This window comes from Streptomyces sp. NPDC087300 (assembly GCF_044744425.1).
Taxonomy (GTDB): domain Bacteria; phylum Actinomycetota; class Actinomycetes; order Streptomycetales; family Streptomycetaceae; genus Streptomyces.
The window spans coordinates 1-110824 of the sequence record NZ_JBIUYI010000007.1 but is presented as its reverse complement, the minus strand read 5'-3'; the positions used below and the strand labels follow the sequence as shown (position 1 = coordinate 110824).

General features: G+C 72.1%; 105 protein-coding genes and 1 riboswitch (1 of these 106 cut by a window edge). Of the genes, 58 read left to right on the top strand and 47 right to left on the bottom strand.

The genetic code is table 11. The features are described from left to right. Both ACIO9J_RS28860 and ACIO9J_RS28855 read right to left on the bottom strand, forming a co-directional pair. On the bottom strand, positions 1 to 606 hold the 5' portion of the coding sequence (locus ACIO9J_RS28860) for a TIGR03084 family metal-binding protein (protein WP_402005730.1). Its footprint begins 192 nt before the window's first position; 606 of the gene's 798 nt are visible here — the first part of the coding sequence; its start codon is at positions 604 to 606; the stop codon falls past the left edge of the window. Positions 607 to 1633: 1027 nt separating this feature from the next. Continuing rightward, the gene (locus tag ACIO9J_RS28855; RefSeq protein WP_402005727.1) at positions 1634 to 2575 is read right to left on the bottom strand and encodes an EamA family transporter; all 942 of its coding nucleotides are present in this window, start codon (positions 2573 to 2575) and stop codon (positions 1634 to 1636) included. Between the two features lie 246 nt (positions 2576 to 2821). Here ACIO9J_RS28855 and ACIO9J_RS28850 point away from each other — a divergent pair, with 246 nt between their 5' ends. After that, entirely contained in the window at positions 2822 to 3733 is a 912-nt protein-coding gene (locus tag ACIO9J_RS28850; protein WP_402005724.1) for a LysR family transcriptional regulator, read from the top strand. Here the strand turns inward: ACIO9J_RS28850 and ACIO9J_RS28845 are convergent. The 3 genes from ACIO9J_RS28845 to ACIO9J_RS28835 form a co-directional block, all read right to left on the bottom strand. Then, positions 3730 to 4632, bottom strand: coding sequence for a C40 family peptidase (locus ACIO9J_RS28845; protein WP_402005721.1), 903 nt, complete (start codon positions 4630 to 4632; stop codon positions 3730 to 3732). The two genes, ACIO9J_RS28850 and ACIO9J_RS28845, sit on opposite strands and share 4 nt — an antisense overlap. Before the next feature lie 44 nt (positions 4633 to 4676). Then, positions 4677 to 5948 (bottom strand): SPFH domain-containing protein, encoded by a 1272-nt coding sequence (locus tag ACIO9J_RS28840; RefSeq protein ID WP_402005718.1) that lies wholly within the window; start codon positions 5946 to 5948, stop codon positions 4677 to 4679. A 186-nt stretch (positions 5949 to 6134) separates the two neighbouring features. Continuing rightward, positions 6135 to 9029 (bottom strand): FAD-binding and (Fe-S)-binding domain-containing protein, encoded by a 2895-nt coding sequence (locus ACIO9J_RS28835; protein WP_402005715.1) that lies wholly within the window; start codon positions 9027 to 9029, stop codon positions 6135 to 6137. Between the two features lie 189 nt (positions 9030 to 9218). On the opposite strand from ACIO9J_RS28835, the gene ACIO9J_RS28830 reads away from it, so the two are divergent. From ACIO9J_RS28830 to serC, 7 genes are all read left to right on the top strand, one after another. Continuing rightward, positions 9219 to 10760, top strand: a complete 1542-nt coding sequence (locus ACIO9J_RS28830; RefSeq protein WP_402005712.1) for an ATP-binding protein — start codon at positions 9219 to 9221, stop codon at positions 10758 to 10760. Next, positions 10757 to 11194 carry a roadblock/LC7 domain-containing protein gene (locus ACIO9J_RS28825; RefSeq protein WP_402005710.1) on the top strand — a complete coding sequence of 146 codons (438 nt, stop codon included), beginning with the start codon at positions 10757 to 10759 and terminating at the stop codon, positions 11192 to 11194. Before ACIO9J_RS28830 ends, ACIO9J_RS28825 begins: the two co-directional genes overlap by 4 nt. Then, positions 11191 to 11547, top strand: coding sequence for a DUF742 domain-containing protein (locus ACIO9J_RS28820; RefSeq protein ID WP_402005708.1), 357 nt, complete (start codon positions 11191 to 11193; stop codon positions 11545 to 11547). The genes ACIO9J_RS28825 and ACIO9J_RS28820 overlap by 4 nt, the downstream gene beginning before the upstream one ends. Beyond that, positions 11528 to 12148, top strand: coding sequence for a GTP-binding protein (locus tag ACIO9J_RS28815; protein ID WP_402005705.1), 621 nt, complete (start codon positions 11528 to 11530; stop codon positions 12146 to 12148). Before ACIO9J_RS28820 ends, ACIO9J_RS28815 begins: the two co-directional genes overlap by 20 nt. Beyond that, positions 12145 to 13410 carry a cytochrome P450 gene (locus tag ACIO9J_RS28810; protein WP_402005702.1) on the top strand — a complete coding sequence of 422 codons (1266 nt, stop codon included), beginning with the start codon at positions 12145 to 12147 and terminating at the stop codon, positions 13408 to 13410. Before ACIO9J_RS28815 ends, ACIO9J_RS28810 begins: the two co-directional genes overlap by 4 nt. Continuing rightward, positions 13407 to 14615 carry a cytochrome P450 gene (locus ACIO9J_RS28805; protein ID WP_402005699.1) on the top strand — a complete coding sequence of 403 codons (1209 nt, stop codon included), beginning with the start codon at positions 13407 to 13409 and terminating at the stop codon, positions 14613 to 14615. Before ACIO9J_RS28810 ends, ACIO9J_RS28805 begins: the two co-directional genes overlap by 4 nt. Positions 14616 to 14759: 144 nt before the next feature. Further along, positions 14760 to 15878 carry a phosphoserine transaminase gene (serC, locus tag ACIO9J_RS28800; RefSeq protein WP_402005696.1) on the top strand — a complete coding sequence of 373 codons (1119 nt, stop codon included), beginning with the start codon at positions 14760 to 14762 and terminating at the stop codon, positions 15876 to 15878. Positions 15879 to 15960: 82 nt separating this feature from the next. Here serC and ACIO9J_RS28795 read toward each other — a convergent pair whose 3' ends face one another. Continuing rightward, on the bottom strand, positions 15961 to 16791 hold the full coding sequence (locus tag ACIO9J_RS28795) for an ABC transporter permease (RefSeq protein WP_402005693.1): 831 nt from the start codon (positions 16789 to 16791) through the stop codon (positions 15961 to 15963). Beyond that, positions 16788 to 17765, bottom strand: a complete 978-nt coding sequence (locus ACIO9J_RS28790; RefSeq protein WP_402005690.1) for an ATP-binding cassette domain-containing protein — start codon at positions 17763 to 17765, stop codon at positions 16788 to 16790. The genes ACIO9J_RS28795 and ACIO9J_RS28790 overlap by 4 nt, the downstream gene beginning before the upstream one ends. A 123-nt stretch (positions 17766 to 17888) precedes the next feature. Here ACIO9J_RS28790 and ACIO9J_RS28785 point away from each other — a divergent pair, with 123 nt between their 5' ends. Beyond that, the gene (locus ACIO9J_RS28785) at positions 17889 to 18659 is read left to right on the top strand and encodes a TetR/AcrR family transcriptional regulator (protein WP_402005688.1); all 771 of its coding nucleotides are present in this window, start codon (positions 17889 to 17891) and stop codon (positions 18657 to 18659) included. 50 nt (positions 18660 to 18709) lie between these two features. Here the strand turns inward: ACIO9J_RS28785 and ACIO9J_RS28780 are convergent, their stop codons facing one another. Beyond that, a complete protein-coding gene (locus tag ACIO9J_RS28780; protein WP_402005685.1) occupies positions 18710 to 19699 on the bottom strand; it encodes a WD40 repeat domain-containing protein in 990 nt (329 codons plus the stop codon). An 85-nt stretch (positions 19700 to 19784) separates the two neighbouring features. Between ACIO9J_RS28780 and ACIO9J_RS28775 the strand changes: the two genes are divergently transcribed. Further along, positions 19785 to 20504 carry a GDSL-type esterase/lipase family protein gene (locus ACIO9J_RS28775; RefSeq protein ID WP_402005682.1) on the top strand — a complete coding sequence of 240 codons (720 nt, stop codon included), beginning with the start codon at positions 19785 to 19787 and terminating at the stop codon, positions 20502 to 20504. Here the strand turns inward: ACIO9J_RS28775 and ACIO9J_RS28770 are convergent. Further along, complete coding sequence (locus ACIO9J_RS28770; protein ID WP_402005679.1) at positions 20485 to 21381, bottom strand: MBL fold metallo-hydrolase; 897 nt, start codon at positions 21379 to 21381, stop codon at positions 20485 to 20487. The two genes, ACIO9J_RS28775 and ACIO9J_RS28770, sit on opposite strands and share 20 nt — an antisense overlap. A gap of 90 nt (positions 21382 to 21471) precedes the next feature. Between ACIO9J_RS28770 and ACIO9J_RS28765 the strand changes: the two genes are divergently transcribed. Genes ACIO9J_RS28765 through ACIO9J_RS28755 form a run of 3 tightly spaced genes read left to right on the top strand, consistent with a single transcriptional unit; the run spans position 21472 to position 24018 of the window. Then, on the top strand, positions 21472 to 22488 hold the full coding sequence (locus ACIO9J_RS28765) for a cupin domain-containing protein (protein WP_402005676.1): 1017 nt from the start codon (positions 21472 to 21474) through the stop codon (positions 22486 to 22488). Between the two features lie 47 nt (positions 22489 to 22535). After that, entirely contained in the window at positions 22536 to 23795 is a 1260-nt protein-coding gene (locus ACIO9J_RS28760) for a DUF418 domain-containing protein (protein ID WP_402005673.1), read from the top strand. 28 nt (positions 23796 to 23823) lie between these two features. Next, positions 23824 to 24018, top strand: coding sequence for a hypothetical protein (locus tag ACIO9J_RS28755; RefSeq protein WP_402005671.1), 195 nt, complete (start codon positions 23824 to 23826; stop codon positions 24016 to 24018). On the opposite strand, the gene ACIO9J_RS28750 is transcribed toward ACIO9J_RS28755, so the two are convergent. Continuing rightward, positions 24015 to 24524 (bottom strand): carboxymuconolactone decarboxylase family protein, encoded by a 510-nt coding sequence (locus ACIO9J_RS28750; RefSeq protein WP_402005668.1) that lies wholly within the window; start codon positions 24522 to 24524, stop codon positions 24015 to 24017. The genes ACIO9J_RS28755 and ACIO9J_RS28750 overlap by 4 nt on opposite strands. Before the next feature lie 24 nt (positions 24525 to 24548). Here ACIO9J_RS28750 and ACIO9J_RS28745 point away from each other — a divergent pair, with 24 nt between their 5' ends. From ACIO9J_RS28745 to ACIO9J_RS28735, 3 genes are all read left to right on the top strand, one after another. Next, positions 24549 to 25073 (top strand): MarR family winged helix-turn-helix transcriptional regulator, encoded by a 525-nt coding sequence (locus tag ACIO9J_RS28745; RefSeq protein ID WP_402005665.1) that lies wholly within the window; start codon positions 24549 to 24551, stop codon positions 25071 to 25073. Positions 25074 to 25154: 81 nt separating this feature from the next. Continuing rightward, positions 25155 to 25745, top strand: a complete 591-nt coding sequence (locus ACIO9J_RS28740) for a Uma2 family endonuclease (RefSeq protein ID WP_402005662.1) — start codon at positions 25155 to 25157, stop codon at positions 25743 to 25745. A 57-nt stretch (positions 25746 to 25802) separates the two neighbouring features. Then, positions 25803 to 26795 carry an aldo/keto reductase gene (locus ACIO9J_RS28735; protein WP_402005659.1) on the top strand — a complete coding sequence of 331 codons (993 nt, stop codon included), beginning with the start codon at positions 25803 to 25805 and terminating at the stop codon, positions 26793 to 26795. Between the two features lie 129 nt (positions 26796 to 26924). On the opposite strand, the gene thpR is transcribed toward ACIO9J_RS28735, so the two are convergent. Further along, on the bottom strand, positions 26925 to 27515 hold the full coding sequence (gene thpR, locus ACIO9J_RS28730; protein ID WP_402005656.1) for an RNA 2',3'-cyclic phosphodiesterase: 591 nt from the start codon (positions 27513 to 27515) through the stop codon (positions 26925 to 26927). A gap of 22 nt (positions 27516 to 27537) precedes the next feature. On the opposite strand from thpR, the gene ACIO9J_RS28725 reads away from it, so the two are divergent. Further along, positions 27538 to 28068, top strand: a complete 531-nt coding sequence (locus ACIO9J_RS28725; RefSeq protein WP_402005653.1) for a GNAT family N-acetyltransferase — start codon at positions 27538 to 27540, stop codon at positions 28066 to 28068. A 37-nt stretch (positions 28069 to 28105) separates the two neighbouring features. Here ACIO9J_RS28725 and ACIO9J_RS28720 read toward each other — a convergent pair whose 3' ends face one another. Together ACIO9J_RS28720 and ACIO9J_RS28715 are read right to left on the bottom strand one after the other, a co-directional pair. Beyond that, positions 28106 to 29452, bottom strand: a complete 1347-nt coding sequence (locus ACIO9J_RS28720; RefSeq protein WP_402005649.1) for an MFS transporter — start codon at positions 29450 to 29452, stop codon at positions 28106 to 28108. A gap of 71 nt (positions 29453 to 29523) precedes the next feature. Beyond that, a complete protein-coding gene (locus ACIO9J_RS28715; RefSeq protein ID WP_055555858.1) occupies positions 29524 to 29961 on the bottom strand; it encodes a MarR family winged helix-turn-helix transcriptional regulator in 438 nt (145 codons plus the stop codon). A 143-nt stretch (positions 29962 to 30104) separates the two neighbouring features. On the opposite strand from ACIO9J_RS28715, the gene ACIO9J_RS28710 reads away from it, so the two are divergent. Continuing rightward, positions 30105 to 30287 (top strand): hypothetical protein, encoded by a 183-nt coding sequence (locus ACIO9J_RS28710; RefSeq protein ID WP_055555856.1) that lies wholly within the window; start codon positions 30105 to 30107, stop codon positions 30285 to 30287. Positions 30288 to 30307: 20 nt separating this feature from the next. Here the strand turns inward: ACIO9J_RS28710 and ACIO9J_RS28705 are convergent, their stop codons facing one another. After that, positions 30308 to 31756: an NCS2 family permease gene (locus ACIO9J_RS28705; protein WP_402005645.1), complete on the bottom strand. Its 1449-nt coding sequence runs from the start codon at positions 31754 to 31756 to the stop codon at positions 30308 to 30310. Between the two features lie 200 nt (positions 31757 to 31956). Here ACIO9J_RS28705 and ACIO9J_RS28700 point away from each other — a divergent pair, with 200 nt between their 5' ends. Continuing rightward, entirely contained in the window at positions 31957 to 32286 is a 330-nt protein-coding gene (locus tag ACIO9J_RS28700; protein WP_402005642.1) for a DUF2530 domain-containing protein, read from the top strand. A 117-nt stretch (positions 32287 to 32403) separates the two neighbouring features. Next, a complete protein-coding gene (locus ACIO9J_RS28695; protein ID WP_402005639.1) occupies positions 32404 to 34806 on the top strand; it encodes an HAD-IC family P-type ATPase in 2403 nt (800 codons plus the stop codon). Between the two features lie 25 nt (positions 34807 to 34831). Here the strand turns inward: ACIO9J_RS28695 and ACIO9J_RS28690 are convergent, their stop codons facing one another. The 3 genes from ACIO9J_RS28690 to ACIO9J_RS28680 form a co-directional block, all read right to left on the bottom strand. Then, complete coding sequence (locus tag ACIO9J_RS28690; RefSeq protein ID WP_402005636.1) at positions 34832 to 35662, bottom strand: calcium-binding protein; 831 nt, start codon at positions 35660 to 35662, stop codon at positions 34832 to 34834. A gap of 258 nt (positions 35663 to 35920) precedes the next feature. Next, positions 35921 to 39121, bottom strand: coding sequence for a molecular chaperone Hsp90 (locus ACIO9J_RS28685; protein WP_402005633.1), 3201 nt, complete (start codon positions 39119 to 39121; stop codon positions 35921 to 35923). Positions 39122 to 40728: 1607 nt separating this feature from the next. Then, positions 40729 to 41667, bottom strand: coding sequence for a DUF3027 domain-containing protein (locus ACIO9J_RS28680; protein WP_402005630.1), 939 nt, complete (start codon positions 41665 to 41667; stop codon positions 40729 to 40731). A gap of 539 nt (positions 41668 to 42206) precedes the next feature. Here ACIO9J_RS28680 and ACIO9J_RS28675 point away from each other — a divergent pair. The 4 genes from ACIO9J_RS28675 (at position 42207) to ACIO9J_RS28660 (ending at position 45882) form a co-directional block, all read left to right on the top strand. After that, positions 42207 to 43619, top strand: coding sequence for an MFS transporter (locus ACIO9J_RS28675; protein ID WP_402005627.1), 1413 nt, complete (start codon positions 42207 to 42209; stop codon positions 43617 to 43619). 190 nt (positions 43620 to 43809) lie between these two features. After that, positions 43810 to 44325 carry a DUF2771 domain-containing protein gene (locus ACIO9J_RS28670; RefSeq protein WP_402005624.1) on the top strand — a complete coding sequence of 172 codons (516 nt, stop codon included), beginning with the start codon at positions 43810 to 43812 and terminating at the stop codon, positions 44323 to 44325. Positions 44326 to 44339: 14 nt separating this feature from the next. Further along, complete coding sequence (locus tag ACIO9J_RS28665; protein ID WP_402006798.1) at positions 44340 to 45029, top strand: futalosine hydrolase; 690 nt, start codon at positions 44340 to 44342, stop codon at positions 45027 to 45029. Beyond that, the gene (locus ACIO9J_RS28660; RefSeq protein WP_402005621.1) at positions 45022 to 45882 is read left to right on the top strand and encodes a 1,4-dihydroxy-6-naphthoate synthase; all 861 of its coding nucleotides are present in this window, start codon (positions 45022 to 45024) and stop codon (positions 45880 to 45882) included. Before ACIO9J_RS28665 ends, ACIO9J_RS28660 begins: the two co-directional genes overlap by 8 nt. Before the next feature lie 70 nt (positions 45883 to 45952). Here the strand turns inward: ACIO9J_RS28660 and ACIO9J_RS28655 are convergent, their stop codons facing one another. Beyond that, complete coding sequence (locus ACIO9J_RS28655; RefSeq protein WP_055701393.1) at positions 45953 to 46336, bottom strand: cold-shock protein; 384 nt, start codon at positions 46334 to 46336, stop codon at positions 45953 to 45955. A gap of 192 nt (positions 46337 to 46528) precedes the next feature. Between ACIO9J_RS28655 and ACIO9J_RS28650 the strand changes: the two genes are divergently transcribed. Beyond that, positions 46529 to 46783, top strand: coding sequence for a hypothetical protein (locus ACIO9J_RS28650; protein ID WP_402005617.1), 255 nt, complete (start codon positions 46529 to 46531; stop codon positions 46781 to 46783). Positions 46784 to 46801: 18 nt separating this feature from the next. Here ACIO9J_RS28650 and ACIO9J_RS28645 read toward each other — a convergent pair whose 3' ends face one another. Continuing rightward, on the bottom strand, positions 46802 to 47431 hold the full coding sequence (locus ACIO9J_RS28645) for an HAD family hydrolase (RefSeq protein WP_402005615.1): 630 nt from the start codon (positions 47429 to 47431) through the stop codon (positions 46802 to 46804). Positions 47432 to 47550: 119 nt separating this feature from the next. Here ACIO9J_RS28645 and ACIO9J_RS28640 point away from each other — a divergent pair, with 119 nt between their 5' ends. The 4 genes from ACIO9J_RS28640 (at position 47551) to ACIO9J_RS28625 (ending at position 51503) form a co-directional block, all read left to right on the top strand. After that, positions 47551 to 48549: a FecCD family ABC transporter permease gene (locus ACIO9J_RS28640; RefSeq protein WP_402005612.1), complete on the top strand. Its 999-nt coding sequence runs from the start codon at positions 47551 to 47553 to the stop codon at positions 48547 to 48549. Next, positions 48546 to 49619, top strand: coding sequence for a FecCD family ABC transporter permease (locus ACIO9J_RS28635; RefSeq protein WP_402005609.1), 1074 nt, complete (start codon positions 48546 to 48548; stop codon positions 49617 to 49619). The genes ACIO9J_RS28640 and ACIO9J_RS28635 overlap by 4 nt, the downstream gene beginning before the upstream one ends. Further along, positions 49616 to 50455 carry an ABC transporter ATP-binding protein gene (locus tag ACIO9J_RS28630; protein WP_402005607.1) on the top strand — a complete coding sequence of 280 codons (840 nt, stop codon included), beginning with the start codon at positions 49616 to 49618 and terminating at the stop codon, positions 50453 to 50455. Before ACIO9J_RS28635 ends, ACIO9J_RS28630 begins: the two co-directional genes overlap by 4 nt. 67 nt (positions 50456 to 50522) lie before the next feature. Beyond that, a complete protein-coding gene (locus ACIO9J_RS28625; protein ID WP_402005605.1) occupies positions 50523 to 51503 on the top strand; it encodes an ABC transporter substrate-binding protein in 981 nt (326 codons plus the stop codon). Between the two features lie 75 nt (positions 51504 to 51578). Here the strand turns inward: ACIO9J_RS28625 and ACIO9J_RS28620 are convergent, their stop codons facing one another. Further along, positions 51579 to 52787: a hypothetical protein gene (locus ACIO9J_RS28620; RefSeq protein WP_402005602.1), complete on the bottom strand. Its 1209-nt coding sequence runs from the start codon at positions 52785 to 52787 to the stop codon at positions 51579 to 51581. Positions 52788 to 53041: 254 nt separating this feature from the next. Between ACIO9J_RS28620 and ACIO9J_RS28615 the strand changes: the two genes are divergently transcribed. Together ACIO9J_RS28615 and ACIO9J_RS28610 are read left to right on the top strand one after the other, a co-directional pair. Next, positions 53042 to 53227: a hypothetical protein gene (locus ACIO9J_RS28615; protein ID WP_402005599.1), complete on the top strand. Its 186-nt coding sequence runs from the start codon at positions 53042 to 53044 to the stop codon at positions 53225 to 53227. A gap of 102 nt (positions 53228 to 53329) precedes the next feature. Then, a complete protein-coding gene (locus ACIO9J_RS28610) occupies positions 53330 to 54541 on the top strand; it encodes a glycosyltransferase 87 family protein (protein WP_402005596.1) in 1212 nt (403 codons plus the stop codon). On the opposite strand, the gene ACIO9J_RS28605 is transcribed toward ACIO9J_RS28610, so the two are convergent. From ACIO9J_RS28605 to ACIO9J_RS28595, 3 genes are all read right to left on the bottom strand, one after another. Next, positions 54443 to 54724, bottom strand: a complete 282-nt coding sequence (locus ACIO9J_RS28605) for a hypothetical protein (protein ID WP_402005593.1) — start codon at positions 54722 to 54724, stop codon at positions 54443 to 54445. The genes ACIO9J_RS28610 and ACIO9J_RS28605 overlap by 99 nt on opposite strands. 109 nt (positions 54725 to 54833) lie before the next feature. After that, positions 54834 to 56477, bottom strand: coding sequence for a DNA repair helicase XPB (locus ACIO9J_RS28600; protein ID WP_402005590.1), 1644 nt, complete (start codon positions 56475 to 56477; stop codon positions 54834 to 54836). Positions 56478 to 56586: 109 nt separating this feature from the next. Further along, on the bottom strand, positions 56587 to 57522 hold the full coding sequence (locus tag ACIO9J_RS28595; protein ID WP_402005587.1) for a hypothetical protein: 936 nt from the start codon (positions 57520 to 57522) through the stop codon (positions 56587 to 56589). A gap of 287 nt (positions 57523 to 57809) precedes the next feature. Between ACIO9J_RS28595 and ACIO9J_RS28590 the strand changes: the two genes are divergently transcribed. The 3 genes from ACIO9J_RS28590 to ACIO9J_RS28580 all read left to right on the top strand — a co-directional run bounded on the left by ACIO9J_RS28590 (position 57810) and on the right by ACIO9J_RS28580 (position 62766). Further along, positions 57810 to 57935, top strand: coding sequence for a hypothetical protein (locus ACIO9J_RS28590; protein WP_402005585.1), 126 nt, complete (start codon positions 57810 to 57812; stop codon positions 57933 to 57935). 80 nt (positions 57936 to 58015) lie between these two features. Beyond that, the gene (locus ACIO9J_RS28585) at positions 58016 to 60517 is read left to right on the top strand and encodes a helicase-associated domain-containing protein (protein ID WP_402005582.1); all 2502 of its coding nucleotides are present in this window, start codon (positions 58016 to 58018) and stop codon (positions 60515 to 60517) included. A gap of 203 nt (positions 60518 to 60720) precedes the next feature. Beyond that, a complete protein-coding gene (locus ACIO9J_RS28580; protein WP_402006795.1) occupies positions 60721 to 62766 on the top strand; it encodes a HelD family protein in 2046 nt (681 codons plus the stop codon). On the opposite strand, the gene ACIO9J_RS28575 is transcribed toward ACIO9J_RS28580, so the two are convergent. The 3 genes from ACIO9J_RS28575 to ACIO9J_RS28565 all read right to left on the bottom strand — a co-directional run bounded on the left by ACIO9J_RS28575 (position 62763) and on the right by ACIO9J_RS28565 (position 66538). Further along, positions 62763 to 63323 carry a DUF2165 domain-containing protein gene (locus ACIO9J_RS28575; RefSeq protein WP_402005579.1) on the bottom strand — a complete coding sequence of 187 codons (561 nt, stop codon included), beginning with the start codon at positions 63321 to 63323 and terminating at the stop codon, positions 62763 to 62765. The genes ACIO9J_RS28580 and ACIO9J_RS28575 overlap by 4 nt on opposite strands. A gap of 109 nt (positions 63324 to 63432) precedes the next feature. Further along, positions 63433 to 64122 carry a copper homeostasis protein CutC gene (locus ACIO9J_RS28570; protein ID WP_402005576.1) on the bottom strand — a complete coding sequence of 230 codons (690 nt, stop codon included), beginning with the start codon at positions 64120 to 64122 and terminating at the stop codon, positions 63433 to 63435. Between the two features lie 139 nt (positions 64123 to 64261). After that, positions 64262 to 66538: a heavy metal translocating P-type ATPase gene (locus ACIO9J_RS28565; protein WP_402005574.1), complete on the bottom strand. Its 2277-nt coding sequence runs from the start codon at positions 66536 to 66538 to the stop codon at positions 64262 to 64264. Between the two features lie 178 nt (positions 66539 to 66716). On the opposite strand from ACIO9J_RS28565, the gene ACIO9J_RS28560 reads away from it, so the two are divergent. Beyond that, complete coding sequence (locus ACIO9J_RS28560) at positions 66717 to 67646, top strand: hypothetical protein (RefSeq protein ID WP_402005571.1); 930 nt, start codon at positions 66717 to 66719, stop codon at positions 67644 to 67646. A gap of 18 nt (positions 67647 to 67664) precedes the next feature. Here the strand turns inward: ACIO9J_RS28560 and ACIO9J_RS28555 are convergent, their stop codons facing one another. Then, positions 67665 to 68324 (bottom strand): CatB-related O-acetyltransferase, encoded by a 660-nt coding sequence (locus ACIO9J_RS28555; protein ID WP_402005568.1) that lies wholly within the window; start codon positions 68322 to 68324, stop codon positions 67665 to 67667. A gap of 57 nt (positions 68325 to 68381) precedes the next feature. Then, positions 68382 to 69059, bottom strand: a complete 678-nt coding sequence (locus tag ACIO9J_RS28550; RefSeq protein WP_402005565.1) for a maleylpyruvate isomerase family mycothiol-dependent enzyme — start codon at positions 69057 to 69059, stop codon at positions 68382 to 68384. A gap of 51 nt (positions 69060 to 69110) precedes the next feature. Between ACIO9J_RS28550 and ACIO9J_RS28545 the strand changes: the two genes are divergently transcribed. The 3 genes from ACIO9J_RS28545 (at position 69111) to ACIO9J_RS28535 (ending at position 72463) form a co-directional block, all read left to right on the top strand. Next, the gene (locus ACIO9J_RS28545; RefSeq protein ID WP_402005563.1) at positions 69111 to 69761 is read left to right on the top strand and encodes a hypothetical protein; all 651 of its coding nucleotides are present in this window, start codon (positions 69111 to 69113) and stop codon (positions 69759 to 69761) included. A 52-nt stretch (positions 69762 to 69813) separates the two neighbouring features. Further along, positions 69814 to 70890 (top strand): GNAT family N-acetyltransferase, encoded by a 1077-nt coding sequence (locus tag ACIO9J_RS28540; RefSeq protein WP_402005560.1) that lies wholly within the window; start codon positions 69814 to 69816, stop codon positions 70888 to 70890. Between the two features lie 325 nt (positions 70891 to 71215). After that, complete coding sequence (locus ACIO9J_RS28535) at positions 71216 to 72463, top strand: Cmx/CmrA family chloramphenicol efflux MFS transporter (protein ID WP_402006792.1); 1248 nt, start codon at positions 71216 to 71218, stop codon at positions 72461 to 72463. A 15-nt stretch (positions 72464 to 72478) separates the two neighbouring features. Here ACIO9J_RS28535 and ACIO9J_RS28530 read toward each other — a convergent pair whose 3' ends face one another. The 3 genes from ACIO9J_RS28530 to ACIO9J_RS28520 are packed head-to-tail and all read right to left on the bottom strand — an operon-like array spanning position 72479 to position 73444. After that, complete coding sequence (locus ACIO9J_RS28530; protein ID WP_402005557.1) at positions 72479 to 72781, bottom strand: NIPSNAP family protein; 303 nt, start codon at positions 72779 to 72781, stop codon at positions 72479 to 72481. Positions 72782 to 72824: 43 nt separating this feature from the next. Further along, positions 72825 to 73091, bottom strand: a complete 267-nt coding sequence (locus tag ACIO9J_RS28525) for a DUF4031 domain-containing protein (RefSeq protein ID WP_402005554.1) — start codon at positions 73089 to 73091, stop codon at positions 72825 to 72827. Then, a complete protein-coding gene (locus ACIO9J_RS28520) occupies positions 73088 to 73444 on the bottom strand; it encodes a hypothetical protein (protein ID WP_402005551.1) in 357 nt (118 codons plus the stop codon). The genes ACIO9J_RS28525 and ACIO9J_RS28520 overlap by 4 nt, the downstream gene beginning before the upstream one ends. A 156-nt stretch (positions 73445 to 73600) precedes the next feature. Between ACIO9J_RS28520 and ACIO9J_RS28515 the strand changes: the two genes are divergently transcribed. The 3 genes from ACIO9J_RS28515 (at position 73601) to ACIO9J_RS28505 (ending at position 77143) form a co-directional block, all read left to right on the top strand. Beyond that, on the top strand, positions 73601 to 74524 hold the full coding sequence (locus ACIO9J_RS28515) for a MurR/RpiR family transcriptional regulator (RefSeq protein WP_402005548.1): 924 nt from the start codon (positions 73601 to 73603) through the stop codon (positions 74522 to 74524). 85 nt (positions 74525 to 74609) lie between these two features. Beyond that, the gene (gene murQ, locus ACIO9J_RS28510; protein WP_402005545.1) at positions 74610 to 75584 is read left to right on the top strand and encodes an N-acetylmuramic acid 6-phosphate etherase; all 975 of its coding nucleotides are present in this window, start codon (positions 74610 to 74612) and stop codon (positions 75582 to 75584) included. A 44-nt stretch (positions 75585 to 75628) separates the two neighbouring features. Continuing rightward, a complete protein-coding gene (locus ACIO9J_RS28505; protein ID WP_402005542.1) occupies positions 75629 to 77143 on the top strand; it encodes a PTS transporter subunit EIIC in 1515 nt (504 codons plus the stop codon). Between the two features lie 12 nt (positions 77144 to 77155). On the opposite strand, the gene ACIO9J_RS28500 is transcribed toward ACIO9J_RS28505, so the two are convergent. From ACIO9J_RS28500 to ACIO9J_RS28485, 4 genes are all read right to left on the bottom strand, one after another. Beyond that, a complete protein-coding gene (locus tag ACIO9J_RS28500; RefSeq protein WP_402005539.1) occupies positions 77156 to 77758 on the bottom strand; it encodes a Uma2 family endonuclease in 603 nt (200 codons plus the stop codon). Positions 77759 to 77943: 185 nt separating this feature from the next. Then, positions 77944 to 78423 (bottom strand): hypothetical protein, encoded by a 480-nt coding sequence (locus ACIO9J_RS28495; RefSeq protein WP_402005536.1) that lies wholly within the window; start codon positions 78421 to 78423, stop codon positions 77944 to 77946. A gap of 47 nt (positions 78424 to 78470) precedes the next feature. Beyond that, a complete protein-coding gene (locus tag ACIO9J_RS28490; RefSeq protein WP_402005533.1) occupies positions 78471 to 78695 on the bottom strand; it encodes a hypothetical protein in 225 nt (74 codons plus the stop codon). Continuing rightward, entirely contained in the window at positions 78692 to 78904 is a 213-nt protein-coding gene (locus ACIO9J_RS28485) for a hypothetical protein (RefSeq protein ID WP_402005530.1), read from the bottom strand. Before ACIO9J_RS28485 ends, ACIO9J_RS28490 begins: the two co-directional genes overlap by 4 nt. A 115-nt stretch (positions 78905 to 79019) precedes the next feature. Here ACIO9J_RS28485 and ACIO9J_RS28480 point away from each other — a divergent pair, with 115 nt between their 5' ends. The 6 genes from ACIO9J_RS28480 to ACIO9J_RS28455 all read left to right on the top strand — a co-directional run bounded on the left by ACIO9J_RS28480 (position 79020) and on the right by ACIO9J_RS28455 (position 85385). Continuing rightward, on the top strand, positions 79020 to 79862 hold the full coding sequence (locus tag ACIO9J_RS28480) for a helix-turn-helix domain-containing protein (protein ID WP_402005527.1): 843 nt from the start codon (positions 79020 to 79022) through the stop codon (positions 79860 to 79862). Beyond that, positions 79843 to 80115 (top strand): DUF397 domain-containing protein, encoded by a 273-nt coding sequence (locus ACIO9J_RS28475; RefSeq protein WP_402005523.1) that lies wholly within the window; start codon positions 79843 to 79845, stop codon positions 80113 to 80115. Before ACIO9J_RS28480 ends, ACIO9J_RS28475 begins: the two co-directional genes overlap by 20 nt. A 286-nt stretch (positions 80116 to 80401) precedes the next feature. After that, positions 80402 to 81211, top strand: coding sequence for a hypothetical protein (locus tag ACIO9J_RS28470; protein WP_402005520.1), 810 nt, complete (start codon positions 80402 to 80404; stop codon positions 81209 to 81211). 59 nt (positions 81212 to 81270) lie between these two features. Then, positions 81271 to 81954 (top strand): Uma2 family endonuclease, encoded by a 684-nt coding sequence (locus ACIO9J_RS28465; protein ID WP_402005517.1) that lies wholly within the window; start codon positions 81271 to 81273, stop codon positions 81952 to 81954. A 26-nt stretch (positions 81955 to 81980) separates the two neighbouring features. Beyond that, positions 81981 to 83834: a serine/threonine-protein kinase gene (locus ACIO9J_RS28460; protein ID WP_402005514.1), complete on the top strand. Its 1854-nt coding sequence runs from the start codon at positions 81981 to 81983 to the stop codon at positions 83832 to 83834. A 312-nt stretch (positions 83835 to 84146) separates the two neighbouring features. Continuing rightward, the gene (locus tag ACIO9J_RS28455) at positions 84147 to 85385 is read left to right on the top strand and encodes an esterase/lipase family protein (RefSeq protein WP_402005511.1); all 1239 of its coding nucleotides are present in this window, start codon (positions 84147 to 84149) and stop codon (positions 85383 to 85385) included. A gap of 20 nt (positions 85386 to 85405) precedes the next feature. Here ACIO9J_RS28455 and ACIO9J_RS28450 read toward each other — a convergent pair whose 3' ends face one another. The 6 genes from ACIO9J_RS28450 to thrC form a co-directional block, all read right to left on the bottom strand. Beyond that, positions 85406 to 85663, bottom strand: coding sequence for a hypothetical protein (locus ACIO9J_RS28450; RefSeq protein ID WP_402005508.1), 258 nt, complete (start codon positions 85661 to 85663; stop codon positions 85406 to 85408). A gap of 129 nt (positions 85664 to 85792) precedes the next feature. Continuing rightward, positions 85793 to 87256: an alanine/glycine:cation symporter family protein gene (locus ACIO9J_RS28445; RefSeq protein ID WP_402005505.1), complete on the bottom strand. Its 1464-nt coding sequence runs from the start codon at positions 87254 to 87256 to the stop codon at positions 85793 to 85795. Between the two features lie 192 nt (positions 87257 to 87448). Next, positions 87449 to 89074, bottom strand: coding sequence for a chaperonin GroEL (gene groL, locus ACIO9J_RS28440; protein ID WP_363211950.1), 1626 nt, complete (start codon positions 89072 to 89074; stop codon positions 87449 to 87451). A 318-nt stretch (positions 89075 to 89392) separates the two neighbouring features. Then, positions 89393 to 89596, bottom strand: coding sequence for a cold-shock protein (locus tag ACIO9J_RS28435; protein ID WP_005315736.1), 204 nt, complete (start codon positions 89594 to 89596; stop codon positions 89393 to 89395). A gap of 427 nt (positions 89597 to 90023) precedes the next feature. Then, the gene (locus tag ACIO9J_RS28430) at positions 90024 to 90299 is read right to left on the bottom strand and encodes a MoaD/ThiS family protein (protein WP_402005501.1); all 276 of its coding nucleotides are present in this window, start codon (positions 90297 to 90299) and stop codon (positions 90024 to 90026) included. Between the two features lie 92 nt (positions 90300 to 90391). After that, complete coding sequence (gene thrC, locus ACIO9J_RS28425; protein WP_402005498.1) at positions 90392 to 91717, bottom strand: threonine synthase; 1326 nt, start codon at positions 91715 to 91717, stop codon at positions 90392 to 90394. Beyond that, positions 91711 to 91845, bottom strand: a riboswitch (SAM riboswitch). (Overlaps the previous gene by 7 nt.) A 155-nt stretch (positions 91846 to 92000) precedes the next feature. On the opposite strand from thrC, the gene ACIO9J_RS28420 reads away from it, so the two are divergent. The 4 genes from ACIO9J_RS28420 (at position 92001) to ACIO9J_RS28405 (ending at position 98230) form a co-directional block, all read left to right on the top strand. Beyond that, a complete protein-coding gene (locus tag ACIO9J_RS28420; RefSeq protein WP_402005495.1) occupies positions 92001 to 92945 on the top strand; it encodes a glucosyl-3-phosphoglycerate synthase in 945 nt (314 codons plus the stop codon). 38 nt (positions 92946 to 92983) lie between these two features. Further along, a complete protein-coding gene (locus ACIO9J_RS28415) occupies positions 92984 to 95086 on the top strand; it encodes a hypothetical protein (protein WP_402005492.1) in 2103 nt (700 codons plus the stop codon). A gap of 96 nt (positions 95087 to 95182) precedes the next feature. Beyond that, the gene (locus ACIO9J_RS28410; protein ID WP_402005489.1) at positions 95183 to 96574 is read left to right on the top strand and encodes a trehalose-6-phosphate synthase; all 1392 of its coding nucleotides are present in this window, start codon (positions 95183 to 95185) and stop codon (positions 96572 to 96574) included. Between the two features lie 174 nt (positions 96575 to 96748). Continuing rightward, a complete protein-coding gene (locus tag ACIO9J_RS28405) occupies positions 96749 to 98230 on the top strand; it encodes a right-handed parallel beta-helix repeat-containing protein (RefSeq protein ID WP_402005486.1) in 1482 nt (493 codons plus the stop codon). Here the strand turns inward: ACIO9J_RS28405 and otsB are convergent. Genes otsB through ACIO9J_RS28390 form a run of 3 tightly spaced genes read right to left on the bottom strand, consistent with a single transcriptional unit; the run spans position 98218 to position 100562 of the window. Further along, positions 98218 to 99081: a trehalose-phosphatase gene (gene otsB / locus ACIO9J_RS28400; RefSeq protein WP_402005483.1), complete on the bottom strand. Its 864-nt coding sequence runs from the start codon at positions 99079 to 99081 to the stop codon at positions 98218 to 98220. The genes ACIO9J_RS28405 and otsB overlap by 13 nt on opposite strands. A gap of 19 nt (positions 99082 to 99100) precedes the next feature. Then, positions 99101 to 99334: a DUF3263 domain-containing protein gene (locus tag ACIO9J_RS28395; RefSeq protein WP_402005480.1), complete on the bottom strand. Its 234-nt coding sequence runs from the start codon at positions 99332 to 99334 to the stop codon at positions 99101 to 99103. 10 nt (positions 99335 to 99344) lie between these two features. After that, positions 99345 to 100562 carry an extracellular solute-binding protein gene (locus ACIO9J_RS28390; protein WP_402006789.1) on the bottom strand — a complete coding sequence of 406 codons (1218 nt, stop codon included), beginning with the start codon at positions 100560 to 100562 and terminating at the stop codon, positions 99345 to 99347. 282 nt (positions 100563 to 100844) lie between these two features. On the opposite strand from ACIO9J_RS28390, the gene ACIO9J_RS28385 reads away from it, so the two are divergent. From ACIO9J_RS28385 to ACIO9J_RS28375, 3 genes are all read left to right on the top strand, one after another. Further along, on the top strand, positions 100845 to 101804 hold the full coding sequence (locus tag ACIO9J_RS28385; protein ID WP_402005477.1) for an ROK family protein: 960 nt from the start codon (positions 100845 to 100847) through the stop codon (positions 101802 to 101804). After that, entirely contained in the window at positions 101804 to 102958 is a 1155-nt protein-coding gene (nagA, locus tag ACIO9J_RS28380; protein WP_402005474.1) for an N-acetylglucosamine-6-phosphate deacetylase, read from the top strand. The genes ACIO9J_RS28385 and nagA overlap by 1 nt, the downstream gene beginning before the upstream one ends. A 154-nt stretch (positions 102959 to 103112) precedes the next feature. Beyond that, positions 103113 to 104042: a 1-phosphofructokinase family hexose kinase gene (locus ACIO9J_RS28375; RefSeq protein WP_402006786.1), complete on the top strand. Its 930-nt coding sequence runs from the start codon at positions 103113 to 103115 to the stop codon at positions 104040 to 104042. 66 nt (positions 104043 to 104108) lie between these two features. Here the strand turns inward: ACIO9J_RS28375 and ACIO9J_RS28370 are convergent, their stop codons facing one another. After that, positions 104109 to 105095 carry a CBM35 domain-containing protein gene (locus ACIO9J_RS28370; RefSeq protein WP_402005471.1) on the bottom strand — a complete coding sequence of 329 codons (987 nt, stop codon included), beginning with the start codon at positions 105093 to 105095 and terminating at the stop codon, positions 104109 to 104111. Positions 105096 to 105182: 87 nt separating this feature from the next. After that, the gene (cdgB, locus tag ACIO9J_RS28365) at positions 105183 to 106820 is read right to left on the bottom strand and encodes a diguanylate cyclase CdgB (RefSeq protein WP_402005468.1); all 1638 of its coding nucleotides are present in this window, start codon (positions 106818 to 106820) and stop codon (positions 105183 to 105185) included. 476 nt (positions 106821 to 107296) lie between these two features. Here cdgB and ACIO9J_RS28360 point away from each other — a divergent pair, with 476 nt between their 5' ends. Further along, complete coding sequence (locus ACIO9J_RS28360) at positions 107297 to 107791, top strand: flavin reductase family protein (protein WP_402006783.1); 495 nt, start codon at positions 107297 to 107299, stop codon at positions 107789 to 107791. 97 nt (positions 107792 to 107888) lie between these two features. On the opposite strand, the gene arfB is transcribed toward ACIO9J_RS28360, so the two are convergent. After that, the gene (arfB, locus tag ACIO9J_RS28355; RefSeq protein ID WP_402005465.1) at positions 107889 to 108317 is read right to left on the bottom strand and encodes an alternative ribosome rescue aminoacyl-tRNA hydrolase ArfB; all 429 of its coding nucleotides are present in this window, start codon (positions 108315 to 108317) and stop codon (positions 107889 to 107891) included. A gap of 210 nt (positions 108318 to 108527) precedes the next feature. On the opposite strand from arfB, the gene ACIO9J_RS28350 reads away from it, so the two are divergent. The 3 genes from ACIO9J_RS28350 to ACIO9J_RS28340 all read left to right on the top strand — a co-directional run bounded on the left by ACIO9J_RS28350 (position 108528) and on the right by ACIO9J_RS28340 (position 110690). Further along, positions 108528 to 109103 carry a TerD family protein gene (locus ACIO9J_RS28350; RefSeq protein WP_402005462.1) on the top strand — a complete coding sequence of 192 codons (576 nt, stop codon included), beginning with the start codon at positions 108528 to 108530 and terminating at the stop codon, positions 109101 to 109103. Between the two features lie 172 nt (positions 109104 to 109275). After that, the gene (locus ACIO9J_RS28345) at positions 109276 to 109626 is read left to right on the top strand and encodes a PadR family transcriptional regulator (protein WP_402005459.1); all 351 of its coding nucleotides are present in this window, start codon (positions 109276 to 109278) and stop codon (positions 109624 to 109626) included. After that, positions 109623 to 110690 (top strand): hypothetical protein, encoded by a 1068-nt coding sequence (locus tag ACIO9J_RS28340; RefSeq protein ID WP_402005456.1) that lies wholly within the window; start codon positions 109623 to 109625, stop codon positions 110688 to 110690. The genes ACIO9J_RS28345 and ACIO9J_RS28340 overlap by 4 nt, the downstream gene beginning before the upstream one ends. Positions 110691 to 110824: the final 134 nt, after the last annotated feature.

Below are 110824 nucleotides of genomic sequence, written 5' to 3'. Positions count from 1 at the left end.
GTACGCCCAGGTCTCCCCGCCCCCCGGCGAGGTCACCTCCACGCGGAACTCCGCTTTCGGTGCTGGTAGTTGCCGTACCGCATACGCGAAGTCACGCGCCCGTACGCCGATGTGGACCACGTGCCGGAGCCGGTCGGTGGGCTCGCGCGTCACGCCCAGCGCGTCGGCGATGTCCTGGCCGTGGGCCCAGGTCTCCATGAGGCGGGCGGTGGCCATGGAGGGGGCGGCCATGGGTGGCCCGTACCAGGGGATGCGGGTGCCGGCGGGGGCCGCACTGAGGACGCGCCAGAGGTCGTCGCGGGCGGTGCGCCAGTGGGCGAGGAGGGTGGCCGGGGGCAGGGCGGCGCCTTCCTCGGCGCCGTCGTCCACGAAGGTGTCGGGGGCGGCGGCGGCCTTGGCGACTTCGTCGCCGAAGGCGGTGGGGTCGGTGGCGGCGAGGAGGGCGGCGTGGTCGGTCCAGGCGAGATGAGCGACCTGGTGCGCGACGGTCCAGCCGGGGGCGGGGGTTTCCAGGGCCCACTGTTCGTGGGCCAACTCCCTGACGAGCCGGTCGAGTTCCTCACTCTCGTGACGCAAGTCGCGGAACACGGAAAGAACTTCGGACACGGGGCGCTCCCCTCGGGGCACGGTGACGTGCCAGGGAGCATGCCAGCGCGCCGGGAAACAAGCAAGCGTGCTTGCATGAGTTTTGGCGGGGGTGGGGGTGGGGGTGGGGCGGGGTTGGTCTGCTCCTGGGGGTCGCGTGGGTGTGTGGCTGGGGGTGGTTGCCGGTGCGGGCGCGTCGCTGGCCCGGTTGGGGTTGGTTTGCTGGTTTGGGCGGTGTGGGGCTGGGGCGGGTGCGCGGGCTTCGTCTGTGGGGCGGGGCCGCGGGGGTATGTGCGTACTCGCCATCCCGGGGCGGGGGCTAATGGGTTTGCTTCCTTGCCTCGGTGTCCACTGTGCTCCGTTCGCACATACCCCCACGTCCCCTCAGGACGGCTGCGCGACCGCGCCCCGGTGGGGGCCGACCTCCATACACCCGGACCGTGCCGCTGCCCCCGGTCCCGCCCGGTGTCCCACCGGCCCGCAGCCGCGAATCGGCCCGAGGGGACGCGGCGGTGTGCCGGGCCGGTCCCGCGGCCACGCCCCGGCGGGGGGGCAGCCCACACACCCGGACCGCGCCGCTGCCCCGGCCCGACTCGGCGCCGCCCCGGTCCGCAGTCGCGAGCGTGACCGGAGGGGACGTAGCGGTAGATCGGGCCGGTCCCGCGACCGCGCCCCGGTGGGGGGCGCCACACACACGTCCGGACAGCGTGACCGGAGAGGACGTGGCGGTAGGTCGAGCCGGTCCCGCGACCGCGCCCCGGTGCGGATTGCTTCCATACACCCCGGACTGCGCCGATGTCTTTAGTCCACCCGGTGTCCCACCGCCCCGCACCCGCGAGCGAGACCCGAGGGGACGCGGCGGTATGTCTGCCCGGAGCACAAGTGGCGGCGTACCGAGGTGCATGACGGTGGCCGCTCACCGGGATAGCGAGGACGGACATACCGCCGCGGCCCCGCCCCACGACGCACACCTGGCGCGACAGGAGCCACCGGCCCCTACTGGCCACCCATCGGCGCGGAGAAACGGGTGGGTGGGTGGGAAACGCCCCTACAGGGAGCGATCCGCGCCGAGCGGCTCCGGGAGCGGCGCCGGTGCCGGAGGCGCGACCCTCCCCCGCCGCCCCACCTGCGACCGCACCGCCCCCATGCTCGCCGCGATGACCAACGAGATCGCCAACGCCTCGGAGAGCGCCAGCGCCTGCCCGAGGATGAGGAAGCCCGCGATCGCCGCGATCGCCGGCTCCAGGCTCATCATGATCGCGAACGTGGACGCCGGCAGCCGCCGCAGCGCGAGGAGTTCGAGCGTGTAGGGCAGGACGGACGACATGACCGCCACCGCCGCACCGAGCGCGAGCACCTCGGGACGGACCAGCTTCGAGCCCGATTCCGCGAGGCCGAGCGGCAGGAAGAGGACCGCCGCCACGACCATGGCGAGCGCGAGCCCGTCGGCCTGCGGAAAGCGCCGTCCCGTACGCGCGCTGAAGACGATGTACGTCGCCCACATCGCACCCGCCCCGAGCGCGTACGCCACACCGGCCGGGTCGAGGCCGCTGAACCCGCCACCGCCGCCGAGCAGGAAGACGCCGCAGAGGGCGAGGCCCGCCCAGACGAAGTTGACCGCACGGCGGGAGGCGAAGACGGAGAGCGCGAGGGGGCCGAGGACTTCGAGGGTGACCGCGGGGCCCATCGGGATGCGGGCGACGGACTGGTAGAAGAGCCCGTTCATGCCCGCCATCGCGACGCCGAAGGCGACGACCGTGCCCCAGTCCGCCCGCGAGTGCCCGCGCAGCCGGGGCCGGCAGACGATGAGCAGGACGAGCGCGGCGAAGGCGAGGCGCAGGGCCACGATGCCGAGCGCCCCGGCCTTCGGCATGACGCTGACGGCGATCGCCCCGCCGAACTGCACGGAGACGCCGCCCGCGAGCACGAGCCCGACGGGCCCGAGCGCGGCCCGCCCACCGGCCGCCGTCTCCTGATCGGTACGCGACACGTTCGCTCCTGAGTGTTCCGTGTGGCCATGCGGCCGTATGGCCATGTGGCCGTGTGTTCCGTTCGGCGGATTTCTCCAGCAGGGCCGCCAGTTCACTGTCCTGGACCATACCGTCCAAGCCAATGCACTACGACAGGATTGTGAGGCCCTTTTGGTGCTGTACGCAAGACCTGTCCATATGGCGAAGGTACGGCGCGCCGCCCGGCGCGTGAAATGCCGATTGCGCTCCCGTTATGCTCCCCAGGCATGACAGTGGAGAGAGGAGCCGCCGGCCCCGGGACCGGCGGTCTGGAGCTCAGGCATCTGCGGTGTTTCCTCGCCGTCGCCGACGAAGGCAACATCACCCGCGCCGCCGCCCGCCTCCGCATCACCCAGCCCGCCGCCTCCCGCACCCTCGCCGCCCTTGAGGACGCCCTCGGCTCGCGCCTGGTGGACCGGTCCACGCACCATCTGACGCTCACCCCCGAAGGCCGCGCCTTCCGCGACAAGGCCGCCCTCGCCGTCGCCGCCTTCGAGGACGCCCTGGACGCCGGACGCTCCGTACGCCGCGCGCTGCGCCTCGGGCACGCCTGGTCGGCCGCGGGCGCGTACACCACGCCGCTGCTCAGGCGCTGGCGCGCGGCCCACCCCGACGTACCCCTGGAGCTGCTCCGCATCGACGACCGCACCGCCGGTCTCGCCCGTGGCGCGGTCGACGCCGCGCTGCTCCGCGGGCCGGTCGGCACCCCGGGGCTCGTCACGGAGCTGCTGCACACCGAGGCGCGGGTGGCCGCCGTGCCCGCCGACGGGCCGCTGGCCGGGCGGTGGCGGCTGGCCCTCGGGGACCTCGCGGATCAGCCGGTCGCGCTCAACACGGTGTCCGGTACGACCACGCCCGACCTGTGGCCCGCCGAGAACCGGCCCACCGCGATGATCACCGTCGCCAACACCGACGACTGGCTGGCCGCGATCGCCGCGTCCCGCGCGGTCGGTGTCACCACCACCGCGACCGCGGCCCTGCATCCGCACCCGGGCGTCGCCTACGTACCGCTGACGGACGCCCCGCCGGTCCCGGTGTTCCTGGCCCGTCGCGACGGGCCGCCGAGCCACCCGGCCCTGGGCGAACTGTGTGCCCTCGCGCACGAGATCACGGGTGGCGCGGGCGGCACGGGCGGCTAGCGCACCCGGCCGTACATGTTCGGGTTGTACCAGGCGAAGGACGAGACCCGGACGTTCTTGCCCGGCCGTGGCGCCTCCAGGTACTGGCCGCCGCCCAGGTAGATCGCCACGTGGTGGATGCCCGACGAACTCCCGTTGCTGCTCCAGAACACCAGGTCACCGCGGCGCAGTTCGCCCCGCGAGATGGACCGCGTCGCACGGTACTGCGCGTCGGCGACGCGCGGCAGGCTGACGCCCGCCTGCCGGTAGGCGGCCATCACCAGGCCCGAGCAGTCCCAGCCGTGCGGGCCGTTGCCGCCCCAGACGTAGGGGTCGCCGAGGTGCGCCATGGCGTACGAGATGGCCGCCTCCGTGCCGTGCCTGCTCGGGGTTCCCGATGAGGCGTGGCCCGAACCTCCCGGGCGGGGCGCGGGCTTCGACGCGTGGCCTCCGGAACGGCCCGTGTGGCGCTCGTACTTGTCCCGGTGGCTGGTCCAGTACCAGTGCCCGGCCTTCTTGTACCAGTACACGCGGTCCGTGGCGTCCCAGCCCTGCCGCCCCCGGAAGACGGGCTCGGACGTTGACGTCCGGTGGGACTGGGCTCGGGTCCTCCCAGCGCTCTGGTGAGTGGCCTGCTTGCCCGTCCGCGCCAGGTACTTGTCGTGGTGCGACGTCCAGCGCCACCAGCCGGTCGCGTCCTTGTACCAGTACTTCGAGCCGTCCCAGCCCGCGTGGCTCGGCGCGGGTTCGGCGGCCGCGGTGCCGGGAGCCGCGCCCACGAGCACGGCCGCTCCGACGGCGGCGACCAGCGCGCCGCGCACCCCGCAGCGCGGCCCCTCGGGCGCGGTGGACGGCGGCGCGGCGCAGTGGCCGCATCCGCAGTCGGCGGGTATCTCCTCGGTGAACCGGGGTGTCTGCACTTCGGCCTCTCTCGGTCGGTTCGCGGCGGCCCCCGCCCGTCCGCTCAGTGGGTGTCGACGGCGTTCCCCCGCGCCGTGTAGAAGGCCACCGTCAAGTCCTTGACCAGCGCCTTCCGTTCGTAGTCGTCGAGTGCGACGAGTCCCCGTTCGGTGAGGCGCCGCACGGTGTCGTCCACCGCGTCGAGCACCGAGGTCAGCACCGTGTCCCGGTGTTTGGCGTCGATGGCGGCGATCTGCCTGCGCTGCATCGCCGCCGCCACCTCGGGCGCGTACTCCACGCGGGTGGGCCGCGCCGAGAACACCTCGATGCCGACCGCCCTGCACTCCGCGGCCAGCGTGGCGCCGAGCGCGTCGCCGACCGCCTCGGCGTCCCGCAGCGTCGGCGCGTCGTCGGCGGGCTCGCGGAACGAGTCGGCGGGCAGCCGGGACACCACCCGCGCCGTCACCGCCTCCACCTGCTCGCGCAGATAGGCGAGGTGGTCGTCGACCGTGAGCAGCGCCCGCGCCGCGTCCTTGACCTGCCACACCACCAGGACGACCACCCGCAGTTCGACGCCCTGCGCGTCGACGGCCGTCATCGGTTCGCTGCGCCAGTGCCGCAGCCGTACGTCCACGCGGCGCCGCAGCATCAGCGGGCTGATCCAGACGAGTCCGGTGCGCCGCACGCTCCCCCGGTACCTGCCGAACAGCGACAGCGTCCACGCGCTGCCGACCCGTCCCCTGGTGAGCCCGCCGAGCGCGAACAGCGCGACGACTCCGCAGCCGCCGACCGCCGCCCACTGCCAGCCGACGAGCCCGTGCCACGGGGGTTCGGGCAGGGCCAGGAAGTCCGTGATCCGTACGGGTATCAGCCCGCCCGCCCAGATCAGCCAGGCCGCCCCGCCGAGCGCGAGCAGCGCCACGAGCAGCGCCCACCAGCCGGAGCACGCGGGGCCGCGCCGTTCCGCGAGTTCACGGTCGGGGCGCGGCGGGGAAAGCGGCCTGCGGCGGCCCTCGTCCGGGGTCCCTGACGCCTTCGGCGACTTCGGCCCGTGTGGGTTCTGAGGTGCGTGTGAGGTCTGAGGTGCGCGTGGGGCCTGAGGTGCTCGCTGCGATGTCGGCGCGTGCTGTGCCTTCGACAGCTTCGACGACTTCGGCGACTCCGGCGACTTCGGGAGTTCTGCCGCGTCGCCGCGGAAGAGCAGGTCCATCGGTATGGCGTCGTGGCGGTTGCGTACGACCAGGGCGGGGATGCCCGCACCGTCCGCGGGACCCGCCGGTTCCGCGGGCCCTTCGGTGGCCTTCCGCTGCTCGGGGTCCTTCGGCTCATCCGGCACGGGCACAACCAGACCTCTCACGGGCACACGTCAGCTGACGCATCGACAGATGATCATGAACCAGCCTCATCCTGCCGGAACCGGACACCGGCCGCCGCCCGCAAAGGTCCCTTCCACCAGGGACTTTGGTCCCTGATCAGGGCCTGATCCGGACGACGGGCCCTAGGCGAGCCCCTAGCCGAGCCCCTAGGAAAGCCCCTCGGCGAGGATCTCGGCCAGGTGCCTGCCCCGCACCCCGGCCAGCTGGTCCAGCTGCGTCCGGCAGGAGAAGCCGTCGGCGACGACCACCGCGCCGGGGGCCGCCTCGCGCACGGCGGGCAGCAGCTGTTCCTCGGCGCAGGCCACCGACACGTCGTAATGCCCCCGCTCGAAGCCGAAGTTCCCGGCGAGCCCGCAGCAGCCGCCGCTCAGCTCGCCGGTCAGGCCCGCCTTCGCGCGCAGCCGCCGCTCGGCCGCGTCGCCGAGGACGGCGTGCTGGTGGCAGTGGGTCTGGCCGACGGCGGGGCGGCCGATGTGCGGCGGCTGCCAGTCCGGGGCCAGTTCCTCGAGGGCCTGGGCGAAGGTGCGGACGGATCCGGCGAGGCGGTGGGCGCGCTCGTCGTCGCCGAGGAGTTCGGCGAGGTCCGTCCGGAGGGCGGCGGCGCAGCTCGGCTCCAGTACGACGACGGGGGTGCCCGCGTCGAGGAGCGGGGCCATCCGGTCCAGCGTGCGGCGCAGCACCGCGCGGGCGCCGTCGAGCTGGCCCGTGGAGACGTACGTCAGGCCGCAGCAGACGCCCGACGGCGGCAGCGCGACGGTGAGGCCCGCGGCTTCCAGGACCCGCACCGCCGCCCTGCCCACCGACGGCGAGAGGTGGTCGGTGAACGTGTCGGGCCAGAGCACCAGGTCCGGCGCCCCCGGCGCCCGCTTGCCCGTACGCCGCCACCACTGCCGGAACGTGCGCGGCGCCACCTCGGGCACCTGCCGCTGCGGCGCGATCCCGCCGAGCCGCTTGCCGACGGCCGCCAACGGGCCGATCCGGGCGAGGGCGTTGACGAGCGGGGCCGTGCGCGTCAGGGCGACGGCGCGCAGCCAGCGCGGCAGCCACCCCATCGCGTAGTGCGCGGCGGGCCTGCGCCTGCCCTCGTAGTGGTGGTGCAGGAACTCCGCCTTGTACGTGGCCATGTCGACGCCCACCGGGCAGTCCGAGCGGCAGCCCTTGCAGGACAGGCAGAGGTCGAGCGCGTCCCTGACCTCCGTGGAGCGCCAGCCGTCGGTCACCACCTCGCCCGCGAGCATCTCGTGCAGGAGCCGGGCGCGGCCGCGCGTGGAGTGTTCCTCCTCGCCCGTGGCGCGGAAGGACGGGCACATCACCGCGGTGGGTGAAGTCGGCGTCGAGGTGCGGCATTTGGCGACGCCCACGCAGCGGCGGACCGCGGCGGAGAAGTCGCCGCCGTCGTGCGGGTAGCCGAACGCCACGTCGACCGGCTCGCGGGGCAGCGGCGCGAAGCGCAGGTTGGCGTCCAGCGGGTCGGGGCGCACCAGCATGCCGGGGTTGAGCAGCCCCGCCGGGTCCCAGACGTCCTTCACGCGGCCGAAGAGTGCGATGAGTTCGGGGCCGTACATCCTCGGCAGGAGTTCCGCGCGGGCCTGTCCGTCGCCGTGTTCGCCGGAGAGGGAGCCGCCGTGGGCGACGACGACGCCCGCGAGTTCCTCGGAGAAGCGGCGGAAGCGGGCGATGCCCTCCGTGCCGAGCAGGTCGAAGTCGATGCGGACGTGGATGCAGCCGTCGCCGAAGTGCCCGTACGGGGTGCCGCGCAGGCCGTGGTCGGTGAGCAGGGTCCTGAAGTCCCGCAGATAGGCGCCGAGTCGGGCGGGCGGCACCGCGCAGTCCTCCCAGCCGGGCCATGCCTCGCTGCCGTCGGGCATCCGGGTCGCGGTGCCGCTGGCGTCCTCGCGTACGCGCCACAGGGCCCGCTGGCCCGCCGGGTCGTCGACGACCACGGCGTCCAGGACGTCGGCTGCGCGCACGATCGACTCCGCACGCGCGCGTGCCTCGGCCCGGTCGGCGCCGCCGGTCTCCACGAAGAGCCAGGCGCCGCCCCTGGGCAGCCCCTCGGTGTCGCGCACCAGGTCGGTGGCCATGCCCTCGACGGTCAGCGGGCCGTGCGGCAGGAGTCCCGCCGCCGCCTCTGCCGCCGCGCTCTCGTCGGGGTACCCGAGGACGGCGAGTGCCCGCGCGCGGGGTGCTTCGACGAGGCGTACGACCGCCTCGGTGAGGATGCCGAGCGTGCCCTCCGAGCCGCAGAACGCGCGCGCGTGGTCGACGCCGCGCTCGGGGAGCAGGGCGTCCACGGCGTATCCGGAGATGCGGCGCGGCAGGTCGGGGAAGCCGGTGCGCAGGAGCGCCAAGTCGCCCTCGACCAGCGGCCGCAGGCCCTGTGGCGCGCCGTCCCAGCCCTTGCCGAGGTCGAGCGGCTCGCCACGGCCGCTGACGACGGAGAGCCGGTGGACGTTGTCGGCCGTGGTGCCCCAGGCCACCGAGTGCGAGCCGCAGGAGTTGTTGCCGATCATGCCGCCGAGGGTGCAGCGGCTGTGCGTGGAGGGGTCGGGGCCGAAGGTCAGGCCGTGCGGGGCGGCGGCCGCGCGCAGGTCGTCGAGGACGAGTCCGGGCTGGACGACGGCCGTACGGGTCCCGGGGTCGAGGGAGAGGAGCCCGTTCATGTGCCGGGTGAAGTCGAGGACGACGCCGAGGCCCGTCGCCTGCCCGGCGATCGAGGTGCCCGCGCCGCGCGCCACGACCGGCACGGACCGCTCGCGGCAGACGGCGAGCGCGGCCGCCACGTCGTCGGCGTCGCGCGGGGCGAGCACCGCGGCGGGCACCCTGCGGTAGTTGGAGGCGTCCATGGTGTGCAGGGCCCGCGCGGTGACGGAGAGGTCCACCTCGCCGCGCACGGCGGCGCGCAACGCCCTGCCGAGACCGTCGGGATCGCCGCCCCGGGAGCCGTCGCCCCGGTGCGCGCGGGCGGCCTGAGGGTCGCTCAGGCCGCCGTCGAGTTCGCTGTCGAGTTCACTGCCGCGGTCACCGTCGAGATCGCTCATACCGTCCAGGATGCCCCCGCGGGGGCCCCCGCCGACCACCCCGCCCCACCCGTTATGTCACGATGCGGAAGGGAACATTCCCACCATGGTCATCAACTCTCCTATAGTGAGAACAACTTGAGCAGAGCTTGAGAAATGACCGAGCACGTTCGAGCAGAGTGTGTCGCTTCCGATCGAGGACCCCGATTGATGACCGCGCCAACCCCCCTCGCGCGCCCCGGGACGGAGCGCCCTCCGCTGCGCCCGTCCGCGCTCGTCCTGCTGGCCTGCGCCCTGGTCACCGCGGCGCTCACCGGGGCGTCCGTCGCCCTCGCGCCCGACTCCGCGCGCACCCCCATAGCCTGGGGCGCCGGTGCCGCCGCCGTCGCCCTCACCGCCGCCGTGACCCTCGCCTTCCACGCGAAGCGCACCGCGGGCCTGCTGCGGCTCCACCTGAACTCCGCCCGCCAGGAGACCGGCCGCCTCCAGCAGGAACAGGCCAGGCGGGCCACCGAGTTCGGCCAGGAACACGCCAGGCTCACCGCCGAGCAGGAGCGCGAGCGCACCGTGCTCACCGAGCGGGCCCGCACCGCCGAGTCCGAGCGCGCCGCCGCCCTCGCCGCCTGCGCCAACGCCGCGGGCCGCATGCAGGCCCTCGCCACCGGCATGCTCGCCGACCTCCGCGAGATGGAGACCAGGCACGCCGACGAGGACGTCCTGACCGACCTCCTCCACCTCGACCACAGGACCGCGCAGGCGGGCCGGATCGCCGACTCCGTCGCGGTGCTCACCGGCGCCCGCTCGGGACGCCGCTGGGCCAGGCCCATCGTCATGGAGTCCATCCTGCGCGGCGCCATGGGCCGCATCGGCGGCTACCAGCGGGTGCGCGTCCACTCCGCCAGCGAGGTCGCCGTCGCGGGCCACGCCGCCGAAGGCGTCATGCACGCCCTCGCCGAACTCCTCGACAACGCGGCCAACTTCTCGCCGCCCACCTCCGAGGTGCACGTCTACATCGAAGAGGTCGCGGCCGGCGTCATCGTCTCCGTCGAGGACAGCGGCCTGGTCATGGGCGCGGTGCAGCAGCGCCGCGCCGAGCGGGCCGTGTCCGGCGCCACCGCGGGCCTCGGCGGCCTCTCCGGCACCCGGCTCGGGCTGCCCGTCGTCGGCAGGCTGGCCCGCAAGCACGGCCTGACCGTGTCGTTCCGGCCCTCCGCGCGCGGCGGCACGGGTGTGCTCCTGCTCATCCCGCAGGAGCTCATCTCCCGGCCCTCGGACGCCACACCGGCCCCGGCGGCCCTGCCCGCCGCCGCCCCGGCCCCTATCCCCCCGGCCCCCGTCGCCACCTCGACGGAGACCTCCGCCACGGTCTCCGTGACAGTGCCCGCGCCCGCCCCCGCCCCCGCGGCCGAGGCCCCCGAGCCGTACGAGACCGAGGCCGGCGTCGACCGCGACCCCGTGCCCACCCACGAGTCGCCGGCCGAACCCGCGGCGCCCGCCGCCGAGGCCCCGGCGGTCATCGACGCCCCCGCGCCCGGCGGGCTCCCCAAGCGGCCCCGCGGCCGCACCCTGGCCGCCGCCGAGAGCGCCCGCGCGCGGGCCTCCGAGGCCGCGCCCCGCTCCCGTACCGCCGCCGACGCGAGCACCACCGCGGCCCGCTTCAGCAGCTTCCGCCAGGCCGTCCGCGCCACCGACCCCGAAGGGCCGGACGCGCCCGCAACCCCCTCGCACCCGGAAGGCGAAACCCCCCGATGAACACCGGCACCACCACGACCGACGCCAAGCTGACCTGGCTGCTCGAAGGTCTCCTGGAGCGCACCCCCGGCGCCCGGCACGCCCTCGTGCTCTCCCGGGACGGCCTGAAGCTGTGCCGCACCCCCGAGCTCTCCGTCGACCAGGCCGACCAGCTCGCCGCGATCGCCGCGGGCATCCAGTCCCTCTCCCACGGCGCGTCCGCCGAGTTCGGTGACGGCAGCGGCGGCGTGCGCTCGGCGATGGCCGAGTTCTACGGCGGCATCCTCTTCATCGTCGAGGCGGGCGAGGGCGCGCACCTCGCGGTGATCGCCGCCGAGGACGCCGACGCCGGGCTCGTCGGGCACACCATGAGCGAACTGGTCGAGCAGCTCGGCGAGTACTTGCGCGCCGAGCCGCGCGCGGCCGACGGCCCCGGCACGCTGCCCGCCTCATGAGCCGCCCCGGCCGGGACGACTCCCCCGACCGGCTGTACACCCTCACCGGGGGACGCAGCAGGTCGGCGCCCGACGCCCCCTTCGACCTGGTCACCCTCGTCGTCAGCGAGTGCGACCCGACGCCGGGCATGCAGTCCGAGCACTCCGCGATCCTGCGGCTGTGCCGGCTGCCCACCGCCGTGGTCGAGGTCGCCGCCGAGCTGCGCCTGCCGGTGAGCATCACCCGCATCCTGCTCTCCGACCTGCTCGACGCGGGCCGGATCAGCGCCCGCCATCCGCGTTCGGCCGCCGCCCACAGCGTTCCCGACCCCGACCTCCTGGAGCAGGTGCTCGTTGGACTCCGCAATCTCTGAACGCAGCGCTACCCGAAGCGAGCTGACCGCGACCGCGGACAACGGTCTGAAGATCGTCGTCGTCGGCGGCTTCGGCGTCGGCAAGACGACGCTCGTCCGCTCCGTCAGCGAGATCCGTCCCCTCAACACCGAGGAGACGATGACGCAGGCGGGCCAGGGCATCGACGAACTCGGCGACATCGAGGGGCTGCGCGCCAAGTCGTCCACGACCGTCGCCTTCGACTTCGGCCGCATCACGCTCGACGAGCGCAACGTCCTCTACCTCTTCGGCGCCCCGGGACAGGAACGCTTCTGGTTCCTGTGGGACCGCCTGTTCTCCGGCACGCTCGGCGCGGTCGTCCTCGTCGACACCCAGCGCCTCTCCGACTCCTGGTACGCCATCGACCGCCTGGAGCACCACGGCACGCCGTTCATCGTCGCCCGCAACGACTTCGGCGGCCCCGAACACACCGCGGAACAGCTGCGCGAGGCACTCGACCTCGACCCGAGCGTCCCGCTGATCGACTGCGACGCGCGGTCCCGCGCGTCCGGCAAGGACGTGCTGATCACCCTCGTGCAGCACCTCAAGTCCCTGTACGTCCCCCAGGAGCCCACCCCGTGACCTGCCCCGTAACCGGCGCCGCGACCGGCGCGGCCGTCCCCCTCTCAGGCCCCCGGTTCGCCACCGAACCCGCCGAGCTCTACCGGGAGATGCGCCGCGACCACGGCTCCGTCGCCCCCGTACTGCTGGACGGCGGCGTGCCCGCCTGGCTCGTGCTCGGCTACCGCGAACTGCACCAGGTCACCGGCGACCCGATGCTCTTCAGCCGCGACTCCGAACTGTGGAACCAGTGGCCGAACATCCCCGCCGACTGGCCGCTGCTCCCGATGATCGGCCACAAGCAGCCGTCGATCCTCTACACCGTCGGCGAGCGGCACACCCGGCGCGCCGCGATGATCGCGCACGCCCTCGAAGCCGTCGACCCCTTCGAACTCAAGGCGCACGCCGAGCAGTTCGCCGACGAACTGATCGACTCCTTCTGCGGGAAGGGCGTCACCGAGATCATCGCCGACTACGCGATGCTGCTCCCCGTCCGCGTCCTCGCCCGCATCTACGGCTTCTCCGACGAGCAGGGCCCCGGCCTCGTCACCGCCATGAACGACATGATCGACGGCCGGGAGCGGGCCCTCGCGGGACAGCAGCACCTCGCCTCGTCGATGGTCGCGCTGATCGCCGACAAGCACGTGCGGCCCGGTCAGGACGTCGCCTCGTACATGATCGAGACGCAACTCCCCGACGACGGCTCGGGCTTCTCCGACGAGGAGATCGCCCAGGACCTCATGGTGATGATGGCCGCGGGCCACCAGCCGACCGCCGACTGGATCGGCAACTCGCTGCGCCTGATGCTCACCGACGACCGCTTCGCCGCCTCGCTGTTCGGCGGCAGGCACAGCGTCGCCGAGGCCATGAACGAGGTCCTGTGGGAGGACACCCCCACGCAGAACGTCGCGGGCCGCTGGGCCTCGCGCGACACCCAGCTCGGCGGGCGCCGCATCAACTCCGGCGACCTGCTGCTGCTCGGCCTCGCCGCCGCCAACGCCGACCCGCAGGTCCGCACCGACGGCTCGGCCCTGACCGGCGGCAACAGCGCCCACTTCGCCTTCGGCCACGGCGAGCACCGCTGCCCCTTCCCGGCCCAGGAGGTCGCCGAGGTCATCGCGCGGACCGGCATCGAGGTGCTCCTCGACCGGCTGCCCGACCTCGACCTGGCGGTCCCCGCCACGGACCTCACCCGCCGGCCTTCCCCCTGGCTGCGCGGCCTGACCGACCTGCCCGTGCGCTTCACCCCGACCCCGTCCTCAGCGTTTGGAGAATCCAGATGACGCGCATCGCCCTGGACCCGTTCGTCACCGACCTGGACGGCGAGAGCGCCCGGCTGCGCGCCGCGGGCCCGCTCGCCGAGGCGGAGCTGCCCGGCGGCGTACCGGTGTGGGCGGTCACGCACCACGCCGAGGCCCGTCAACTGCTCACCGACAAGCGCCTGGTGAAGGACATCGAGGTCTGGGGCGCCTGGCGGCGCGGCGAGATCCCCGCCGACTGGCCGCTGATCGGCCTCGCCAACCCCGGCCGTTCCATGCTGACGGTCGACGGCGAGGAGCACCGCAGGATGCGTACGCTCGTCGCGCAGGCGCTCACGCCGCGCCGCGTGGAGCGCATGCGCGAGCGCATCGTGAAGCTCACGGACGGCCTTCTCGACGCCCTGCCCGCGGACTCCCAAGTGGTCGACCTCAAGGCCGAGTTCGCCTACCCCCTGCCCATGTACGTCATCAGCGACCTGATGGGCATCGACGAGGCCGACCACCCGCGCCTGAAGGTCCTCTTCGACAAGTTCTTCTCCACCCAGACGCCCCCGGAGGAGGTCGTCGCGACGCTCGGCGAACTCGCCGGGATGATGGGCAAGGTCGTCGCGGCCCGCCGCGCGGAGCCCGGCGACGACCTGACCAGCGCGCTGATCCAGGCCTCCGAGAACGGCGACCACCTCACCGACGCGGAGATCCTCTCCACACTCCAGCTGATGGTCGCGGCGGGCCACGAGACGACGATCTCCCTCATCGTCAACGCCGTCGTCAACCTCTCCGCCCACCCCGACCAGCTCGCGCTCGTCCTCGCGGGCGAGATCGGCTGGGACGCGGTGATCGAGGAGACGCTGCGCTACGCGACCCCGACCTCGCACGTCCTGATCCGCTTCGCCGCGGCGGACGTCCCCGTCGGCGACAAGGTGATCCGCGAGGGGGAGGCGGTGATCATCTCGTACGGCGCGATAGGCCGCGACGAACAGGCCCACGGCCCCACGGCGGACTCCTTCGACATCACGCGCACGTCCCCGAACCGCCACATCTCCTTCGGCCACGGCCCGCACGTCTGCCCCGGCGCGGCGCTCTCCCGCCTGGAGGCGGGCGTGGCACTCCCGGCGTTGTACGCCCGGTTCCCCGACCTGACCCTGGCGATCCCGCGCACGGAACTCCGCAACAAGCCGGTGGTCACGCAGAACGACTTGTACGAGCTGCCGGTGCGGCTGCACGGCTAGCGCCGCGCGGCGAAAGTCAGCCCCTCCGGCGTTTGAGGAGCGGGGTCCGGGGCGGAGCCCCGAGGCACAGGCCCCGGTTGACAGCACGATCTCAGCCGACGGACACCACAAGGACGGCGCGCCCTGAGCCGATAGGCTCACCCCGTGGCAGAGATCCAGATTCCCGCTGACATCAAGCCCGCCGACGGCCGTTTCGGCGCGGGCCCCTCCAAGGTGCGGACGGAGGCGCTGGACGCCCTGGCCGCCACCGGAACCTCCCTGCTCGGCACCTCCCACCGCCAGGCCCCGGTCAAGAACCTGGTCGGGCGCGTGCGTGAGGGCGTGGGGAACCTCTTCTCCCTCCCCGAGGGCTACGAGGTGATCCTGGGCAACGGTGGCTCCACCGCGTTCTGGGACGTGGCGACGCACGGCCTGATCGAGAACAAGTCGCAGCACCTCAGCTTCGGCGAGTTCTCCTCCAAGTTCGCGAAGGCGGCCAAGCTCGCCCCGTGGCTGGCCGAGCCCACCGTGATCTCCTCGGACCCGGGCACCCACCCGGACCCGAAGGCGGAGGCGGGCGTCGACGTCTACGCGTTCACGCACAACGAGACCTCGACGGGTGTCGCGGCGCCGGTCAAGCGCGTCGCGGGCGCCGACGACGGCTCCCTCGTCCTGGTGGACGCCACGTCCGGCGCGGGCGGCCTCCCGGTCGACATCGCCGAGACGGACGTCTACTACTTCGCCCCGCAGAAGTCCTTCGCCTCGGACGGCGGGCTGTGGATCGCCGCGTTCTCCCCGGCCGCGATCGAGCGCGCCGAGCGGATCCACGCGTCGGGCCGCCACGTCCCGGAGTTCTTCAGCCTCCCCACGGCGATCGACAACTCCCGCAAGAACCAGACGTACAACACCCCGGCGCTCTCCACGCTCTTCCTGCTCGCCGAGCAGCTGGACTGGATGAACTCCCAGGGCGGCCTGGAGTTCACGACCGGTCGTACGGCCGCGTCCTCGCAGGCGCTGTACGGCTGGGCGGACGAGTCCAAGTACGCGACGCCGTTCGTCACGGACGCGGCCAAGCGGTCGCAGGTCATCGGCACGATCGACTTCTCGGACGAGATCGACGCCTCCGCGGTGGCGAAGGCTCTGCGCCTGAACGGGATCGTCGACACGGAGCCGTATCGGAAGCTTGGGCGCAACCAGTTGCGTGTGGCCATGTTCCCGGCGATCGATCCTGCGGATGTCGAGGCGCTCACGAAGTGCATCGACTACGTGATCGAGAAGCTTTAGGGATTCGCTGCGCGGCCAGCTGCGGGTGCGCTGTGGCTGGCCGCGCAGTTCCCCGCGCCCCTTACGGGGCGCCCCTGAAGCCCTACCTGCTCAGCTGCTTGAACTTCCTCACCGCCAGCGGCAAGAACACCAGCGAGAGCGCCAGCGGCCACGCCACCGCCATCAGGACCGCGTTCTGCTCCACCCAGCTCGTGCCGCCCGCGCCCGGGTTGCCGAAGAGTTCGCGGGTGGCCGTGCCCGTCGAGGAGACGGGGTTCCACGCGGCGATCGGGGCCAGCCAGCCGGGCATCAGGGACGGGGCCACGAAGACGCTGGAGATCATCGTGAGCGGGAAGGCCACCGCGTAGAGGCCGCCCGCCGCCTCCGGGCTCGGTATGACGAGGCCGAGGAAGACGCCCACCCAGATCAGGCTGAAGCGCAGGAGCAGCAGCAGCCCGAAGGCCAGGACGGTGTCCAGGGGGCCGGCGCTGGAGCGCCAGCCGATGGCCAGGGCGGTCAGCGCGAGGATGGTCAACTCCGCGCAGGCCACGATGAGATCGGCGAGTCCGCGCCCCGACGCCACCGCCGAGGGGGCCATCGGCATCGAGCGGAAGCGGTCGATGACGCCCTTGGAGGCGTCGGTGACCACGCCCATCGCGGTGTTCATGAACCCGAAGGCCATGGTCATCACGAACATGCCGGGCATCAGGAACTGCTTGTAGTCGCCGTCGTCGCCCCCGCCGGGCACCTTCATCGCCTCGCCGAAGACGAAGCCGTAGAGCAGCACGCTGATGATCGGGAAGCCGAGCTGCCAGGCGATGGTGACCGGCTGGCGGCGGAAGTGGGTCAGATAGCGGCGGGTGACGTTCCAGCAGTCGGCGAAGGCCCAGAAGAGCCGTCCGTGCGAGGCGTCCACGGTCAGGGCGACGCTCATGCGGCGGCCTCCACCTTCTGCTCGTCGTCGGCCGACTGGCCCGTGAGCCGCAGGAACACGTCGTCGAGGCTGGGCCTGCGCAGCCCGATGTCCTCGACCACGACGCCCTCGTCGCGCAGGGTCCGCGCCACCTCGGTCAGCGCGCCGACCCGGTCGGTGACCGCGGCCTGCACCCGGCGCTCCACGTCGACGGTCAGCGGTTCGCCGTCGCAGACCCGGGCGACGGCCTTGACCACGGCGGGCAGATCGGCGCTCTCGCGCACCACGACGTCGAGGTGGCTGCCGCCCACCGTGTTCTTCAGGCCGTCCGGGGTGTCGTCGGCGATGGCCCTGCCCCGGTCGATGACGGTGATGCGGGAGGCGAGCCTGTCGGCCTCCTCCAGGTACTGGGTGGTGAGCAGCACGGTCGTGCCGCGTGCCACCAAGTCCCTTACGGTGTCCCATACTTCGAGGCGGCTGCGCGGGTCGAGCCCGGTGGTCGGTTCGTCGAGGAAGAGCACGGCGGGGGCGAGGATCATCGAGGCGGCGAGGTCGAGCCTGCGCCGCATGCCGCCGCTGTACTGACCCGCGCCCTTCTCGGCCGCGTCCTCGAGGTGGAACTGTTCGAGGAGTTCCTCCGCGCGCCTCGCCGCGCGCTTGGCGCCGAGGTGGAAGAGACGCCCGAACATCTCCAGGTTCTGCCGCCCGGTGAGGATCTCGTCGACCGCCGCGTACTGCCCGGTGAGTCCGATGCGGCCGCGCACCAGGCCGGGCTCGCGCACCACGTCGGCGCCCGCCACCTCGGCGCGGCCGCCGTCGAGCCGGACGAGCGTGCCGAGGATCCGTACGGCGGTGGTCTTGCCCGCGCCGTTGGGCCCGAGCAGCCCGTGCACCGTGCCCTGCGCCACGTGCAGGTCGAAGCCGTCGAGCGCGTGCTTCTCCCCGTAACGCTTCTGGAGCCCCTCGGCCCGTACCGCGAAGCCGTTCCCGTTCATCGCTGCCCCTTCTCCCGCGCTCCCGCACCTTCTGAGTACGCCGTACCCAATGGAGAGTACACCGTACCCAGTTTTGCGGGTACGCCGTACCCAATTTCTGGGCCTGGGACTAGGCTGAGCGTCATGACGAGCACGGACACCGGCGACGAACAGCGCGCGGCCGGGGACATCGCCCGCAGCCTGGAGCTGCTCTGGGGCAGCGGCGAGCGGCCGACGCGCGGGCCCAAGCCGGGGCTCACCCTGGAGCGGATCGTCACCGAGGCGGTGCGGCTCGCGGACGCCGAGGGGCTCGCCGCGGTCTCCATGCGCCGCCTCTCCACCGAGCTCGGCACCGGCACGATGTCGCTGTACCGCTACGTCCCCGGCAAGGGCGACCTGGTCGACCTGATGCTGGACCGCGTCAACACGGCCCCCGAGGAGAGCGAGCCGTGGACCGGCGGCTGGCGCGAGGCCGTCGAGGCGTACGCCCGCGAGACCCTCGCCCTGCACCGCCGCCACCCCTGGCTGCTGCACGTCAGCCAGGCCCGCCCGGTGCTCGGCCCCGGCGCGGTCGGCAGCCTCGACCGCACGCTGGCGCGGATCAGGCCGATGGGCCTGACCGACCCCGAGCTGATCGGCGTGATCGTCATGACCGAGGGGTACGTCACCGGGGTCGCCCGCACCCAGCTGCACGAGGCGGAGGCGACGCAGAAGACCGGCCTCTCCGAGACGGCGTTCTGGGAGGCGCAGGCGCCGACCCTGGACCGGATCATGCGCAGCGGCCGCTACCCCTCACTCGCGGACCTCTCCGGGGATGCCTTCGGCCCCGACTTCGACCACTTCGAGTTCGGTCTGCAACGCCTCCTGGACGGCCTGGACGTGCTGATCGCCCGGCGCGACCAGCAGCGGCCCTGAGCGGACACCCCGAGCGGACACCCTGGGGGAACACCCCGAGCGGGCGCCCGCTACCTCCCGCCGCCGCGCCGCGTCAGCCGCTTCAGGCCGAACACCGCGAGCAGCACCGCGCCGACCGCGATCGCGCCCGTCTTGAGGCCGCCGTCGAGCCCCGCGCTCCCGCCGTCGGACGAACTCCCGTCCGCCGAGGGCGAATTGCCGTTCCCGCCGCCGCCGGGCGCCTCGACCGGCTTGACCTCGCTCTGCTCGCCCTCGGTGCCGTACATCAGCGTCGTGCCGTCCAGGGTGTACGTGACGGACTCGCCCTGCCGTTGCAGCGGCACGCTCAGCCGGCCCTTGCGCTCCGGCTTCTCCCCGTCGCCCTTCCACGCGTACCAGATCCCGCCGAAGTACCCGCGCAGCGCCAGCTGCTCGCCGTCCGGCGAGAAGGCGCCGTCGGTCACCCAGAGGTCGATGTCGCTGACGCGCTTGAAGACGTTGGTGCCCGAGGCGTTCAGGTGCTCGGGGCTCTCGTAGAGGCCGCCGCCCTCCTCGTTCTTGCTCACGATGTACACGCGCCCGGTCTTGGGGTGCACCATCAGTGCCTCGGCGTCCCTGGGCCCGTCCTCGTACTTCACGACGTACTGCGTGGCGCGCACGCTCTGGTCGGTCAGCTTCTTCGGCTCGGGCAGCTTGTAGATCCAGACGTTCTTCCAGGTGCCGTTGAGGTTGTCGCCGATGTCGCCGACGTAGATGTTCCCGTCGCTGCCCACCGAGATGGCCTCGACGTCGCGCGGGGCGCCGACCCCGGTCATGGTGATGGTCGCGACGGTCTTTCCCGTGCGGCTGTCGACCGCGTACAGGAAGGCGCCCTTGTCCTGGTCGTTGTGGGTCCAGTAGACGCCGGGGTGGACCCGGGAGGCGGCGAGGCCGCTGGACTCGACGATCCGTGGGTCCTTGATCGTGAAGCCGTCGTGGTCGTCGGCCGCGGCGGGGGCGGCGACGGCGAAGGCCAGCACGGCACCGGCGAGGAGGGACGGGAAAGCCCGGAGCGAACGCATGCGCCCAAGCGTGCCATCCCCGTGGGCGGGGGGCGTGCTCAGCCTCACATCGCAGGCGGCACGCCTGATCCGCCATGATGAGCGGATGCTCAGGTTCATGTTCGTCGGCGACTCGATGACGATCGGAAGCGCCGGGGAACACACCTGGCGGTACCGGATGTGGCAGCACCTGCGCGAGACCCTCGGCGCCGGGGGCTTCGCCGTGGTGGGCCCGCGCAGCGCCCTCTACGACAAGGCGGCGGGCGAGCCCGTCTCCCACGACTACGCGGACGCCGCCGCCGACTTCCCCCGCCACCACCTCGCGGGCTGGGGCGAGGGCTGGCAGCACCTGGCCCCGCGGATCGCGGACGCGCTGACCCGCGACCGGGCCGACGTGCTGCTCGTCTCGCTCGGCCTGATCGACCTCGGCTTCTACACGAACGCGGAGCAGACCGCGGCGAACGTGCACGCCTTCGTCGAGCGGGCCCGCGCGGCCAGCCCGGGGATCCGGATGGTCCTGCTCCCGGTGATCCCCAACATCCGCGCCGCCTCCGACGCGCCCTTCGCCGCCGAGGTCGACCGCTTCAACGAGCTCCTGGCCAAGGCGGTCGCGAACCTGGACACGGGCGCCTCACCGCTGCTCCTGGCCTCGCGCCCGCCGTCGTACGACATCCACACCGACACGTACGACGGCACGCACCCCAACGCGAGCGGCGAACACAAGCTGGCCGGGGCCTTCGCCGACGCGATGGCGCAGGCGTGGGGCATCGGCGGGCCCTACGCCCGGAAGCCCCCCGCCGAGCCGGTCATGCGGCCCATCGGCTGATCCCGAACTTCTCGCCCGCGCGCCGCACTTCGAAGGCACCGGCCCCGGAGAAGTGCGCGGGAACCACCAGCTCCCCCGCTTCAGCGGCCCTTCCGAGCACCCGGACGCGGGACCGGGCCGCCTCCTCGGGGTCCTCGCAGAAGGCGCTGCTGCAGCACGGTTCGAGGACCTGGACCGGGACGTGGAACAGGTCGCCGGTGAAGACGGCCCGGTCGGCGCCGGACTCGAGGCGCAGCACGGACGAGCCGGGGGTGTGGCCGGGCGCGGCCTCAAGGGTGAGCCGGGAGTCGATGCGGTGCGTGCCCTCCCACAGCACGGCCTGCCCCGCCCGGACGACGGGTGCGATGCTGTCGGCGAACCCCGCCCGGTTGTCCTCGCGGACGGCGTCCCCGCGCTCCGGACCGAAGTAGGCATGGTCGGCGGCCGGGATGAAGTAGGTGGCGTTGGGGAAGGTCGGCACCCAACTCCCTCCGTCCCACCGGGTGTTCCAGCCGATGTGGTCGCCGTGCAGATGGGTGTTGACGACGACGTCGACGTCCTCGGGGCGCACCCCGGCGGCGGCGAGCCGGTCGAGGTAGTCGGTGTCCAGGTGCTCGAAGGCGGGCACGCCAGGGCGCTCCCTGCCGTTGCCGATGCCCGTGTCGACGAGGACGGTCTTCCCCTCGCTGCGCAGCACCCAGGTCTGGATGACCGCGACAGCGTCGCCACTGGCCGGGTCCCAGTGGTCGGGCGCGAGCCAGTCCTCGTTGTCGCGCCACACCTCCTCGGGCGCGTCGGGGGCGATCAGCTGGGGGGCGAGGGCAAACCGGTCCACTTCGACGACGCGGCGGACCTCGACGTCGCCCAACACGAGGTGTTCTTCGTTGACTTCACTCATGCACTCACCGTACGAAGCACTGGTGAGACCCTCAATGCCCGCACACCTCAAGCAGATACGCGCACGTCTCACCACGCTAGGATCACCCCCATGGACCTCGTCAGTGATGTGATCTCCGCGGTGCGGGTCGGGCGGCCGGTCTCCGACCGCGTCAGGGTGTCCGGCTCCTGGTGCAGCAGGATCCCCTCGTACGACGGGATGGGCTTCCGCGTGGTCCTGGAGGGCAGTTGCTGGGTGCTGCCCGACGACGGCGGCACCCCCTTCGCCCTCGCGGCGGGCGACGCGGTACTGCTGCCGCGCGGCACGGGACACGTCCTCGCGGACTCCCCCGTGGACGGCCCCACCGTCGAGCGGGCGATCCCCTTCGAGCGGTGGCTGGAGTCCAACGGCCTGCCGATGACGCACGACGCGGCGCCGCGGGGGACCGTCCACCTGGAATCCACCGGCCCCGCGGGCCCCGCCGTCGAGATGCTCTGCGGCAAGTACCGCCTTGACCCCGCCCACACGCACCCGCTGCTCGCCGAGATCCCCGACATCGTCCACCTGCCCCGCAGGGCGGGAAGCCACCCGGAGCTCGCGGCCGCGATCGACCTGCTCGGCAGGGAGGCGGGCGCGTCCCGGTGCGGCGGGGACGTGGCCGTGCCCAGCCTCCTCGACCTGCTCCTCGTCTACATGGTGCGCGCCTGGCTGACGGAGACCGCCGCCGACTCCCACGGCACGGCCCGCTGGCCCGTGGCGCTCAACGACCCGGTGGTCGCCCAGGCCCTGCGCCTCCTGCACGAAACCCCCGAAGCCCCGTGGTCCAACGCGGAGTTGGCGGCCCGCACGGGCGTCTCCCGGGCCACTCTCGCCCGCCGCTTCACGACCCTGGTGGGCCGCGCCCCCATGGCGTACCTCACCTGGTGGCGCATGTCCCGCGCGGCCACCCTGCTGCGCGACACCAAGCACCCCCTGGACACGGTGGCCCGCCAGGTCGGCTACAGCTCCCCGTACGCCCTCTCGCACGCGTTCAGCCGCACGTTCGGCACGACACCGGGGCGCTACCGGCAGCGGACCATCGGCGACGAGAAGAGCCCGCAGCCGCACACTTTGGTCACCGCCCCCTAGCCGGAAGGCGGACGCCCGCCCGGTGCCCCTCTCCCTACCGTCCAGATATGGCGGTCGACATCACAGCGAACAAGACGGCGGAGCCCCCGCGCACCGGCGCGGCGGCGGGCGAGCGGGCCCTCGCCCCCGATCTGGCCCGGGGGCTGATGCTCCTGCTCATCGTGCTCTCCAACACGGCCTTCCATCTCTGGAAGGCGGAGCACGGGCCCTCCGGGTGGCAGCCCGTGGACGGCGGGTGGATCGACCACGCCGTCCAGTTCACGATGATCACCACCCTGGACATGCGGGTGTACCCGCTCTTCGCGTTCCTCTTCGGGTACGGAATGACGCAGCTCTTCCTGCGGCGGACCGCGAAGGGCACCTCCGAGCGCGGCACGGTCGCCGTCCTGCGCCGGCGGAGCCTCTGCCTGATCGTCATCGGGCTCGCGCACGCCACCCTCCTCATGGCGGGCGACATCGTCGGCTACTACGGGCTGCTGAGCCTCGCCCTCGGCTGGCTCTTTCTGCGCCGCAGCGATCGCGCGCTGAAGTGGTGGATCGGGATCGGCGCCGCGCTGCTGCTCTTCGGGGCGCTCGAACCCGTCGTATCCGCCTGGATGAACGGCGAGTTGGGGTCACTCGGGGACGCCGGGGCCGAGCCGGGCGCGGACGCCTACGGGGCGGACGACCCGAGCTGGCTCGGCGCGGCGGGCACCCGTCTCGAAAGCGGCCTCTTCGTCACCTTCGTCGCCGCGCCGCTCTCCCTCGTCGGCGGCGGCTTCACCGTGTTCCTGCTCGGCTTCTGGGCGGCGCGGCGCCGGATCCTGGAAGAGCCGGGGCGTCATCTGCCCCTGCTGCGCCGCACCGCCGTCATCGGCGTCGCGATCGGCTGGCTCGGCGCGCTGCCCGCGGCGCTCGCGCACATCGGCGTACTCGACGTACCGGACGACGCGCAGAGCGAGGCGGGCGCCCTGGGGCTCCTTCGCGACATCACCGGGAACGCCGCCGGGCTCGGTTACGTCGCCGCGATCGCGCTGTTCACGCACTGGTGGACGCGGCGTACGACGAGGCGCGGCACACGGGCCGTCACCGCGCTCTCCGCCGTCGGCAAACGCTCCCTCTCCTGCTACCTCACGCACTCCCTCCTCTTCGCCCCGCTCCTCGCCGCCTGGGGCCTCGGCCTCGGCGCGCACCTGAGCAGCGCGACGATGGCACTCGTCGCGGTCGGGGTGTGGCTGGTGACGGTGGCGGGGGCGTACGCGCTGGAGAGGGCGGGGCGGCGGGGTCCTGTGGAGGTGGTCCTGCGGCGCGTGATGTACCGGGGGTGACCCCTCCGGGCCCTGGCAGGATCAAGCCATGGATTACCAGCAGCGCCGGTTTCAGCGCGTCATATGGACCTACACCGGGTTCACCGTTCTCGGCATCGCGATCGGAGCGGGCATCAGCTTCCCGCTCGGTCTCGGGGACACCGCCCGGTCCGTCACCGTGGGCGTCTGCGCCGTCCTCGGGGTGGGCGGCGCGACGGCGTACCTGCTGCGTACGGCGGACTAGACCGCCCGGGTCAGCCGGTTCGCCAGGGTCGACATCGTGTAGGCGCCGATGCCGAGGACGACTTCCAGGGCGTTGCGTTCGGTGTAGCCGTGGGCGAGGAACGCCTTCAGGGTCTCGTCGTCGACGCCGCCCGCCGTGGCGAGCACCGACAGCGTGAACTGCCGTACGGCTTCTAGGCGTTCGTCACAGTCCAGCGGGCGCTGCTCGCGCAACGCCGTGATCAGCCCCGGCTCCGCCCCCAGCTTGCGCAGCTTTCCGGTGTGCATGGCCATACAGACATGGCAGTCGTTGCGCGTCGCGACCGTCATGATGACGACTTCCCGGGCCACGGGGTCGAGGGTCGTGCGCTCGAAGGACGCGCTCAACTCCAGGAAGCCATTGAGGAGTTCGGGCGACTCGGCAAGACGGGCGACGGCGTCCGGCAGGTGCCCGAAGGCGCGGGTGACGCCTTCCATGGCCTGTCGGGACTCGGTCGGCGCGGTCTCCACGGTGTGTTCGGCGAACAAGACGTACCCCCTACTATCGACAACATGGTTGACGATAAAAAGGTAAACCAGGTTGTCGATGACGGCAAGGGGGACGCGGACGCCCCTGAAGGGAAGGGATACGAGCTCCCCCTCCTCCTCTTCGCGGGCTTCCGCACCCTCATCGACCGCCTGCACGCCGAACTCGCCCGCCAGGGCCACCCCGACGTCCGCCCCGCCCACGGCTTCGCCATGCAGGCCATCGGGATCGAGGGCGCCACCGCCAGCGAGATCGGGCGGCGCCTCGGCGTCTCCAAGCAGGCGGCGGGCAAGACCGTCGACCGCCTCATCGCCCTCGGCTACGCGGCCCGCACCGACGACCCCGCCGACGCCCGCCGCAAACTCGTCCGCCTCACGCCGCACGGGGTCGACGCGCTGCGCCGCTCTGCGGTGATCTTCGAGGAGCTGCGGGCGGAGTGGGCAGGAGCGGTCGGCCCGCACCGGCTCCGGGCCATGGAGGACGACCTGCGCACGGTCGTCCCTGCGGAGGCGTTCCGGCTCGACGCGGCGGGGTGGCTGGGCGGCTCGTGATCGGACGTAACCCTGACTCCGTGCGTATCGTTGTACTGCGCGGCTGCACTCGACCGAGGAGGGCCGGGGAGGAGCGCCACGATGACCGTCGTAGATGTGATGACCGACAGGATCGAGATGGCCGACGACGAGTGGAGCTTGGACCGATGGTTCGAGCTCATCGAGCGGATGGTCCCCGAGGGAATCAAGGCGGAAGTCGTCGAGGGGGCCGTCCACATGGTGCCGCAGCGGAATGTGCATTGGCAGCTCATCCGGAGGGTGCTCTACGCCCTGGATGACAGGTTCAGCCGGGATTCGCTGGTGATGACGGACGTGCGCATCGACTTCCCCGGCCACCAGAACGGCTTCTGCCCCGACCTCGCGAAGTTGAAGGACGGAGCGAAGCCTGACGAAGACGGCCGCTGGCGCTACCAGGACGTGGAGTTCATCGCCGAAGTCATCTCCCGCGGCACCGGCCTGAACGACTACGGCCCGAAGAAGGCCACTTACGCCGAAGCCGGTGTCCCCGTCTACCTCGTCGCCGACCCGTACCAGGGCCGCTGCCACGTCTACACCGACCCCAAGGACGGCGAGTACCGCACGGAGTCGAAGTCCGACTTCGGCGACGAGATCGACCTGACCGGCACCGTCGTCGACCTCGTCCTGAAGACCGACAGCTTCCCCCGCGACTGACCCGCACCGATCAACCCCCTTGCCTGGAGCGCACTCCAAGCCCTTGGCTAGATCCCCATGAAGTACACGCAGCTGGGACGCACAGGGCTCAAGGTCAGCCGGCTCACGCTCGGCACCATGAACTTCGGGCCGCTCACCAACGAACCCGACAGCCACTCGCTCATGGACGCGGCGCTCGACGCGGGCGTCAACTACTTCGACACCGCCAACGTCTACGGACAGGGCGCGGGCAAGGGCCGCACCGAGGAGATCATCGGCACCTGGTTCGCGCAGGGCGGCGAGCGGCGCGACAAGGTCGTGCTCGCCACCAAGGTGTACGGGAACATGGCCGCCGAGGGGGAGACGGTCTGGCCCAACCACGACCTGCTCTCCGCGGTGAACATCCGCCGCGCCGTCGAGGCGTCGCTCAAGCGGCTGCAGACCGACCACATCGACATCTACCAGTTCCACCACATCGACCGGAACACCCCGTTCGACGAGATCTGGCAGGCCGTCGACGTCCTCGTACAGCAGGGGAAGATCCTCTACGCCGGGTCGAGCAACTTCCCCGGCTACAAGATCGCCCAGGCCAACGAGACCGCACGGCGGCGCGGCAGCTACGGCCTGGTCAGCGAGCAGTGCCTCTACAACCTCGCCGCGCGCGACGCCGAGATGGAGGTCATCCCGGCCTCCCAGGAGTACGGCCTCGGCGTCATCCCGTGGTCGCCGCTGCACGGCGGGCTGCTCGGGGGCGTGCTCAAGAAGCAGGACCAGGGCGCCCGGCGCACCGGCGGCCGCGCCGCCGCCGAGCTCGCCAAGCCGGAGGTCCGCGCGCGGATCACGGCGTACGAGGAGCTGCTCGACAAGCACGGTCTCGAACCGGGCGAGGCCGCGCTCGCCTGGCTGCTCACGCGGCCCGGCGTCACCGCGCCGATCGTCGGCCCGCGCACCGCGGACCAGCTGGCCTCCGCGCTGCGCGCCGTCGATCTCGAACTCTCCCCGGAGCTGCTCGACGGCCTCGACGAGATCTTCCCCGGGCCCGGCCCCTCGCCGGAGTCCTTCGCCTGGTAGGCGCACGGGGGCGGCCCGCGTCCGGCGATGCCCTAGCCGAACGCGGCCGCCACCGCCACCACGACGAACATCAGCACGAGCACACCGGCCATGATCCGGTTCCTGGTTTTCGGGTCCACGTAGTCGAGGTTAACCGGCCGCTCCGTCTGCCCCGGCGGCGCCTCCCAGTGCCCACCGTCCGACCGTCTCGTAGCGCGGCCGCTCCCCGGGCACTCCGCTCACCGGGAGATTGCTGCGTACGAGGGTCAGCTCGGCCACCGTCCAGGGCGTGCCGTCGAAGGGGGCGAGCGCGTCGACGTACGGCGTGAGGTCCGCCTCCCCCTTGGCGCGCGCCAGCGTCAGGTGCGGCCGGTAGTGCCGGTGCTCCTCCATCGTGACGCCCGCCTTGCGGGCCGCCGCGTCCGCCCGCCCCGCGAGCAGCCGCAGCGCGGCCACGTCCCCGGCCGCGCCCGCCCACAGCGCCCGCTCCCCGAAGTGCCCGCCGCCGTGCAGGGAGAGGGAGAAGGGCGGGGTGCGGTGTGCGGCGCGCTCCAGGCGGGCGGCGAGGTCCGGCACCGTCGCGTCCGGCACCTCCGCCATGAACGCGAGCGTGAAGTGCCAGCCTTCGCGGCCGGTCCAGCGCAGTCCCGAGGCGCCGGGCAGCGTCTTCAACTCGTCGGCGGCGGCGCCCAGTTCGGCGGTCGCGGCGGGCGGGGGCAGGACGGCTGCGAAGAGTCTCATGGGGAGACGCTAGCCTCCCCGCATGACTGACACGGAGCCCATACGGATCAGGCGGGGCGGGGCCGGCGACATCCCCGCGATCATCGCTCTCTTCGACGGCGCGGTGGAGTGGCTCGTCGCCCGCGGCCGCACCGGCCAGTGGGGCAGCAAGCCCTGGTCGGCCAATCCGAAAGCCGTCGCGATGGTCGAGAAGTACGTGACGACGGGCGCCCCCTGGATCGCCGAGATCGACGGCACCGTGGTGGGCACGCTCACCCTGACCGAGGGGCCGGGCGGCGACATCGTCCCGGCGGCCGGGGAGCCCGAACGCTACGTGCACCTCCTCGCCGCCGACCACGGGCGGCACGCGGGCCGCGGCGTGGGCCGCGCCCTGCTCGCGCACGCCGTCGAGGAGACCCGAGCGCAGGGCGTCTCCCTGCTGCGGGTCGACTGCTACCGGAGCGAGGACAGGGCGCTCGTCGCGTACTACGAGAGCAACGGCTTCACGGCCACCGAGACCTTCACGGGTCCCGACGGCAGCTGGCCCGGCCAGGTGCTCGCACAGCGAGTCTGACCGGGCCGGGCACGCGACGTCGCGGCGCGGAACGGCATCACGCCGCGGTCGCGAGCTCCCGCTCCCTCGGCACGAACTGCAGGTGCTGGCGGCCGCGCCGCAGGTCCACCTTGAGCCGCAGGTTCGCGGCGCGCGCCAGCATCAGGCCGACACCGGCCGCGGCGAGCGCGCAGACCAGGCCGCCGATGGCCATGCTGACCCGGACGCCGTAGGCGTCGGCGAGCCAGCCGAAGAGCGGCCCGCCGAGCGGTGTGCCGCCGGTGAAGACCATCATGAACAGCGACATCACCCGGCCGCGCATCTCCGGGTCCGTGGCCATCTGGACCGAGGAGTTGGCGGTGACGTTCACCGTCAGGCCGAGGATGCCGATCGGCACGATCAGCGCGACGAACATCCACAGTTCGGGCGCGAACGCGGCCACGATCTGGAGCACGCCGAAGGCGATCGCGGCCCCGGCGAGCAGCCGCAGGCGCGAGGTCCCGCGACGGGCCGCGAGCAGCGCGCCGGCCAGCGAGCCGACCGCCATGAGCGTGTTGAAGAGGCCGTACATCCCCACACCACCGTGGAAGACGTCGTCCGCGAAGGCGCTCATCCAGATCGGGAAGTTGAACCCGAAGGTGCCGATGAAGCCGACGAGGACGATCGGCCAGATCAGCTCGGGGTGCTTGGAGACGTAGTTCAGGCCCTCCCGCAGCTGTCCCTTGCCGCGCGGCTTGCGCGGGGTGTGGTGCAGCTCGGAGGTGCGCATCAGCATGAGTCCGGTCAGCGGCGCGAGGAAGGACAGGCCGTTGGCGAGGAACGCCCAGCCGGGCCCGACGGCAGCGGTGAGACCACTGGCCACGGCGGGGCCGATGAGGCGCGCGGACTGGAAGTTGGCGGAGTTCAGCGAGACGGCGTTGCGGACCTGGTCCGGGCCGACCATCTCGGAGACGAAGGACTGCCGGGTCGGGTTGTCGACGACGGTGACGAGGCCGGTGAAGAAGGCCGCCGCGTAGACGTGCCAGACCTGGACGTTGCCGCTGAGCGTGAGGGCGGCGAGGAAGAGTCCGCTGATGCTCATCGCGCCCTGGGTGCAGAAGAGCAGGCTCCGCTTGGCGAACCGGTCGGCGATCACTCCGCCGTACAGGCCGAAGAGCAGCATCGGCAGGAACTGCATGGCCGTGGTGATGCCGACGGCCGCGGAGGATCCGGTGAGGCTCAGGACCAGCCAGTCCTGGGTGATGCGGGCCATCCAGGTGCCGGTGTTGGAGACGACGGCACCGGTCGCGAAGAGCCGGTAGTTGCGGATCTTCAGCGAGCTGAACATCGAGGACTTGTGGGGGCGGACGGGGGTGTCGAGGGCGGTTGGTGCGGGGGCGGAGTCTGCTCCGGATCCCGTACTCAAAGTGGGTTCGCCTCCTTGGCGTACAGACGGCTCCCACAAGGGGCGGGAGTGCCCGCGGGGTGCCGCGGGTCTTACAGGTGCGCGAGCTTCTCCAGGACGGGGGCGGCGGCGCGCAGCCGCTCCCACTCGTCCTCGTCGAGGTGCTCGGCGAGACCGGCCAGCCAGGCGTTCCGCTTGCGGCGGCTCTCCTCGAGCATGGCCTCGGCGGTCTCGGTCTGGGTCACCACCTTCTGGCGGCGGTCCTCGGGGTGCGGCTCCAGCCGGACCAGTCCCTTGGCCTCCAGCAGGGCGACGATGCGGGTCATCGACGGCGGCTGCACGTGCTCCTTGCGGGCGAGCTCGCCCGGAGTGGCGCTGCCGCAGCGGGCGAGGGTGCCGAGCACCGACATCTCGGTGGGGCTCAGCGACTCGTCGACACGCTGGTGCTTGAGTCGACGGGACAGGCGCATCACGGCGGAGCGCAGGGCGTTCACGGCGACGGCATCGTCACCATGGGAGAGGTCCGGCATGTTTGTTAGCGTAACTCATTACCCTAGCTAAAGACCACTTGGTTTCCCGGACACGGGTGCCCGAACCCTTTCGTCACCCATATGAGTGAGGTGACTTCGGAAAGCGACGCATCGCCCGGCGGCGCCCGTGGACCCTGTCACGCATGGGATCGACAGTGCTCAGCCTGCGGATAGACGGTGAGCTGCTCGACCGGCTCCGGCAGCACGCGGCGAAAAGGGGAATGAGCGTCCAGGACTATGTGGTCCGGACGCTCATTCGTGATGACTTCGACGAACGATTCGCGACATCGGTCGAGAAGACGGAGAAGTTCTACGGGGTGGCTTAGACCCCCCTCATCGGGGGCGGCTAGGTCAGGTTCAGTGCGGGCATCAGGTAGTAGAAGGCGAAGACCGCCGACACGACGTACATGGCGACCGGCACCTCCCGCGCCCGGCCCGCGGCCAGCCTCAGCACGGTGAAGGTGATGAAGCCCATCCCGATGCCGTTGGTGATCGAGTACGTGAACGGCATCATCAGCATCGTCACGAACGCGGGGATCGCGATCGTGTAGTCGCTCCAGTCGATCGCCCGGATCGATCCGGACAGGATCAGGAAGCCGACCGCGAGCAGCGCGGGGGTGGCCGCCTGCGACGGGACCATGGTGGCGATGGGCGTGAGGAACAGCGCGACGGCGAAGAGCCCGCCCGTGACGACGTTCGCGAAGCCCGTGCGGGCCCCCTCGCCGACGCCCGCGGTGGACTCCACGAAGCAGGTGGTGGCCGACGCGGACGAGGCACCACCGGCGGCGACGGCGATGCCGTCGACGAAGAGGACCTTGTTGATGCCGGGCATGTTGCCCTTGTCGTCGGTCAGCCCGGCCTCGTCGCCGATGCCCATGATCGTGCCCATCGCGTCGAAGAAGCACGAGAGCAGCACGGTGAAGACGAAGAGGACGCCGGTCAGGACGCCGACCTTCTCGAAGCCGCCGAAGATGCTGATCTCGCCGACGAGACCGAAGTCCGGGGTGGAGACGGGGTTGCCGGGCCACTCCGGGGTGGTCAGGCCCCAGGACGGCACGTCGGCGACCGCGTTGACGATCATCGCGACGACCGTCATGACGACGATGCTGATGAGGATGGCGCCGGGCACCTTGCGCACCATGAGGGCCAGGGTGAGCAGCACGCCGAGCACGAAGATCAGGACGGGCCAGCCGTTGAGGTGGCCGTCGCCGCCGAGCTGGAGCGGGACCGTGGTGTGCGCGGCGTCCGGGATGCGCGAGACGAAGCCGGAGTCGACGAGGCCGATCAGCATGATGAAGAGGCCGATGCCGATCGCGATGCCCTTGCGCAGGCCGAGCGGCACGGCGCTCATCACGCGTTCGCGCAGGCCGGTCGCGACGAGCAGCATCACGACGAAGCCGGCCAGGACGACCATGCCCATCGCGTCGGGCCACGACATGCGCGGCGCGAGCTGGAGGGCGACCACGGTGTTCACGCCGAGTCCGGCGGCGAGCGCGATCGGCACGTTGCCGATGACGCCCATCAGGAGCGTGGTGAAGGCCGCGGTGAGCACGGTCGCGGTGACCAGCTGCTTGTTGTCGAGCTGGTGCCCGTACATGTCCTTCGCGCTGCCCAGGATGATCGGGTTCAGCACGATGATGTAGGCCATCGCGAAGAAGGTCGCGAAGCCGCCGCGGACCTCCCTGGCCAGGGTGGAGCCCCGCTCCGTGATCTTGAAGTACCCGTCGAGCCCGCCCCGCGGGGGCTTCGGGGGCGGCGTTTTGGCGTCGACCGGGGCGCTGGCCGAGGGAGACATGCGTGACCTCATGAACTCAGAGAAGGGGAAGATCGTTAAGCGGCGACTTCGGTTCGATTTGTTTCTTCTTACGAAAGCAATCAGCCATTAACGAGCCGTTTCAGTATGAATACATGAGACGGAAATCGCTATCTCCGCGCGTAGACCCTTGCGTCCCAAGGGGTGTACGAGACGTGGCCCACCCCTCGTAAGCTGTACGCATGGCGAAGTGGACCCCTAAGCACGAGGCGCCGGAGCCCCTGGAGGGGCCCGTGGTCGCCACCATCACGGGCGGCACGATCCTCTGGTTCGTCCTCTTCCTGGCCCAGCTCCCGTTCTACGGCTGGTTCGACGACCGCGACGCGACCTGGTGGGTGTGGACCTGCCTGGCCGGCGCGGGCCTCGGCCTCATCGGCATCTGGTACGTGCGCGGCAGGGACGCCGCGATCAAGCGGGCCGCGGCGGGCACGGGGACCGTCGGCGTCGAGGGGACCACCGATGACGACGGGACCGCCGAGGGCAAGGGGCCGAAGGTCACCGAGTCGCGGTAGGAAGGTCCCCGCGCCCCTGCGCGGCCGTACACCCACGGGACGGGCCCCGTCCTCCCGTGGTCGGATCTTTTGCGCACTCAAGGGGTGAAGCCCCAAAACCCCCCTTACGGTCGATGCATGACGCATATCGACGCGGGCGCCGAACTCGACCCGGTCCACCCGGTGCCGCCACCCACGGGGCGGGCCGCGGGACTCACCACCGCCGAGGTCGCCGAGCGGGTCGCCCGCGGCGAGGTCAACGACGTCCCGATCCGCAGCAGCCGGTCGCTGAGCGAGATCGTCCGGGCGAACGTCTTCACCCGCTTCAACGCCATCATCGGCGTGCTCTGGGTGGTCATGCTCTTCGTGGCGCCGATCCAGGACAGCCTCTTCGGCTACGTGATCATCGCCAACACGGGCATCGGCATCATCCAGGAGTGGCGCGCCAAGAAGACCCTGGACTCCCTCGCCGTCATCGGCGAGGCCAAGCCGACCGTCCGGCGCGACGGCGCGGCCTGCGAGATCTCCACCTCCGAGATCGTCCTCGGCGACGTCATCGAACTCGGCCCCGGCGACAAGATCGTGGTGGACGGCGAGGCCGTCGAGACCGACAGCCTGGAGGTCGACGAGTCGCTGCTCACCGGTGAGGCCGACCCGGTCATCAAGAAGCCCGGCGACAAGATGATGTCGGGCTCCTTCGTGGTCGCGGGCGGCGGCGCGTTCACCGCCACCAAGGTCGGCCGCGAGGCGTACGCGGCGCAGCTCGCCGAGGAGGCGTCCCGCTTCACGCTCGTCCACTCCGAGCTGCGCACCGGCATCTCCACGATCCTCAAGTACGTGACGTGGCTGATGATCCCGACCTCGATCGGTCTGGTCGTCTCCCAGCTCGTCGTCAAGGACGACAACTTCAAGGAGTCCATCGCGTACACGGTGGGCGGGATCGTCCCGATGATCCCCGAGGGCCTCGTGCTCCTCACCTCCGTGGCCTTCGCGATCGGCGTCATCCGGCTCGGCCGCAAGCAGTGCCTGGTGCAGGAACTCCCGGCGATCGAGGGCCTGGCCCGCATCGACACGGTCTGCCTCGACAAGACGGGCACCCTCACCGAGGGCGGCATGGACGTCACCGAGCTGCGGCCGCTGAACGGCGGCGACGAGGCGTACGTCCGCACGGTCCTCGGCGCGCTCGGCGAGTCCGACCCGCGGCCGAACGCCTCCCTCCAGGCGATCATCGACGCCTACCCCGACACCGACGAGTGGCGCTGCACCGAGTCGCTGCCCTTTTCCTCGGCCCGCAAGTACAGCGGCGCCTCCTTCAGCGAGGGCGACGGCACCGAGTCGACGTGGCTGCTCGGCGCCCCCGACGTACTCCTGCCCGACGGCGACCCCTCGCTCGCCGAGATCGAGGAGCTCAACCAGCAGGGCCTGCGCGTGCTGCTGCTCGCCCGCGCCGCGGGCGCCCTCGACGACCCGGAGGTGGCCGCGGGCGCGCGTGCCACCGCCCTGGTCGTCCTGGAGCAGCGGCTCCGCCCCGACGCCGCCGACACCCTGCGCTACTTCGAGGAGCAGGACGTCGCCGCGAAGGTCATCTCCGGTGACAACGCGGTCTCGGTGGGCGCGGTCGCGGGCAAGCTCGGGCTGCCCGGCGCGGAGAACACCGTGGACGCGCGCAGGCTGCCCACCGACAAGGAGGAGCTGGCGCAGAGCCTCGACGACAACACGGTCTTCGGCCGGGTCACCCCGCAGCAGAAGCGCGACATGGTGGGCGCCCTCCAGTCGCACGGCCACACGGTCGCGATGACCGGTGACGGCGTGAACGACGTGCTCGCCCTGAAGGACGCCGACATCGGCGTGTCCATGGGCTCGGGCTCGGAGGCGACGCGGGCGGTCGCCCAGATCGTGCTGCTCAACAACAGCTTCGCGACGCTGCCCTCGGTGGTCGCCGAGGGCCGCCGGGTCATCGGCAACATCACGCGCGTGGCGACGCTGTTCCTGGTGAAGACCGTCTACTCGGTCGTCATCGCGCTCCTGGTGGTCTGCTCGCAGGTCGAGTACCTCTTCCTGCCGAGGCACCTGACCCTGCTCTCCACCCTCACCATCGGCATCCCGGCCTTCTTCCTGGCGCTCGCGCCCAACAAGGAGCGGGCCAAGCCCCACTTCGTACGCAGGGTCATGCGGTACGCGATCCCGGGCGGTGTCATCGCGGGTGTCGCCACGTTCGTGACGTATCTGCTCGCCCGGCACCACTACACGGGCGCGGGCGCGCGGGAAGCCGAGACCAGCGCGGCGACCCTGGCGCTGTTCCTGATCGCCATGTGGGTGCTCGCCATCATCGCCCGCCCCTACACGTGGTGGCGGCTCTGCCTGATCGGCGCGATGGGTCTCGGCTTCCTGCTCGTGCTGACCGTGCCCTGGCTCCAGGACTTCTTCCAGCTGAAGCTGGTGGGCACGACGATGCCGTGGGCGGCGGTCGCGATCGCGGCGGTGGCCGCGGCGGCCATCGAGTTCATCTACCGCTGGGTGGACCGCCGCTTTCCGGCGTGACCGGTGAGACCGGTTGTGACGGCGACTAGCGGACGTCGATGAAGTCGCTGGTCGACGTCACGGCCGGGGTGGTGGAGGTGCCGGCGAAGACGTAACGGAAGTAGCCGTCGGCGGAGGCCTTCACGGTGGTCTTCAGGTTGCCCTTGGAGTCGGACTTGACCGTCTTGACGGTCGTGTAGCTGCTGGCGCCCTTCTTCTTGTACTGGAGCTTCACCGACTGGCCGGTGTAGCCCGCGTACTTCGAGGTCTCCCAGTTGGCACGGGTCAGCGCGCCGGTGACCGTGATGGTCTTGCCCTTCTTGACGGGCTCCGGGGAGGCGTTGGTGGTGAGCTTGGCGTAGCGCTGGATGCTGGCGTCGGACTTGAACTTCTCGCCCTCGGCCGAGCCGCCCTCGTTGCCGTCGGCGGCGGCGTAGAGCTTCCAGCCCGAACCGGCCAGGCCGTTGGTGTAGAGGTCGGTCTTCGGGTCGGCAACGACGTCGAGGGTGCAGGTCGAGGTGGTGGCGTTGACGACCTTGCACTTGCCGTTGAGGTCGTCCGGGATCAGGACGCCATCGGCGTGGTCGATGTCGCTGCCGTGGTACAGGAAGGCACTGCCGCCCGCGATGCCCGACGGGTCGGTCGCGGTGACGGCGATCTTGAACTTCACCTTGTTGGAGGTGCCGACGACGACGTCCTTGCCGCCGTTGACGGAGACCTTGGTGATCTTCGTGGCGCCCGCGTTCGCACCCTGCGCGGCCTTGGCCGCGAGACGGGGAGCGGACGACGGACCGTCGGCGGCCTGGGCGGCCGGGACGGCGAGTGCGGAAAGGGCCAGGGTGCCGGTCAGTGCGGCCACGGTGGCACGGATGCGCATGTGTTTCCCCAGTTGGAGAAGGGGATCCCGCGGTGCGTGACGCCGTCACGCGGGTTCCCGGTGATCTAGGAGTCTGTTGACTCGCAAGATCAGACCTGTGACGGGTGGGGCTGGTTGTACGAGAAGTGAAGAAAATGTGACCGACATAGGGAACGCGAGGTTCCACCCCGACCAACAGGCCGACCAACAGGCCTGACCAACAACCTGACCAACAGGGTGGAACCCGGCAAACCGCCCAGAGGGCCCGAAGGAGGGCCCTCAGTCGAACCAGCGGTCCCGCGCCAACTCCGCGGTCCGCGACGGATCTTCGAGCAGCGCCGCCACCTCGAACCGGCGCGGCCACTGCCCCGCCGCCCAGGCAAGACCCGCCGCGACACCCTCCAGCGTCGCCGCGTGCACGGTGCCGTCCGGAGTGCGGCGCCAGTCCAGCTCCACACCGCCCGCGACGAGCTCCTCGTGCTCGACGTACGTCTCCGGGGTCGACTCGCCCAGCAGGATCCGCACGGGATCGGGCACCGCGTGCTCCACGCCGTGCCCCGCGGGCTCCACCGCCGCCGTCTCGCTGAGGCGCCGCACCTGGAACAGTTCCGCGAGGTCGCCCGCCTTGCGCGGCCGCACCGGCAGCAGCGGCACACCCGCGGCGAGCGGCAGCAGATCCGGCGCGTCGGCGACCACCGCGTCCGCCGCGTCGACCACCACGACCTCGCCGTCGAGGACCGCGCGCAGCTCCTCGGGGAGCGTCACCTGCTCCGGGTCGAGATCGGCGAGCGCCCCGTACAGGGCGTGCAGTTGGGCGGGGGAAACGGTCCTCTCGGGGTCCGCGAGCCGGTCGAGCAGTTCGGCGGCGCCGCCCGGCTCGGCGAGCAGCGCGCCGACCGACGTCCGCACGCCGAGGGCCCGCAGCACCTGCTCGTCGCCGAAGCCGGAGGCGTCCGCGGCGTCGTACAGACCCACCAGGAGCGGATCGCCGCCCGCCGCGCGCAGCCCCGCGGGACGGCGCCCGTCCAGGACGTGGTGGCCGCGCAGCCACCACGCCGTGTACGAACGGACGGTCTCCGTCGTGCCGTCGGGCAGGAGCACCCGCAGCGGCTGCGTCAGCGCGTCCCGCAGCGGCGGCCGGGAGAGCATCGCGAGCGCCTGCGGCCAGCGGTCGTCGTCCACCAGGTCCAGGTCCCGTACGGCGACGATCTCGGTGGCGACCGGCGGCACCGGGGTGTCGGGCAGCCGGTCCAGGACGTCCTCGCACCACACGTCCACGGCGTCCAGCAGCCCCGCGTCGTCGGGCTCGGCGAAGTCGCCGTCGCGCGGCTCCAGTTCGTCCGGATCGAGTACGACATCGGCGGCGCGGACCAGCGCGAACGTGGCGAGCACCCCGCAGGCGGCCAGCGGCTGCTCGCCCCAGCGATCGGCCAGCTCCTGGTCGGCGAGGGCCAGTTCGTCCTCGCGCATCACCTCGGCGAACGCGCTGCCGGGCAGCACCAGCTCGCCGGCGGGGGCGAGTTCACCGTCTTCGTCGGGCAGCGCGAGGGCGGCGAGCCAGGGCTCGTCGCCGGGTTCGAGGCGGGCGTCGCGCACCAGCGCGAGGACGACGTCCGCCAACTCGTCGGCGTCCAGCGCCTCCTCGTCCCAGGTGTCGTCGTCGAGGGAGGCGGCGACGGCGGCGCGGACCTGCGGGGTGGTCAGGACCGCGCGGGGCGTCGCGGGGAGCGCGCCGAGCTTCTCCAGGAGCGGGTGGACGGCCTCCGGGTGGGCGACCTTCAGCCCGAGCCGGGCGAGCGAGGCGGGATCGCGCGCGTCGTCCGGGGCGGGCAGGAGGACCTGCCGGGGCCCGATCGTCGTCCGCCCGTCGGCAAGTGGCACGGGCAGCCCGGTGAGCCGGTCCGGGTCGACGCCCGCCAGGGTGTCGTAGAGGCGCCGCCACCAGGCCGCGTCGCGTTCCAGCCCGGCGAGCCGGTCGACCGCCTCGGTCAGGGGGACCCGCGCGACGCCGAGGGTGCGCAACTCGGCCCGGCGTTCGAGCCCCGCGGGCAGCAGGCTCGGCAGCACCTCGGCGAGCACCCGTACGGTGTCGGCGCCCGCGCCCTCCACGACCTCCGCGTCACGGGGCCGCAGCGCCTCGGGCAGCTCGTCCTCCTGGCCCTCGGTCCTGGGCAGCGCGGGCGGCAGGAACGCGGTGCGCGGCAGCCGCTCCAGGATGCCCGCGCGCAGCGCGCCGTCCAGCTCGCTCCTGCCGAGCGGCCCCGGCACGAGGGAGATGATCCCCTCGGTCACAGGACGCCAGTCGGCGAGGAGTTCGACGTACGCCTCGGCGGCGCGCTCGACCAGGAAGTCGGTCAGCGGCCCCGGCGCGGCGTGCCGCCGAGCGGTGTCCAGCGGGAACGAGGCGATCAGCAGCGCGGGTACGCCGAGCGGCTCGTCACTCGGCGTCGGCGCGTGCACCACGGGGGTGCTGCGGGGCCGCTCCGGGGTGCCGTCGGGGCCCGCGGGCACGGCCCAGGTGACCGACCAGTACGGACGCAGCCGCTCTTCGACCGGCCGCCCCTTCAACAGGGCGGCGTCGAGGGGGCCTTGCCGGCTGACGGTGCGCCAGCGGGTCGTGCCGTCGCGCGTGTCCTCGACGGTGGTGTAGGGGGTGTCTTGGGTGTGGCGGCGGAGGGTTCGCGTCGTGCTTCCGGTGCGGGCGTCTCCTGCGGTGCCGCCCGGGGTTTCGATGGTGACCTCGGCGAGGCCCGGCAGGGCGAGCAGCAGGGCGTCGTCGACGCCCTCCAGGAGCCGGGCGACCAGGTCCTCGGCGGCGGCGTCGCGCAACGGCAGGATGACGACGGTGTCGTACCCCTCGGGCGCGCTGCCCTCCGCGGCCATCGGCAGCCGGAGCAGCGGGACGTGGCCGTCCCTGCGGCGGATCTCGTCGCCGAGTCCCGGGCTGAACCTGGCGGTCTCCGCGGCGAGTTCGCGGGCCTCCGACAGCGACCAGCGGACGCCGCCGGTGCGTCCCACGACGGCGGGCTCGTCGGAGACCGCGAGCACGGCGGCGAAGCCGACGCCGAAGCGGCCGACGCTGGTGGGGTGCGGGCCCCCGGTCCCCTCGGGCCCGTCGCTCCCCCCGGCCCCCCTGGCCCCCGGGGTCTCCCGCTTCGCGGAGGCGCGGAGGGTGGCGAGGGACTCCACGCCGGTCGCGTCCAGCGGGGCGCCGCTGTTCGCGGCGGCGAGCACGCCGTCGCGCAGGGTCAGCGCGAGCCGCCCCGGAACGCCGGCGCGGGCGGCCGCGTCCGAGGCGTTCTGCGCCAGCTCCACGATGAGCCGGTCCCGGTAGCCGCCGAGCGCGAGGTCCTCCTCCGCGTTGGCGTCCTCACGGAAACGGGCCGGGGCCGCGGCCCAGGCGTCGAGGACTCCACGGCGGAGGCGGGCGGTGCCGAAGGGATCAATACCCTCGGCCGCCGGCCGCACGGGCTTGCTCACGGTGGGGGGCTCCTTGGGGGGTTGGGGGGGTGGGGTGGAGTGGAGTGGGGTGCGTGGGTGGGGTGAGTTGCGTGGGTGGCGTGGCTTGTGTGGGTGGGCTGGGCTGGTTCGCTGGTGCTGGTGCTGGTGCTGGTGCTGGTGCTGGTGCTGGTGCTGGTGCTGGTGCTGGTGCTGGTGGGGCGTTGTACTCCGGCCTGCGGCCGGGGGCTTGGGCTTGCGTCTCCTCGACCGTGGTCGTGGTCTCCGGCCGTGTCACGGACGTGAACTTGAAGTTGCACTTGAACGTGGACTTGGACCGTGGTCTTGGTCTGCGGCGAACGGTACCGCGTCGGGGTGGGGGTGCTGGAGCCGGAATCCCCCTGCCGCCCGCGCCCGACGGATCACTCCGCCCCGGCCTACTCCCCCGCCTCGCTCGCCCGCCTCGCTCGCCCGCTCCGCGGGGGCTGCCCCCACCCCACCACGCACGCGAGCCTCCGGCACCGACCGGCAGGCGCCCTGCCACGGCCCCACTGCCCCAGGCGCCCCCTCTGCCTCACTCCCCCGCTCCGCGGCGGCCCTCCCCACCCGCCCACCCGCCCACCCGACACTCCGCACGGCCCGCACCTGTTCTCCCCCGCTCCGCGGGGTTCTTCCCCACCCGCCCACCCGAATCTCCGCACCGCCCAGCGCATGCCCACTCACCGGTCCCACTGCTCGACGTGGAGCTCTGCCCCACTCGCACCTGCTCACCGTTTCGCCGCTCCGCGGCGGGGTTCGCGCCGCCCACGCGTCTTCGGTTCGCTGCTCGGCGGCGGGTGGGTGAGGACTACGCCGCAAAACGGCGCCGCAACCAGCAGCACGGCGCCGAGGGAAGACGGCAAGCCCCCACACCACCGCAGCGGGGAACGCTTGGGCAGGCGGGTGGGAAGCACGCCGCGCAGCGGCGACGCACCAGCAGCACAGTGCCGAGGGGATCGCGCCGGGCCCCCACCGCTGCCGCAGCAAGAAACGCATGGGCGGGTGGGTGGGAGGCACGCCGCGAAGCGGCGACGGAGTCGGGAGCACGGTCCCGAGGGGAGACGGCGGGCCCCATACCGCTGCAGCGGAGAACGCTTGGGCGGGCGGGTGGGGACTACGCCGCGCAGCGGCGACGGAGTCGGGGCACGGTGCCGAGGGAAGACGGCAAGCCCCCACCGCCGCCGCGGAGAACGCTTGGGCGGGCGGGTGGGGAGCACGCCGCGCAGCGGCGACGCAGCCAGGGGCGGGGTACAGAGGGGCGATGCGCGGAGGGTCCGGATCCGCACAGGCGCCGAGGAGCCAGACGGGGAGGACTGGACCGTCGCGGAGGGGCCGGGCACGGGGTGAGTGAGTGGGCCGGGGCACAAGCTTCGGGCGCGCATGCAGGAAGCACATCGCAGGAAGGACATCGGGCAGGCCAGAACGGAAAGCGCAGGTCACGGGTCCAGCAGCCCGGGGCGGAGCCCCGATGCGGGGAACAGGTCAGGACGCGCGCTCCGGCGACGCACCGAGGAGCCGAGGAGCCGAGGAGCCGAAGACGAACCCCGGCACCACCCACCCGAACCGCCCGAACCGCCCCGCAAGAACCCCCCACACCCCCGCAGCCGGAACTAGGAGTGGCCGAGTTCCTCCCCCGGCCCCTCCACACTCACCGACCCCGAATCCGCCGCGGGCCGCAGCGGCAGGACGTCCACGCGTGTCTCGTCGAGGACCGGCGGCGCCGGCCGGGCCGGTTTCGGCATGACGGCGGCCTCGGAGTGGCCCCCGCAGCCGTACGAGAGGGAGACCACGCGGCCGTCCGCGGGCCCGAACTCATTGGCGCACACACCGAACGCCTGACCGAGCGATCCGCCGATCGCCACCAGGAATCCACAGCTCACACATCCCGCGGGCGCCGCCTGCGCCATCGGGGTCTTCGCGCCGTACGCCTCTTCCCAGCGGTCGGCCGCGACATGCAGTCCGTAGCGGGAGAGGACCCGGGCCCTGCGCATGCCCAGTTCGTCGGCGACCGCCGCGATGGAGCCGCGCGCGGGCGCCAGGGGCAGTTCGGCCGGCGGGCCCGCCGTGACCTCGGCGTCCTCCGCCTCGACGAGCTCGGCCATCTCCTCGGACACGGCGGAGTTCGGCGGCGGCTCCTCCTCGCCGGTGAAGCCGGGTTCGAGGCGCAGGTCCTCCGCGTCGGTGGGCAGCAGGTCGCCGGGGCCCATGTCGCCGGGGCGCAGCCGCTCGCTCCACGGCACCCACTCGGGGGCGAGGAGCGCGTCGGGTCCTGGCAGCAGCACCGTCTCGTCGAGCGTGACGACCTTCGCCCGCGAGGCACGGGCGACCGTCACCGCCCAGCGCCAGCCGCGGTAGCCGAATTCCTTGCACTCGAAGAGGTGTGTGACGACCCGGTCGCCCTCCACGACGACCTCGACGTGCTCACCGACCACACCGGGTGCGGCGGCCTCCTCGGCCGCGGCCCGCGCCAGGCCGACCGCTTCGGCGCACAGGCGGTCCGGGGTACGCGGGGTGCGCTGGGTACGGCTTCGCGTTGTCGCTGCGCTCACAGGTATCGCTTCTCTCCTACGCCGTCTCACGAGTGCGCCACCCTTACGCGGGGGTACGGACGGAGCGGACCTGAGGGCCGCGTCAACGTCCGCGCCCGACGTTCTCGGGCGCACCTACGTCACCCATTCTGCGGGATGACCGAGAGGCGCGCGGCCGAGAACAACCGCCGCAGGCGCGCTACGCACGCTACCTTCTCCTGGCCCCTGGGCCTACACCGACGTACGGGCCGGCGCCCCGACCCTCCGTTCCGCCCCTCCGTTCCGCCCCTCCCCGACACACCCCTGCGCACCGCCCTGCCCCCACCCCCGTCGCCACCCCGCGGCGTGCCCCGCCGGTGCGGAGCAACGGGTGGGCGGGCGGGGACGACCGCCGCGGAGCGGCGCAGCACCACACGGCGGCACGCGCGGCCACGCGGAGCAGACACTCCGTGGCAGAGAGGCCCCCACCCCTGCCGAAAGACCTCCGTTCAAGACCCCCGCTCAAGGCCCCCGGCCACGTATCCGCACTAGGAATCCCCCCGAAGGGGCACTATGACGGAGTGGCCCCCACAAGGTCGACGTCCGTAGGAACCGTCTCGCCGGGACCGGCGCGGCGGACCGCGCGTGCGCTGGGACGTGCTCTGCACTTCCCCGTGACCGGCACCGCCCGCGGCATCCGCAAGGCCACGCACGCGCACGGCGCGGGCGAGTCGGGCCTCGGGAAGCTGATCGAGTTGCACGCGGTGAACGGCGCGGGTGACGTGATGATCACCGTCGCGCTCGCCTCCACCGTCTTCTTCTCGGTGCCGACCGACGAGGCGCGCGGCCGTGTCGCCCTCTACCTCGCCATCACGATGGCCCCCTTCACCCTCCTCGCCCCGGTCATCGGCCCGCTCCTGGACCGCCTTCCGCACGGTCGGCGCGCCGCGATGGCCGGCGCGATGCTGGCGCGTGCGCTGCTGGCCCTCGTCCTGTCGGGCGCGGTCGCCACCGGCAGCGTCGAGCTCTATCCGGCCGCGCTCGGCGTGCTCGTCGCCTCCAAGGCGTACGGAGTGGTCAGAAGCGCCGTCGTGCCGCGTCTCCTGCCACCCCGTTTCTCCCTGGTCAAGGCGAACTCCCGGGTCACCCTCGGCGGTCTCCTGGCCACCGCGGTGGCCGCGCCCGTCGGGGCGGGGCTCCAGGCGATCGGGCCGCGCTGGCCGCTCTACGGCGCCTTCGTGATCTTCGTCTCGGGGATGTTCCTGTCGTTCTCGCTGCCCCGCAAGGTCGACTCGGCGAAGGGCGAGGCGAAGGCGCTGCTCTCCGCGGACGAGGAGCATCTGCATCTGCACGCGCGCTCCGAGGCCGCCGGGGACACCACCCGCAAGCGCCGGCTGGGCCTGCGGACGGTCGGGCCCGGCGTCACCCACGCGCTGGCCGCCAACGCCGCGCTGCGCTGTCTCTCCGGTTTCCTCATCTTCTTCCTGGCGTTCCTGCTGCGCGAGCATCCGCTGGCCGGGCAGAGCGCCGCGGTCTCGCTCGGCATCGTCGGCGTCTCCGCGGGCGCGGGCAACGCGCTGGGCACCGCGGTCGGCGCCTGGCTGAAGGCGCGGGCGCCCGAGGTCATCATCGTGACCGTCGTCGCGGTGGTCCTCGGCGTGGCGATCACCTCGGCGCTGTTCTTCAGCGCGGTGGGCGTGGCCTGTCTGGGTGCCTGCGCGGGGTTCGCGCAGGCCCTGTCGAAGCTGTCCCTGGACGCGCTGATCCAGCGGGACGTACCCGAGCAGGTCCGTACGTCGGCGTTCGCGCGCTCCGAGACGCTGCTCCAGGTGGCGTGGGTGTTCGGCGGCGCCGTCGGCATCGCCATGCCGCTGAACGGGTCGCTCGGTCTCGCGGTGGCCGCGGGCATCGTCGCGCTCGGCTGGCTCTCGACGGCGCGGGGGCTGCTCACCACGGCGCGGCACGGCGGCCCGCGTCGCGCCCGGGTGGTCTGAGCGCGGGGCCGCGGGGCGCGGACCCGACCCCACCGGGACGTACGCCCTTCGGGGCCGTACCCGCGCGGACCCGACCCCACCGGGACGTACGCCCTTCGGGGCCGTACCCCCTTCGCACACGGGGCCGAAGGCGGCACGCCCGCGACCCCCACGTAACAGGACCCCACAACGCGCCCGATAGCCTTCGCCCATGACCTCCCTGCTCCGCGGCGGAGCCGCGAATGTGAACAGCGCGGCGCGCCGCCGCCGCGCCGTGGCCGCCCTTGGCGCCGTCTCCGCCGGACTCCTCGTCCTCTCGGCCTGTGACAAGCCGACGCCGCTTGCCACCGTGACGGTCGGCAGCGACTCGGTGAACACGGAAGCCTCCTGCTACAACGACGGCAAGGAGCTGGCGCAGTCGCAGCTCAAGTCCTGCCTCCAGGACAAGGACGTGAAGACCGTCAAGGTCGATCCCGACGAGAAGGTCCGCTTCGGCGTCGACCCGGAGATCGCCGAGAAGGGCTGGACGCTCCTGATGAACGGGCAGCCGCTGACCGAGGCGAGCAAGAAGACGTACGTGGTGATCCCGGGCAGCGTCTTCTTCAACCAGCAGTACGGCGGCGCCGGCAACAAGGCCACCGTCAGCCTCCTTGAGGGCGGCAAGGGCTCCACGCAGAAGGCCACCGGCCTGTGGTCGTTCAAGTTCGAGAAGGACTCCGACTCCTGACCTCGTACGACGCGATGACGGGGGCCCCCTCCGGCGCCCCGCGCGTCCTCGTCGCCACCGCCGTCCCCGCCGAACGGGACGCGGTGGCGCGGGCGCTGGCCGGACACCCGGGCGGCGCCGTCGACGTACTGGCCGTCGGGGTGGGCCCCGCGGCCGCCGCGGCGGGCACGGCGACCGCACTCGCCCGTGCCGCCGCCACCGGCTCGCCCTACCGCCTGGCCGTCTCCGCCGGGATCGGCGGCGGCTTCCAGCCCGACGCCCCCGTCGGCTCGCTCGTCCTCGCCGACGAGATCACCGTCGCCGACCTGGGCGCGGAGACCGGCGACGGCTTCCTGCCGGTGACCGAACTCGGGTTCGGTGCCGTCACCCACCGTCCGCCGCCTTCCCTCGTACGGGGAGCGGCCGCCGCCACGGGCGCCGTGAGCGGCACCGTGCTGACCGTCTCCACCGTGACCGGCTCCGCCGAGCGCGCCGCGCAGCTGCGGCTGCGTCATCCGCGGGCCCTGGCCGAGGCGATGGAGGGATTCGGCGTCGCCGAGGCCGCCGCGCTGCACGGGCTGCCCGTGTTCGAGGTCCGCGCGGTCTCCAACGCGGTCGGTCCCCGCGACCGTGACGCCTGGCGGATCGGCGCCGCGCTCGCGGCACTGACCGAGGCGTTCGGGAAGCTCACGCCCGTACTGGAGAGTTGGAACGACCATGACTGAGTCCCTGCGGATCGCGTACTCGCCCTGCCCCAACGACACGTTCGTCTTTGACGCCTGGGCCCACGGCCGGGTGGCGGGCGCCCCCGAACTCGACGTCACCTTCGCCGACATCGACATCACCAACGGCATCGCGGAGCGCGGCCCCGCCGCCTCCGACCTGGATGTCCTGAAGGTGTCGTACGCCGTGCTCCCCTACGTCCTCGACGAGTACGCGCTGCTGCCCTGCGGCGGCGCGCTCGGCCGTGGCTGCGGGCCGCTCGTGCTGACGCGTGAGCCCGGGGTCGACCTGTCGGGCAAGACGGTCGCGGTGCCGAGCGAGAAGTCGACGGCGTATCTGCTCTTCCGGCTGTGGGCCGCGGACACGCTCACCGGCGGTGGCGTCGGCGAGATCGTGGTGCTGCCCTTCGACCAGATCATGCCCGCGGTGCGCGACGGCAAGGTCGACGCGGGCCTGGTCATCCACGAGGCACGCTTCACGTACCAGAACTACGGCCTCAACTGCCTCGCCGACATGGGCGAGCACTGGGAGGCCACGACGGGCCTGCCGATCCCGCTGGGCGCGATCATCGCGCGGCGGTCCCTTGGCGCGGAGGCGCTTGAGCAGCTCGCCCGGTCGGCCCGCACCTCCGTCCGCATGGCCTGGGACGACCCCGAGGCGTCGCGGCCCTACGTCCTCGAACACGCGCAGGAGATGGATCCCGCCGTCGCGGACCAGCACATCGGGCTCTACGTCAACGAGTTCACCGCGGATCTCGGCGAGGACGGTTACGCGGCGGTACGGGGGCTTCTCACTCGGGCTGCGGCCGAGGGGCTCGTGCCTGCTCTGCGACCCGGCGCCCTGTCGTTTCCGTGAACGTCCAGATCGCCTGAACGGCTCGTCCTCAAACGCCGGACGGGCTGAAACCAGCCCGCCCGGCGCGAAGTCAGACGTCCAGCTGATCCGCCACCGCCCTCAAGAGCCCCGCGATCTTCGCGCCCGACGCCTTGTCGGGGTAGCGGCCCTTCTCCAGCATCGGCGTGATGTTTTCGAGCAGTGTCGTCAAGTCCTGGACGATCGACGCGAGTTCGTCCGGCTTGCGGCGCTGCGCGGCCGCCACCGACGGGGTCGGGTCGAGGATCGTGACGGAGAGCGCCTGGTCGCCGCGCTGGCCTGCGACGACACCGAATTCCACGCGCTGGCCGGGCTTGAGTGTGTCGACGCCGGCGGGCAGTACGGAGGAGTGCACGAAGACGTCGCCGCCGTCGTCGCGGGAGAGAAAGCCGAAGCCCTTCTCGCTGTTGAACCACTTGACCTTGCCGGTAGGCACGTGAAGTCCTCGTCCTCGTACTCGTCGTACTTCGTCTATGCCGGTCCGCCCCACCGGATCGAGAGGGCGAAAACGGCTCTGGATAGCACTACAGCGGGTCGCCCGACCCGCCGCCACCAAGACTATTGGTCCGTGGGCCGGTGACAAGACGTCCCCGGATTCTTCCTTCGCGCTGGGAACTACCCTGGTGGGGTGCGTGACAAAACCCAAGCGAATTCGGCCGGACCGGGCGACGGAATGGTTCGGGCCGGAGCAATCGTCTTCTTCGTCGGAGCGGTGGCCACACTGGTCACCGTGGCCCCGTTGTTCCTGGGCTCCGACCCCTTCCCCTCCATCGCGTACGCGGTGTGCATGCTGATGGGCGTCGGCTTCCTCGTCGCCGCCGCCGGCGTGCTCCGCGGCATCGCCGTGCAGCGGCGTCAGGCCAGGTCGAGCGCCGCCACCTAGGGTCCTAGGGCCCCCGCCTCAGCGCGCGGCGCCCGCCGCGAGGTGGGCGTCGAGCCAGGCGGGGAACTCGGTGAGGCCGGCGAGGACCACGTCCGCGCCCGCCGCGCGCAGCTCCGCTGCGTCACACGGTCCGGTCGCCACCGCCACGGAGAGCGCGCCCGCCGTACGCGCGCCGCGTACGTCACCGGTGTGGTCACCGACGTACACGGCCGCACCGTGCTCGCGCAGCGCCTCGGCCTTCGCCTCCGCCCACAGCCAGCCGATCACCGCGTCCGCCTCGATGCCGAGGTGCGTCAGATGCAGCTTGGCGTTGGGCTCGTGCTTGGCGGTCACCACGATGGCGCGGCCACCGTGCGCGTGCACGGCGGCGACGGCCTCGCGGGCGCCCGGCATGGCGAGGCTCGGCTCGATGGCGTGTGTGACGTAGATCTCGCGGTAGCGGTCGGCCGCTTCCTGGATCTCGTCCTCGGGGAACCAGTTCCGCAGCTCTTCCTCAAGGGGCGGGCCGAGCCGCGTGATCGCCAGGTCGGCGTCGATGTACGTCCCCGTCTCCGCGGAGAGCGCCAGGTAGGCAGCCCTGATGCCGGGCCGGGAGTCGATCAGGGTCATGTCGAGGTCGAAGCCGACGGTCAGCGCGTGAGAGGTCATGAGCCCATTGTGCCGAGGGCCGCGAACGACCCCGGACGTAGACTTAGCCTCGCCTTACCGGCGCCTCGCCTGCCGCCGCGCCTCACCCCCGTACGCCTCATGTGAAACGAGCCCAGCCGATGCGTGTGCCCGTCAGACGCGCCGTCGTGATGACCGCGGCCGTCGTGGCCCTGCTGCTCGCGGTGCTGCTCAGCCTCGCGGTCGGCGCGCGGGCGATCGCGCCGTCCGCCGTCATCGACGCCCTGCTGCACGGCGGGCACAGCGACGCCGCCGAAGTGATCCGCGAGATGCGCGTGCCGCGCACCGTCATCGGCCTGATGGTCGGCGCCGCGCTCGCCCTGGCCGGCACCGTCCTCCAGGGCATCACCCGCAACCCCATCGCCGACCCCGGCATCCTCGGCATCAGCCAGGGCGCGTCGGTCGGCGTGGTGTGCGCCATCGCCTTCGCGGGCGTCCACACCCTGACCGGCTACGTCTGGTACGCCTTCGCGGGCGCGGGCATCGCCTCGGTCGCCGTGTACGCGATCGCCGCCGGCGGCAGGGGCGGCGCGACCCCGGTGAAACTCGCGCTCGGCGGCGCCGCGATCAACGCGCTGCTCGTCTCGGTGACCACCGCGGTCCTCACCACCCGGGCCTCCGCCCTGGACGAGTTCCGCTTCTGGCAGGTGGGTTCGCTCGCCGGCCGCGACGCCGAGATCGTCGGCCAGATCTGGCCGTTCCTGCTCGTGGGCCTGGTCCTGGTGCTCGCCGTCGCGCGCGGCCTCGACGCCCTCGCGCTCGGCGAGGACGTGGCGAAGGGCCTGGGGCAGAACGTCGCGGCCGTACGGATCGTCGGCGGGCTCGGCGCGACGATCCTGACCGGCGCGGGCGTCGCGGCCGCGGGGCCCATCGCCTTCATCGGGCTCGCCGTGCCGCACATCGCCCGCGCGCTCGTCGGCAGCGACCACCGCTGGGTGCTCCCGACGGCCGCGGTCATCGGGCCGGTGATGCTGCTCGTCTCGGACATCGTGGGCCGCGTGGTCTTCCCGCCGAGCGAGGTGCCCGCGGGCGTGATGACCGCCCTCATCGGGGTGCCGTTCCTGGTGACCCTCGTCCGCAGGAAGGCGGTGGCCGCGTGACCGCGACCGTGCCCACGACGGGGGTGCGCCCCGCCGGATACGCGGTGCTCCGCGTCCGCCGCGCCGCCTTCCTCGTCCACCGTCGCGCGGCCGTCGTCGCCGTCGGCCTCGCCGTACTCCTCGCCGCGAGCTGCCTGGCGTACCTCTGCGTCGGCGAGTCCTTCGTGCACCCCGCCGAGGCCCTGAAGGTCGTCTTCGGGCAGTCCTCCCCCGACGAACTCGTCGTCGGCACCCTGCGCGAACCGCGCCTGGCCGTCGGCCTCCTGGTCGGCGCCGCGTTCGGCGTCGCGGGCGGGCTCATCCAGACCGTCGCCCGCAACCCCCTCGCCAGCCCCGACATCATCGGCATCAGCCAGGGCGCGAGCGCCCTCACCGTCGGCGCGATGACCTTCGGGATCACCTCCTACACCGCCCTGCCCTACCTCTCGGTGCTCGGCGGCGTGCTCGCCGCCGCCCTCGTGTACGCCTTCGCGTGGCGCGGCGGGCTGCACGCCACCCGCTTCGTGCTCATCGGCATCGGCTTCGCGATCGCGCTGCGCTCGGTCACCACGCTCTTCATGACCAAGGGCGACTACCTCGTCGCCCAGCAGGCGCAGATCTGGATGACCGGCTCCCTCAACGGGCGCGGCTGGGCCGAGGCGAACCCGCTCGGTCTGGTCCTTCTCGTCCTGCTGCCGTTCGTCCTGTGGGCGGCCCGCGCCCAGCGCTCGGTCACCATGGACGACGACACCGCGACCGCGCTCGGCGTCCGTCTCGGCCGGGTGCGCCTGGGGCTCGTCCTGCTCGGTGTCGTCCTGGCCTCCGTGGCGACCGGCGCCGCGGGTCCCGTCGACTTCGTCGCGCTGCTCGCCCCGCAGATCGCCCGCAGGATGACCCGCACCGCGCAGATCCCGCTGCTGTGTTCGGCGCTGCTCGGCGCGCTGATCATGGTCGTCGCCGATCTGCTCGCCCGGCGCCTGTTCTCGCCCACCGAACTGCCGGTGGGCGTGCTCACCGCGGCGGTCGGCGCCCCGTACCTGATCTGGCTCATCATCCGCAGCCGTTCCGTCCGCTCTGGAGGCACGCAGTGAACCCGGCCCGTCTGACGGCCAGCGAGCTGACCCTCGCCTACGAGGACCGCACGGTCGTCGAACACCTCGACCTCGCGATCCCCGACGGCAAGGTCACCGTGATCGTCGGCCCCAACGCCTGCGGCAAGTCCACGACCCTGCGGGCCCTCGGCCGTCTCCTCAAGCCGAGGAACGGCGCGGTCCTGCTGGACGGCGAGGCGCTCGCCAAGCTCCCGACGAAGCGGATCGCCCAGCAGATCGGGCTGCTCCCGCAGACGCCCGTGGCCCCCGAGGCGATCACCGTCGGGGACCTCGTCGCCCGCGGCCGCCAGCCGCACCAGCACTGGTGGCAGCAGTGGTCCGACGCGGACGAGAAGGCGGTGACGGAGGCGATGGAACGCACCGACGTGACCGCGCTCGCCGAGCGTTCCGTGGACGAGCTCTCCGGCGGGCAGCGCCAGCGCGTGTGGATCGCGATGGCCATCGCACAGGACACGGACATCCTCCTCCTGGACGAACCCACGACCTACCTGGACATCTCCCACCAGGTCGAGGTCCTCGACCTGGTCCGCCAGTTGGCCGCGACCACCGAGGAGGGCGGCCCCGGCAGGACCGTCGTCGTGGTCCTGCACGACCTCAACCAGGCCGCGCGGTACGCCGACCACCTCGTCGCCATGAAGTCCGGCGAGGTCGTCGCCGAAGGACCCCCTTCGAAGGTCGTCACCGAGGAACTCGTACGCGAGGTCTTCGGCCTGGAGTGCGTGGTGGTGCCGGACCCCGTGACCGGCTCCCCCCTGGTCGTCCCCGGGGCGCCGTGGTCCGCGACGGCGCCCGCCCGCACCGGCACATCCGTGTGACCCCGTACCGGCGCATCCATGTGACCCGCACCGGCACATCCGTGTGAACGCGACGAAAGGTGTCCCCATGAATCGCTTCCGCTCCCCGCTGCCGCGCCGCCGCGTCCTGCGCACCGGCGCGCTGGCCCTCACCGGCGCGCTCGCGCTCGCCGCCTGCGGCTCGTCGGACTCCGACGGGTCCGGCACCACGGGCAGGACGCACACGGTCAAGACCGCCATGGGCGACGTCGAGGTGGCGGAGCACCCGCGGCGCGTCGTCGTCCTGGACACCGCGGAGCTGGACTCCGCGATCTCCCTCGGCGTGAAGCCGGTCGGCGCCACGCACGTCGAGGCGTCCGCGGGCTTCCCCAGCTATCTGCCCAAGGACGAGGTGCGCGGCATCAAGGACGTCGGCGAGATGCTGAACCCCGACATGGAGGCCGTCGCCGCGCTCAAGCCCGATCTGATCCTGACCTCCAAGATCCGGCACGCGGCGAAGTACGACCAGCTCAAGGCGATCGCGCCGACCGTCATGACGGAGACCACCGGCTACCCGTGGAAGGAGAACTTCCAGGTGCACGCCGACGCGCTGGGCAGGCGGGCCGAGGCCAAGAAGGTCGTCGCCGACTACACCGCGCACGCCGAGAAGGTCACCGCGGCCATCGGCGGCCCGGCCGAGGCCCGCCGGACCCAGGTCAACGTCATCCGCTTCATCGAGGGCGCCGACATCCGCCTGTACGGCGACCGGAGTTACATCGGCACGATCCTCAAGGACGTCGGCCTGGGCCGCGCCCCGATCGCCGCGAAGGCCAAGGACGGCTTCTCCTACGACCTGTCCCCCGAGAAGATCGACCTCGCGGACACGGACGTCATCTTCCGCTCCACGTACGGCGATCCGGCGAAGGCCAAGCAGACCCGGACCGTCGGCAGCGGCCTGTGGAAGAACATGAAGGCCGTGAAGTCGGGCAACGTCCACACGGTCGACGACGAGCTGTGGATCCAGGGCATCGGCTACACGGCGGCGGACCGGATCCTCGACCAGTTGCAGGCCGACCTGACGAAGAAGTAGGCCGGGTACGGGGGGGAGTTGACCGGGTACGGGGGGAGTTGACCGCCCGTACCGGGCGGCGGGGCCGCCCGGTGCTCAGTGCCGTCGCCGCTGCGATCTCCACAGCAGGAAGAGCGCGGAGGCGACGGCCGCGCCCCGCACCACCCAGGGCCACGTCCCCGCGATGGCGTCGCTCATGTGCCCTTCCTTGATCGGGTCGCCCCAGCGCCCGTCGCTGCGCCCCCACAGCCAGGTCATCCCGGCGGCCACCGAGAGCCCCGGAAGGCCCAGGGCGGCCCACTTCGCCTCGGCGCGGGAGAGCTTTCGGGAGGCGTACGCGATGAGCCAGCCGCCGCCCAGGGCCAGCCAGTTGCCGAGGATCGCGCCCACGGTGAGCAGCGCGGCGGCGAGCAGGAGCAGGGGGTTGCTGAAGGCCGCTCCCCCGTCGACGGCCGCGCGCGGCCGGGGCAGCCGCCACCTCCGGCGCCCGGTCCCCTCGTCCTCCGTCGCCTCTTCCTCCTCGTCCTCCCCCTCCTCTTCGTCCTCGTCGACGAGCGGGTCGCCCTTGCGCAGGCGGGGCCCGCGCTCGTCGTCGGGGGACGGCGGGGGCTTGAGTATCTCGGGGATCTCCACGCCGCCGACGAACCCGGGCACGCTGTCCGCGAACCCGAACGGGCCGCTGTCCACCCGCCACCAGTCGGGCTCGGACCCGCTCGGCCCGAGCTCGTCGGTGCCGGCGAGGTGGGGCGGTGAGGGGCGCTCCACCTGGGCTTCGGTCTCGGCTTCCGCCGGTTCCCCGGCGGCCGTGCGCCGGGGCCTGGGGACCATGCGGCGCAGGCCCTTGGGGGCGTCGGGGTTCTCGGGGTCGCCGGAACTCCCGGAACTCCCGGAGTTCGCGGAGGGCTCGGAGGGCTCGGAGGTGAAGAAGCGGGGGCGCGAGCGGGGGCCGCGTTGCGTGGGGACGGCGGGGCGGGGGGTGCTCCGTGCCGTCGGTATGTCGCCGGAATCGTCGCCCGGCGCGCCGCCGCCCGAGCCGCTCCGTGGGCCACCCTGCGTACCGCCCTGTGAACTGCCCTGCGTACCGCCCGCCGATTCGACGACCTCCTCCGGCGTGCCGAGGCGGGCCAGGATGCGGCGGATCGACGCGGGGTTGTCGGCGGCCGCCTTGGCCCTGCCGCGGTCGATCTCCTCGCGGAGCCGGGAGACGAGCCGCATCCGGGTGCCGGACGGCAACTGCCGCTGCTGGGCGAGGTCTCCGACCCGGCTCAGATAGTCGTAGACCAGCTGATCGCTCTCGATCCCCACGAAGTCCCCTCCGGGGCGGCTGCGTTGACGCGGCGCGGTGGTGCGCGGTGTCCACGACGGTACCGTTTCCCGGCGCGAGCGCCCACTTGAGGCCCGGTGCCGCCCTTCCGCGTCGCCCGGCCCCTCCCCCTCTCTCAGGGTCGGCCTCCCTCTCAAGTCGTACGGGAACACCCCCTCCTGTCGGACCTCAGGGCGACGGGCGGGGTGGACCGCAGGCCGATGTGCGGGGCGCGGCCGAAAACCATCATGGAGACATGAGTGCAGCAGCCTTCACCCCCGCGTCCGTCCAGTCCTCCGCCGGTGCCGCAGGAACCGGCGGCGCCGCGCATCCGCACCGCATGGGCGGTGCCCTGCGCGCCGCCAAGGTCTTCGTGAGCGCCGCGTTCGGCGTCGTCGTGCTCGGTGAGTACGCGTCGGAGGCGGGCGTCAGGCGCCGCTGACCACCGGGACCGCGTACGGCGGCGGAGCACGGCGGTCCGCCACCGCGCACGCCCGCCCGGGTGTTCCCCGAGGCCACGCCCCGCGTCCACTAAGGTCACGCCGTGACACCACGGAAAGCGACCTTACGATCACCCACCGCAGCCGCCACGCTGCTCGCGGTCTCGCTCGCCGCCCTGGCCGTCCTCTGCGTGGTCCGGCGCGTGCCGATGGCCGACACGCTGGTCTACCGGGCCGAGGGAGCCGCGGTCGCCAACGGCGGTGATCTGTACGGGTTCACGGTCACCGAGTGGCAACTGCCCGCCACCTACCCGCCGTTCGCCGCGATCCTCTTCGTACCGACGACCTGGCTGCCGGTGGGCGCCCTCAAGGCCGCCTTCCTCGTGGGCAACACGGCGCTGCTCACGCTCCTGGTCAGGCTCTCCTGCACGCTGGTCGGCCTGCCCGGCCGCGCCCCGCTGCTGTGCGCCGCGACGGCCGCCGCGCTCTGGCTCGAACCCGTCTTCCAGACCGTCCTGTTCGGGCAGATCAACCTCGCGCTCGCCTGCCTGGTCCTGTGGGACCTCACCCGGCGCCCCGGCACCCTCGGCAAGGGCTTCGCGCTCGGCGTCGCGGCCGGGATCAAGCTGACGCCCGCCGTCTTCATCGCGTACTACCTGTTGACCGGGCGCGTACGCGAAGGGGTCACCGCCCTCGCCTCGCTGGCGGGCACCGTGGCGTTCGGCGCGCTCGTGCTGCCCGCCGCCAGCGTCGACTTCTTCACCCGGCGGGTCTTCGAGACGGGGCGGGTCGGCAAGGCGTGGATCGTCGACAACCAGTCGCTCCAGGGGCTCGTCGCCCGGCTGCTGCACGACGCGGATCCCGGTCTCTTCTGGGCGGTGCCCGCGCTCCTCGTCGCGGTCGGCGGGCTCTGGCTCGCGGCCCGTGTGCACGCGGGCGCCGGTGCGTACGCGGGGCCGCGGGGCATGCTCGTCACGGCGTTCACCGCCCTGCTCGTCTGCCCGATCAGCTGGTCCCACCACTGGGTGTGGTGCGTGCCGCTGCTCGCGCTGCTGGTCGCGGAGGGCAGGCCGCGGCTCGCGGCGGGGGTGGCCGTGCTCTTCACGGCCCGCACGTTCTGGCTGCTTCCGCACCAGGGGGACCTGGACCTGCGGCTGCCGTGGTGGCAGCAGCCGCTGGCCTCGCCGTACGCGCTGCTGTGCGTGGCCCTGCTCGCGTCAGTCCTCCGGCAGCAGAATGTCCGCGTCGTCGAACACCCGCAGGACGACCAGCAGCAGGCGCCCACGCGACACCATGTACTCCGCCACGATCTGTGAGGTCAGGCGGATCTCCCGGTCCTGCCCGCCCACGCCGATCGACCGCGAGTGCTCCGTGTACGGATCGCGCGCCAGGATCTCCACGGCCTTGTCGAAGGACGCCCTGCGGACGGGGTCGAGGCGGTCGCGGTCCTGCGCCGCGGGCTCGGTGTAGAGCACCTCATAGATTTCCTGGTGAGGCATGGCGCCCTCCTTGCCCTCGACGTGGCTGGCTCATCGGCTTCCTACCAGCTCCCCAGCGTACCGATCGGTGGTGGACCCGCGGGGAGCCGATCCGAAGCCGCTCCTGCCGTCAGCCTCCCGACAGCAAATCGTCCGCGTCCACGATCCGGTACGCGTACCCCTGTTCGGCGAGGAAGCGCTGGCGGTGCGCGGCGAAGTCCTGGTCGATGGTGTCGCGGGCGACGACGGAGTAGAAGCGGGCCTCGTGCCCGTCGGCCTTGGGGCGCAGCACACGGCCGAGCCGCTGGGCCTCCTCCTGGCGCGAGCCGAACGTGCCCGACACCTGGATGGCGACGGTGGCCTCGGGCAGGTCGATGGAGAAGTTCGCGACCTTGGAGACGACCAGGACGCTGATCTCGCCCTGCCGGAAGGCGTCGAAGAGCTTCTCGCGCTGCGCGTTGGTCGTCTCGCCCTTGATGACGGGCGCGTCCAGGTGCTCGCCGAGCTCGTCGAGCTGGTCGATGTACTGCCCGATGACGAGGGTCTGTTCGCCCGCGTGCTTCTTGACCAGCGCCTCGGTGACCTTCCGCTTGGTGGTGGTGGTCGCGCAGAAGCGGTACTTCTCCTCGGCCTCGGCGGTGGCGTACGCGAGCCGCTCGCTGTCGGTGAGGTTGACGCGCACCTCGACGCAGTCGGCGGGCGCGATGTACCCCTGCGCCTCGATCTCCTTCCACGGGGCGTCGAAGCGCTTGGGCCCGATGAGGGAGAACACGTCGGACTCGCGCCCGTCCTCGCGTACGAGGGTGGCGGTCAGGCCGAGGCGGCGGCGTGCCTGGAGGTCGGCGGTGAACTTGAAGACGGGCGCGGGCAGCAGGTGCACCTCGTCGTAGATCACGAGCCCCCAGTCCCTGGAGTCGAAGAGCTCCAGGTGCGGGTAGATGCCCTTCCGCTTCGTCGTGAGCACCTGGTACGTGGCGATGGTGACGGGCCGGATCTCCTTCCTGGTCCCGCTGTACTCGCCGATCTCGTCCTCGGTGAGCGAGGTGCGCTTGACCAGCTCGTGCTTCCACTGGCGGGCGGAGACGGTGTTGGTGACGAGGATCAGCGTGGTCGCCTTGGCCTGCGCCATGGCTCCCGCGCCCACCAGGGTCTTACCGGCCCCGCAGGGCAGCACGACGACACCGCTGCCGCCGTGCCAGAACCCCTCGACGGCCTGCTGCTGGTAGGGCCGCAGCGACCAGCCGCTCTCGTCCAGGTCGATGGTGTGCGCCTCGCCGTCCACGTACCCGGCGAGGTCCTCGGCGGGCCAGCCCAGCTTGAGCAGCGTCTGCTTGATCTGCCCGCGCTCGGAGGGGTGCACGGCGACGGTGTCCGGGTCGAGCCGCGCGCCCACCAGCGGCTGCACCTTCTTGGACCGCAGGATCTCTTCGAGGACCGGCCGGTCGGTGGTGGTGAGGACCAGGCCGTGGGTGGGGTGCTTGGAGAGCGTGAGCCGTCCGTACCGCGCCATCGTCTCGGCGATGTCGACGAGCAGCGCGTGCGGCACGGGGTACCGCGAGAACTCCACGAGCGCGTCCACCACCTGCTCGGCGTCGTGCCCCGCGGCCCGCGCGTTCCACAGCCCCAGCGGCGTGACCCGGTAGGTGTGGATGTGCTCGGGGGCACGCTCCAGCTCCGCGAAGGGCGCGATGACACGGCGGCAGGCGTCGGCCCGCTCGTGGTCGACCTCGAGCAGGAGGGTCTTGTCCGACTGGACGATGAGGGGACCGTTCACGCGAGCGCCTTTCCGTTAGGCCAAACGTCCAGTGTGCCGCATGGGCGCGGGTGACAGCGGTGACGTGGCATACAGGGGGCCCGCCCGGAGCGGGTGCGTGGTCCCGGGGTCACGCACCCGTGTCCGTAGTGCCCGCCGGGGCTTCCTGGGGCTCGGCGAAGAGCTCATCCGCCGTGGCGGCCGTGAGGGAGCGGTCGAACCAGAGGCCGAGCGTGTCGAGGTCGGTGCACGAGGTGATGCGCTCGCGGATGTCGTCGGAAACGGGGACCTCGTGCGTCTGGAGCACGCGCAGGATCAGGGAAGCACGGTCCTCGGCGACCCCCTCGGCCTTGCCCTCGGCCTTACCCTCGAGGTAAGCCGTCTCGCGGACCGTGCCGCGTCCGGGGAAGTAGCTGACGAAGCCCATAATTTCCCTCCATTTGTCTCCGGCTGCGGTGCCCCGCAGGTTGATGTCCAGGAACTCGTAGAAGTAGTCGGATGCCTTTCCGTCCTGCTCCTGAAGGGCACGGCCGAATGCTTCCAGTATGGCGTTGATGTGCGGGCTGCGAGCGTGTGCCAGGGCGGAGAAGGCCGCCATCGCGGGGTTCTCCGCCGCGGTCCGCCGGTCGGTGATCACCGGCAGGTTGTCGGGACCGACGACCATCGGGTACGTGCGCTGCGTGGTCCAGCCCCGGGTGCCGCAGTCGAAGGGGCCTGCCGCCCACTTGGCCGTGGGCAGGTCCTGGCAGACCACGAGCAGCAGCACGGGTAAGCGGTACTTGGCCTGGAGGTGTGCGACGTAGTACGGCCAGCTGGACTCCTTCTCCGGTTTCCGTGCTCCCTGCGACTCGACGGCGAGCAGGAAGTCGTCTCCGTCGGACGGGCCGATGCGCAGCACGGTGTCCACGCGCCGCTCCAGCGGCTTGGTCTCTGTCACATCCGGGGTGAGCGCGTCGAGGGTCGCCTTCTCCGGGAAGGGGATGCCCAGCGTCCGGAAGACCGGGGCGAGGATCTCGGGCCGCTCCTGGAAGATGCGGTGCAAGCCCTCGTGGGCTGAACTGACCATGTGCGGAACCTAGGTTGGTCACCGTCCCGGCCGCCCGGCCAACGGGAGGTGTTCACTCTTTCGAGAGCGGCAGAAACGTTCAAAGGGGCTTCAGTTGGTTCGCGGGGCGGTCAACTCGTGCTCCTCCTGGCCCAGTTGCATCTCGGACATCAGCCGGAGCCCGCCCTTCGCGGCGAGCGAAAAGGGCCGGCGCGAGGGCCGCGTCACTCCATCGTGGCGACCATGGCGGAACGAGTGGCGCCCGCAGCCCGTGGAGGCCCTCGACCATCGAAGCCGCCCTCACCCCGGTGGCCCGGGAGTCCCGTTTCCCCGAAGCCGTCGAACGGGCCGACTGCCACCTGCGGGCCCGCGCCTCCGGCGCCGACGCGCTCGCGGTCTTCGGGCCGCGGGACGGGCGGCCCGCCGGGCAGTGAGGGGTGGGGCGCCGGATGAGCCGCGCACCGCGGCGCACACAACCGCACCGCCTCCCCGCCGACCCGCTACCGTGAGCCGGATGAGCACCGACGAGCCGCAGCCCACGGACAGCGCCAGCGCGAGCGTGACCGCACCGCCGCGTGCCGCGGAGACTCCACGTTCCCTCGCCGAGGCGCTCCGTTCGCGGGACGACGACGCGCTGGCGGCGCTGTTGCGGGCCCGGCCCGATCTGCTCGGGCCGGTGCCGAACGATCTGACGCAGCTCGCGACCCGCGCGGGCACCCGTGCGTCCGTGGTGCGGGCGCTGGAGCGGCTCGACCGGTTCGCGCAGCAGGTGGCGGAGACGCTCGCGGTGGCGCAGGACCCGACGTCGTACGGCGAGGTGCGTGCCCTGCTCGCGGGTGACGACAGGGACGCCGCCGTCGAGGAGGCGCTGCCCCACGCGCTCGCCACGCTGCACGAGCAGGCCCTGGTGTGGGGGCCCGACGACCGGCTGCGGCTCGTGCGCACCGCGCGCGAGCTGCTCGCGCCCGCCCCGCAGCACCCGTCGCCGACCGGCCTGGGGCCCACCGTCGCCGAGGCCACCGCGGGGATGTCGCCGACCCGGGTGCAGGACATCGTGGCGGCCGCGGGGCTGCCCACCACGCACGATCCGGTCTCCGCCGTCGGGTCGCTCACCGCCCTGTTCACCGACCGGGCCCGGATGTCCGCGCTGCTCGACGAGGCGCCCGCGGAGTCCGTGGAGGTGCTTTCGCGGCTGGTGTGGGGGCCGCCGTACGGGCAGGTCACCGCCGATCCGGCGCGTCATCTGCGCTGGCTCCTGGACCGGGGCCTGCTGCTGCCGACCGCGCCGGGCACCGTCGTGCTGCCGCGCGAGGCCGCGCTGCACCTGCGCGGGGGCCGCGCGCACCGCGCGCCCGAGCCGACGCCGCCGCCGGTGGAGGCCGCGCGCGAACACCGTCCACAGGTTGTGGACACCACGGCGGCGGGCCAGGCGTACACCGCGCTCGCCACCGTCGAGGAGCTCCTCAAGGACTGGGACGAGGGCGGGCCCGCCGTGCTGCGCGCGGGCGGCCTCAGCGTGCGCGACCTGAAGCGGACGGCGGTCGCCCTCGACCTGCCCGAGCCGCTGGCCGCCTTCTGGGTCGAACTGGCCTACGCCGCGGGCCTGCTGGCCTCCGACGGCGAGGCGGACGAGCGGTACGCGGCGACGCCCGCCTACGACGAGTGGCAGGAGCTGCCCGCCCCCGCGCGCTGGTCGGCGCTGGCCACCGCCTGGCTGACGGCGACCCGCACGGCGGGCCTGATCGGCGGCCGCGACGGCAAGGACCGCACGCTCTCCGCGCTCGGCCCGCACCTGGACCGCTCGGCCGCCCCCGAGGTGCGCCGCCGGGTCCTCGCCCTGGCCGCCACGCTCCCCGAGGGCGCCGCGCCCGTCGCCGACTCGCTGCTGGCCAGGCTGCGCTGGGAGCGCCCCTCCCCCGCATCCCAGGACCTGCGCTCCCGCATCGCCCGATGGACGCTGAACGAGGCCGAGTTGCTCGGCGTCACGGGCCGGGGCGCGCTGTCCACGCACGGCAGGGCGCTGCTGGCCGCCGGTGCCGGCGCGGGTACCGGTTCCGGCGACAGCCCGGCCGAGCCGGCCCTCGCCGCCGCCCACGCCGCCCAGCTCCTCGCGCCCCTGCTGCCCGAGCCCCTGGACCACGTCCTGCTCCAGGCCGACCTCACCGCCGTCGCCCCCGGCCCCCTCGAACGCCCGCTGGCCGACGCGCTCGCCGTGCTCGCCGACGTCGAGTCCAAGGGCGGCGCCACCGTCTACCGCTTCACGCCGGGCTCCGTGCGCCGCGCGCTCGACTCCGGGCAGTCGGCCTCCGACCTGCACGCCTTCCTCACCGCCCACTCCCGTACGCCGGTCCCGCAGCCCCTCGCGTACCTGATCGACGACGTGGCGCGCCGGCACGGCCACCTTCGCATCGGCGCCGCGTCCGCGTACGTCCGCTGCGACGACGAGGCGCTGCTCAACGAGATCCTGGCCGACAAGCGCGCCCAGAGCCTGCGCCTGCGCAGGCTCGCGCCGACCGTGCTCGCCGCGCAGGCGGACCCAGGCGCGCTGCTCGACGGTCTGCGCGGCATGGGCTTCGCGCCCGCCGCCGAGTCCGCCGACGGCGACGTCCTGATCACCCGCGCCCACGCCCACCGCACCCCGCCGCGCTCGGCCCCCGAGCCGGTCCCCGAGGGCCCGCCGCTGCCGGACGCGACGCTGGTCGGCGCGGCCGTGCGGGCGATCAGGGCGGGCGACCTGGCGTCGACGGCGCCGCGCAAGGAGGCACCGCAGACCGCGGACGGGCGGCTGCCGCGCACCACGGCCGCGGAGACCCTCGCCACGATGCAGGCCGCGGTGCTGACCGGCGAGGCGGTGTGGATCGGCTACGTCAACGCGGAGGGCTCGGCGAGCCAGCGCGTGATCGCCCCGGTCCGGGTGGAGGGCGGCTTCGTCACGGCGTACGACCACACGGCCGACGAGGTCCGTACGTATCCGCTGCACCGGATCACGGGCGTGGCCGAGCTGGCGGACGACTGACCAGCGCGTGCGGGCCCAGGAGGAAATTCGGTGGCCCCCTCAGCTACCGCTGACTTAGGATGCCTCCTTCCCCGCCTCCCCCGTGGAGCGCCGCCGCCCGGACGGAAACCGGCCGGCACCTCGCAGAGCACGAACGCAGAGGCCCGCACACGAACCCGTAGAACCGCCGGAGGCACCCCGTGCACGCGCACGCCCAGCAAGCCATGTCCGAGGCCACGCCCGAGGACCCACTCGCCCGCGAGCGCGGGCATCTCGCCGCCTCCCGGGCCGCCCTGCGCGCCATGCGCGAGGACGCCGAGGCCCTCGACATCCGCGACGTCACCGCGAACTGGGTGAACGCCGCGGTCCTGCAGCGGCAGGTCGACGAGCGCATCAAGTCCCTCGCCGATCTCGCCCACACGCCCCTGTTCTTCGGGCGGCTCGACTATCTGCACGCGCCGGGCGCGGAGCAGGCCGAGGGCGCGGAGGGCGAGGAGTTCTACATCGGACGGCGGCACGTGCACGACGCCGACGGCGACCCGATGGTCATCGACTGGCGCGCGCCGGTCTCGCAGCCGTTCTACCGGGCCTCCAAGAAGGACCCGATGGACATCGCGCTGCGCCGCCGCTTCGGCTACACGGGCGGCGACCTCACCGCGTACGAGGACGAGCACCTCAGCGACGCCACGGAGGACGAGCGCACCAGCAAGCTCCTCCAGCAGGAGATCGAGCGGCCGCGCGTGGGCCCGATGCGGGACATCGTCGCCACCATCCAGCCCGAGCAGGACGAGATCGTCCGCAGCGAGCTCGGCGGCAGCGTCTGCGTGCAGGGCGGCCCCGGCACCGGCAAGACGGCCGTCGGCCTGCACCGTGTCGCCTACCTCCTGTACGCGCACCGGGAGCGCCTCGCGCGCACCGGCACCCTGGTCATCGGGCCCAACGACTCCTTCCTGCACTACATCGAGCAAGTCCTGCCCGCGCTGGGCGAGTTGGAGGTCAGGCAGGCCACCGTCGACAGCCTCGTGGCCCATGTGGAGGTGCGCGGCACGGACGAGGCGTCCGCCGCGCTCGTCAAGGGCGACGCCCGCATGGCCGAGGTGCTTCGCAAGGCCGTCCGCTCGCACGTCACGCTGCCGACGGAGCCGCTGATGGTCGTGCGCGGCTCGCGCAGATGGCGCATTCCGGCGTACGAACTTGAGGAGCTGGTACGGGAGTTGCTGGACCGCGACATCCGCTACGGCGCGGCCCGCGAGGCGCTTCCGCAGCGCATCGCGCACGCGGTCCTGGTCCGCATGGAGCAGTCGGGCGAGGCCCCCGACGATCGGGTGCAGGACGCGGTGGCCCGCAACGCCGCCGTGAAGGCGGCGGTCAAGTCCCTCTGGCCGCCGGTCGATCCCGCGAAGCTGGTCCTGCGGCTGCTCTCCGACGCGGAGTTCCTCGCCGAGCACGCGGAGGGCGTGCTGAGCGAGGAGGAGCAGCGGGCCGTGCTGTGGGCGAAGCCCGCGCGGAGCGTGAAGAGCGCCAAGTGGTCGTCCGCGGACGCCGTACTGATCGACGAGGCGACCGATCTGGTCTCCCGCACGCACTCGCTGGGGCACGTCGTGCTCGACGAGGCGCAGGACCTCTCCCCCATGCAGTACCGCGCGGTGGGGCGGCGCTGCACGACGGGTTCGGCAACCGTGCTCGGTGACCTCGCGCAGGGCACCACGCCCTGGGCCACGCGGAGTTGGGACGAGGCGCTGGGGCATCTCGGCAAGGGCGACGCGGTGGTGGAGGAGCTGACGGCCGGTTTCCGCGTGCCGCGCGAGGTCATCGCGTACGCGTCCCTGCTGCTTCCCGACATCGCACCCGGCCTCGCCGAGGTCAACTCGGTGCGTGAGTCGCCGGGTTCGCTGGCGGTACGCCGTGTCGAGGACCTGGACGCGGGCTGCCTCCAGGCGTGCGTCGAGTCCCTCCGTCAGGAGGGCTCTGTCGGGCTCATCGCCGCCGATGCCCGAATCCCGGCGCTCGCCGGGGCGTTGGCGGCGGCGGGGCTCACGTATCTGGCGCCCGGTGAGGAGACGACGCGGGACACCCGGCTGACGCTGGTGCCCGCGTCGCTCGCGAAGGGGCTTGAGTACGACTACGTGGTACTGGACGAGCCCGGCTCCATCGTGGACGGGGAGCCCGATGTCCGCACCGGGCTGCGGCGGTTGTACGTGGGGCTTACCCGGGCCGTGTCCGGTCTCGTCGTCGTCCACTCTGCGGATTTGCCCGTGCAGCTCGCTTAAGGCCGTGCGCCCGGCGCGGGTTCGTCGTGGCTGGTCGCGCAGTTCCCCGCGCCCCTTACGGGGCTCGGCAAGTGCGTTACCACCAGGACTATTCCCGTCAGCGTCACCACCCGTGTCGCCGCGTCCAGGCCGTTCCAGTTTTCCGACTGCCACATGGCGAACCACTCGCCGCCTACGCCGATGAAGCCCGCCCCGAACAGGACCAGGATCATCAACAGGCCGACGGTGCCCGCCCAGCGGGCCTGGCGGATGTCCCGGCGGCCGCGCAGGACGCCGGTCCACAGGACCGTCGCCGCGATCAGGACGAGCGCGGCGACGGTCTCCCAGACGATGATCCCGACGTACGCGGCGTCCTGGAGCGCGGTGGACTCGACGGCGCGCCACATCAGGCCGTTGTCCTTGAACGTGGTGTCCATCGCGAGGACATGGCGTACGAACTGCTGGTTCGTGCCGAAGTCCGTGATGTTCCCGAACGCCACGAGCGCGATGTAGAGCGCGACGGTCCCGGTGAGCAGTGTGACGGCGACGGGCAGTGCCCGGTCCTTCGGTGCGGTCATGAAGTCCCCCTTGTGGTCCAGTTGGGTCCGCGCCCCTGAAAGGGGCGCGGGGAACCGCGCGACCAGCCACGACCGGCCCGCGGTTCAAGACCACCATGCCAGCGGAGCGTCAGGCGTCGACCGCCGCCCTCCAGGTGGCGACCGCCTCGGCGGAGACGGGTGCCGACCAGCCGTCGGGCCGGGCCGCCCCGCCGATGTGGAACGCGTCGACGCCCGCCGCCTTGAGCCGGGGCAGGTGGTCGAGCCGGAGCCCGCCGCCGATCAGGAGCTGCGGCTCGTACCCCGGCTCCCCCCGCCGCGCCGCCTCCGCGAGCAGCGTCGGCAGGCCCTCGTCGACGCCGCCCGCGGCCCCCGCCGTCAGGTACGTGTCCAGGCCGGGCAGGTCCGCGAGCTGCTTGCGCAGGGCGTCGCGGTCGGCGGCCCTGTCGATCGCCCGGTGGAAGGTCCAGCGGCACCCGTCGAGTGCCTCCACCAGCGCTTCGACGGCCTGCATGTCGGGGCCGCCCGCCTCGTCGAGGAAGCCGAGGACGAATTCGTCGGCGCCCTCGCTCCTGAGCTCACCGGCCCGGCGTACGAGCGCGTCGACGTCACCTGCGGCGAATCCGTCGGCAAGCCGCAGCATGACGCGCAGCGAGATGTCCACCCGGGCGCGGATCTCGGCGAAGGTCTCGCGCGACGGCGTGAGGCCGTCGGCGGCCATGTCGGTGACCAGCTCAAGGCGGTCCGCACCCCCGGCCTGGGCGGCGACGGCGTCCTCGGCGCCGAGGGCGATCACCTCCAGGACTGCACGCTTGCTCATGGATGTCTCTTCCTTCTGATCGCGAGCCCGGTCACATAGGTCTAGTCCAATTGACAGCCTACGCGCAGAACACCCCGGCGCGAGCCGAGTCGCTCGCACCGGGGTGCCGAAAGGTTCGCGGGGGAACCGCGGCGGCGGATCAGGCCAGCGGCTTGAATCCCCGCAGGCGCAGGCTGTTGCCGACCACGAAGACCGAGGAGAACGCCATGGCCGCGCCCGCGATCATGGGGTTGAGCAGGCCCGCGGCGGCCAGCGGCAGCGCGCCCACGTTGTAGGCGAAGGCCCAGAACAGGTTCGACCTGATCGTGCCGAGCGTGCGGCGCGAGAGCCTGATCGCGTCGGCCGCCGCCCGCAGGTCGCCCCTGACCAGCGTGAGGTCGCCCGCCTCGATCGCGGCGTCGGTGCCCGTGCCCATCGCCAGGCCCAGGTCGGCCTGGGCGAGCGCGGCCGCGTCGTTCACGCCGTCGCCGACCATGGCGACGCTGCGCCCCTCGGCCTGGAGCCGCTTGACCACGTCGACCTTGTCCTGCGGCATGACCTCGGCGATCACGTGTTCGGCGTCGATGCCGACCTCGGCGGCGACCGACACCGCGACCGCCTCGTTGTCGCCGGTCAGCAGGATCGGGGTGAGGCCGAGTGCCCGCAGCCGCTCGATGGCCTCGGCGCTGGTGTCCTTCACCGCGTCGGCGACCTCCAGGACCGCGCGGGCCTCGCCGTCCCAGGCGACGGCGATGGCCGTCCGGCCCGCCGCCTCGGCCTCGGCCTTGGCGCGCTCCAGGCCGGCGGGCAGCCGGATCTCCCACTCGCCGAGCAGCTGCGTGCGGCCGACCAGGACCGCGTGGCCCTCGACGACGCCCTGGACGCCGAGGCCCGCGACGTTGGCGAAGTCCTCGGGTACGGGCAGGGGGCCGGCCTCGGCGGCCGCTCCCGCGGCGACGGCGCGGGCGATGGGGTGCTCCGAGGAGTGCTCCAACGCACCGGCCAGGCGCAGGACTTCGGCGGCCGTGGTGCCGGATGCGGTGTGCGTGGCGAGCAGCGTCATCTTGCCGGTGGTGACGGTGCCGGTCTTGTCGAGGACGATCGTGTCGACCTTGCGGGTGGTCTCCAGGACCTCCGGGCCCTTGATCAGGATGCCGAGCTGGGCGCCGCGCCCGGTGCCGACCATGAGCGCGGTCGGTGTGGCGAGGCCGAGGGCGCAGGGGCAGGCGATGATCAGTACGGCGACGGCGGCGGTGAACGCGGCGGTCAGGCCCGCGCCGTTGCCGAGCCAGAAGCCGAGGGTGGCGAGCGCGAGGCCGATGACGACCGGCACGAACACCGCGGAGATCCGGTCGGCGAGGCGCTGGGCCGCGGCCTTGCCGTTCTGCGCGTCCTCGACGAGCTTGGCCATGCGGGCGAGCTGGGTGTCGGCGCCGACGCGGGTGGCCTCGACGACCAGGCGGCCGCCGACGTTGAGGGTGGCGCCGGTGACCGGGTCGCCCTCGCCGACCTCGACGGGCACGGACTCGCCGGTGAGCATCGAGGCGTCCACGGCCGAGGAGCCCTCGACGACCTCGCCGTCGGTGGCGATCTTCTCGCCGGGCCTGACCAGGAAGCGGTCGCCGGTCCTCAACTCGCCGACGGGCACGGTCTCTTCGCGCCCGCCGTCGCGCAGCACGGTGACGTCCTTGGCGCCGAGCTGGAGCAGCGCCTTGAGCGCGGCCCCGGCCTTCCGCTTGGAGCGGGCCTCGAAGTACCGCCCGGCGAGGATGAACGCGGTGACGCCGGCCGCGGCTTCGAGGTAGATGTTCCCCGCGCCGTCGCTGCGCGCGATGGTCAGCTCGAAGGGGTGCGTCATGCCGGGCGTTCCCGCGGTGCCGAAGAAGAGCGCCCAGAGCGACCAGAGGAAGGCCGCGGAGGTGCCGACCGAGATCAGCGTGTCCATGGTGGCGGCGCCGTGCCGGGCGTTGGTGAAGGCCGCCTTGTGGAAGGGCCAGGCCGCGTACGTCACGACGGGCGCGGCGAGCGTCAGCGAGAGCCACTGCCAGTACTCGAACTGGAGGGCGGGCACCATCGCCATCGCGATCACGGGCACGGAGAGCAGCACCGCGGTGACCAGCCGCTCGCGCAGCGGGCGCAGCCCGTCGTCGGCGGCCTCGTCCCCGTCCTGGTCCGCGCCCGCCGCTTCCGCCGCGGGGGCGGGCTCCTGTGCGGTGTAGCCGGTGGCCTCGACCGTCGAGATCAGGTCCCGCACGGAGACGTCGGCGCCGCGGTAGGTGACCTTGGCCTTCTCGGTGGCGTAGTTGACGGTCGCCTCGACGCCGTCCATGCGGTTGAGCTTCTTCTCGATGCGGGCGGCGCAGGAAGCGCAGGTCATGCCACCGATGGCGAGTTCTACCTCGGCCGCCTCGGTGGGGCTGGGTGTGGTGGTGGGCATGTCTGGCGCTCCTCGTGTGTCCCGAAGGGGTCCCGAATGCGTCCGGATACCTGGGGCGGGTACTCCTGACGAGATCCATGTATACCCCTGGGGGGTACCGAACGCAAGGGAGGATTCAGGCTTGACTTTATACCCCTAGGGGGTATCTTCGAGTGCATCGAGTCACGAGGGAGCAGTCATGAACACGGGACTGAAGATCACCGCATTTGCCGCCGCCGTCGCCGCGACCTTCGGTACCGCGTACGGCGTGGGCACGGCCGTCGACCCGGTCACGGAGAAGGAGCCCACGGCCAGTCACGGCGGGCACGAAGCCGGACAGGACGGCGGGAAGGAAGGCGCGCACGACGACGGCGGCGCGGAGCACACGGGCCACGGCGCCACCGCCCCCGGCGGCCTGCGGAGCGCCGACCGCGGCTACACGCTCGACCTGAAGACCCCGCGCGTCACGGCGGGCAAGGCGCAGGAGCTGCGCTTCGCCGTCGTCAAGGACGCCACGGGCCGCAACGTCACGGCGTACCGGGCGGAGCACGAGAAGGAACTGCACCTCGTCGTCGCCTCACGCGATCTGACGACCTACCGCCATCTGCACCCGGTCCGCGCGGCCGACGGCACCTGGTCGACCCCGGTGCGGCTGCCCGAGGCGGGCGGCTACCGCGTCTTCGCCGACTTCCGCCCCGAGGGCGCGAAGGAGGGCCTGACGCTCGGCGCCGACCTCGCGGTGGCGGGCGCGTACGAGCCGAAGGAGCTGCCCGCGCACGGCACCACCGCGACCGTGGACGGCTACGACGTGACGCTCAAGGGCGAGCTGAAGACGGGCGCGGGCGGCGACCTCACACTGAGCGTGGCGAAGAACGGCGAGCCGGTGACCGACCTCCAGCCCTACCTCGGCGCCTACGGCCACCTGGTGGCGCTGCGCGCCGACGACCTCGCCTACCTCCACGTCCACCCGAACGGCGAGCCCGGGGACGGCAGGACGAAGGCGGGCCCCGGCATCTCGTTCATGACGGCGGCACCGAGCAAGGGCGCGTACCGCCTGTTCCTGGACTTCAAGCACGAGGGCGAGGTCAGGACGGCGGCGTTCACGGTGCACGCGGGCAGCGCCTCGTAGGGGCGCGGCGACATGCGCCTAACGGGGCGCCACCGCGGCCAGTTCGTCCACACTGCCGGACATCACGGCGCGGATGTGCTCGGTCAGGTGCTCCACGGGCCAGTCCCACCAGGCGAGTTCGAGCAGCCGGGCGATGTCCTCGTCGCCGAAGCGGCGGCGGATCAGGCGGGCCGGGTTGCCGCCGACGATGCCGTAGTCCGGTACGTCGTCGACGACCACGGCGCCCGAGGCGATGACGGCGCCGTGGCCGATCCGGACGCCCGGCATGACGGTCGAGCGGTAGCCGAACCAGACGTCGTTGCCGACGACCGTGTCGCCCCGGCCCGGCAGGCCGCTGATCAGGTCGAAGTGCTCGCTCCAGGACCCGCCCATGATCGGGAAGGGGAAGGTCGAGGGCCCGTCCATCCGGTGGTTGGCGCCGTTCATGATGAACCGCACGCCCTCGCCGAGCGCGCAGTACTTCCCGATGACCAACCGCTCCGGACCGTAGTGGTAGAGCACGTTGCGGGTCTCGAAGGCGGTCGGGTCATCGGGATCGTCGTAGTACGAGAAGTCACCGACGTCGATCAACGGCGAGGTCACGAGCGGCTTGAGCAGCACGACGCGGGACTGGCCCGGCATCGGATGCAGCACGTTCGGGTCGGCGGGGACGGCGGGGTGTGTGGCATCGGACGGCATCCGGCGGGGGCTCCTCGGTCACGGCTCGCGGTCGGTCGGGCCCCCTCATGATCCACGTCAGCCGAAGAGGTTCAACTCCTTTTCCGCCGCGCCCGCGAGCTCGTACCGCGTGCCCGTCAGCGGCCGCCCCGCGCAGAGCCTGATCAGCGTCGGCGCGTCCCCGATGTAACGGGCGGGCGGCCGCGTCCCGTCGGCGACACCGAGCGTCAGCGGCTCGTCGAGGCCGTCGACGTCCGCGTGCAGCGGCAGGGCGGACGCGGCGTGCGATCCCCTGCTGAACTGTTCGAGCAGCGGCAGCGCGTCCACGAGCCCCGCGCCGCCGTACGCCCCAGGCTTGCCCCACGCCTCCCGTACGTCCCCCGCGTGCACCCACTCGCCGAGCGCGACGCCGTCCAGGTGCCCCTTGGCGGCGGCGAGGACGGGCCCGGCCTCCGTCATGCCGCGCTCCAGCTCGTCCACGACGCGCGCGACGGGCCAGTCGGCGCGCTCGGCGATGTCGCGCTCGTTGCTCTCCGGCGAGTACACGCCCTCCTCGAAGCGGTTCTCGACCACCCGCATCAGCGCGGAGCCGCAGTGCGCGACCACATGCCGCACGGTCCAGCCGGGACAACAGGTGCGCACCGCGAAGGCGTCGTCGGGCGCGGCCCTCAACAGCGGTACGAGAAGGTCGCGTTCGGCCCGCAGGAGGCGTCCGGCGCGGTCGGGTTCATAGGTCGCTTCAGTAGTCGTGGTCATGACGGCAGCCAATCGTCCGGGCGGGCACATGGCAACGGCTAGGGTTCGCCCATGGCCGACGAAAAGGACCTCCGCGCCCGCTGGGCCGCCACCCTGCGCCGTACGACCGAGGCCCCGCGGGAGGCCGCCCCGGACCCCGGCCCCTACGCGGAACGCCTGATCGCGCGCTGGTCGGAGCCCCAGCGCCGCTACCACACCCTCGATCACCTGGCGGCGGTCCTCGACCACGTCGACGTACTGGCGGAGCACGCCGACGACCCCGAACTCGTCCGCCTGGCCGCGTGGTTCCACGACGCGGTGTACGCGCCGGACCGCTCCGAGAACGAGGAGCGCTCCGCGCGCCTCGCCGAGCGCGCCCTGGCCGAGGCGGGCCTGCGCGACGGGGCGGTCGCCGAGGTGGCCCGCCTGGTCCGGCTCACCGTCACGCACGACCCCGCCGACGACGACCGCAACGGCGAGACGCTGTGCGACGCCGACCTGGCGATCCTGGCGTCGGCCCCGGACGCGTACGCCGCCTACGCGGCCGCCGTCCGCGAGGAGTACGGATTCGTGCCCGCCGAGGCGTTCCGGGCGGGCCGCGCGGACGTCCTGCGCCACCTCCTGTCCCTCCCCCGGCTGTTCAGGACCCCCTACGGGGCGGCCAACTGGGAGGGGCCGGCGCGCGAGAACCTGACCACGGAGCTGGAGCTGCTGGCCCCGTGACCGGCCTCGTAAATCGAACGCCGTTCGCGGGCCGCTCCCGTACTCTCTGCGCATGCTGCTCATGGGTGGGGACAGGATCGACGAGGCCGTGGCGTACGCGGCGAAGGCACTGCGCACGGCGGAGGACCGCGACTGGAGCGGGTCGGCGGGCGGTCTCGACTGGGACTGCCTCGCGACGGCGGAGCACATCGCGGGCTGTCTCGTCTCGTACGCCGGACAGCTGACCGGCCGGGCCGCTTCGGACTACGTCCCCTTCGACATGACGTTCGACGAGGGCACGGGCCCCGAGGGCGCGATCCGGGTGATCGAGGCGGCCGGCGGCATCCTGGCCTCCGTGGTGCGGACGACGCCGCCCGGCGTGCGGGCGTATCACCCCTACCCGCACGGCAGCGCGGACGCGGCGGGCTTCTCGGCGATGGGCGTCGCCGAGATCCTCCTCCACACGTACGACATCGCGCGCACGCTCGGCATCGACGCGGAGCCGCCCGCCGAGCTCTGCGAGGCGGTGCTCGCGCATCTCTTCCCGCACCTGCCGCCCGCGCCCTCGGGGCAGACCCACTGGGCGGCCCTGCTCTGGGCCACCGGGCGCGGCCCGCTCCCCGGGCGCGCGCCTGTCGAGGGCTGGCGCTGGCACAACACGCTCACGATCCCCGCGGGCCCCGTCACCCTGACCGAGGTCACGCCCGCCGCGGCGGCCGATCTCGCGTCGGGCGGCACGGGCGGGTTCACCTGGATCGAGGGCGGCCCCTTCGACGGGACGCGGGTCGCCGCGGCGATGGTGAGCAAGGCGTACGCGTCCGGGGTGCACCGGCCCGCGTGGGGCATGTACGCGCTCGTCCGCGCCGAGGACGGGCTCGCCGTGGGCGGCATGGGCTTCCACGGGGCGCCGGACGACGAGGGCTGCGTGGAGGTCGGCTACGACCTGGCGGTCGCGGCGCGGGGCAAGGGCTACGCGACGGAGGCGCTGCGCGCACTCTCGCAATGGGCCCTGACCCACCCGGAGGTGACGTCCCTCCTGGCCCAGACGGACCCCACGAACGCACCCTCACAGTCACTACTGACCCGCACAGGCTGGACACGCCTCCCGAACCGAGAGTCCACCCACGCGTACGGCCTGCGCCGGGCTTGACCCTCCCCTACGCCCCCGTCCACGCCCCTCGGCACCGTGGTGCCGTGCCCACCCGTGCCGCCCCAGCGGCACGATTGCCCACGGCGGCAACTCCCCACGTCCAGCGCGACGACACGGTGCCTGCGGCGGCGCGAGGGGGTGGGTGGGGGAGGCGGCGGATCAGTTCACCCGCACCGGCGGACCACATGCCCGCGGCCGCGCGACGGGGCGGGCGGGGGCGGCGGGGCTGAATCGCCCAGCACCAGAACAGGGAATCGAACCCCCCGCCCCAACGTTCACACCTGTTATGCCGAACTCCGCTCCCGGCGCAGCCGCCCCCACCCGCATGCCCGTCGCCGTCTACATGCTCGGCCTCGCCGTCTTCGCGCTCGGCACCAGCGAGTTCATGCTCTCCGGGCTCCTCCCGCCCATCGCCGACGACATGAACGTCTCCATCCCCCGCGCCGGCCTCCTCATATCCGCCTTCGCCATCGGCATGGTCATAGGCGCCCCCCTCCTCGCCGTGGCCACGCTGAGGCTCCCCCGCCGCACCACCCTCATCGCCCTCATCACCGTCTTCGGCCTCGGCCAGGTCGCCGGGGCCCTCGCCCCCAGCTACGAGGTCCTCTTCGCGTCCCGCGTCGTCAGCGCCCTCGCCTGTGCCGGCTTCTGGGCCGTGGGCGCCGCCGTCGCCATCGCGATGGTGCCGTTCAACCAGCGCGCCCGCGCCATGGCCGTGATGATCGGCGGCCTCTCCATCGCGAACGTCCTCGGCGTCCCGGCCGGCGCCTTCCTCGGCGAGCACTTCGGCTGGCGCTCCGCGTTCTGGGCGGTCGGCGCCGCCTCCGCGATCGCGCTCGTCGGCGTACTGACGCTCATCCCCCGCATCCCGCTCCCCGCCGAGAAGCCACAGCTGAAGAAGGAACTGTCGATCTACGCGGACCGCCAGGTCTGGCTCTCGATCGCCATCACGGCGCTCGCCGCGGGCGGCGTGTTCTGCGCGTTCTCGTACCTCTCCCCGCTGCTCACCGACGTCGCGGGCCTGGACAAGGGCTGGGTCCCGACGGTCCTCGGCCTGTTCGGCGCGGGCGCCCTCGTCGGCACGGCGATCGGCGGCCGCTTCGCGGACGCGCACCTCTTCGGCGTCCTGCTCAGCGGCATCACCGCGTCGACCGTCTTCCTGGTCTCCCTGGCCCTGTTCGCCGCGACCTCCGCGGCCGCGATCACGCTGAGCTTCCTGCTCGGCGTCTCCGCGTTCTACACGGCCCCGGCCCTGAACGCCCGCATGTTCAACGTCGCGGGCGCCGCCCCCACGCTCGCGGGCGCGACCACGACGGCCGCGTTCAACCTCGGCAACACGGGCGGCCCGTGGCTCGGCGGCACGGTGATCGACCTGGACTTCGGCTACCCGGCGACGGCGTGGGCGGGCGCGGCGATGACGGCGGTGGCGATCGCGGCGGTGACGGTCTCCCTGAGCCTGCACCGCAAGGCCCCTAGCCGCGTGATCACGACCTCCGCGCCCGCGCCCGTACCCGCGCCCGCCCCCGTACCCGCCCCCGCGCAGGACACCGCCGCGAGCCCCTCGCGGAACTAGGACAACTAGCCGCACTCACTCAAGCGGCCGCAAGAACCTCCGCTCGTACCGCCGGATACACCCCGTCCGCCGCGCCAGCTCGAACGCGTCCTGGCACTCGGGATCGGTCGTGCTGTCCGTCCGGTACCGCTCGTACGCCGCGAAGCTCGGGAAGGAGAACAGGGCGTACGCGATGTCGCTGTCGCCCTCGCTCGGCAGGAAGTAGCCGTGGTGCGTGCCGCCGAAGCGGTTGACGAGGCCGACCCAGCGGCGCCCGTACTCCTCGAAGTCGGCGATGCGCTCCGGGTCGATCTCGTACTTCAGATGAACGGTGATCATGCGCCCGACCTTAGGGCCGGGCGGCAGACCCATCGGACAGACCCTAGACCGGTCGCCCCTTGGGCCGCCGCAGCCCCGCCCCCGTGAGCCTGCGCACCAGTTCCTTCGAGCCGATCTCCACGGCCCCGGCCCGCACCGCGTCCGCGTAGCGCGCGGAGGGCACGTCGTAGTGGTCGCGTTCGAAGGCGCGCGGCGGGCAGCCGATGGCGGCGGCGAACGCGTGCAGTTCCTCGTACGAGACGTCGCTGACCAGGTGGGACCAGAGGAGGCCGTGGCCGGGCCAGACGGGCGGGTCTATGTAGACGGTCATGTCAGGCCGCCCACCGGGGCGACGACGACGGCCGCCTTGGCGCAGACCCAGTGCGGGTCGGGGCCCAGCTCGGGCTCCACGTCCAGCGCGTGCGGATCGCCGTCCTCGCACACGGGGCACAGCGGCCACCGCCCGTACCTCTCCAGGAGTCCGTCCTGGACGTCCTGGGCGACGAGCCCCGCGACGTACTCGACGCCCTCGGGCCACTGCTCGACCCACCAGCGGCGGTGCGCGACGGACTCCTCGACGAGTGAGACGACCTCGGCCTCGGCGACGTCCCGGGCGACGAGGTCGGCGAGGACAAGTGCGCGGGCGGCGTGCAACGCCTGCTCCAGGGGGTCGATCGCGTCCATCAGGCCATTGTCACACCGCGGGCCACGCGACCGCGGGCCGAAGGTCCCGGCGGGCTCCGGGACCTTGTGCGAGGCGGATCTCGGGACCTTGTGCGGGGCGGATCTCGGGACCATCGGGGTCTTGACCCTCCCCCCTCCCGAAAATATCTTTCAGTTGTGACCAATAACGTGAAGGAAATTTTCGCGGGCGCCGCGCCCCCCGCCCCCGCCGCCCTCGCGGCCAAGGTGCGCACGCTCGCGCCGTCGATGACGCGCTCCATGCAGCGCGTCGCCGAAGCCGTCGCCGGCGACCCCGCGGGATGCGCGGCCCTCACGGTCACCGGCCTCGCCGAGCTCACCGGCACCAGCGAGGCGACGGTGGTCCGCACCGCCCGCCTCCTCGGTTACCCCGGCTACCGGGACCTGCGCCTGGCCCTGGCCGGGCTCGCCGCCCAGCAGCAGTCGGGCAGGGCGCCCGCCGTCACCGCGGACATCGCCGTGGACGACCCGCTCCCCGACGTCGTCGCCAAGCTCGCCTACGACGAGCAGCAGACGCTCGCCGACACCGCGGCCGGACTGGACACCGTGCAGCTCGGCGCCGCCGTGGCCGCCCTTGCCACCGCGCGCCGGGTGGAGATCTACGGCGTCGCCGCCTCCGGTCTCGTCGCCCAGGACCTGGCCCAGAAGCTGCTGCGCATCGGGCACGTCGCGCACGCCCACTCCGATCCGCACCTGGCCGTCACCAACGCGGTGACGCTGCGCGCCAAGGACGTGGCGATCGCGATCACCCACTCCGGTTCGACGGGCGACGTCATCGAGCCGCTGCGGGTCGCCTTCGAGCACGGGGCGACCACGATCGCGATCACCGGCAGGCCGGGCGCCGCCGTGTCGCAGTACGCCGATCACATACTGACCACCTCCACGGCCCGCGAGAGCGAGCTGCGGCCCGCCGCGATGTCCTCGCGCACCAGTCAGCTCCTGGTCGTGGACTGCCTGTTCGTGGGCGTGGCCCAGCGGACGTACGAGACGGCGGCGCCCGCGCTCGCCGCGTCGTACGAGGCGCTCGCGCACCGGCACAATCCGCGCGGCGGCAGCCGCTGAGACGCCCCCGCGACGGCCCCCGCCACCGCGACCGCCACCACCCCAGACCCCTCCCCGCACCGGACACGAAAGAGCCGCAGACGCCATGACCTCCACCACCGACGCCACCCCCTCCCGGCAGGGCGACTCCGACAACTACGGGGAGCTCCGCGCCCAGCTGGCCACCCTCACCACCGAGGCGTTCCGGCCCGAGCTCTCCGAGATCGACCGGCTGCCCACCGAGGAGATCGCGCGGATCATGAACGGGGAGGACGCCACCGTCCCCGCCGCCGTCGCCGAGCAGCTGCCCGCGATCGCCGCCGCCATCGACGGCACCGCCGAGCGGATGGCCCGCGGCGGCCGGCTGATCTACGCGGGCGCGGGCACCGCGGGCCGGCTCGGGGTACTCGACGCCTCCGAGTGCCCGCCCACGTTCAACACCGACCCGGGCGAGGTCGTCGGCCTCATCGCGGGCGGCCCGAGCGCCATGGTCAAGGCCGTCGAGGGCGCGGAGGACAGCAAGGAGCTCGCCGCCGAGGACCTGGACGGGCTCGGGCTCACCGCGGACGACGTGGTCGTCGGGATCTCGGCATCGGGCCGCACCCCGTACGCGATCGGCGCCGTCGAGCACGCCCGCGAGCGGTACGGCGCGCTCACGATCGGCCTGTCCTGCAACGCGGACAGCGCGCTCGCGGCCGCCGCCGAGCACGGCATCGAGGTCGTCGTCGGGCCCGAACTGCTCACCGGTTCCACCCGGTTGAAGGCGGGCACGGCCCAGAAGCTCGTCCTGAACATGCTGTCGACGATCACGATGATCCGGCTCGGCAAGACCTACGGAAACCTGATGGTGGACGTCCGGGCGTCGAACGAGAAGCTGCGGGCCCGCTCCCGCCGCATCGTCGCCCTGGCCACCGGCGCATCCGACGACGAGATCGAGGACGCTCTCGCCGCCACCGACGGGGAGGTGAAGAACGCCATTCTCGCGATCCTCGGCGGGGTCGAAGGACCCACCGCGGCCGAGCTGCTCGCCGCCTCCGACGGACACCTCCGCGCGGCCCTCGACGCCGCTCGCACCACCTGAACCAACCCCGCCCCACCGGGCACCGCACAGCAAGGCACCGCACCATGGCACCTGACAAGAACCGCGCCACCGCCGCCGCGATCCTCCCCCTCGTCGGCGGCGCCCAGAACGTCACGTCCGTAGTCCACTGCATGACCCGGCTCCGCCTGGGCCTCGCCGACCGCTCGCTGGTCCAGGACGAGGCGCTGAAGGCGCTGCCCGCCGTCATGGGCGTGGTCGAGGACGACACCTACCAGATCGTGCTCGGCCCGGGGACGGTCGCCCGCGTCACCCCCGAGTTCGAGGCCATGGTGGCGGAGGGCAGGTCGGCCGAGCCGACGGCCGCTCCCGAACACACCCTGACCGCCGAGGAGTTGGCGGCGCAGGGCGCGGCGATCAAGGAGGCGCGGAAGGCGAGGAACGCGACGCCGTTCAAGCTCTTCCTGCGCCGCATCGCCGACATCTTCGTGCCGCTCATCCCGGCCCTGATCGGCTGCGGCATCATCGCGGGCATCAACGGCCTGCTCGTCAACCTGGGGTGGCTGCCCGGCATCACGCCCGCGCTGGCGGCGATCGCCTCCGGATTCATGGCGCTGATCGCGGTGTTCGTCGGCTTCAACACGGCGAAGGAGTTCGGCGGTACGCCGATCCTGGGCGGCGCGGTCGCCGCGATCATCGTCTACGCGGGCGTCGCGAACATCGAGGCGTTCGGCCAGAAGCTCTCGCCCGGACAGGGCGGCGTCCTCGGCGCGCTGGGCGCGGCGGTCCTGGCGACCTACATCGAGAAGTGGTGCAGGAAGTGGGTCCCGGAGGCGGTGGACGTCCTCGTCACGCCCACCCTCACGGTCCTGGTCTCCGGGCTCGTGACGATCTTCGGCCTGATGTTCCTCGCGGGCGAGGTCTCCACCGGCATCGGCACGGCGGCCAACTGGCTCCTGGACAACACGGGCGCGTTCGCGGGCCTGGTACTCGGCGGACTCTTCCTCCCCCTGGTCATGCTCGGCCTGCACCAGGCGCTGATCCCCATCCACACCACCCTCATCGAACAGCAGGGCTTCACCGTCCTGCTGCCCATCCTGGCGATGGCGGGCGCGGGCCAGGTCGGCTGCGCGATCGCGGTCTACAAGCGCCTGAAGAACAACACCTCGATCCGTACGACGATCAAGTCGGCGCTCCCCGCGGGCTTCCTCGGCGTCGGCGAACCCCTGATCTACGGCGTCTCGCTGCCCCTCGGCCGCCCGTTCGTCACGGCGTGCGTGGGCGGCGCGGCGGGCGGCGCGTTCATCGGCTTCTTCTCGATGATCGGCGACAAGGTCGGCTCCACGGCCATCGGCCCGTCGGGCTGGGCCCTGTTCCCCCTCCTCGACGGCAACAAGGGCCTGGGCCTGACGATCGCGATCTACGGCGGCGGCCTGCTCGTCGGCTACCTGGTGGGCTTCTTCGCGACGTACTTCTTCGGCTTCAGCAAGGAGATGCTGGTGGAGCTGAACGCGGCACCCGAGGAAGCGACCGCGACCACCCCGGCTCCGGCCCCGGCAACGGACGCGGACGAGCCCACGAAGGCTCCGGCGACGGTCTGACCGGACGGCCCTTCAGCCGGGAAATCCCGCCGTGTCCACGGTCGACGCGAACGGCTCCGGCAGCTTCACGACTTCCCCGAACGGCACCCGCTCGGTGTGCTTGTACGCGCCGTTCTGCGGGCCGGTGAAGAGCGTGACTGTCGGGCCGTGCTCGTCGAACCGGTCGACGAGGAGGTAGACCGGCACCGGGGCGTGCCCGTAGGCCCACAGCTTCTTGGTCCGGTCGTCCTTGGCGTTGCTCCGCGAGGTGATCTCGACGACGAGCAGGGCTTCCGAAGCGTCCAACGGGTCGTTCGTGTCGGGATCGGCGGCGTCGACGAGCGCCCGCGGGGCGAGCACCAGATCCGGGACGTACAGCTTGTCCAGGGGGGTGATGTGGATGCCGAGGGCCTGGTACACCTCCAGCTCCTCGGAGATCACTCCGTACAGCGTGCGGTGCAGCAGCGCCGCGATTCCGTTGTGATGCCTGTGCGGCGGCGGTACCAGGACAATCTGCCCCTCATCGATCTCGGCGTGCCAGCCCTCGGGCACATCCAGCTCACGCCATGCCTGGAGCAGGCGATCCCACGACCGGCGGTCAGGAGCCATGCCGTGCTCGACCGGTGCTGCGGTCATCGCGGGTCCCTTCTCTCGAAGCCTGCTCGGCCTGCCGCGCGTGAGCGTAGATCGACGAGCCTGCGGTCGTTCACCGCTTTCATCCAGCGTCCCACGAACGAGCGCCCGCGGCGGCGATCCGCCCACCGGCGCGGATGCGGATGCGGATGCGCGAGAAGGGGCAGGCCCCGGCGGCCTGACCCCCGTCAAGAGGGCCTCGCCGCCTCGGCGTCCCGCTCGATCCTCGCGTGCTTCGCGTACGCCCCCGACAGCGCGACCCCCGCGGCCAGCACCCCGCCCCCGAAGACAACCAGGTTGAGCGGCCGCGGAACGACCCCCGCCCGGTAGTCCCCGCCCCCGGCCGCATCACCCTCGCCGACCACGCAGGTGAATCCCAGCGGCACCAACTCGACCTCGTAGCCCACGACATGGGCCGCCCGCTCGGGCCCCGCCGCCACGCACGGCCGCATCGGCGCCGAGCCCGTGCCCCCGTCCTCGGCGTCGAGCACCGCGAGTCCCAGGTAAACGCCTCCCACCGCGTACGCCGCCGCCGCGACCGCCCCCAGCAGCCCGGCGACCGCGCACACGACGGGCCCGCGCCGCACCACCACGCCGCAGCCGTACCCGAAGAGCCCACAGGCCGCGATCGCCGCGATCAACGTCACCAGGAACAGGAGTACTCCCATCCCCGGATCGTACGCACCCGCCGCCGCGCGGTCCCCGGCCCGTCCGTTCACGGCAGCCGGCCCGCCCGGTTCACCTGTCTCACCCGCTCCCTCAGCACGTCCCCCGCCGGCGCCTCCGCCACCGACTCCGGCGGACAGTCCCACTCCCTGCCCCCGCCGATCGGCCTGAGCTGCACGAGCCCTCCCTCGCAGCCCATGACCTGCCCGACGCTGCCGTCCCGGTAGTCGACGGCGAACGTCCCCGTCTCCGGCACGTCCGGGTCCTCGCTCACCGCGCCCCCTCCAGTACGGCGGCGAGCCGCATCGCCGTGTCGAGGTTGCAGCGCCCCAACTCGACCAGCGGAAGCGACCCTTCGGCGGCCGCCGTCAGCGGATCGATCCGCAGCGAGGGCAGCGTGACCCCGGCCCCCGCGAGCCCTTCCCGCAACTGCCGCACGGCCTCCTCGGCCGCGTGCACGCGCTCCTGTGCCGTCAGCGCCATGACCTCCACCTTTCACACTGGGTGTTGCCGTTTCCTCACCCAGAGTGTCCGGCGGCGCGTAGCGTGAACAGCGCAGGCGACCCAACAATCCCCCATGTTCATGGAGGAGTTGCGCATGACCCGCCCCAAGGACCTCGACCCGTCGTCCAACCCCAGAGCCCTCCTCGGCGCGGAGTTGCGCCATGCGCGCGAGCGGGTGGGACTCAGCCAAGAAGCACTTGGCGCTCCGCTGTTCGTGAGTGGTTCGTTCATCGGCCAGTTGGAGGCGGGTACGCGCCGGATGCACCTGGAGTACGCGGCCCACTTCGACGACGTGCTCGACACGGGGGGCTTCTTCGCCCGGAATTGCAGGGCACTGGCCAAGTCGAAGTATCCGGATCACTTCGCGGAAGCGGCGGAGGCGGAGGCATCGGCGACCTCCATCAGGCAGTACGCGACCTTGCTGATCCCCGGACTGCTCCAGACGAAGGCGTACGCGGAGGAGGTGTTCCGCGCCTACCACCCGACGGCATCGGACGACGCGATCGCCGCCGATGTCACAGCCCGACTCGAACGCGCCCGACTCCTGGACGACCCAACAACCCCGTTGTTGTGGGCCGTGATTGACGAGGCCGCCCTCAGGCGGGAAGTCGGCGGGGGCACCGTGATGGCGGAGGCGCTGCGCCACGTGGCGGGCCTCGCACGCAGACACCGGATCATCGTGCAGGTGCTGCCGTTCGATGCTGGAGCACACGCATCGATGCATGGCCACCTGAAGTTGATGGAGTTCGACGACGCCCCTCCACTCTCTTTCGTCGAGGGACCGAACATGGGGAAACTCCTAGACGATCCGGCCACCGTCACCCGTCACGCCCTGATGTTCAACCTGCTCCAGGCCGCAGCGCTCTCGCCCCGGGATTCCCTGGCCCTGATCGAGTCGGTGGCGCAGGATTACGAACATGGAGAACAGCAACCGTGAGTACGCGTACGACCTGAGCACGGCCGTCTGGCACAAGTCGAGTTACAGCGGCGGCAGTGGCGGCGACTGCCTGGAGGCCGCCATCTGGCGCAAGTCGACGCACAGCGGCGGCGACGGCGGAGACTGCCTCGAAGTGGCTGACGGCCACCCGGAGATCGTCCCTGTCCGCGACTCCAAGAACCCCACCGGCCCGAAGCTCGTGTTCCGGACCTCCGCCTGGTCCGCCTTCGTCACGAATCTCAAGACCGACTGACCCCGGGGCTCAAGCCCCGAGCCCCGAGCCCTCTTTTCAAGGAACGGGAGGCGGGCCTCAACCCGCCCTCCCTCCCTGGGAGTTGGCGCAGCCCACCACTTTCGGCGTTCAACTTGCCACGCAGCGTGATGACGCTCTAGCGTGCCCGGATAACGAACAGAACAGCCCCCGCCAGGTGCTACCAACACCTGCGGGGGCTTGACCACCACGATCGAAAGCAGTCGATCCGATGGCTGACGCCAAGCTTAGTACCGCCCTCCGCCCTGCGCACGCAGACCCGCACCCGATGGCCAATCCGGGCTACGGAAAGCGCTCCGCGCCGGACCAACGCCCCCGCGCAGCGGACGACTTCACCCACCTGCGCCCCCGCGAATCGGCCATCGCCACCTACCTCGACCGGCTCGCGGACGGCACGGACATCTCCGTGAAGACGCTGGCCAAGCACCTCCCGTACGGGCAGTGCGCACTCCGCACCGCCCTCAACAGGCTCCAGGCCGCCGGCCACTTGCGGCGCGGCAGGGAACATGTGCGCGGCACCGGCAGCGCGCGCTGGATCACCCGGACGTGGTTCTCGCGGACGGCGCGGGACGACGGCTGGTGGGCGAGGTTCACGCGCGGCGACGTGCCGCAGCGGGAGCGGGACGAGCACCGGCCGCCCACCCGCAGCCGCGCGTTCATCCTCTTGGCGGCCCTCGGCCGGACGGCCCCCGCGCTCTCCCTCTCGTACGCGGACTGCGTGTCCCTGGAACCGCAGGTCACCCAGTGGTTCACGCGCGGCGCCACGGGTCCTGACGTCCTGCGCGCGCTCACCGTGGGGCTACCCGCGACGGTCCACAGCCCGGCGGCACTGGTCCGCAGCCGCCTCACGACGAAGCTCCCGCCGGAACGGGTGCCCGGCCCTGTGCTGCGCCTCCTGGAGTGCGGAAAGTGCGGCGCCCCCGGCCGTCCGGAGGCCCTGCCGGGCGGCACCTGCGGCCCGTGCGCAGGCGCTCCCGGCCCCGGTCGCGGGCCGTCTCTGCCGCCCACGGCGGTCCGCGCCCACGCGACGGCGGTACGCGCCGTCGCATACCACTCACAGGAAAGGACACACGCATGACCGCTCCAACGGTCCGCCAGCACGCCGCCAGGGCACGATGGGAGGGAGGAGGCACCACCATGACCCCTGGCACCGATGAGCGCCCGCAGATGTCCGTCGAGGAATTCGAGGAGCTGGTCCGTAACGCCCCGGAGACTGTACGGAACAAGCTTGAGTTCTACGACGGAAAGCTGCACGTCAAACACGGCCCCATCGATGTCGAGGACTTCGAGGACCTGGCCCGCGTGGCCCCGGAGACGGTCACACTAGAGCTCATCAATGGAAAACTAGGGGTCAAGCCCGTGCCGGACCAGCTCCACGGGGCCATCGTCATGTGGCTCCTGCGTCAGTGCATGCAGCAGCGCCCCGAGCTGGCCCTGTACCCCGAGCAGGGACTCAGCATCCCGACGTACCGCAAGGGACGGGCAAGGGCGGACGGTGCTCTTGCCCCACTGGACCACTTCATCGGCCAGGACGGCGAGTGGGCCTCTCCCGAAGGCGTCCTGATGGCCGTCGAGGTCACCTCACACGACAGCGACACAGACCGCCGTGACCGCCAGGAGAAGGGCCGCGCCTACGCCTACGCGGGCATCCCCGTCTGCCTCCTCATCGACCGCGACAACCACACCGTCGTCGTCCACAGCTCCCCCGAGAACGGCGTCTACCAGAACCGGCGCCCGTACCACTACGGCTCCACCGTCCGCATCCCCACCCCCGTGGCGATCACCCTCGAAACCGAAAAACTCAAGGACTACGCCAACTGACCCACCCCGCCGGTTAACTTCATGCCATGGATCACCTCACGCCCCAAGACCCCGCCTCCATAGGCGAGTACCGGCTGCTCGGCCTCCTCGGTGAGGGCGGAATGGGCCGCGTCTACCTCGCGCGCTCCGGGAGCGGGCGGACCGTGGCCGTGAAGGTGGTGCACGCCGAGTTCGCCCAGCACCCCGAATTCCGGCGGCGGTTCGCGCTCGAAGTGGACGCGGCGCGGCGCGTGGGCGGGACGTGGACCGCACCCGTGCTCGATGCGGATACCGAGGCCGGGACTCCGTGGGTCGCCACCGGTTACGTCCCAGGACCCGATCTGCACACCGTCGTCGCCCAGGACTACGGGCCCCTGCCCGAACACTCCGTCCACGTCCTCGCGAACCGGCTCGCGCACGCCCTGGAGGCCATTCACGGCGCCGGACTCATCCACCGCGACCTCAAGCCGTCCAACGTCCTCGTCACCGTCGACGGCCCGCGCGTCATCGACTTCGGGATCGCACGGGCCCTGGAGACCGTCACGGGGAACGACCTCAGGACCCGTACGGGCATGGTGATCGGCTCGCCCGGGTTCATGTCGCCCGAGCAGGTGCGGGGGCTGAAGCTCACTCCCGCCTCCGACGTGTTCTGCCTGGGCTCCGTCCTCGCGTACGTCGCGACCGGGCGGCAGCCGTTCGGCACGGCGGACAGCGGGGCGCACGCGCTGCTGTTCCGCGTCGCCGAGGAGGAGCCCGACCTCGGAGGGGTCCCGGAGTCGCTGCTCGGTCTCGTACGGCAGTGTCTCGCCAAGGACCCGGACCAGCGGCCCACGCCGGAGCAGGTGGCCGAGCGGACGGTGACCGAGCGGGGCGGGCCGTGGCTGCCGGGTGAGGTGCTCGAACAACTGGGGCGGCACGCGGCCGGGTTGCTGGACCTCGACCCGGTGGCGCGGGCCGTCACACCGACTCCGACGACCGTGGATCGGCCCTCCTCGCCCCCGCCCGGCTTCGGGCCCCCGCCGTCCACGAGACCCGCGCCGCCCACGAAGCCCACACCGTCCGCGAAGGCCCCGAAACCCGCGCCCCGGCGGCGTAACCGGACCGCCGTCCTCGGCGCCGTCGCACTCGTCGCCACCGGTGTGATCGTGTCCGTGGCCCACCCGTGGGAGGGCGGTGGCGGGAAGGGCGGGGAGAAGGGCGCCCCGAACGCCGTGCCGCAGGCGTTCCTCGGGGCCTGGGAGGGCGACCTCGGGGGCGACGACGGCCTGGCGCGGATCGAGGTCACCGAGGGCGGGGGCGGCGATCCGGTCGCCCGGATCTATCTGACCAGGCCGGACGACCTGTGCGTCAGGAGCAGCCCGCTGGTGTCGTCCGGCGTGGGCAGCGGCTCCGGCACCGAGCGACTCACCCTCGGCAAGGCCGTCGCGACGCATACGGACGAGGTGGGCGGCTGCTCCGCGATTCCCCGGCACACGCTGGAGACACGGCCGGACGGCAAGCTCAACTGGGCGACGGAGAACGGCACGGCCGTGCTCAAGAAGGCGACAGCGGGCACCGCGCCCGTACCGAAGGCGTTCCTGGGGACCTGGAAGGACAGGAGCGTGTCCTACGACCGGCGGGTCACCTTCACCCAGGGCGGGTTCGGCAGCGACGTCGCGCGCTGGATCACCAACGACGGGGCGCACTGCGAGTGGATCGCCAAGCTGGTCTCGGCCAGGACCGGGCAACTCAGCCACGGTCCCGTCACGTTGGACAGCGCGAAATCGAACCCGTCCTGCGAGAAGCGCTGGGACTCGGCCACCTACACGTCGGCGGGACCGGACAAGCTGCGCATGCGGAAGCTGAGCGGAACGGGGCAGGGCTCGGGCGCGCCGACGTACCTCCACCGCACGGGCCGTTGAGGGGCCACCTCACCTTCGCGACATACTTCCGCCGCTCCGGCGCACGGCCACGGACCGCGCCGCGCGCCGGAATGGCCGACGCGCCGCCGATGCCCCGCGGCTCCCCCGCCACACCCGCCCCTGCCCCCTGGCAGACGGCCCTCCGCCCCGCCGCGCGGCACACCCGTGGGCGGCCGAAGTCGCGCTGTCCGAAAGGGCCTTCACCCCCGCACGGATCGCCGCGACCGCCTGTCGGCACCCCTCCGCCGTACCGAAGATGACACCGCACGTCATCGCACGTCATCGAAGCGGGAAAACCGGAGGGGACCCTTCATGACCGAGCGCAACGAGCCCACCGAAGAGCAGATCGCCGACGCCTGGCGGTCCGCCGCCCACGTCACCCTGGCGCCGGGCCCCCGCGCGGCCACCGCGTCCGCCCCGGAGCCGGACGACGTGTGGGCGCTGCCCGGCGGCACCGCCTGGGTGTACCTCGCCGATCCGGAGAAGGGCCTGACCCGGCCCGTGCTGCTCGCCGACGGCTTCAACTCGGGTCCCAGCGAGCTGGACCTGCTCTGGGAGGGCCTGGAACGGGGCGAGTACCCGCTCGTCGGCGAGCTGCGCTCGCGCGGCCGCGACGTGGTGATCCTCGGCTTCGACGAGCGCGACGCCTCGATCCTCGACAACGCCCGGGTCGTGCGCGCCGCGATCCTGGAGGCGCTCGCCCAGCGCGAGGGCCGGCACCCGCTGACCGTCGGCGGGTTCAGCATGGGCGGCCTGGTCACGCGGTACGCGCTCGCCAGGATGGAGCACGACGGGGAGGAGCACGAGACCCAGCTGTACTTCTCCTACGACAGCCCGCACCGCGGCGCCTGGATCCCCGTCGCGCTCCAGTCGTTCGCGCACTACATCCGGGGCCTGAACGCCGCCTTCTCGCACCAGATCAACAGCCCGGCATCGCGCCAGCTCCTGTGGCAGCACATCGCGGAGTGGGGCGACGCCCCCGGGACGGACAAGGAACGCGGCACCTTCCTCGCCGAGCTGGAACGGGTCGGCGGCTGGCCCGCGCGACCCCGCAAGATCGGCGTCGCCAACGGCGTGCGGACCGGCGAGAACAACGGCATCCGCCCCGGCGAACTCGCCTTCCACGGCAGGGGCCTGGCCATCACCGGCACCCATCTGCACACCCAGTCGGCGGGCGAGGACCAACTCGTCGCCCAGCTGCGGGTGGTGACCCTGCGCAGGCCGCGCGTGCACACCTCGGGGCTGCCCGAGATCGACGGCGCGCCCGGCGGCACCCTGGAGGGCTTCGGCATCCTCGCCGACGAGCTGAACGAGATCCCCGCGTTCATCGGCCTCGGCGCGACGGCCGACATCCGCGAGCACTGCTTCGTACCGACGGTCAGCGCGATCGCCCTGCGCGACGTCGACAGCCACGAGAAGCTGTACGAGCCGGTCACGGCGGCCGACGAGGAGGCGAGCGAGCTCGACGAGTTCCTGTGCGCCTCGCACAACGAGGGCCACACCCTGGTCACCCGTGAGCTCGGCTCCTGGATCCTGGACCGGCTGCCGTAACCCAACTCCCTAAGGAGTTGCTACGGGGTCGTGAACAGCCACCACTGGTCCGTGCCGTTCTGCGAGCAGAAGAACGACTGCCACTGCCCGGCCTGCTGGCCGTTGTTGCCCGCGACCCAGCAGGATTCGAAGATGGCGTACGGGCCGTACACGCCCTGCACGCGTTCGGTGGCCGCCGGGGGCGCGGCGGCCACCGAAGGTCCCGCCGTCGCCAGAAGTCCGGCGGCGGCCGTCATGACGGCGGCGGCGAGCATGAGTCCGCTCCTGCGCATGCGCATGGTGTCTCCCTACGAGAGGAGTCGGGCCGGACCCCGTCCGGGCCGGCCTCCCCTCACAGGTACCGGGGCCGGACCGGCCCCGACCAGGCAGAAGACGGTCCGTCACCCGTGTGAGCTAGGAAGAATCGATCAGTCTCGGGGGCGTGCGCCGGAGACCGCGCGGTCCGCCGTGGCGCGGTCGGGCTCCCAGCACTGCACGCCGCGCAGGCCCGGCATCCGGTCGCGCGTGAACACCGGGTCGAGGCCCGCGCGGCGCTGTGCCAGATAGTCGTCGAGCAGCCGGAAGGCGATCGTGGAGAGCGGGATGATCGCGAGCAGGTTGACCAGTGCCATGAAGCCCATGAAGACGTCCGCGACGTTCCACACCACGCTGACCGAGCCGAGCGCGCCGAGGAAGACGGTGGCGAGGACGAGCGCGCGGTAGGAGGGCAGCACCCAGCGCTTGCGCGTCATGAACTGGATGTTGGACTCGCCGTAGTAGTAGTTGCCGATCATCGAGCTGAAGGCGAGCAGGAAGACGACGACGGTCAGGACGTGACCGGCCCAGCCGCCCAGGCTCTCGGTCATCGTGGACTGCGTGAGGTCCGCGCTCTGGCGCCCGGACAGCTCCGGGTTGGCGGTCAGGATGATGAAGGCGGTCATCGAGCAGACGAGCAGCGTGTCGAAGAAGACGCCGAGCGACTGCACCAGGCCCTGCTTGACCGGGTGCGAGACCTCGGCGGTGGCGCCCGCGTTGGGCGCCGATCCCAGGCCCGCCTCGTTGGAGAACATGCCGCGCCTGATGCCCTGCTGGATCGCCGCGCCGATGCCGCCCGCGGCCAGCTCGCGCACCCCGAAGGCGCCGCCCACGATGTCGGCGAACACCCGCGGCACATCGGCGATGTTGAGCAGCACGACGGCCGTGCCGAGCAGCAGATAGACGACGGCCATGACCGGCACGAGCACGGTGGTGACCGCGCTGATCCTGCGTACGCCGCCGAAGACGGCGAGGCCGAGCAGCACGGCGAGGAGCAGGCCCACCAGGGGTGCGAACCACTCGGCCTCGCCGGTGCCCATGGATCCGGTGGCGACGGAGGTGATGGTGTTGGACTGCACGGCGTTGAAGACGAAGCCGAAGGTCACGGTGATGGTGACGGCGAACAGCACGCCCAGCCAGCGCTTGTTGAGCGCGCGCTGCATGTAGTAGGCGGGCCCGCCCCGGTAGGCGCCGCTGGCGTTGCGCACCTTGTAGAGCTGCGCGAGGGCGGACTCGACGAACGCGGACGCGGCGCCGATGACGGCCATCACCCACATCCAGAACACGGCGCCCGCGCCGCCCAGGGTGATGGCGGTGGCGACGCCCGCGATGTTGCCGGTGCCGACGCGCGCCGCGGCGGAGATGGTGAAGGCGCCGAACGACGACACCTGCTTGCGGCCGTCGGCCCGCTCCGGGGTCTTCTCGCGCACGACGCGGAACATCTCGGGGAGCAGCCGCAGCTGCACGGCCCTGGACCGCACGGTGAACCAGAGGCCCGCGCCCACGACGAGCGGGATCAGGAGGTAGGTCCACAGGTGGTCGTTCACTTGCAGGATGAAGGAGTCCAGGGAGTTCACGGGCAAAAGTCTCGCCCGGGACAAAAGACCCGGGCCAGGGACTTAAGTCCTTGGTAAACGGTGAGCAAAGGCACGATGGCGCGCAGCCGGACACGCCGAAGGGGCGACACCCTCCGTGAGGAGAGTGCCGCCCCTTCGTACGAGCTACGCGTACGAACCGCTACGCGCTCAGGACAGCCGATCCGCGAGGGATCAGAAGTCCATGTCACCGCCCGGCATGCCGCCGCCGGCCGGGGCAGCGCCCGCCTTCTCCGGCTTGTCGGCGATGACGGCCTCGGTGGTGAGGAACAGCGCGGCGATGGACGCGGCGTTCTGCAGGGCGGAACGCGTGACCTTCGCCGGGTCGAGGATGCCCTCGGCGATCATGTCGACGTACTCACCGGTCGCGGCGTTGAGGCCGTGGCCGACGGTCAGGTTGCGCACCTTCTCGACGACGACGCCACCCTCAAGGCCGGCGTTGACGGCGATCTGCTTCAGCGGGGCCTCCAGGGCCAGCTTCACAGCGGCGGCACCGGTGGCCTCGTCACCCTCGAGCTCAAGCTTCTCGAAGACGGCGGCGGCCTGGATGAGGGCCACGCCACCACCGGCGACGATGCCCTCTTCGACGGCGGCCTTCGCGTTGCGAACGGCGTCCTCGATGCGGTGCTTGCGCTCCTTGAGCTCGACCTCGGTCGCGGCACCGGCCTTGATGACCGCAACACCGCCGGCGAGCTTCGCCAGGCGCTCCTGCAGCTTCTCGCGGTCGTAGTCGCTGTCCGAGTTCTCGATCTCGGCGCGGATCTGGTTGACGCGGCCCTGGACCTGGTCGCTGTCACCGGAGCCGTCGACGATGGTCGTCTCGTCCTTGGTGATGACGACCTTGCGGGCGCGGCCGAGCAGGTCGAGACCGGCGTTCTCCAGCTTGAGGCCGACCTCCTCGGAGATGACGGTGCCACCGGTGAGGATGGCGATGTCGCCGAGCATGGCCTTGCGGCGGTCACCGAAGCCGGGGGCCTTGACGGCGACGGACTTGAAGGTGCCACGGATCTTGTTGACGACCAGGGTCGACAGGGCCTCGCCCTCGACGTCCTCGGCGATGATCAGCAGCGGCTTGCCGGACTGCATGACCTTCTCGAGGAGCGGAAGGAGGTCCTTCACGTTCGAGATCTTCGAGTTGACGATCAGGATGTACGGGTCGTCGAGCGACGCCTCCATACGCTCCATGTCGGTGGCGAAGTACGCCGAGATGTAGCCCTTGTCGAAGCGCATGCCCTCGGTGAGCTCAAGCTCCAGACCGAAGGTCTGCGACTCCTCGACGGTGATGACGCCTTCCTTGCCGACCTTGTCCATCGCCTCGGCGATGAGCTCGCCGATCTGGGTGTCGGCGGCGGAGATGGAGGCCGTGGAAGCGATCTGCTCCTTGGTCTCGACATCCTTCGCCTGCTCAAGCAGGGCGCCCGAGACGGCCTCGACGGCCTTCTCGATGCCGCGCTTGAGGGCCATCGGGTTGGCACCGGCGGCCACGTTGCGCAGACCCTCGCGCACCAGGGCCTGGGCCAGGACGGTCGCGGTCGTCGTGCCGTCACCGGCGACGTCGTCCGTCTTCTTCGCGACCTCCTTGACCAGCTCGGCGCCGATCTTCTCGTACGGGTCCTCGAGCTCGATCTCCTTGGCGATGGAAACACCATCGTTGGTGATCGTGGGGGCACCCCACTTCTTCTCGAGGACGACGTTGCGACCCTTGGGGCCCAGGGTCACCTTGACGGCGTCGGCGAGCTGGTTCATGCCGCGCTCGAGGCCGCGCCGTGCCTCCTCGTCGAACGCGATGATCTTGGCCATGTGAAGTGGTCCTCCCGGACAGGGGTGGAAAAATCTGGACCGTACTGGCGCCCGCGACGGACGGCCTGCAGCCCTTGTGGTTCCTTGCCCCACCCGGCCTGCGGACCTCACCGGCCCGATCCAAGTTCTGTCACTCTCACTCGTAGAGTGCTAAGCCCAATGATTAGCACTCGACCCCTGCGAGTGCAAGCGCCTCTCACGGATCCCGGACAGGCTCAGAGCTGCCCACCGGAGCGTCCGGGCACACACGAGGGGCTCGTATCCCTCTCGGGATACGAGCCCCTCGCGATGCTTGCTTCGGTGGTCGGTCGCGCCGAGCTAGACGGCGAGTTTGACCATGTCCGCCTGCGGACCCTTCTGGCCCTGCGAGATCTCGAATTCGACTCGCTGACCTTCTTCAAGGGTGCGGTACCCGTCCATCTGGATCGCGCTGTAGTGGACGAAAACATCCGCACCACCGTCGACCGCGATGAAGCCGTACCCCTTCTCCGCGTTGAACCACTTGACGGTGCCCTGAGCCATGCCTAACTCCCCTATTACTGGCCCTTGCACAGGACCGCACTTCGCGGACCCGGGTCAGACCTCCACCACCCATTGGAGATGGGGGTGTGCGCCGGAACGCGTCGACCGCCGCTGAATGTATCTGTCCAACTGCCGTCTGCAACAGGTCAATCGGACGAGAATTCTGGGCACGCACGATCGGAAATATCAGGAGAATTTGCCGGAACTCAGGGCAAGTCGGGCCAGGCAAAAGCCACAAAGGGCCCAGATGGACAGCGCGCTTTGGCTACTTCTTGTCGGCTCCAGGCCGACTTCGTATATGCGCTCGGCACTAACGGCGAAGCACTGTTCCCAACTGTACCGCGCTCAACCATGCAGAATTGCCCCCTCCGTTTCTCTCACGGAGGGGGCAATTCGGATGACGCGGCGTGCTCTTGCCTGCGGAAGCTCAGCCTCCGGCGACCGCCGGAATGATCGAGACGCCGGCGCCGTCCGGCGTGGCCGTCTCCAGACCCTGCTCGAAACGGACGTCGTCGTCGTTCACATAGACATTCACAAAACGACGCAGCTTGCCCTGATCGTCGAGGACGCGGGCGGCGATGCCGGTGTGGTTCTTCTCCAGATCGGCGATGACCTCACCCAGCGTCACCCCCTCGGCGACGACCTCGGCCTTGCCGCCGGTGTAGGTGCGAAGAATGGTCGGAATACGAACACTGACGCTCATGGAATTCACCTCTGGGGTACGGGGGACGCCCCTGAAAGGGGCGCGGGGAACTGCGCGACCAGCCACGACCGGCCCGCGGGGAAGCTACGAGCTCAGCCGGCCAGACCCGCGGAGCGAAACGCCTCAAGGCTCGGCTTGATCGTGGCGGTCGCCTGCGACGTCTCGGCGACGGCGTCGAGCGTCTTCAGGCCGTCCCCGGTGTTGAGCACGACCGTGGTCAGGGAGGGATCGATGAGCCCCGCCTCGACCAGCTTCTTCGTGACGCCGACCGTCACCCCGCCCGCCGTCTCGGCGAAGATGCCCTCGGTCCGCGCGAGGAGCTTGATCGCTTCGACGACCTGCTCGTCGTTCACGTCCTCCACCGCGCCACCGGTACGGCGCGCGATGTCCAGGACGTAGGGACCGTCGGCCGGGTTGCCGATGGCCAGCGACTTGGCGATGGTGTTCGGCTTCTGCGGGCGTACGACGTCGTGTCCCGCCTTGAACGCGGCGGAGACCGGCGAGCAGCCCTCGGCCTGCGCGCCGAAGATCTTGTAGGGCTTGTCCTCGACCAGGCCGAGCGCGATGAGCTCCTTCAGCCCCTTGTCGATCTTCGTGAGCTGCGATCCGGAGGCGATCGGAATGACCAGCTGGTCGGGCAGGACCCAGCCGAGCTGCTCGCAGATCTCGTACGCCAGGGTCTTGGAGCCCTCGCCGTAGTACGGCCGCAGGTTCACGTTGACGAAGCCCCAGCCCTCGCCCAGCGGGTCGCCGATGAGCTCGGAGCAGAAGCGGTTCACGTCGTCGTAGTTGCCCTCGATGCCGACGAGCTCGCCGCCGTAGACCGCGGCCATGACGACCTTGCCCTGCTCCAGGTCGTGCGGGATGAACACGCAGGAGCGGAATCCGGCGCGGGCCGCGGCGGCGCCGACGGCGCCCGCGAGGTTGCCGGTGGAGGAGCAGGAAAGGGTGGTGAAGCCGAAGGCGCGCGCCGCTTCGAGCGCCTGCGCGACGACTCGGTCCTTGAAGGAGTGGGTCGGATTGCCCGAGTCGTCCTTGACGAACAACTTGCCCTGTTCGACGCCGAGTTCGGCGGCGAGGTTGTCGGCCTCGACGAGCTTGGTCCAACCGGGGTTGAGGTTCGGCTTCTCGGCCACGTCGGCGGGGACGGGCAGCAGCGGGGCGTAGCGCCAGATGTTGGCGGGGCCGGCCTCGATGCGGGCGCGGAGGGCTTCGGGGTCACCGAGCGGCAGGTCGTAGGCGACTTCGAGGGGGCCGAAACACTCGACGCAGGCGAAGATCGGTCCGAGCGGGAACTTGGTGCCGCACTCCCGGCACGCAAGGCCCGATGCGGGGCCGAGGTCTACGGGGGCGGGGGTGGTGGTGCTTTCGGTGGCGACGGTCTGCACAGCCATGGAGGCGAGGCCCTTTCTCCTCATCTTCCTCGCGACGCATCTCGCCGCGAGACGGAATTGGCACCTTCCCCACCGAGACCTCGCGTGCGCGGTCGGCGGGATGGTTGCCGGGGCTTCAACGGGCCGTATCCCTCTGCCCCTCTGGATGAGCGGTATTCGATTATGGGTTTCAGTTGTCGATCTCAACGGGGCGGTGACCCCGACATGCGATGGTCACCGGCGTTGTTCAAGACTGTAACCGAAGCCCCGGACCCTTGAGATAGTCGTCCGTACCGCGAGATGGATCACATACGGGAGGACCACGACCGTGCTGGAAGAGGTCGAGCACTGGCTGAGCAGGCGTTCCTGGTCCGTGGCCGACCGTTCGCCGGAGCGTCTTGCCGCCGCCAAACGGGCCTGCGGCACCTCGGTGAGCGTCGTCCTTCCCGCACTCGACGAGGAGGAGACGGTCGGCTCGATCGTCGAGGTGATACGCCGGGAGCTGATGGGGCGCGACGGTCTGGTCGACGAGCTCCTCGTGGTCGACTCCGGCTCCCGGGACCGTACGGCGCGGGTGGCGCGCGACGCGGGCGCCCGGGTCGTGCACCGGGACGAGATCCTGCCGAGCGTCCCGGCCGTGCCGGGCAAGGGCGAGGTGCTCTGGCGCTCGCTGCTCGCCACCCGCGGTGACGTCGTGGCGTTCGTCGACGCGGATCTGCGGGAGTTCTCCGCGGACTTCGTCTCGGGGATCGTGGGACCGCTCCTGACCGACCCCGACGTGCACTTCGTGAAGGCGATGTACGACCGTCCGCTGGGGGACGCGGCGGGGCAGGGCGGCCGGGTGACCGAGCTGATGGCCCGGCCGATACTCAATCTCCACTGGCCCCAACTGGCGGGCTTCGTGCAGCCGTTGGGCGGCGAGTACGCGGCCCGCAGGTCCCTGCTCGAACGGCTGCCGTTCCCCGTCGGGTACGGCGTGGAGCTCGGTCTGCTCGTCGACGCGCTGCACACGGTGGGCCTGGACGCGCTCGCGCAGGTCGACGTCGGGGTGCGCAAGCACCGGCACCAGGACGGGCAGGCGCTCGGGCGGATGGCGGCGGCGATCTACCGGACCGCGCAGCTGCGGCTCGCGCGCGGCCATCTGGTCCGCCCGGAGCTGACGCAGTTCGTCCGCGGCGCGCAGGGATTCGAACCGGTGACCTATCCGATCGACACGGAAGAACGTCCGCCTATGACCGATATCGCCGAGTATGCACATCGTCGCGTGGCGTAACCACAGCCGATCATGCGTTTTGCCTACATTGCACATTTATGTGGGTCAGACATGCAGGCAAAGCCATCCGGCGGGCGGGCGCCCTGACGCTCGCCGCCGCCACCGTCGCCGCCGGGGTGCTCACCGCGACCGCGGCGCCCGCCGCCGCTGAGGTCATCGAGCCCTTCACCAAGCGCTACGACGAATCGCTGTACGGCGACTTCAAGACCATCGGCAACACGGTCCTCGACTGTCCGACGAGCCCGGCCGACGTGGCCGCCGCCTGCAAGGAGACCCAGCAGGCCAAGGGCACCAAGAACAACAACAACTTCATCGAGCGCCGCATCGACACCGCGGGGCTCACCAACACCTTCGACTCCAGCACCGGCCAGGTCACCATCCCGCCCGGCGCGAAGGTCGACTACGCCCGGCTCTTCTGGGGCGGCAACGCGGGCACCCACCGCTTCGGCAGGACCGTCCGCGACATCTGCGACCTCAACCGCGAGGGCAACAAGCCCGTCGACCCGGCGCCCGGCGACCCGCTCACCACGGCCCCCGTCATCCGGGTCGACGGCGGCGCCGAGAACACGGTGAGCGTCGAGAACGCCGTCCGCTCCCCCAACGCGACCCAGGGCCCGCACTACTACACCGCCGAGGCCGACGTCACCGACTCCTTCCAGGGCGCCACCACCGGCAGCCCCGTCGAGGTCGCGGTCGGCAACGTCTGGGCGCCGAGCGGCCAGGGCTGCGTCGGCGGCTGGTCGCTGACCGTCGTCTACAAGTACGACGGGCCCAACGAGCAGTACGCGCCGGACCGCCGCAACGTCTACCTCTGGGGCGGCCACGTCATCCAGCGCTCCACCAAGGGCCGGGCCGCCGCCCCCGACGGCTCCACCACGGTGCCGGTGGACGGCTTCTACCGCACCGAGGGCGACATCCACGCCAGCGTGACCGCGTACGAGGGCGACTGGAACACCAAGGGCGACCAGTTCCTGGTCGACGGCAAGCCGGTCACCGAGCCGCACACCGGCAGGACCGACAACTTCTTCATCAGCGAGGACGACGGCGCGGTCGACCCCAAGTACCGCAACAACCTCAGCATCGACGCCAAGGCGTTCGAGGTGCCGGACGGCGCGATCCCGGTCGGCGCCAAGTCCGCGAAGCTGACCTTCACCAGCACCGGCGACGTGTACGTCCCCTCGCAGCTGGCCCTCTCCGTGCCGGTGCCCGACCTGGAGGTCACCAAGACCGCCTCGCCCGCCAAGGTCAAGCCCGGCGACAAGCTGACCTACACGGTCAAGGCGAAGAACATCAGCAAACTGCCCTACCCGGGCGCCAAGTTCAGCGACGACCTGTCGGGCAACCTCGACGACGCGACGTACAACAAGGACGCGAAGGCGTCCACCGGCACCGTCTCGTACACGAAGCCGAAGATCGGCTACGTCGGGGACATCGGCCCCGGACAGACCGCCACGGTCACCTACTCGGTCACCGTCCACGACCCGGTCAGCGGTGACGGCAAGCTGCTCAACAACGTCGACGTGGAGACCCCGCGCTCCAACTGCGACAAGGGCAGCACCGACCCGAACTGCGCCTCCGAGCCGGTCATCGACTACCCCGAGCCGCCGGTCGTCGTCGGCAGCTCGCCCGGCCGCACGGTCGTCCCCGCCTGCGGCTCGACCACCAACACCATCACCGTGAAGAACCGGTCGGGCCAGCCCCGCATCGGCGCCACCGCGTCCTGGCAGGTGCGTCCTGGCAGCACGCCCGTCGCCAGCTCCGGCAAGGTCACCAAGCGGGGCTCGACGTACGTGTGGCAGGGCAACGTGCCCGCCAAGGGCAAGGTCACCATCACCCAGAAGGTGAAGGTGTCCTGCACCCCCGGCAAGGTCACCGTCATCACCGTGACGGCCCCCGGCAGCAACTGCTCGAAGTCGACGCGCGGCGGCGACGACCCGTGCACCACGGCGATCCTCGCCCAGCGGGTGCAGGGCAGGCCCGCGCCGCAGCAGCCCCAGCAGCCGGCCGCCCAGGCCGGCCACCCCGGCGGGCAGCTCGCGGAGACCGGCGACGACTCGGCCATGCTGTACGGCGGGGTCGCGGCCGCGCTGTGCGGGCTCGGCGTGCTGGCGCTCGCCGCGGTCCACGGACGGCGCCACTGACGCGTCGCCCCACGGGCCACGGCGGCCGGACCCCCTTCACCGGGAGTCCGGCCGCCGTACGTTTGAGGGTTCGCGGGACGGGCTACGTTCTGCCACATGGTCTCCGCGTCCCGATCGGCATCAGCAGCGCAGGTACTCGTCGCCTCCAACCGCGGCCCCGTCTCGTACGCGGTGGGCGAGGACGGTGAGCTGACCGCCCGCCGCGGCGGCGGCGGCCTGGTCTCCGGGCTGAGCGCCATCGGCGACGAGGCGGACGCCCTGTGGGTGTGCTCGGCGCTCGGCGAGGGCGACAGGGAGGCCGTGCGGCGCGGCGTCGGCGAACCGGGCGTACGGATGCTGGACATCGACGCCGACGTACACGCGGACGCCTACAACGGCATCGCCAACTCCGTCCTCTGGTTCGTCCACCACCTGCTCTACCAGACGCCGCTCGAACCGGTCTTCGGACCGGAGTTCCGCAGGCAGTGGACGGCGTACGAGACCTACAACCGGGCCTTCGCCGAGGCGCTGGCCGCCGAGGCGGGCCCCGGGGCCGCGGTCCTGGTGCAGGACTACCACCTCGCCCTGGTGCCCGGCATGCTCCGCGAGCTCCGCGCGGACCTGCGGATCGGCCACTTCTCGCACACCCCGTGGGCGCCCGCCGACTACTTCCGGATACTGCCGGACGACGTGGCCGAGCAGCTCCTGCGCGGCATGCTCGGCGCCGACCGGCTCGGCTTCCTCACCGGGCGGTGGGCCGACGCGTTCACCGAGTGCTGCGTCCGCGTGGTCGGCGGGACGTCGGGCACCAGGATCGGGGTGCACGGGCTCGGCGCCGACGCGGACTTCCTGCGCGAGCGCGCGCACCGCGACGACGTCGAGGAGCGGATGCGGGCGCTGCGCGAGCAGACCGGCGAGGACCGCAAGCTGATCGTCCGGGTGGACCGCACCGAGCTGTCCAAGAACATCGTGCGGGGCCTGCTCGCCTACCGGGAGCTGCTCGACACCCGCCCCGAGTGGCGCGAGCGGGTCGTGCACGTCGCCTTCGCCTACCCCTCCCGGCAGGACCTGGCGGTCTACCGCGCCTACACGGAGGAGGTCTCCCGGGTCGCCGAGTCCATCAACTCCCAGTACGGGACGGAGGGTTGGACCCCGGTCGTGCTGCACGTCGAGGACGACTTCGCGCGCTCGCTCGCCGCCTACCGGCTCGCCGACGTGGCCCTGGTCAACCCCATCCGCGACGGCATGAACCTGGTCGCCAAGGAGGTCCCCGTCGTCTCCGACGAGGGCTGCGCGCTGGTCCTCTCCAGGGAGGCGGGGGCGTACGAGGAACTGGGCGAGGACGCGCTGCCGGTGAACCCGTACGACATCACGGCCACCGCCGATGCCCTGCACGCGGGCCTGACCATGGCGGACGACGAACGCGCGGAGCGCACCAAGCGCCTGGCGTCGGCGGCGACGGCGCTGCCGCCCGCGCAGTGGTTCCTGGACCAGCTCGAAGCGCTGTGAGGTCCCTACGCCGAGGGCCCGGCGCGGAGTAACGGGTGGTCGGGTGGGAACCCCGCCGCGGAGCGGCGAAGAGACGGACGCCGAACGAGCCCGCACAAGCGGGCCCACCGGGAGTCCAAGCGCGCCCCGCGTTTGTCCATAGGCCGCCGAGCCCCCCGTGGCTACGGTCCCCTCATGACCCCGCGTCGCACGAGCATCGTGCTCCTCACCGCCCTCGCCGCGGCCACGGCGGCGCTCACCCCGACCGCCGCCGCAGGCACCGGCACCACGTACTACGTCGACTGCGCGAAAGGCGACGACGCCACGACCGGCACCTCCGCGAAGGCGGCCTGGCGCACCGTGGCCAAGGCGAGCGGACACGCCTTCGGGCCCGGCGACCGGCTCCTGCTCAAGCGGGGCACCAGCTGCACGGGGGTGCTGGCTCCCAAAGGTGCGGGTGCGGCCGGCGCCCCCGTGCGCATCGACGCCTACGGCGACAAGCGCGCGGCCAAGCCGCACATCGAGGCCGAGGGCGCCCGCGCCGCACTGCACCTGGTGAACACCGAGCAGTGGGAGATCCGGAACCTGGCGCTGTCCAACACCGGCCCGGCCACCACCACGGAGCGCCGCGCGGGCCTGTACGTGCAGCTCACGGACTACGGCACGGCCGACCACTTCGTCGTCGAAGGGGTGGACGTGCGCGACGTGAACGGCGCCGACTTCAAGGACCCCGACCCCTCGGGCGGCATCCTCTTCGTCGTCCAGGGCTCGGCGAAGCCCACCCGGTTCGACGGGGTGCGCGTGACGGGCTCCACCGTGCGCCACGTCGACCGCACCGGCATCGGCATCATGTCGACGTGGGACGGTCCAGGACGCTTCTCCACCGGCGTGCGGTTCGCGCGCAACAAGGCGTACGACGTCGGCGGCGACGGCATCGTCGTCCACGAGACGAGCAGGGCGCGCGTCGAGCACAACTACGTCGACGGCTTCAACATGCGCTCGGCCGGATACAACGCGGGCGTCTGGGCCTGGGAGTCCGAGGACGCGCTCTACCAGTACAACGAGGTGACCGGCGGGCACGGGACGCGGGACTCGATGGCGTACGACATCGACGGCGGCAACGTCCGCAACACCTACCGCTACAACTACAGCCACGACAACGAGGGCGGCTTCCTGCTCGTCTGCAACGGCGAGGGCAAGGTCAGCGACGGCAACCGGATCCACGACAACATCAGCGTCAACGACCGCAACACGACGTCCCCGTACGCCGTGATCTCGGTGGTGTGCGGGGCGGCCACCGACACGCGGATCTACCGGAACACGGTCGTCACCGACCGCTCCGACACCGCGCTCGTCTCCAACAACGGGCCGACCGGGGTCACCTTCAGCGACAACGTCTTCGTGGGCGCGCCCGGCGCGGGCTCCCCCATCAAGGACACCGTCAGCACCTACCGCGGCAACCTGTACTGGAACACCGCGCAGCCCCGCGACCCGCAGGCACTCAACGCCGATCCGCGCTTCGTCTCCGGCGCGCCGCGCGGCCCCGTGGACGTACGGCTGAAGGACGGGTCACCGGCCCGTGGCGCGGGGACCCCGGTCGCCGACGGGACCACCCGCGACTACTTCGGCAACCCGATCCCCGACCCGCCCAACATCGGCGCCGATCAGTCGAGTTGAGCGACGATCCAGGAGAGGAGCCGCACCACGCCGGGCGGTCCGTCCACCACCAGGTCGGCCCGCCCCGCCAGCTCCTCGACCTCCGTGCTGCCGCTGCACACGAGCAGGCCCGCGACACCGTCCGAGCGGAGCTTCTCGACGGCGCCGAAGGCGGGCAGGTCACCGAGGTCGTCGCCCGCGTAGAGGACGGACTCGGCGCCGACCTCGCGCAGGTACCCGGCGAGCGCCACGCCCTTGTCCGTGCCGGGCGGCCGCAACTCCAGTACCAGGCGCCCCGGTTCGACGATCAGGCCGTGCCGGTTCGCCAGCTCGGCGAGCGGCTCGCGCAGCGCGTCGAAGGCGGCCTGCGGGTCCCTGGCGCGGCGCGTGTGGACGGCGACCGCGCGGCCCTTCTCCTCGATCCAGGTGCCGCGCCAGGCGCCGATCGCGTCGAGGAACCCGGGCAGTTCCGCGCGGACGGCCGCGACCCCGGGGTGCGGTGCGGCGGCGTGCACGGTGCCGGTGACGGCGTCCCAGCGCTCGGCGCCGTAGTGCCCGAGGACGACGAGGTGGTCGAGGCCGGGCACGCCCGCGAAGCCGCCGTAGCGGACGGCGACGCCCGCGGGGCGCCCCGTGACCACGGCGACGGAGCGCAGGCGCGGGGCGAGGGCGGCGAGCACGGGCACGGCGTCCGGGTGGGCGCGGGCCTGCTCGGGGTCGGGCACGATCGGGGCGAGCGTGCCGTCGAAGTCCAGTGCCACGACGGCCCGTTCGGGGTGCGCGAGCAGCACGCCGAGGCCGTCGCGCCCGGCGGGCGTCACGGGCTCGGGCAGCTCGGCCGGGTCCTTCGGGGAGTGCGTAGGGTCACCCATGGGCCCGACCTTAACGGCGTCAGCGCTCCGCGCGCCGTGACTCCCGCACCCGGCGCAGCCGATTGACCGTAATCGGGTCGTGGGCGAGCGCGCGGGCGTCGTCCAGGAGGGCGTTCAGGAGCTGGTAGTAGCGCACGGGCACCATGCCGAGCTCCTCGCGGATGGCGCGCTCCTTGGCGCCGGGGCCGCTCCAGGAGCGGCGTTCCAGGGCGAGGACGGCGCGGTCGCGCGCGGAGAGCTGCTCGTCCGTCATGACCGCCACGCTATTCCGCGTTCTCCTTGGCCGCCGCCCGGTTCTGGATCCTGGTGAGGACCGACTGGGGGTTGCCGTTCTCCTCGACGGCCTTGCCGATGTCCTTCTTGACGTCGGCGGAGACCTGCGCCCAGGACGTCTTGCCCACCGGGTAGAGCTGCGAGGTGGGCAGTTCCTTGAGGAACTTGCCGAGCTCGGTGTCGCCGCGGTCCTCGGCCATCGCGTCGGACGCGGAGTTCGTCACGGGCAGGATGTCGTACTCGTTGGAGAATTCGAGCACGTTCTTCTTGCTGTAGACGTAGTCGAGGAACTTGCCGGCCTCCTTGCGGTGGCCGTTCTGCTTGAACGCCATCATCCAGTCGGCGACACCCATCGTGGCCTGCGCCTTGCCGTTGATGCCGGGCGCCGGCACCATGCCGAACTTCACGCCCTTCTTGGCGGCCATCTTCATCAGCGTGGGGTGGCCGTTGAGCATGCCGACGTCGCCGCGCGCGAAGGCGGCGAAGGCGTCGGCGCGGTTCATCTGGCCGGGCGCCGTCGGCCCCGTCAGGCCCTTGCCGACCAGCTCGTCGCGGAGCCAGGCGAACGTCTTGGCGTTCTGCTTGGAGTCGATGGAGTACGAGCCGACGTTGTCGGTGTAACCGCCGCCGCCGCTGAGCATCCACATCAGCGTCTCCGCGGGCGCCTCCTCGGAGCCGAGGGGCAGCGCGTAGGGGATCTTCACGCCGCGCGCCTTGAGCGCCTTGGCGTCGGCCTGGAGCTCGTTCCAGCTCTGCGGCGGGGTGAGGTTCGCGTCCTTGAAGAGCTTGGTGTTGTAGAAGAGCAGGCGGGTGGAGGCGGCGAAGGGCATGCCGTACTGGATGCGCTTGACCTCGCCGGCCTGCGCGAGCGGGGCGAGGAAGTCGGCCTGGGTGGCGATGGAGAGGAGCTCGTCGGCCTCGTAGAGCTTGCCCTGCGCGGCGTAGTCGGCGTACGCGCCGATCTGCGCCAGGTCGGGGGCCTCGCCCTTCTTGACCATCTCCTTGACGTCGCGGTCCACGTCGTTCCAGGAGCTGACGGTGACGTCGACCTTGATGCCGGGGTTCTCGGCCTCGAAGCCCTTGACGACCTTGTCCCAGTACTTCTGGGAGCTGTTCGCCGCCGAGTCGCCGTAGTCGGCGGCCACCAGCTTGAGTGTGACGTCGCCGGAGTCGCCGGGACCGCCGCAGCCGGCGAGCGTCCCCGCCATGCCGAGTACGGCCACCGCCGCGGTCAGTCCTGTCACGCGCCGCTGCACAGCTGTTCCCACCCTCATTGCCTCAATGCACTTGAACTGCGAGTTTCCCCCGAGTCCGGACACAAGGTCTACACCACCCGAGTATCACTTCTGCAACGGCGCCCACAAGGGCCCCAGGTCCGCCACCGCGACCGCCCGGCAATCGGGACACCCCCACCGAAAAGGACCTTCGGCCTCCCCCAAGTACCCGAAGTGGACTAGACCTCTCACGGGTGACGCGCGAGACTGTCCCCCGTGAGACACGTCATCGCCCTCGATGTGGGCGGCACCGGAATGAAGGCCGCCCTGGTAGGGGCGGACGGCACCCTGCTGCACGAAGCGCGCCGCCCCACCGGGCGCGAGCGCGGGGCCGACGCCGTCGTCGAGTCCATCCTCGGCTTCGCCGAGGACCTCCGCGCACACGGCATCACCCACTTCGGGGAACCCGCGGCCGCGGCCGGCGTCGCCGTGCCCGGCATCGTCGACGCCGAGCGCGGCATCGCGGTCTACGCGGCCAACCTCGGCTGGCGCGACGTCCCCATGCGGGACCTGCTGAGCGCGCGGCTCGCCGACGTCCCCGTGGCGCTCGGCCACGACGTGCGCACCGGCGGGCTCGCCGAGGGCCGCATCGGCGCGGGCAAGGGCGCGGAGCGGTTCCTCTTCGTGCCGCTGGGCACCGGGATCGCGGGCGCCATCGGCATCGGCGGCGCCATCGAGCCCGGCGCGCACGGCTCGGCCGGGGAGATCGGCCACATCGTCGTACGCCCGGACGGGCCGCCCTGCGGCTGCGGGCAGCGCGGCTGCCTGGAGCGCCTCGCCTCCGCCTCCGCCGTCAGCAAGGCGTGGGCCGAGGCGAGCGGTGACCCCGAGGCGGACGCCGCGGACTGCGCCAAGGCGGTGGAGTCCGGCGACCCGCGCGCCCAGGAGGTCTGGCGGAACGCCGTCGACGCCCTCGCCGACGGGCTGCTCACCGCACTCACTCTGCTGGACCCGCACACCCTGATCATCGGTGGCGGTCTCGCCGAGGCCGGGGAAACCTTGTTCACACCGCTCCGCGCGGCCGTCGAGAAGCGCATCGTCCAGTTCCAGACGCTCCCGGAGATCGTCCCCGCCGCCCTCGGCGACACCGCGGGCTGCCTCGGCGCGGGCCTGCTCGCCTGGGACCTCGTCCGCCCGAACACCGAGAAATCCGACCCCACGGAGGTAACCACCTGATGGCCACTAGCAAGGTTCTCGCCGGTGCCCAGGTGGTGCTGCCCACCGGGACGCTCACGGACGGCCGCGTCATCGTCGACGGCACGCGCATCGCGGGGAGCGCTCCCAGCGATGCGGAGACGATCGACCTGACCGGCCACTGGGTGGTCCCCGGTTTCGTCGACATCCACAACCACGGCGGCGGCGGCGCCTCCTTCACCTCGGGCACCGTCGAGGACGTCCTCAAGGGCATCCACACGCACCGCCTGCACGGCACGACCACCGTCGTCGCCTCCACCGTCACCGGCGAGATGGACTTCCTCGCCCAGCGGGCCGGGGTGCTCTCCGAACTCGCCGAGCAGGGCGACCTCGCGGGCATCCACTTCGAGGGCCCCTTCATCTCGCCGTGCCGCAAGGGCGCGCACAGCGAGGCGCTGCTCAGACACCCCGACCCCGCCGACGTCCGCAAGCTGATGGACGCGGCGCGCGGGCAGGCGAAGATGTTCACCCTCGCCACCGAGCTGCCGGGCGGCATCGAATCGGTGCGGCTGCTCGCCGAGCACGGCGTGATCGCCGCGATCGGCCACACCGACGCGACGTACGAGCAGACCGTCGCGGCGATCGACGCGGGCGCCACCGTCGCCACGCACCTCTTCAACGCGATGCCCGCACTCGGCCACCGCGCCCCGGGCCCGATCGCGGCGCTCCTGGAGGACGAGCGCGTCACGGTCGAGCTGATCAACGACGGCACGCACCTGCACGAGGCCGCCTTCGAGCTGGCCTTCCACCACGCGGGCCCGGACCGGGTCGCGCTGATCACCGACGCGATGGACGCGGCGGGCTTCGGCGACGGCCGGTACATGCTCGGCCCGCTGGAGGTCGAGGTGAAGGACAGCGTCGCGCGGCTCGTCGAGGGCGGCTCGATCGCGGGCTCCACGCTCACCCTGGACCGCGCCTTCAAGCGCTCGGTGACCGTCGACGGGCTCTCCGTCGAGGACACCGTCCGCGCCATCTCCGCCAACCCGGCCAAGCTGCTCGGGATGTACGACACGGTCGGCTCCCTGGAGCCCGGCAAGGACGCGGACCTGGTGGTCCTGGACGCGGAGTTCGAGCTCAAGGGCGTGATGCGCAAGGGCGCCTGGGTCATTGAGCCCAATCAGCCCCAACTAGGCTGATTTCACCACCTGTTACACGAGCGCCCAACAGTCGCTCAACTGAAGGCGGTTGTCCCCACCCCTGGGCCAACCGCCTTCTGTTTGGCATGATCAGACACCGGCAGGGGCCGAGGGCAAGCGCGTTCGGGGAACAGTGATCCGGGGGGTGGCACAGGTGATCCTCACCGTCACGCTCAACACCGCCCTCGACATCACCTACCGGGTCCCCGCCCTCACCCCGCACGCCTCGCACCGCGTCACCGAGGTCACCGAACGCCCCGGCGGCAAGGGCCTGAACGTCGCCCGCGTGCTCGCCGCGCTCGGCCACGACGTGACCGTCGCGGGCTTCGCGGGCGGCGACACCGGCCGCAGCCTGCACGAACGCCTCGCCGACGCGCCGCACCTCACCGACGCGCTCACGCCCGTCGAGGGCGCCACCCGCCGCACGCTCGCCGTGGTGGACGCGGCGACCGGCGACACCACCCAGCTCAACGAACCGGGCCCGCTGGTCTCGCCCGCGGAGTGGGCCGCGTTCCTGGACTCCTACGAGGAGTTGGTGCACCGCGCGGGCACCGCCGCCGTCGCCCTGTGCGGCAGCCTTCCGCCGGGCGTCCCCGTCGGGGCGTACGCCCTGCTGGTGCGCGCCGCCCGCGCGGCCCGTGTCCCCGTGCTCCTCGACACCAGCGGCGAACCGCTGCGCCGCGGCGTCGCGGCCCGCCCCGACATGGTCAAGCCCAACGCCGACGAACTGGCCGAGCTGACCGGCTCCCACGAGCCGTCCCGCGCCACCCACGACGCCCGCCGCAGAGGCGCCCACGCGGTCATCGCCTCACTCGGCGCCGAGGGCCTCCTCGCCGTCACCCCCGACGGCACCTGGCAGGCGACCCCACCACTCCGCGTCCACGGCAACCCCACGGGCGCGGGCGACTCAGCAGTAGCGGGCCTGCTCTCGGCCCTCGCCGAAAACCTCCCCTGGCCGGACCGCCTCGCCCGCGCGGTGGCCCTCTCGGCGGCGACGGTGGCGGCGCCGGTGGCGGGGGAGTTCGACGCCAGGACGTACGAAGACGCCCTGGCGCGGGTCACGGTGCGCGAAGACGCCCCATAAGGGGCGCGGGGAACTGCGCGACCAGCCCCAACGCCCCCGCAGACGCGGCTACTTCCAGCGGAGCACTCAGCCGTTGCTGCCCTCGACGAGCCACATCTGGTCGATGTTCGCGCCACCGCTGCTCGCGCAGAGGTTGCTCGGGTCGCAGGCGAGCGTGATGGTGTTCGTCCCCTTGGTGAGCTGGACGACGCCCCAGGTGTTGGTCCAGCCCTTCTCCCAGTCGCCTTCCTTGGCGCTGGCGAAGTTCTTCATGCTCAGGGGGCGGCTCTGCTTCTTGCCGTTGACCACGACGGTGGCGTTGGTGTCCTTGCCGGGCACGCCGTAGTTCAGCCGGAGGCTGTACGCACCGGCCTTGGCGATGCCGTCGACGGTCCAGGTCACCTGGGCACCGGCCTTGTCGAACCCGGCGACATAGACGCCGCCCGCGGACTCGGCGCCCTTGACGTCGGACGCCGTGGACGTGCCGCCCTCCAGCTTCAGGGCTTTCGCGTCCGTCTTGGGAAGCTCGGTCTTCTCGTCCGGCTTCTTGGACGGCTTATGGCTGGGCTCCACCGAAGCGGCCTGCGACGGGTCGCCGCCGGCCTCTCCCTTGTCGCCCTTGTCGTCGTCACGGCCGAAGAGCATCGCGGCGCCGATGCCTATGGCGACCACCGCGACCACGGCGATGGCGCCGATCAGCAGGCCCTTGGTGTTGGGGCCGCGGCCCCGGCCGCCGCCGCCCGCCGGCGCGTACTGCGGCGAGGCCACGGGGGCGCCGCCGGGCTGTGCCTCGGGCGCGGTGTAGTGGGCGTTCGGCTGGCCGTAGGCGCCCTGCTGGGGCGGGACCTGCTGACCGTACTGCTGGGTCGGCTGGGTCTGCCCGTACGAGGGGCGACGGTCGCCGACCGCTCTGACGTGGTTGTACGAGGAGCGGGGACCCGGGTACCCGTAGCCACCGCCACCGCTGGGCGGGGTCGCCCCGGCCGCCTGTCCGTCCTCGTACAGGTAGCCGAACGGATCGTCGTCGCCCTGCGGCGCGCTCGGCGTGTTCTCGCCGTTATTGCCGGGCGTCATTCCCTGGTCACTCCCTCATATCGCTGACGCGGGGAGCCTACCCGGTCCGAGTGAGGCCACGGGGTGGCGTTGACCTCATCGAGGCCGTCAGCCGGCCCGTCGGTGCTGCTTGGCACGGGAGCGTTTCTCCACGTACATCCGCTGGTCAGCGGAGTGCAACACTTCGTCCGCCGACATCCCGCAGTGCGCCCAGCCGATGCCGAAACTCGCCCCTACACGGACCGCCCTGCCGTCCACCCGGATCGGCGGGATGATCGCGTTGCGCAGCCGGACCGCGAGGTCCTGCGCGTCGGCGCGGCCGAGCCCGTCCGCGAGGACCACGAACTCGTCGCCGCCGAGCCGCGCCACCGTGTCCCCGTCCCGCACCCCGCTGGTCAGACGGCGGGCGACCTCGATGAGGACGGCGTCACCGGTGTGGTGCCCGAAGCGGTCGTTGATCGATTTGAAGCCGTCGAGGTCGCAGAAGAGGACCGCGAGCCCCTTGGTCCCGTCGTCCACGTCGTCGTCACCCTGCGGGGCGATGGTGTGCACGTGGTGGTCGAAGCCCTCGTCCTGCTGCTGGTGCGAGGCGCGTCCGAAGTCGAAGCCGTGCTCGTAGGCCGCGTCGAGCGAGTCGACGGCGCTGGGCTGCCCCGCGTGGGGCCTCCTACAGAGCCGGGCGCTGAGCCGGGCGCGCAGCTCGGCGGAGTTGGGCAGGCCGGTCAGCGAATCGTGGCTCGCGCGGTGGGCGAGCTGGAGCTCGCGGCGCTTGCGGTCCTCGATGTCCTCGACGTGCGTGAGCAGGAAACGGGGCCCGTCGGCGGCGTCGGCCACCACCGAGTTCCGCAGGGAGACCCAGACGTACGTCCCGTCGCGCCGCGCGAGCCGCAGCTCGGCGCGGCCGCCCTCCGCCGACGTACGCAGCAGCGTCCCGATGTCCTCGGGGTGCACGAGGTCGGAGAAGGAGTAGCGCCGCATCGCGGACGCCGGGCGGCCGAGCAGGCGGCAGAGGGCGTCGTTGGTGCGCAGGATCCGTCCGTGCTGGTCGCCGCCCATCTCGGCGATGGCCATGCCGGAAGGCGCGTACTCGAAGGCCTGCCGGAAGGACTCCTCGCTGGCCCGCAGCGCCTGCTGCTCCCGCTCCAGGCGGACCAGGGCGCGCTGCATGTTGGCCCGCAGCCGTGCGTTGCTGATCGCGATGGCGGCCTGGAAGGCGTACATCTGCAGGGCCTCGCGGCCCCAGGCGCCCGGCCTGCGGCCGTTGCGCGGGCGGTCCACGGAGATCACGCCGAGCAGTTCGCCGCCGGCCGCGCCCGTCGCGTACATGGGGGCGAAGAGGCGGTCCGCCGGGTGCCACTCGTCCTCGAAGCGGGGCTCGGGACCCTCGGTGTACCACTGCGGGACGTCGTCGTCGTCGAGGACCCAGCCCTCGGTGTACGAGATGAAGCGCAGGGCGCCCCACGGCTCACCCATGGCGAGGCGGCGCTCCCAGGCGTCACGGGAGCCGACGCGTCCGGTGATGAGGGCCTCGGCGGCGGGGTTGCCCGCGAAGGCCGCGACCACGAGGTCCCCGTCGGGGCGCACGAGATTGACACACGCCAGCTCGTAGCCAAGGCCGTTGACGACGCCGTCGGCGACGGTCTGCAGCGTGTCCGCCAGGCTCCGGGCCGTGTTGAGCTCCGCCACCACCTGGTGCAGCTGCCGCAGGGTCGCAAGACGGACGTACGGCTCCGACTCGGTCTCCATGCTCGTTCTCCCCGAGACCTCGACAGCAACTCCAGGATGCGCAGCGCCCGCAGTGTTCTTTCCGTGCCGTTGGTACTTCTCGCCCGTGGTACTTCTGTGCCCTTGTGCCCTCAGTGTCTTATTGCCACCGTCACTGAATCACAGCGAGCTGCTCACCCGGTACACAGGGTCAACAAAATATGGGTCCTGTGACTCAAGTCACAGGTGGGAAGCCGCCGTTGGTCCAGTCCCTTGGACTAGTCCACCGCATTTCACGGCACCGCGTGCCGCCTTCTGCCACATTCGCCGCCGTCCTAACTCGGTCCTCGGTCCTAGGACCGTCCTGGGCCCAGGGCCCGATGTGGCGGGGCGGACCCGGAGGCTAGCGTCGACGCGTGGCTCACGTACTGAAGACACTTCCGGCCCCGCCTTCCCCACGGCACCCATCACCGGATGGGCATGCTGATGGGGTGAGCAACGACGAGTTCCGCGCGGCGATGTCCCGCCTGGCGGCAGGCGTGGTCCTGGTGACGGCGCGCGAGCCGGCCCTGGACCCGGACGATCCGACGGCCCCGCTCGGCGAGGACGTGGGCATGACGGCGACGGCCTTCGTGTCCGTCTCCCTCGACCCGCCCCTGGTCATGGTCAGCCTGCGCGAGGGCTCCCGGATGGACGACCTGCTCGCCGAGCAGCCCCTCTGGGCGGTGTCCGTGCTCGCCGAGAGCCAGCGGCACGTCGCGGGCCGCTTCGCGATGAAGGGCCGCATCAGCGACCGGCTGCTCTTCGAGGACCTTCCGTACGTACGCGGCGCGGCGTCCGGCGCCCCGCTGATCGGCGGCGCGCTCGCGACGCTGGAGTGCCGTACGGAGCAGACCGTTTCGGCGGGCGACCACACCTTGGTCATCGCCCGCGTCCTGGGCGCCGCGCTGCCCTCCGCGGAGGGCAGCCCCCTGACGTACTTCCGCGGCCGCTACCGCCAACTGGACAAGTAGGACGCGCCCCGTCTGCCGCGACTGCGGCTCTTTCGTGGTTGCTCGCGCGGTTCCCCGCGCCCCTGAGTCAGACGGGGCTGGTCCCTGACGGGGCGGGTCAGGTCCAGCCCTGGCCCGAGCGGCCCCGCTTGGTGTCACTCCGCTGCTTCTTGTTGCGCAAGCGACGCTCGTTGATGCCCCGGGGAATCTTCGTCGCACGACGCGGCTTCGGCGGCGGCGCCGTCGCCTCCGCGAGCAGCGCGGCGAGCCGGGTCGCGGCCATCTCCCTGTTGCGCCACTGCGACCGGTGCTCGCTGGCCCGCACGCTGACGACACCGTCGACGAGCCGCGGCGCGAGGCGCTCCAGGGCGCGCCGCTTCCACACCTCGGGCAGCGCTTCCGTGTTGGCGAGGTCGAAGCGGAGCTCCACCTGCGAGTCGGTGGTGTTCACGTGCTGCCCGCCGGGCCCGCCGGACCGCGAGAAACGCCACATGAGCTCGGCCTCGGGCAGGAGGACCGAACCACGGATGACATGGGGACCGGACATGCCCCCATGGTCCCGCGTCCGTCGGGCGCACGTCACGCGCTTTTCCCGAGGCCCCCGGAACCGAGGGCCCGGAAACGACCGGGTAAAGAAAGTAAAGCGATGTGGAACCTTGGGGGCACCGGTCGGCGTTGGTACCAGTGAAGTAGCTTCGTCCCCAGTACGAAGCAGATACGCACTGTGCGTACGTAACGAGGGAAGGGACTCCCAACAATGGCAGTAAGCCTGTCCAAGGGTGGCAACGTCTCGCTCACCAAGGAGGCTCCGGGCCTGACCGCCGTCACCGTGGGCCTCGGCTGGGACGTCCGCACCACCACTGGCACCGACTTCGACCTGGACGCCTCCGCCATCGCGGTGAACACCCAGGGCAAGGTCTTCTCGGACCAGCACTTCGTCTTCTTCAACAACAAGGCGACGCCGGACCAGACCATCGTCCACACCGGTGACAACGTCACGGGCGAGGGCGAGGGCGACGACGAGCAGATCAACGTGAACCTCGCGGGCCTGCCCGCCGACATCGAGAAGATCGTCTTCCCGGTCTCGATCTACGACGCCGAGAACCGCTCGCAGAACTTCGGCCAGGTCCGGAATGCGTTCATCCGCATCCTGAACCAGGCCGGCGGTGCGGAGATCGCGCGCTACGACCTCTCCGAGGACGCCGCCACCGAGACCGCCATGGTCTTCGGCGAGCTCTACCGCAGCGGCGCCGAGTGGAAGTTCCGCGCCGTCGGCCAGGGCTACGCCTCGGGCCTGGTGGGCATCGCGCAGGACTTCGGCGTCAACGTCTGAGTCCAGCGGGTGACCTGAGTCCAGCAGGTCGATCGACGAAGCCCCTCGCGGGGAGCAGTTCCCGCGGGGGGCTTCGTCGTGCCCGCATCCCGTCCCGACGGTCGACGGGCTACTCCCTCTGCGCTACTATTCTAAAAACCGTAATAGTCCGGAACCACGAAGAGAGGGCACTGTGGCCGCCGCACACACCCCATGGACACGCGCCGCACTGCCCCTGTGCCTGCTCGGCATCCTCGACGGCGAGCCGACGAGCTACGGGTACGCCCTGCTCGGCCGCCTCGCCGACGCGGGACTCGAAGGCGTACGGCCCGCGACCCTCTACCCCGCGCTCACCCGCCTCGAAGAGGAAGGTGCCGTCGAGGTCGAGTGGGGCGCGGGCGAGGGCGGCCCCGGACGGAAGTACTACCGGATCACCGCGGAGGGCAGGGCGCGGCTGCGGCGTGACCGAGCCGCCTGGGAGGAGTTCTCCCGGACCGTCGCCACCCTCGTCGGCGGAGAAGGCAACGAGAAGGGGGAGTCATGATCAAGACCCGGGACAGCGGCCCGCGTTGGCTGCGCGAGGACGACAAGGACTGGGCCGCCACCGTCGAGGTGCGGCTCGTCATGGAACACGACGCGCCCGCGGGCCTCGCCGACGAGGTCCTCGCGGAGGCGCACGAGATCGTGGCGCAGGCCGAGCTGCCCGCGCGCGAGGTGCTCGGCGAGCCGGACGACTACGCCCGCGCCGTCGCCGCCGAGCGCATCAGCGAGGAGCACCGCGCCCGGGTCGACGCGCACGGCATGACGCCCGGCGAACGCGTCACCGCCGCGCTCTGCACCCTCGGCTTCGTCGGCGTCGTCCTCTGCCTGCTGCACTGGATCGAGGACGGCCTGTGGATCGAGGTGAGCTGGACCTCGGTCGCGGGCTGCACGACCGTCGCGCTCGCCGTCACGCTCGTCGCCGTCGCGCTCGTCGCGCGCGCCGCCGGACGGATCAGGGGCATGTGGGCCTGGCTCGCGGGCACCGCCGCCACGGTGGCGGGCGGCGCCGCGCTCACCACGGCAGCCTCCGACGAAGGGCTGCTCGACGTGCCCGCGCCGGCGCTCGCGCTGCTCGGCGTCGCGTGGATCGTCGGCGCCTATCTCTTCCCCGACGCCACCGTCGACCGCTGGTTCACGCCCGCCCCGCGGCCCCGCGTCGACGACGACGAGCGGTGGCTGACCCGCCTGGACGGGCTGCTGCGCGGACGGCACGCCATGCGCGCCGCCGAGGCGCGCGGCCATGTGCGCGAGGTCCGTCAGCACCTGGCCGCCGCGGGCGACGGGACCCGCGCCGACGACCTCTTCGGCGACGTCGAGGTGTACGCGCTGCGCCTGTCGGAGGGGCCGCGCGGGCGGCAGCGGCTCGCCCGGCGCAAGCTGTACGGCAACGCGGCGCTGACCGTGCTCTTCGCGAGCCTGCTCGCCGACCGGCTGCTCGACCCGGCCGAGCGCACCTCCGTATGGACGCTGCTCTGGGTGCTCGTGCTCGGCTTCTGGATCTGGAGCCTGCTGGGCGAGTGGCGCGAGGTGCGCGGCGCGGGCCGGGACACCACGACCGGCGACTGACGCCCCGCGCACGCGTCCGGCCCCCAGGGCCAGAAGGGCCCTAGGGTCTTTCGTTTGGATCAGGCCGGATCAGGGAGCGGGGTCTGGTGCGTGCGATCGCAAGGCGGAGGAGGGCGGCAACGCGGAGCGTTGGC

Excerpts from the sequence above, each read along its gene's own strand:
- ACIO9J_RS28850 (WP_402005724.1), top strand. The coding sequence starts at position 2,822 with ATGACAGTGGAGAGAGGAGCCGCCGGCCCCGGGACCGGCGGTCTGGAG.
- ACIO9J_RS28835 (WP_402005715.1), bottom strand. The coding sequence starts at position 9,029 with ATGAGCGATCTCGACGGTGACCGCGGCAGTGAACTCGACAGCGAACTC.
- ACIO9J_RS28830 (WP_402005712.1), top strand. The coding sequence starts at position 9,219 with ATGACCGCGCCAACCCCCCTCGCGCGCCCCGGGACGGAGCGCCCTCCG.
- ACIO9J_RS28825 (WP_402005710.1), top strand. The coding sequence starts at position 10,757 with ATGAACACCGGCACCACCACGACCGACGCCAAGCTGACCTGGCTGCTC.
- ACIO9J_RS28820 (WP_402005708.1), top strand. The coding sequence starts at position 11,191 with ATGAGCCGCCCCGGCCGGGACGACTCCCCCGACCGGCTGTACACCCTC.
- ACIO9J_RS28805 (WP_402005699.1), top strand. The coding sequence starts at position 13,407 with ATGACGCGCATCGCCCTGGACCCGTTCGTCACCGACCTGGACGGCGAG.
- ACIO9J_RS28795 (WP_402005693.1), bottom strand. The coding sequence starts at position 16,791 with ATGAGCGTCGCCCTGACCGTGGACGCCTCGCACGGACGGCTCTTCTGG.
- ACIO9J_RS28790 (WP_402005690.1), bottom strand. The coding sequence starts at position 17,765 with ATGAACGGGAACGGCTTCGCGGTACGGGCCGAGGGGCTCCAGAAGCGT.
- ACIO9J_RS28785 (WP_402005688.1), top strand. The coding sequence starts at position 17,889 with ATGACGAGCACGGACACCGGCGACGAACAGCGCGCGGCCGGGGACATC.
- ACIO9J_RS28780 (WP_402005685.1), bottom strand. The coding sequence starts at position 19,699 with ATGCGTTCGCTCCGGGCTTTCCCGTCCCTCCTCGCCGGTGCCGTGCTG.
- ACIO9J_RS28775 (WP_402005682.1), top strand. The coding sequence starts at position 19,785 with ATGCTCAGGTTCATGTTCGTCGGCGACTCGATGACGATCGGAAGCGCC.
- ACIO9J_RS28770 (WP_402005679.1), bottom strand. The coding sequence starts at position 21,381 with ATGAGTGAAGTCAACGAAGAACACCTCGTGTTGGGCGACGTCGAGGTC.
- ACIO9J_RS28765 (WP_402005676.1), top strand. The coding sequence starts at position 21,472 with ATGGACCTCGTCAGTGATGTGATCTCCGCGGTGCGGGTCGGGCGGCCG.
- ACIO9J_RS28760 (WP_402005673.1), top strand. The coding sequence starts at position 22,536 with ATGGCGGTCGACATCACAGCGAACAAGACGGCGGAGCCCCCGCGCACC.
- ACIO9J_RS28755 (WP_402005671.1), top strand. The coding sequence starts at position 23,824 with ATGGATTACCAGCAGCGCCGGTTTCAGCGCGTCATATGGACCTACACC.
- ACIO9J_RS28745 (WP_402005665.1), top strand. The coding sequence starts at position 24,549 with ATGGTTGACGATAAAAAGGTAAACCAGGTTGTCGATGACGGCAAGGGG.
- ACIO9J_RS28740 (WP_402005662.1), top strand. The coding sequence starts at position 25,155 with ATGACCGTCGTAGATGTGATGACCGACAGGATCGAGATGGCCGACGAC.
- ACIO9J_RS28735 (WP_402005659.1), top strand. The coding sequence starts at position 25,803 with ATGAAGTACACGCAGCTGGGACGCACAGGGCTCAAGGTCAGCCGGCTC.
- thpR (WP_402005656.1), bottom strand. The coding sequence starts at position 27,515 with ATGAGACTCTTCGCAGCCGTCCTGCCCCCGCCCGCCGCGACCGCCGAA.
- ACIO9J_RS28725 (WP_402005653.1), top strand. The coding sequence starts at position 27,538 with ATGACTGACACGGAGCCCATACGGATCAGGCGGGGCGGGGCCGGCGAC.
- ACIO9J_RS28715 (WP_055555858.1), bottom strand. The coding sequence starts at position 29,961 with ATGCCGGACCTCTCCCATGGTGACGATGCCGTCGCCGTGAACGCCCTG.
- ACIO9J_RS28710 (WP_055555856.1), top strand. The coding sequence starts at position 30,105 with ATGGGATCGACAGTGCTCAGCCTGCGGATAGACGGTGAGCTGCTCGAC.
- ACIO9J_RS28705 (WP_402005645.1), bottom strand. The coding sequence starts at position 31,756 with ATGTCTCCCTCGGCCAGCGCCCCGGTCGACGCCAAAACGCCGCCCCCG.
- ACIO9J_RS28700 (WP_402005642.1), top strand. The coding sequence starts at position 31,957 with ATGGCGAAGTGGACCCCTAAGCACGAGGCGCCGGAGCCCCTGGAGGGG.
- ACIO9J_RS28695 (WP_402005639.1), top strand. The coding sequence starts at position 32,404 with ATGACGCATATCGACGCGGGCGCCGAACTCGACCCGGTCCACCCGGTG.
- ACIO9J_RS28690 (WP_402005636.1), bottom strand. The coding sequence starts at position 35,662 with ATGCGCATCCGTGCCACCGTGGCCGCACTGACCGGCACCCTGGCCCTT.
- ACIO9J_RS28670 (WP_402005624.1), top strand. The coding sequence starts at position 43,810 with ATGACCTCCCTGCTCCGCGGCGGAGCCGCGAATGTGAACAGCGCGGCG.
- ACIO9J_RS28665 (WP_402006798.1), top strand. The coding sequence starts at position 44,340 with ATGACGGGGGCCCCCTCCGGCGCCCCGCGCGTCCTCGTCGCCACCGCC.
- ACIO9J_RS28660 (WP_402005621.1), top strand. The coding sequence starts at position 45,022 with ATGACTGAGTCCCTGCGGATCGCGTACTCGCCCTGCCCCAACGACACG.
- ACIO9J_RS28645 (WP_402005615.1), bottom strand. The coding sequence starts at position 47,431 with ATGACCTCTCACGCGCTGACCGTCGGCTTCGACCTCGACATGACCCTG.
- ACIO9J_RS28640 (WP_402005612.1), top strand. The coding sequence starts at position 47,551 with ATGCGTGTGCCCGTCAGACGCGCCGTCGTGATGACCGCGGCCGTCGTG.
- ACIO9J_RS28625 (WP_402005605.1), top strand. The coding sequence starts at position 50,523 with ATGAATCGCTTCCGCTCCCCGCTGCCGCGCCGCCGCGTCCTGCGCACC.
- ACIO9J_RS28615 (WP_402005599.1), top strand. The coding sequence starts at position 53,042 with ATGAGTGCAGCAGCCTTCACCCCCGCGTCCGTCCAGTCCTCCGCCGGT.
- ACIO9J_RS28605 (WP_402005593.1), bottom strand. The coding sequence starts at position 54,724 with ATGCCTCACCAGGAAATCTATGAGGTGCTCTACACCGAGCCCGCGGCG.
- ACIO9J_RS28595 (WP_402005587.1), bottom strand. The coding sequence starts at position 57,522 with ATGGTCAGTTCAGCCCACGAGGGCTTGCACCGCATCTTCCAGGAGCGG.
- ACIO9J_RS28585 (WP_402005582.1), top strand. The coding sequence starts at position 58,016 with ATGAGCACCGACGAGCCGCAGCCCACGGACAGCGCCAGCGCGAGCGTG.
- ACIO9J_RS28580 (WP_402006795.1), top strand. The coding sequence starts at position 60,721 with ATGTCCGAGGCCACGCCCGAGGACCCACTCGCCCGCGAGCGCGGGCAT.
- ACIO9J_RS28575 (WP_402005579.1), bottom strand. The coding sequence starts at position 63,323 with ATGACCGCACCGAAGGACCGGGCACTGCCCGTCGCCGTCACACTGCTC.
- ACIO9J_RS28570 (WP_402005576.1), bottom strand. The coding sequence starts at position 64,122 with ATGAGCAAGCGTGCAGTCCTGGAGGTGATCGCCCTCGGCGCCGAGGAC.
- ACIO9J_RS28565 (WP_402005574.1), bottom strand. The coding sequence starts at position 66,538 with ATGCCCACCACCACACCCAGCCCCACCGAGGCGGCCGAGGTAGAACTC.
- ACIO9J_RS28560 (WP_402005571.1), top strand. The coding sequence starts at position 66,717 with ATGAACACGGGACTGAAGATCACCGCATTTGCCGCCGCCGTCGCCGCG.
- ACIO9J_RS28555 (WP_402005568.1), bottom strand. The coding sequence starts at position 68,324 with ATGCCGTCCGATGCCACACACCCCGCCGTCCCCGCCGACCCGAACGTG.
- ACIO9J_RS28550 (WP_402005565.1), bottom strand. The coding sequence starts at position 69,059 with ATGACCACGACTACTGAAGCGACCTATGAACCCGACCGCGCCGGACGC.
- ACIO9J_RS28545 (WP_402005563.1), top strand. The coding sequence starts at position 69,111 with ATGGCCGACGAAAAGGACCTCCGCGCCCGCTGGGCCGCCACCCTGCGC.
- ACIO9J_RS28540 (WP_402005560.1), top strand. The coding sequence starts at position 69,814 with ATGCTGCTCATGGGTGGGGACAGGATCGACGAGGCCGTGGCGTACGCG.
- ACIO9J_RS28535 (WP_402006792.1), top strand. The coding sequence starts at position 71,216 with ATGCCCGTCGCCGTCTACATGCTCGGCCTCGCCGTCTTCGCGCTCGGC.
- ACIO9J_RS28530 (WP_402005557.1), bottom strand. The coding sequence starts at position 72,781 with ATGATCACCGTTCATCTGAAGTACGAGATCGACCCGGAGCGCATCGCC.
- ACIO9J_RS28525 (WP_402005554.1), bottom strand. The coding sequence starts at position 73,091 with ATGACCGTCTACATAGACCCGCCCGTCTGGCCCGGCCACGGCCTCCTC.
- ACIO9J_RS28520 (WP_402005551.1), bottom strand. The coding sequence starts at position 73,444 with ATGGACGCGATCGACCCCCTGGAGCAGGCGTTGCACGCCGCCCGCGCA.
- murQ (WP_402005545.1), top strand. The coding sequence starts at position 74,610 with ATGACCTCCACCACCGACGCCACCCCCTCCCGGCAGGGCGACTCCGAC.
- ACIO9J_RS28505 (WP_402005542.1), top strand. The coding sequence starts at position 75,629 with ATGGCACCTGACAAGAACCGCGCCACCGCCGCCGCGATCCTCCCCCTC.
- ACIO9J_RS28500 (WP_402005539.1), bottom strand. The coding sequence starts at position 77,758 with ATGACCGCAGCACCGGTCGAGCACGGCATGGCTCCTGACCGCCGGTCG.
- ACIO9J_RS28495 (WP_402005536.1), bottom strand. The coding sequence starts at position 78,423 with ATGGGAGTACTCCTGTTCCTGGTGACGTTGATCGCGGCGATCGCGGCC.
- ACIO9J_RS28485 (WP_402005530.1), bottom strand. The coding sequence starts at position 78,904 with ATGGCGCTGACGGCACAGGAGCGCGTGCACGCGGCCGAGGAGGCCGTG.
- ACIO9J_RS28480 (WP_402005527.1), top strand. The coding sequence starts at position 79,020 with ATGACCCGCCCCAAGGACCTCGACCCGTCGTCCAACCCCAGAGCCCTC.
- ACIO9J_RS28475 (WP_402005523.1), top strand. The coding sequence starts at position 79,843 with ATGGAGAACAGCAACCGTGAGTACGCGTACGACCTGAGCACGGCCGTC.
- ACIO9J_RS28470 (WP_402005520.1), top strand. The coding sequence starts at position 80,402 with ATGGCCAATCCGGGCTACGGAAAGCGCTCCGCGCCGGACCAACGCCCC.
- ACIO9J_RS28465 (WP_402005517.1), top strand. The coding sequence starts at position 81,271 with ATGACCCCTGGCACCGATGAGCGCCCGCAGATGTCCGTCGAGGAATTC.
- ACIO9J_RS28460 (WP_402005514.1), top strand. The coding sequence starts at position 81,981 with ATGGATCACCTCACGCCCCAAGACCCCGCCTCCATAGGCGAGTACCGG.
- ACIO9J_RS28455 (WP_402005511.1), top strand. The coding sequence starts at position 84,147 with ATGACCGAGCGCAACGAGCCCACCGAAGAGCAGATCGCCGACGCCTGG.
- ACIO9J_RS28450 (WP_402005508.1), bottom strand. The coding sequence starts at position 85,663 with ATGCGCATGCGCAGGAGCGGACTCATGCTCGCCGCCGCCGTCATGACG.
- groL (WP_363211950.1), bottom strand. The coding sequence starts at position 89,074 with ATGGCCAAGATCATCGCGTTCGACGAGGAGGCACGGCGCGGCCTCGAG.
- ACIO9J_RS28435 (WP_005315736.1), bottom strand. The coding sequence starts at position 89,596 with ATGGCTCAGGGCACCGTCAAGTGGTTCAACGCGGAGAAGGGGTACGGC.
- ACIO9J_RS28430 (WP_402005501.1), bottom strand. The coding sequence starts at position 90,299 with ATGAGCGTCAGTGTTCGTATTCCGACCATTCTTCGCACCTACACCGGC.
- thrC (WP_402005498.1), bottom strand. The coding sequence starts at position 91,717 with ATGAGGAGAAAGGGCCTCGCCTCCATGGCTGTGCAGACCGTCGCCACC.
- ACIO9J_RS28415 (WP_402005492.1), top strand. The coding sequence starts at position 92,984 with ATGTGGGTCAGACATGCAGGCAAAGCCATCCGGCGGGCGGGCGCCCTG.
- ACIO9J_RS28410 (WP_402005489.1), top strand. The coding sequence starts at position 95,183 with ATGGTCTCCGCGTCCCGATCGGCATCAGCAGCGCAGGTACTCGTCGCC.
- ACIO9J_RS28405 (WP_402005486.1), top strand. The coding sequence starts at position 96,749 with ATGACCCCGCGTCGCACGAGCATCGTGCTCCTCACCGCCCTCGCCGCG.
- otsB (WP_402005483.1), bottom strand. The coding sequence starts at position 99,081 with ATGGGTGACCCTACGCACTCCCCGAAGGACCCGGCCGAGCTGCCCGAG.
- ACIO9J_RS28395 (WP_402005480.1), bottom strand. The coding sequence starts at position 99,334 with ATGACGGACGAGCAGCTCTCCGCGCGCGACCGCGCCGTCCTCGCCCTG.
- ACIO9J_RS28390 (WP_402006789.1), bottom strand. The coding sequence starts at position 100,562 with ATGGCGGGGACGCTCGCCGGCTGCGGCGGTCCCGGCGACTCCGGCGAC.
- nagA (WP_402005474.1), top strand. The coding sequence starts at position 101,804 with ATGGCCACTAGCAAGGTTCTCGCCGGTGCCCAGGTGGTGCTGCCCACC.
- ACIO9J_RS28370 (WP_402005471.1), bottom strand. The coding sequence starts at position 105,095 with ATGACGCCCGGCAATAACGGCGAGAACACGCCGAGCGCGCCGCAGGGC.
- cdgB (WP_402005468.1), bottom strand. The coding sequence starts at position 106,820 with ATGGAGACCGAGTCGGAGCCGTACGTCCGTCTTGCGACCCTGCGGCAG.
- ACIO9J_RS28360 (WP_402006783.1), top strand. The coding sequence starts at position 107,297 with ATGTCCCGCCTGGCGGCAGGCGTGGTCCTGGTGACGGCGCGCGAGCCG.
- arfB (WP_402005465.1), bottom strand. The coding sequence starts at position 108,317 with ATGTCCGGTCCCCATGTCATCCGTGGTTCGGTCCTCCTGCCCGAGGCC.
- ACIO9J_RS28350 (WP_402005462.1), top strand. The coding sequence starts at position 108,528 with ATGGCAGTAAGCCTGTCCAAGGGTGGCAACGTCTCGCTCACCAAGGAG.
- ACIO9J_RS28340 (WP_402005456.1), top strand. The coding sequence starts at position 109,623 with ATGATCAAGACCCGGGACAGCGGCCCGCGTTGGCTGCGCGAGGACGAC.